Annotated in this window: 97 protein-coding genes and 3 pseudogenes (1 of these 100 running past the window's edge); 9 read left to right on the forward strand and 91 right to left on the reverse strand. The window is 40.0% G+C overall.

The window, feature by feature from the left end; translation table 11 throughout:
- Positions 1-440: 440 nt before the first annotated feature.
- The 9 genes from pyk to H7U01_RS04930 all read right to left on the reverse strand — a co-directional run bounded on the left by pyk (position 441) and on the right by H7U01_RS04930 (position 12,365).
- A complete protein-coding gene (gene pyk, locus H7U01_RS04890; RefSeq protein WP_002890793.1) occupies positions 441-1,943 on the reverse strand; it encodes a pyruvate kinase in 1,503 nt (500 codons plus the stop codon).
- Positions 1,944-2,012: 69 nt separating this feature from the next.
- Positions 2,013-3,032: a 6-phosphofructokinase gene (pfkA, locus tag H7U01_RS04895; protein WP_013990713.1), complete on the reverse strand. Its 1,020-nt coding sequence runs from the start codon at positions 3,030-3,032 to the stop codon at positions 2,013-2,015.
- Between the two features lie 92 nt (positions 3,033-3,124).
- A complete protein-coding gene (locus H7U01_RS04900; protein WP_201041209.1) occupies positions 3,125-6,235 on the reverse strand; it encodes a DNA polymerase III subunit alpha in 3,111 nt (1,036 codons plus the stop codon).
- A gap of 168 nt (positions 6,236-6,403) precedes the next feature.
- A complete protein-coding gene (leuD, locus tag H7U01_RS04905; RefSeq protein ID WP_002890790.1) occupies positions 6,404-6,994 on the reverse strand; it encodes a 3-isopropylmalate dehydratase small subunit in 591 nt (196 codons plus the stop codon).
- An 11-nt stretch (positions 6,995-7,005) separates the two neighbouring features.
- A complete protein-coding gene (gene leuC, locus H7U01_RS04910) occupies positions 7,006-8,397 on the reverse strand; it encodes a 3-isopropylmalate dehydratase large subunit (RefSeq protein ID WP_201041210.1) in 1,392 nt (463 codons plus the stop codon).
- Positions 8,398-8,427: 30 nt separating this feature from the next.
- Entirely contained in the window at positions 8,428-8,709 is a 282-nt protein-coding gene (locus H7U01_RS04915) for a DUF1294 domain-containing protein (RefSeq protein ID WP_125411889.1), read from the reverse strand.
- A gap of 4 nt (positions 8,710-8,713) precedes the next feature.
- Positions 8,714-9,751 carry a 3-isopropylmalate dehydrogenase gene (gene leuB, locus H7U01_RS04920; protein WP_002890787.1) on the reverse strand — a complete coding sequence of 346 codons (1,038 nt, stop codon included), beginning with the start codon at positions 9,749-9,751 and terminating at the stop codon, positions 8,714-8,716.
- Between the two features lie 18 nt (positions 9,752-9,769).
- A complete protein-coding gene (locus H7U01_RS04925) occupies positions 9,770-11,326 on the reverse strand; it encodes a 2-isopropylmalate synthase (RefSeq protein ID WP_002884004.1) in 1,557 nt (518 codons plus the stop codon).
- A 346-nt stretch (positions 11,327-11,672) separates the two neighbouring features.
- On the reverse strand, positions 11,673-12,365 hold the full coding sequence (locus tag H7U01_RS04930; protein ID WP_000240128.1) for a phosphoglycerate mutase: 693 nt from the start codon (positions 12,363-12,365) through the stop codon (positions 11,673-11,675).
- Between the two features lie 255 nt (positions 12,366-12,620).
- Between H7U01_RS04930 and H7U01_RS04935 the strand changes: the two genes are divergently transcribed.
- Positions 12,621-13,556: a dihydroorotate oxidase gene (locus H7U01_RS04935; RefSeq protein ID WP_037601112.1), complete on the forward strand. Its 936-nt coding sequence runs from the start codon at positions 12,621-12,623 to the stop codon at positions 13,554-13,556.
- A gap of 62 nt (positions 13,557-13,618) precedes the next feature.
- Here the strand turns inward: H7U01_RS04935 and H7U01_RS04940 are convergent, their stop codons facing one another.
- The 28 genes and pseudogenes from H7U01_RS04940 to H7U01_RS05075 form a co-directional block, all read right to left on the reverse strand.
- A complete protein-coding gene (locus H7U01_RS04940) occupies positions 13,619-13,819 on the reverse strand; it encodes a hypothetical protein (protein ID WP_002890779.1) in 201 nt (66 codons plus the stop codon).
- A gap of 59 nt (positions 13,820-13,878) precedes the next feature.
- Positions 13,879-14,154, reverse strand: a complete 276-nt coding sequence (locus H7U01_RS04945; protein WP_002884048.1) for an HU family DNA-binding protein — start codon at positions 14,152-14,154, stop codon at positions 13,879-13,881.
- A gap of 136 nt (positions 14,155-14,290) precedes the next feature.
- A complete protein-coding gene (locus tag H7U01_RS04950; RefSeq protein WP_064524638.1) occupies positions 14,291-14,863 on the reverse strand; it encodes a YpmS family protein in 573 nt (190 codons plus the stop codon).
- Complete coding sequence (locus H7U01_RS04955) at positions 14,856-15,731, reverse strand: SGNH/GDSL hydrolase family protein (protein WP_198463190.1); 876 nt, start codon at positions 15,729-15,731, stop codon at positions 14,856-14,858. Before H7U01_RS04955 ends, H7U01_RS04950 begins: the two co-directional genes overlap by 8 nt.
- The gene (locus H7U01_RS04960) at positions 15,724-16,566 is read right to left on the reverse strand and encodes a DegV family protein (RefSeq protein WP_201041211.1); all 843 of its coding nucleotides are present in this window, start codon (positions 16,564-16,566) and stop codon (positions 15,724-15,726) included. Before H7U01_RS04960 ends, H7U01_RS04955 begins: the two co-directional genes overlap by 8 nt.
- 69 nt (positions 16,567-16,635) lie before the next feature.
- Complete coding sequence (recN, locus tag H7U01_RS04965; RefSeq protein WP_201041212.1) at positions 16,636-18,306, reverse strand: DNA repair protein RecN; 1,671 nt, start codon at positions 18,304-18,306, stop codon at positions 16,636-16,638.
- Positions 18,307-18,314: 8 nt separating this feature from the next.
- Positions 18,315-18,761 carry an arginine repressor gene (locus tag H7U01_RS04970; RefSeq protein WP_002890762.1) on the reverse strand — a complete coding sequence of 149 codons (447 nt, stop codon included), beginning with the start codon at positions 18,759-18,761 and terminating at the stop codon, positions 18,315-18,317.
- Positions 18,748-19,575, reverse strand: coding sequence for a TlyA family RNA methyltransferase (locus H7U01_RS04975; RefSeq protein WP_002884054.1), 828 nt, complete (start codon positions 19,573-19,575; stop codon positions 18,748-18,750). The genes H7U01_RS04970 and H7U01_RS04975 overlap by 14 nt, the downstream gene beginning before the upstream one ends.
- On the reverse strand, positions 19,568-20,440 hold the full coding sequence (locus H7U01_RS04980; RefSeq protein ID WP_037598866.1) for a polyprenyl synthetase family protein: 873 nt from the start codon (positions 20,438-20,440) through the stop codon (positions 19,568-19,570). The genes H7U01_RS04975 and H7U01_RS04980 overlap by 8 nt, the downstream gene beginning before the upstream one ends.
- A complete protein-coding gene (locus H7U01_RS04985; RefSeq protein WP_002884058.1) occupies positions 20,440-20,655 on the reverse strand; it encodes an exodeoxyribonuclease VII small subunit in 216 nt (71 codons plus the stop codon). Before H7U01_RS04985 ends, H7U01_RS04980 begins: the two co-directional genes overlap by 1 nt.
- Positions 20,645-21,973, reverse strand: a complete 1,329-nt coding sequence (xseA, locus tag H7U01_RS04990; RefSeq protein WP_107372968.1) for an exodeoxyribonuclease VII large subunit — start codon at positions 21,971-21,973, stop codon at positions 20,645-20,647. Before xseA ends, H7U01_RS04985 begins: the two co-directional genes overlap by 11 nt.
- 186 nt (positions 21,974-22,159) lie before the next feature.
- A complete protein-coding gene (locus H7U01_RS04995) occupies positions 22,160-22,921 on the reverse strand; it encodes a hypothetical protein (RefSeq protein WP_107372966.1) in 762 nt (253 codons plus the stop codon).
- A gap of 127 nt (positions 22,922-23,048) precedes the next feature.
- A complete protein-coding gene (gene nth / locus H7U01_RS05000) occupies positions 23,049-23,693 on the reverse strand; it encodes an endonuclease III (protein ID WP_021144303.1) in 645 nt (214 codons plus the stop codon).
- Complete coding sequence (locus H7U01_RS05005) at positions 23,693-24,391, reverse strand: DnaD domain-containing protein (RefSeq protein WP_004182658.1); 699 nt, start codon at positions 24,389-24,391, stop codon at positions 23,693-23,695. The genes nth and H7U01_RS05005 overlap by 1 nt, the downstream gene beginning before the upstream one ends.
- Before the next feature lie 71 nt (positions 24,392-24,462).
- Positions 24,463-25,407, reverse strand: coding sequence for a homoserine O-acetyltransferase MetA (metA, locus tag H7U01_RS05010; RefSeq protein ID WP_013990730.1), 945 nt, complete (start codon positions 25,405-25,407; stop codon positions 24,463-24,465).
- A gap of 172 nt (positions 25,408-25,579) precedes the next feature.
- Positions 25,580-26,098 (reverse strand): adenine phosphoribosyltransferase, encoded by a 519-nt coding sequence (locus tag H7U01_RS05015; RefSeq protein ID WP_002890753.1) that lies wholly within the window; start codon positions 26,096-26,098, stop codon positions 25,580-25,582.
- 118 nt (positions 26,099-26,216) lie between these two features.
- The gene (gene recJ, locus H7U01_RS05020) at positions 26,217-28,418 is read right to left on the reverse strand and encodes a single-stranded-DNA-specific exonuclease RecJ (protein WP_013990731.1); all 2,202 of its coding nucleotides are present in this window, start codon (positions 28,416-28,418) and stop codon (positions 26,217-26,219) included.
- A 310-nt stretch (positions 28,419-28,728) separates the two neighbouring features.
- Positions 28,729-29,133 (reverse strand): GNAT family N-acetyltransferase, encoded by a 405-nt coding sequence (locus tag H7U01_RS05025; RefSeq protein ID WP_060971482.1) that lies wholly within the window; start codon positions 29,131-29,133, stop codon positions 28,729-28,731.
- A 270-nt stretch (positions 29,134-29,403) separates the two neighbouring features.
- Positions 29,404-30,171, reverse strand: coding sequence for an SDR family NAD(P)-dependent oxidoreductase (locus H7U01_RS05030; RefSeq protein ID WP_201041213.1), 768 nt, complete (start codon positions 30,169-30,171; stop codon positions 29,404-29,406).
- Positions 30,171-31,100 carry a ribonuclease Z gene (gene rnz / locus H7U01_RS05035; RefSeq protein ID WP_201041214.1) on the reverse strand — a complete coding sequence of 310 codons (930 nt, stop codon included), beginning with the start codon at positions 31,098-31,100 and terminating at the stop codon, positions 30,171-30,173. The genes H7U01_RS05030 and rnz overlap by 1 nt, the downstream gene beginning before the upstream one ends.
- Positions 31,101-31,131: 31 nt before the next feature.
- A complete protein-coding gene (locus H7U01_RS05040) occupies positions 31,132-31,773 on the reverse strand; it encodes a cystathionine beta-lyase (protein ID WP_201041215.1) in 642 nt (213 codons plus the stop codon).
- A complete protein-coding gene (gene hflX, locus H7U01_RS05045) occupies positions 31,766-33,004 on the reverse strand; it encodes a GTPase HflX (RefSeq protein WP_073950598.1) in 1,239 nt (412 codons plus the stop codon). The genes H7U01_RS05040 and hflX overlap by 8 nt, the downstream gene beginning before the upstream one ends.
- A gap of 377 nt (positions 33,005-33,381) precedes the next feature.
- Positions 33,382-34,551: pseudogene (locus H7U01_RS05050) on the reverse strand (FtsW/RodA/SpoVE family cell cycle protein); the annotation flags it as partial.
- Between the two features lie 140 nt (positions 34,552-34,691).
- Entirely contained in the window at positions 34,692-39,491 is a 4,800-nt protein-coding gene (locus tag H7U01_RS05055; RefSeq protein WP_073950510.1) for a glycoside hydrolase family 70 protein, read from the reverse strand.
- Between the two features lie 235 nt (positions 39,492-39,726).
- Positions 39,727-44,283 (reverse strand): glycoside hydrolase family 70 protein, encoded by a 4,557-nt coding sequence (locus tag H7U01_RS05060; protein ID WP_201041217.1) that lies wholly within the window; start codon positions 44,281-44,283, stop codon positions 39,727-39,729.
- Between the two features lie 427 nt (positions 44,284-44,710).
- Positions 44,711-49,192: a glycoside hydrolase family 70 protein gene (locus H7U01_RS05065; protein WP_201041218.1), complete on the reverse strand. Its 4,482-nt coding sequence runs from the start codon at positions 49,190-49,192 to the stop codon at positions 44,711-44,713.
- Positions 49,193-49,465: 273 nt separating this feature from the next.
- Positions 49,466-50,488 carry a glycosyltransferase gene (locus tag H7U01_RS05070; RefSeq protein ID WP_201041219.1) on the reverse strand — a complete coding sequence of 341 codons (1,023 nt, stop codon included), beginning with the start codon at positions 50,486-50,488 and terminating at the stop codon, positions 49,466-49,468.
- Positions 50,489-50,521: 33 nt separating this feature from the next.
- A complete protein-coding gene (locus H7U01_RS05075; RefSeq protein ID WP_201041220.1) occupies positions 50,522-51,802 on the reverse strand; it encodes a carbohydrate-binding domain-containing protein in 1,281 nt (426 codons plus the stop codon).
- Between the two features lie 322 nt (positions 51,803-52,124).
- On the opposite strand from H7U01_RS05075, the gene H7U01_RS05080 reads away from it, so the two are divergent.
- The gene (locus H7U01_RS05080) at positions 52,125-52,904 is read left to right on the forward strand and encodes a polyphosphate polymerase domain-containing protein (RefSeq protein ID WP_201041221.1); all 780 of its coding nucleotides are present in this window, start codon (positions 52,125-52,127) and stop codon (positions 52,902-52,904) included.
- On the forward strand, positions 52,897-53,580 hold the full coding sequence (locus H7U01_RS05085) for a DUF4956 domain-containing protein (protein ID WP_201041222.1): 684 nt from the start codon (positions 52,897-52,899) through the stop codon (positions 53,578-53,580). Before H7U01_RS05080 ends, H7U01_RS05085 begins: the two co-directional genes overlap by 8 nt.
- A 135-nt stretch (positions 53,581-53,715) precedes the next feature.
- Here H7U01_RS05085 and H7U01_RS05090 read toward each other — a convergent pair whose 3' ends face one another.
- From H7U01_RS05090 to cdaA, 32 genes are all read right to left on the reverse strand, one after another.
- A complete protein-coding gene (locus H7U01_RS05090) occupies positions 53,716-54,510 on the reverse strand; it encodes a hypothetical protein (RefSeq protein ID WP_201041223.1) in 795 nt (264 codons plus the stop codon).
- A gap of 213 nt (positions 54,511-54,723) precedes the next feature.
- A complete protein-coding gene (hisE, locus tag H7U01_RS05095) occupies positions 54,724-55,038 on the reverse strand; it encodes a phosphoribosyl-ATP diphosphatase (RefSeq protein WP_002884043.1) in 315 nt (104 codons plus the stop codon).
- 8 nt (positions 55,039-55,046) lie between these two features.
- Positions 55,047-55,385 (reverse strand): phosphoribosyl-AMP cyclohydrolase, encoded by a 339-nt coding sequence (gene hisI, locus H7U01_RS05100; RefSeq protein ID WP_073689295.1) that lies wholly within the window; start codon positions 55,383-55,385, stop codon positions 55,047-55,049.
- Entirely contained in the window at positions 55,382-56,140 is a 759-nt protein-coding gene (gene hisF, locus H7U01_RS05105; RefSeq protein WP_201041224.1) for an imidazole glycerol phosphate synthase subunit HisF, read from the reverse strand. Before hisF ends, hisI begins: the two co-directional genes overlap by 4 nt.
- Before the next feature lies 1 nt (position 56,141).
- Positions 56,142-56,861 carry a 1-(5-phosphoribosyl)-5-[(5-phosphoribosylamino)methylideneamino]imidazole-4-carboxamide isomerase gene (gene hisA / locus H7U01_RS05110; RefSeq protein WP_073689297.1) on the reverse strand — a complete coding sequence of 240 codons (720 nt, stop codon included), beginning with the start codon at positions 56,859-56,861 and terminating at the stop codon, positions 56,142-56,144.
- Positions 56,862-56,909: 48 nt separating this feature from the next.
- Positions 56,910-57,518, reverse strand: a complete 609-nt coding sequence (gene hisH, locus H7U01_RS05115) for an imidazole glycerol phosphate synthase subunit HisH (protein ID WP_201041225.1) — start codon at positions 57,516-57,518, stop codon at positions 56,910-56,912.
- On the reverse strand, positions 57,515-58,099 hold the full coding sequence (hisB, locus tag H7U01_RS05120; protein ID WP_008534357.1) for an imidazoleglycerol-phosphate dehydratase HisB: 585 nt from the start codon (positions 58,097-58,099) through the stop codon (positions 57,515-57,517). Before hisB ends, hisH begins: the two co-directional genes overlap by 4 nt.
- Before the next feature lie 19 nt (positions 58,100-58,118).
- The gene (gene hisD / locus H7U01_RS05125) at positions 58,119-59,402 is read right to left on the reverse strand and encodes a histidinol dehydrogenase (RefSeq protein WP_201041226.1); all 1,284 of its coding nucleotides are present in this window, start codon (positions 59,400-59,402) and stop codon (positions 58,119-58,121) included.
- Complete coding sequence (hisG, locus tag H7U01_RS05130; RefSeq protein ID WP_060972722.1) at positions 59,399-60,049, reverse strand: ATP phosphoribosyltransferase; 651 nt, start codon at positions 60,047-60,049, stop codon at positions 59,399-59,401. Before hisG ends, hisD begins: the two co-directional genes overlap by 4 nt.
- On the reverse strand, positions 60,042-61,022 hold the full coding sequence (locus H7U01_RS05135) for an ATP phosphoribosyltransferase regulatory subunit (RefSeq protein ID WP_201041227.1): 981 nt from the start codon (positions 61,020-61,022) through the stop codon (positions 60,042-60,044). Before H7U01_RS05135 ends, hisG begins: the two co-directional genes overlap by 8 nt.
- Positions 61,019-62,071, reverse strand: a complete 1,053-nt coding sequence (gene hisC / locus H7U01_RS05140; RefSeq protein ID WP_201041228.1) for a histidinol-phosphate transaminase — start codon at positions 62,069-62,071, stop codon at positions 61,019-61,021. The genes H7U01_RS05135 and hisC overlap by 4 nt, the downstream gene beginning before the upstream one ends.
- Positions 62,072-62,819: 748 nt before the next feature.
- Complete coding sequence (locus H7U01_RS05145; RefSeq protein ID WP_156685428.1) at positions 62,820-63,209, reverse strand: hypothetical protein; 390 nt, start codon at positions 63,207-63,209, stop codon at positions 62,820-62,822.
- On the reverse strand, positions 63,190-64,113 hold the full coding sequence (locus tag H7U01_RS05150; protein WP_156685429.1) for a phosphodiester glycosidase family protein: 924 nt from the start codon (positions 64,111-64,113) through the stop codon (positions 63,190-63,192). Before H7U01_RS05150 ends, H7U01_RS05145 begins: the two co-directional genes overlap by 20 nt.
- Before the next feature lie 161 nt (positions 64,114-64,274).
- Positions 64,275-65,009, reverse strand: a complete 735-nt coding sequence (locus H7U01_RS05155) for a PHP domain-containing protein (RefSeq protein ID WP_201041254.1) — start codon at positions 65,007-65,009, stop codon at positions 64,275-64,277.
- Positions 65,010-65,017: 8 nt separating this feature from the next.
- Positions 65,018-65,662: a TIGR01906 family membrane protein gene (locus tag H7U01_RS05160; RefSeq protein ID WP_201041229.1), complete on the reverse strand. Its 645-nt coding sequence runs from the start codon at positions 65,660-65,662 to the stop codon at positions 65,018-65,020.
- Positions 65,652-66,425: a TIGR01457 family HAD-type hydrolase gene (locus tag H7U01_RS05165; RefSeq protein WP_201041230.1), complete on the reverse strand. Its 774-nt coding sequence runs from the start codon at positions 66,423-66,425 to the stop codon at positions 65,652-65,654. Before H7U01_RS05165 ends, H7U01_RS05160 begins: the two co-directional genes overlap by 11 nt.
- 1 nt (position 66,426) lies before the next feature.
- Positions 66,427-67,170 (reverse strand): acyl-ACP thioesterase domain-containing protein, encoded by a 744-nt coding sequence (locus tag H7U01_RS05170; RefSeq protein WP_201041231.1) that lies wholly within the window; start codon positions 67,168-67,170, stop codon positions 66,427-66,429.
- On the reverse strand, positions 67,171-68,307 hold the full coding sequence (hemW, locus tag H7U01_RS05175) for a radical SAM family heme chaperone HemW (RefSeq protein WP_073689305.1): 1,137 nt from the start codon (positions 68,305-68,307) through the stop codon (positions 67,171-67,173).
- Between the two features lie 96 nt (positions 68,308-68,403).
- Positions 68,404-69,144: a hypothetical protein gene (locus H7U01_RS05180; protein ID WP_201041232.1), complete on the reverse strand. Its 741-nt coding sequence runs from the start codon at positions 69,142-69,144 to the stop codon at positions 68,404-68,406.
- Between the two features lie 201 nt (positions 69,145-69,345).
- The gene (locus H7U01_RS05185; protein WP_201041233.1) at positions 69,346-70,422 is read right to left on the reverse strand and encodes a hypothetical protein; all 1,077 of its coding nucleotides are present in this window, start codon (positions 70,420-70,422) and stop codon (positions 69,346-69,348) included.
- A 64-nt stretch (positions 70,423-70,486) separates the two neighbouring features.
- Positions 70,487-71,533 (reverse strand): dTDP-glucose 4,6-dehydratase, encoded by a 1,047-nt coding sequence (gene rfbB / locus H7U01_RS05190; protein ID WP_037601000.1) that lies wholly within the window; start codon positions 71,531-71,533, stop codon positions 70,487-70,489.
- Between the two features lie 265 nt (positions 71,534-71,798).
- Entirely contained in the window at positions 71,799-72,392 is a 594-nt protein-coding gene (locus H7U01_RS05195) for a dTDP-4-dehydrorhamnose 3,5-epimerase family protein (protein ID WP_201041234.1), read from the reverse strand.
- Entirely contained in the window at positions 72,392-73,261 is an 870-nt protein-coding gene (rfbA, locus tag H7U01_RS05200) for a glucose-1-phosphate thymidylyltransferase RfbA (RefSeq protein ID WP_002883992.1), read from the reverse strand. Before rfbA ends, H7U01_RS05195 begins: the two co-directional genes overlap by 1 nt.
- A gap of 212 nt (positions 73,262-73,473) precedes the next feature.
- Entirely contained in the window at positions 73,474-74,820 is a 1,347-nt protein-coding gene (locus H7U01_RS05205) for an acyl-CoA thioester hydrolase/BAAT C-terminal domain-containing protein (RefSeq protein ID WP_064524692.1), read from the reverse strand.
- A gap of 184 nt (positions 74,821-75,004) precedes the next feature.
- Complete coding sequence (locus H7U01_RS05210; RefSeq protein WP_201041235.1) at positions 75,005-76,093, reverse strand: NAD(P)/FAD-dependent oxidoreductase; 1,089 nt, start codon at positions 76,091-76,093, stop codon at positions 75,005-75,007.
- 66 nt (positions 76,094-76,159) lie between these two features.
- Complete coding sequence (locus H7U01_RS05215; RefSeq protein WP_064524697.1) at positions 76,160-76,987, reverse strand: ZIP family metal transporter; 828 nt, start codon at positions 76,985-76,987, stop codon at positions 76,160-76,162.
- Positions 76,988-76,999: 12 nt separating this feature from the next.
- Positions 77,000-77,788 (reverse strand): Nif3-like dinuclear metal center hexameric protein, encoded by a 789-nt coding sequence (locus tag H7U01_RS05220; RefSeq protein ID WP_064524698.1) that lies wholly within the window; start codon positions 77,786-77,788, stop codon positions 77,000-77,002.
- The gene (locus H7U01_RS05225) at positions 77,778-78,464 is read right to left on the reverse strand and encodes a tRNA (adenine(22)-N(1))-methyltransferase (protein ID WP_064524700.1); all 687 of its coding nucleotides are present in this window, start codon (positions 78,462-78,464) and stop codon (positions 77,778-77,780) included. Before H7U01_RS05225 ends, H7U01_RS05220 begins: the two co-directional genes overlap by 11 nt.
- A gap of 98 nt (positions 78,465-78,562) precedes the next feature.
- Complete coding sequence (locus H7U01_RS05230; RefSeq protein ID WP_014633281.1) at positions 78,563-79,003, reverse strand: GtrA family protein; 441 nt, start codon at positions 79,001-79,003, stop codon at positions 78,563-78,565.
- Between the two features lie 2 nt (positions 79,004-79,005).
- Complete coding sequence (gene glmM, locus H7U01_RS05235) at positions 79,006-80,358, reverse strand: phosphoglucosamine mutase (protein WP_014634273.1); 1,353 nt, start codon at positions 80,356-80,358, stop codon at positions 79,006-79,008.
- A gap of 220 nt (positions 80,359-80,578) precedes the next feature.
- Entirely contained in the window at positions 80,579-81,544 is a 966-nt protein-coding gene (locus H7U01_RS05240; RefSeq protein WP_201041236.1) for a YbbR-like domain-containing protein, read from the reverse strand.
- A complete protein-coding gene (gene cdaA / locus H7U01_RS05245) occupies positions 81,541-82,392 on the reverse strand; it encodes a diadenylate cyclase CdaA (RefSeq protein ID WP_037600527.1) in 852 nt (283 codons plus the stop codon). Before cdaA ends, H7U01_RS05240 begins: the two co-directional genes overlap by 4 nt.
- 101 nt (positions 82,393-82,493) lie before the next feature.
- On the opposite strand from cdaA, the gene murT reads away from it, so the two are divergent.
- Together murT and gatD are read left to right on the forward strand one after the other, a co-directional pair.
- Positions 82,494-83,837: a lipid II isoglutaminyl synthase subunit MurT gene (gene murT / locus H7U01_RS05250; protein WP_014634270.1), complete on the forward strand. Its 1,344-nt coding sequence runs from the start codon at positions 82,494-82,496 to the stop codon at positions 83,835-83,837.
- Positions 83,837-84,625: a lipid II isoglutaminyl synthase subunit GatD gene (gene gatD, locus H7U01_RS05255; protein ID WP_201041237.1), complete on the forward strand. Its 789-nt coding sequence runs from the start codon at positions 83,837-83,839 to the stop codon at positions 84,623-84,625. The genes murT and gatD overlap by 1 nt, the downstream gene beginning before the upstream one ends.
- Before the next feature lie 54 nt (positions 84,626-84,679).
- Here gatD and mprF read toward each other — a convergent pair whose 3' ends face one another.
- The 5 genes from mprF to udk all read right to left on the reverse strand — a co-directional run bounded on the left by mprF (position 84,680) and on the right by udk (position 91,088).
- On the reverse strand, positions 84,680-87,235 hold the full coding sequence (gene mprF, locus H7U01_RS05260; protein ID WP_037600518.1) for a bifunctional lysylphosphatidylglycerol flippase/synthetase MprF: 2,556 nt from the start codon (positions 87,233-87,235) through the stop codon (positions 84,680-84,682).
- Positions 87,232-87,951: an alpha/beta fold hydrolase gene (locus H7U01_RS05265; RefSeq protein WP_201041238.1), complete on the reverse strand. Its 720-nt coding sequence runs from the start codon at positions 87,949-87,951 to the stop codon at positions 87,232-87,234. The genes mprF and H7U01_RS05265 overlap by 4 nt, the downstream gene beginning before the upstream one ends.
- Before the next feature lie 195 nt (positions 87,952-88,146).
- Positions 88,147-88,407, reverse strand: a complete 261-nt coding sequence (locus H7U01_RS05270; protein ID WP_002883990.1) for a YiaA/YiaB family inner membrane protein — start codon at positions 88,405-88,407, stop codon at positions 88,147-88,149.
- Positions 88,408-88,496: 89 nt separating this feature from the next.
- Positions 88,497-90,416 carry an ABC-F family ATP-binding cassette domain-containing protein gene (locus tag H7U01_RS05275; RefSeq protein WP_201041239.1) on the reverse strand — a complete coding sequence of 640 codons (1,920 nt, stop codon included), beginning with the start codon at positions 90,414-90,416 and terminating at the stop codon, positions 88,497-88,499.
- A 36-nt stretch (positions 90,417-90,452) separates the two neighbouring features.
- Positions 90,453-91,088 (reverse strand): uridine kinase, encoded by a 636-nt coding sequence (gene udk, locus H7U01_RS05280; RefSeq protein ID WP_002890688.1) that lies wholly within the window; start codon positions 91,086-91,088, stop codon positions 90,453-90,455.
- A gap of 91 nt (positions 91,089-91,179) precedes the next feature.
- Here udk and H7U01_RS05285 point away from each other — a divergent pair, with 91 nt between their 5' ends.
- A complete protein-coding gene (locus H7U01_RS05285; RefSeq protein ID WP_201041240.1) occupies positions 91,180-92,262 on the forward strand; it encodes a DEAD/DEAH box helicase in 1,083 nt (360 codons plus the stop codon).
- 52 nt (positions 92,263-92,314) lie between these two features.
- Here the strand turns inward: H7U01_RS05285 and H7U01_RS05290 are convergent, their stop codons facing one another.
- The 9 genes from H7U01_RS05290 to acnA all read right to left on the reverse strand — a co-directional run bounded on the left by H7U01_RS05290 (position 92,315) and on the right by acnA (position 104,154).
- Positions 92,315-93,478: an ATP-grasp domain-containing protein gene (locus H7U01_RS05290; RefSeq protein WP_049528776.1), complete on the reverse strand. Its 1,164-nt coding sequence runs from the start codon at positions 93,476-93,478 to the stop codon at positions 92,315-92,317.
- 46 nt (positions 93,479-93,524) lie between these two features.
- Positions 93,525-94,265 (reverse strand): esterase family protein, encoded by a 741-nt coding sequence (locus tag H7U01_RS05295; protein WP_002884014.1) that lies wholly within the window; start codon positions 94,263-94,265, stop codon positions 93,525-93,527.
- A gap of 51 nt (positions 94,266-94,316) precedes the next feature.
- A complete protein-coding gene (locus tag H7U01_RS05300; protein ID WP_004182709.1) occupies positions 94,317-95,144 on the reverse strand; it encodes an alpha/beta hydrolase in 828 nt (275 codons plus the stop codon).
- Positions 95,145-95,259: 115 nt separating this feature from the next.
- A complete protein-coding gene (locus H7U01_RS05305; protein ID WP_002890682.1) occupies positions 95,260-96,693 on the reverse strand; it encodes an NADP-dependent glyceraldehyde-3-phosphate dehydrogenase in 1,434 nt (477 codons plus the stop codon).
- A 219-nt stretch (positions 96,694-96,912) separates the two neighbouring features.
- Entirely contained in the window at positions 96,913-98,646 is a 1,734-nt protein-coding gene (gene ptsP / locus H7U01_RS05310) for a phosphoenolpyruvate--protein phosphotransferase (protein ID WP_002890681.1), read from the reverse strand.
- 4 nt (positions 98,647-98,650) lie between these two features.
- A complete protein-coding gene (locus tag H7U01_RS05315; protein WP_002884015.1) occupies positions 98,651-98,914 on the reverse strand; it encodes a phosphocarrier protein HPr in 264 nt (87 codons plus the stop codon).
- Positions 98,915-99,175: 261 nt separating this feature from the next.
- Positions 99,176-100,351 carry an NADP-dependent isocitrate dehydrogenase gene (gene icd / locus H7U01_RS05320; protein WP_037600498.1) on the reverse strand — a complete coding sequence of 392 codons (1,176 nt, stop codon included), beginning with the start codon at positions 100,349-100,351 and terminating at the stop codon, positions 99,176-99,178.
- Positions 100,352-100,364: 13 nt separating this feature from the next.
- Positions 100,365-101,489: a citrate synthase gene (locus tag H7U01_RS05325; protein ID WP_037600495.1), complete on the reverse strand. Its 1,125-nt coding sequence runs from the start codon at positions 101,487-101,489 to the stop codon at positions 100,365-100,367.
- A 1-nt stretch (position 101,490) separates the two neighbouring features.
- Positions 101,491-104,154, reverse strand: a complete 2,664-nt coding sequence (gene acnA / locus H7U01_RS05330; protein WP_201041241.1) for an aconitate hydratase AcnA — start codon at positions 104,152-104,154, stop codon at positions 101,491-101,493.
- A 333-nt stretch (positions 104,155-104,487) separates the two neighbouring features.
- Between acnA and nrdH the strand changes: the two genes are divergently transcribed.
- The 3 genes from nrdH to nrdF all read left to right on the forward strand — a co-directional run bounded on the left by nrdH (position 104,488) and on the right by nrdF (position 108,079).
- The gene (gene nrdH, locus H7U01_RS05335) at positions 104,488-104,712 is read left to right on the forward strand and encodes a glutaredoxin-like protein NrdH (protein ID WP_004182714.1); all 225 of its coding nucleotides are present in this window, start codon (positions 104,488-104,490) and stop codon (positions 104,710-104,712) included.
- Positions 104,713-104,802: 90 nt separating this feature from the next.
- A complete protein-coding gene (nrdE, locus tag H7U01_RS05340; protein ID WP_002890676.1) occupies positions 104,803-106,962 on the forward strand; it encodes a class 1b ribonucleoside-diphosphate reductase subunit alpha in 2,160 nt (719 codons plus the stop codon).
- Between the two features lie 157 nt (positions 106,963-107,119).
- Entirely contained in the window at positions 107,120-108,079 is a 960-nt protein-coding gene (gene nrdF, locus H7U01_RS05345) for a class 1b ribonucleoside-diphosphate reductase subunit beta (RefSeq protein WP_002890675.1), read from the forward strand.
- A 91-nt stretch (positions 108,080-108,170) separates the two neighbouring features.
- Here nrdF and ileS read toward each other — a convergent pair whose 3' ends face one another.
- From ileS to ftsZ, 8 genes and pseudogenes are all read right to left on the reverse strand, one after another.
- Entirely contained in the window at positions 108,171-110,969 is a 2,799-nt protein-coding gene (ileS, locus tag H7U01_RS05350; RefSeq protein ID WP_201041242.1) for an isoleucine--tRNA ligase, read from the reverse strand.
- Positions 110,970-111,214: 245 nt separating this feature from the next.
- Positions 111,215-112,090 carry a DivIVA domain-containing protein gene (locus H7U01_RS05355; protein WP_037600939.1) on the reverse strand — a complete coding sequence of 292 codons (876 nt, stop codon included), beginning with the start codon at positions 112,088-112,090 and terminating at the stop codon, positions 111,215-111,217.
- Between the two features lie 52 nt (positions 112,091-112,142).
- On the reverse strand, positions 112,143-112,946 hold the full coding sequence (locus H7U01_RS05360; protein WP_037600486.1) for an RNA-binding protein: 804 nt from the start codon (positions 112,944-112,946) through the stop codon (positions 112,143-112,145).
- Positions 112,946-113,203 (reverse strand): YggT family protein, encoded by a 258-nt coding sequence (locus tag H7U01_RS05365; protein ID WP_002890670.1) that lies wholly within the window; start codon positions 113,201-113,203, stop codon positions 112,946-112,948. The genes H7U01_RS05360 and H7U01_RS05365 overlap by 1 nt, the downstream gene beginning before the upstream one ends.
- A 3-nt stretch (positions 113,204-113,206) precedes the next feature.
- Complete coding sequence (locus H7U01_RS05370) at positions 113,207-113,806, reverse strand: cell division protein SepF (RefSeq protein WP_201041243.1); 600 nt, start codon at positions 113,804-113,806, stop codon at positions 113,207-113,209.
- A 4-nt stretch (positions 113,807-113,810) separates the two neighbouring features.
- Positions 113,811-114,494, reverse strand: coding sequence for a YggS family pyridoxal phosphate-dependent enzyme (locus H7U01_RS05375; RefSeq protein WP_037600483.1), 684 nt, complete (start codon positions 114,492-114,494; stop codon positions 113,811-113,813).
- A gap of 2 nt (positions 114,495-114,496) precedes the next feature.
- Positions 114,497-114,655: pseudogene (locus H7U01_RS10070) on the reverse strand (cell division protein FtsZ); the annotation flags it as partial.
- A gap of 74 nt (positions 114,656-114,729) precedes the next feature.
- Positions 114,730-115,343 (reverse strand): annotated as a pseudogene (gene ftsZ, locus H7U01_RS05380) (cell division protein FtsZ) (its annotated part continues 476 nt past the right edge of the window); the annotation flags it as partial.

A 115,343-nucleotide genomic window follows, 5' to 3' on the forward strand; every position in this document is an offset into this window, starting at 1 on the left:
CATTAGAACTTTTAAATTAGTAAGTCATTATTGAAATAAAAATGGTTGGTTATCAACTCAGTCCTTCTAAAAAAGATAGCTTATAACCATCTTAACTATAGTTTAGAAGCCTATTTAACGACATTTTTTATCCTGTTGTTTTCAAGAAAAGCAAAATTTCTTTGAAAAGATAATTTCCCTCTTCGCTAAATACTTTCTAAGTCATATGACACTTAGAACTAAATCTGTTGAAAATACAAACCAAATCAGCCATCTTGCTTTAAACCATTCGGAATAAGTATGATATTCTTCACTTTTTCACTTGTTATTATTATCCAATTGATTTACCTACCTACGCAAAAAGCTCTATAATCTCTTCAATAGTTTAACCTACTAAATCGATTATAGAGCCAAAAAAAGAAGATCCTAAAGACCTTCTTTCAATTTAAGTTCTACTTAAATTATTTTACTGTGCGGATACGCATAGTGTTTGTACCACCTGTACCTACTGGAACACCAGCAACGATAACAATGTTATCACCAGATTCTACAAGACCTGATTCCAATGCAACTTTTTCAGCAACATCAAACATATCATCAGTTGAGCTTGGTTTTTCAGTAACTACTGGAATAACACCCCAGTTAAGCATCAATGATTTTTGAGTAATTTCATCGAATGTTACAGCCAAGATATCAGCTTCTGGACGGTATTTAGAAATCAAACGAGCAGTGTTACCTGATTCAGTAAGAGCAACAACAAGTTTGATATCCATTGAGTTAGTAGCATCTTTAACTGCAGACGCAACTACTTCAGTCTTAGTTGAACGGTCAAATGTTGATGAATCAAGACGACCATACTCTTTAAGAAGAGTTTGAGCGTTTTTATCAATTGTAGCCATTGTACGAACTGATTCAACTGGGTATTTACCATTTGCAGATTCACCAGAAAGCATTGTAGCATCTGTACCATCGATAACTGCGTTGAATACGTCAGATACTTCAGAACGAGTTGCACGTGGTTTTTCTGTCATTGTTTCAAGCATGTTAGTAGCTGTAACAACAACTTTACCAGCAGCGTTTACTTTTGTGATGATCATTTTTTGGTAAACTGGAACCATTTCGAATGGTACTTCGATACCCATGTCACCACGAGCAATCATAATACCGTCAGCAGCTTCGATGATTTCATCAATGTTATCGATACCTTGTTGGTTTTCGATTTTAGCCAACAATTGAACGTGACCATTACCAGTTTCTTCACAGATAGCACGAACTTCTTGTACATCTTTTGCAGTACGTACGAATGAGATAGCGATAAAGTTAAGACCTTGTTCAAGACCAAAACGGATATCAGCGTTATCACGTTCAGCAAGTGCTGGGAAAGGAATTTTAGTGTAAGGGATGTTTACACCTTTTTGTTTAGCGATGATACCATCATTTTCAACATCAACGATGAATTCACGTTTTTCAGCATCTTTGTCTACAACACGAAGACCAAGTTTACCATCATCGACAAGAACTTGTTTACCAACTTCTACATCGTCAAAAACGTCAAGTGCACCTGCAACGTTCAAAGCGATAACGTCGCGAGTTGATTTGATACCTTGTTTAGTAGCAACACGAATTTGTTCACCAGTTTTGTATGCATACTCTTTAGCATCACCTTCGAACAATTCAGTACGGATTTCAGGTCCTTTTGTATCAAGAAGGAAACCTACTTTTTGACCAGCAAGGTCTTCTGCCATACGAACGACATCCATACGTTCACCTTGTTCAGCGTGGTCACCATGTGAGAAGTTGAAACGGAAAACGTTGGCACCTTCCTTGATCAATTGAGCAATGTTTTTAGCAGATGCTTCACGGTCAAGTTTTTCACCCCAGTAACCATCTTCACCAAATTTTTTGCCGCCACGGATTTCAACCGCAGGACCAAGTGTTGCAACGATTTTTACACGTTTATTCATGATAAATAAAACTCCCTTATATTTTTTGTCGCATTAGCGACGGATTAACAATAATTTAAGTAACTGAGATTAGCTCAAGTTAGACAATGAACGGTTAAGGTCTGCAAAGTCAAGACGTGCTTTGTGAGGATTGTTGACGATAATTTTACCGTCTTCAGTAAGACTGAACAAAGCTCCTTCTTCTGCTGTACCAAGGATTGGGCTTTCAACAAGCTCTTCATTGTGGATACCAACAGCTACACCACCAATACCTTGTTTAAGGAGGTCAACCGCATGTGCACCCATCCATGAAGCAAGAACACGGTCACGCGCAGTTGGTGAACCACCACGAACCACGTGTCCAATGTTTGTTGCACGAAGATCTGAAGTATCTCCAGCTTCTTTCATTTTAGCTGCAAATTCTTCAGCACCCATGACACCTTCAGCAACTACGATTACATGGTGAGTTTTAGCACCTGATTCGTAACCTTCTTTAACTTTACGTACAACTTCATTAATATCATACTCTTCTTCAGGTACGATAATTTGGTCTGCACCAGAGGCAATACCAGCCCAAAGAGCGATATCACCGGCGTTACGTCCCATAACTTCAACGACGAAAGTACGTCCGTGACTGAAAGCAGTGTCTTGAATCTTATCGATAGCTTCTGTTGCTGTTGCAACAGCAGTATCAAAACCAATTGTGTAGTCTGTACCAACGATATCGTTATCGATAGTTCCTGGAAGACCAACAGCTGGGAAACCATGTTCAGTCAAACGCATAGCACCATGGTAAGAACCATCTCCACCAATAACTACTACACCTTCGATTCCATGTTTTTTAAGTTGCTCAATACCTTTAAGTTGACCCTCAAGTTGGGCAAACTCAGGATAGCGAGCAGACTGAAGGAAAGTTCCACCACGGCTGAGGATGTTGTCTACGCCTTTGGCATCAAGTTGGAAGATATCTCCTTCAACCATACCAGCGTATCCACGGTTAATGCCGAAGACCTCAATTCCTTCAGAAATTGCTTTGAGAACAACTGCACGAGCGGCAGCGTTCATACCAGGGGCATCACCACCACTAGTTAAAACAGCAATACGTTTCATTATTCCTGATACTCCTTTTATATATTTAACATTTTAATTATAACACAAAGAATTCTAAATGGCTTTAAATTTGAAAATATTTATTGTTTTTTTTACCGTAAAACCGTTTTCAGCACATAAGGTGCTAATTCCCGATTAAGTTCCTCGTTCTTAGTTACTCTGTATCTTTGACTAACGATAGTTTCCTTACTTCCTTGATAACGGATAATGACAGGAATGTGTCCAGGATGCTTAGCTAATATTTGAGAAACTTCTATGTCTTTATCATGATTCTCAAGTAAAATCCAGAAACGCTCCGTGCTAGCTTCCTCCATGTTTGACAAGATTAACTGAATGCGTCCATCACGCTCTTGGGTCCGTCCATCAAGATAAAAGAGACCACCTTCACTTAATTTATCCTTATGATAGAAATAAGTTTCTGGAAATAGGGTAACATCAAGTTTATTGATCCCATCAGTGACGTTCAGAAAGGCCATCTGATCACCTTTTTTAGTTCTGATAATTCGAACGGATTCTATCTGAACCAAAACCGTTGCCTTAGTATTAACAGCCAAATCAGAAATGGCTTGATAGGGACGAGAGGCCATTTTTTGAGCCAAGTGTAAAGGATGGGGGCTAAGCCCAACTCCTAGTAACTCCTGTTCTAAATTATAACGATCCTTCTGGCTATAGTCTTCATAATCAACCCAAGAGTAAGATGACTCTGCAAACAAACTTCCTAACTCATTGACAAAAGTAAAGAGGTTGCTTAAATTACCAATGATTTTCTGACGATTTGGTTCAAAAATATCAAACAAACCAATCTGGATAAGAGGTGTCAGACTATCGACTTTCTGATATTTGCTAGGAATACGTGTCAAAAAGTCTTCTATAGAAATGTATTTACCATTTTGTTTGCGATCCTCAATAATCCAAAGGGCAAAATCTCTTGGCAAGCCTTTGATAGTCTTAAGACCTAATACAATCTTTCCATCTGAAATCTTGTCCAGATAGGGAATTCTATTAATATCAAGTCTGGCTAGAGAAAAGCCATTTTCAATTGCATCCTTAATGTAATCACTAGACGAATAGTTTAACATGATGTCATAGAAAATCTGAGGGTAATGCGTTTTGAAATAGGCTAATTGAAAGGCTAGTGCTGAATAAGCATAGGCATGACTTCTATTAAAGCCATAACCTGCAAACTTAGCCATCATACTAAAGAGTCGTTCAGCAATCTGTGGGTTACGTCCCAACCGACGACTTCCTTCCATGAACTCTTCGGACATCTTGGACATTTCATTGGCATCTTTTTTCGACATTGCCCGACGAAGCAAATCGGCTTTTCCGAGTGTAAAGCCTGCAAATACTTGGGCAATTTGCATAACCTGCTCTTGATAAAGCATGATGCCATACGTAGGCTCAAGGATTGGTGCAACTACTGGATCAATCAAATCTACTTTTTCCTTACCATACTTACGAGCGATGAAATTATCTGTATAATCGCTAGCTCCAGGTCGGTTAAGAGAGGTTGTCGCTACCACTTCTTCGAACTTAGCGGGTTTAATCCGTTTAAGAAGGTTAATAGCACCCGCCTGCTCAAACTGAAATATTCCCTTAGTTTTTCCCTTGGCAAAAAGAGCTAGGGTCTGTGGATCTTCCAAATCAATTGATTTGATATCTATAGAGACTCCCTGCTCTTCTTCAAGTTTCTCCTTCATTTTTTGAACAAAGGTCAAATTACGGAGGCCCAAGAAATCCATCTTAAGCAAGCCATTGGCTTCGACCGCGGAGGCATCGTACTGAGTAACCATCATATCCTCACCAGCTTTTAGAGGAATATGGTTGGTTAGGTCATCGTCACTCATCACTATACCAGCAGCATGGATTGAGGTCTGTCTTGGTTGGCCTTCAATAGCCTTAGCAATCTCAAAAGCCCTCTGAAATTCTTGTCTTTGATTAATCAACTGTCTAAATGACATATTTTTCTCATAGACAGAGATCAAGGTGTCACGAAAAGAAATCTTTTTACTAAGTTGTGACAGTTCAAATTCCTTGGCTCCGAAACGTTTAAAAACATCTCGGATAGCCTGTTTGGCCCCAAAAGTTGAAAAAGTAACAATCTGAGCAGAGTGCTTACTACCATAACGGTCCCTAACATAATGAAGAAACTCGCTTCGATAGATATCAGGCAAGTCGATATCTATATCAGGCATGCTATAACGTTCTTCATTTAGAAAACGCTCAAAAAGCAAGTCATTTTTAACGGGATCAATTCCAGTAATATCAAGGACATAGGCCACCAAGCTTCCTGCAGCAGACCCACGTCCCATTCCCATATAATAACCACGGCTACGCCCAAAGCGTAATAAGTCCCAGACAATCAAGAAATAATCATCAAAGCCCATCTGATGAATGATAGACAATTCTTTGTCTAAACGTTCCTGATAAACTGCTGCGCTTAACTTTTTAGTTTCTAATCCAGATTGGGCTAATTGACGTAATTGGTCAACTGCTGGCATATCACGATTAAAACGGGGAAGCTTCAAATCCGTATCAAATTGATAAGTAATATCTGAAACAAGTTGCTCCAAATTGTTCAAAGCCTCTGGAATATCACTATATGCACTTTCCATTTCTTGAGGCGAGAAAAGAAGCTGATTCATAGGACAAATAGAGGCCTCTGACAAGGAAACGTTTTGTGAGATGGCGTGTAACATCTGAATCGTCGAGCGATCTACATTCTCAAAATAACGCACTGTATGTAAAGGAATTACAGGATAATCAAACTCTTTGCCAGCATCTTCTGGCCTTACCCCAATAAAAACCTCTGAACCAAGAGTCATCCCTGGCTCCCAGTCTTCACTCGGAAGGATGAGGGCAATAGCATTCAGATAGTCCGAAAAAGCTGTAAACTCGCGTTGCCCTGAGGAGAGCTCTGTTGCCAACTTCATCAAATTTTTATAGCCCTGATTATTTTTTGCTAATAGACGAAAAGGAATTTTTCTTCCCTCGTAAAATAGATTAGCTTCCATACCAATCAAAGGACGTAAACCCTTGCTACTTGCAAACTGAGCAAAATGATAAGCAGCATAGAGATTGTCACGATCCATCAAACCAAGGGCTTGATAGCCAAGCTCTTTGGCACGCTTAATGTAGGTGGTCAAATCTACAACACTATCCATGAAACTATAGACAGATTTTGTATCCAATTGTGCAAACATGAAGGCCTCCTTTCTATCCTTCTATTATAGCATACGCTCCTTGTAAAAACGCCTCTACCATGTTAACTGTTTCAAACAAAAAGAATGAGATAGAACAACACCTTAAACATTGTCCTTATCCCATTCTTTTAAGTCCTCATTATTATTTTACAAACACATCATTGTTTCTTATTGCCAATATGATGGGCGTTGTTTTTCATAGGCAGCAATCAAATCTTCATATTGAAGAGTGATTCCAATATCGTCAAGCCCTTCAACCAATTTACGTTTCCACTCATGATCGATATCAAATGGAAACTCTCCTGCTGAAGATTTAATCACTTGGTTTGGAAGGTCAATCGTAATTTCTTCACCTGCAGGAAGAGCAGCCAATTTTTGACGGACTTCCAAAGGTTGAACGATTGGCAACATACCATTCTTCAATTCATTGTTATAGTGAATATCTGAAAATGATCCAGCAATAACACAACGGAAACCGTAATCTTCCAATGCCCATGCAGCGTGTTCACGAGATGACCCCGAACCAAAGTTATCACCAGTAACCAAAATAGTCGCATCGCGATACTCAGGTTTATTGAAGACGAAATCAGGATTTTCATCGTAATCATCATTAAGGTAACGCCATTCAAACATCAAATTCTTACCGAAACCTTTTTTATCAACAGCTTTCAAGAATTGTTTGGGAATGAGTTGGTCCGTATCGATGTTATCATTCATCAAAGGTACTGATTTCCCTGTATAGACGGTAAATTTTTCCATTATCTTCTCCCTTATGCTTGAACTTCTGGCATATCGCGGACATCTACAAATTTACCAGCGATTGCTGCAGCTGCTGCCATTGCTGGACTACAAAGATGAGTACGAGCACCATATCCTTGACGTCCCTCGAAGTTACGGTTACTTGTAGATGCACAGTGCACACCTTCTGGAACATGGTCTGGGTTCATACCAAGACACATTGAACAACCTGGATCGCGCCATTCAAATCCTGCATCCATGAAAATTTTATCCAAACCAAGACGTTCAGCTTCTTTCTTAACTGGACGCGAACCTGGAACAACAATAGCTGTCAATGTCGGTGAGATATGTTTTCCTTTAACGAATTTAGCAGCTAACTCAAGGTCGCTAAGACGTGCGTTAGTACAAGAACCAATGAAGACATAGCCAAGATCAATATCTTTAGCATATTCACCAGGCTTAACGTCCATATACTCGTAGGCACGTTCATCATTAAAGTCCTTGATTTCTGGGAATGGTTGATCAAACTCAACACCCATTTCAGGGTTAGTTCCCCATGTAACCATAGGTGCCAATTCTGAAACATCAATAGTAATCACTTTATCATATTCAGCATCTAGATCTGAAACCAAAGTTTTCCAGTCGGCTACTGCTTCTTCGAATTTCTCACCCTTAGGTGCGCATGGACGCCCCTCAACATAATCATAAGTTTTTTGGTCTGGATTCATAAGACCCATCTTAGCACCAAATTCAATAGACATGTTACAGATGGTCATGCGTTCATCCATTGAAAGAGCATCGATAGCTTCACCACAATATTCAACTGCGTATCCTACACCAGCATCAACGCCATAGCGTGCAATCAGTGCAAGAATAAAGTCTTTTGAATAAACACCTGGCTGTGGTTTACCAACAAATTCAACCTTCATTTTCTTCGGTTTCACTTGCCACAAACATTGTGTCGCAAAGACATGTTCTACCTCAGATGTACCAATACCAAAGGCAATAGCACCAAAGGCACCATGAGTAGCCGTATGACTATCTCCACAAACGACAAATTTTCCTGGTTGACTACGACCTGTTTCAGGACCAACCATGTGGACAATCCCCTGACGAGCAGTACCGTGGGTAGCCGCATCAATACCAAATTCCTCAACGTTTTTCGCCAAAGTATCAATTTGGTTTTTAGAAATAAGGTCACGAATGTTAAAAATATCAACCGTAGGAACGTTGTGGTCTGTCGTACCAAAAGTTAAATCTGGGCGACGAACTTTACGTCCAGCATCACGAAGTCCCTGAAAGGCCTGTGGACTTGTAACCTCGTGAATATAATGCTGATCCACATACATCAATTGTGGTTCGCCCTCATTTCCAGTAACGACGTGGCGTTCCCAAAGTTTATCAAAAATTGATTTTCCGCTCATAAAATACTCCAATTATAATCTAAGGATTAGCTAATCCGAAAGTCTTGTTAGAATAAGGTATAAAAGAAAGACATCTATAACAATACCTATAAGCCAACATAGCTTAAAATACCATTTGTTAATTTTATGTCTAAAAAGTCTCCCACCTAGAAAGGCACCAATACCACCAAAGATCAGTGTCTGTAATAATAATGCCTTCTCAGAAATCCGTCTCTTATGTCGGATAGCCTTATGTTTATCAAGGCCATAAACGGATAAGACGACTAAATTCCACACCAACAAAACACTTAGTAACACTAATTTCAGTGTCATGAGTTTAGAGATTGCCAATAATAGCTGCTGTCATTTCAGCAGTCGAAGCCTGACCACCCAAATCACGTGTCAAGATGCCTTGATTCAAGGTCTTATCAACAGCATTTTCAATCAATTCTGCCCCTTCAGTTTCATTGAAACTTTCACGTAACATCATAGCTACTGACAAAATCATTGAAATTGGATTGGCAATACCTTGACCAGCGATATCTGGTGCTGAACCATGGATTGGTTCATAAAGACTTGGACCATTTTCAGAGTGACTGGCAGATGGCATAACACCTAAAGTTCCTGGAAGGACACTTGATTCATCAGACAAGATATCACCAAAAAGGTTTTCTGTCACAACCACATCAAAACGAGCTGGGTTGGTAATCATAATCATTGCGGCACTATCAACGAGCTGATGTTCAAGAGTTACATCTGGAAACTCCAAAGAAACTTCATCAGCAACCTTACGCCACAATTTAGAAGTTGCCAAAACATTTTGTTTATCAATGCTAGTGACCTTTTTGCCACGACCTTGGGCAATCTTGAAGGCACGACGCATGATACGACGAATCTCATCTGCTGAATAATCATTGATATCGCGAGCCTTATCTTCTTCCAAAATGTGCTCACCAAAGTAAATACCACCTGTGAGCTCACGAACAACGACGAAGTCTACGCCCTCAATACGCTCAGGTTTAAGAGGTGACAAGTGTTTCAAAGCATCAAAGATGCGGACAGGACGGATATTAGCAAAGAGATTCAACTCCTTACGAATGGCCAAAAGTCCTTGTTCAGGACGAACTGGCGCATTGTCATATTTAGGTCCACCAATTGCAGCCAAGAGGATAGCATCTGCTGATTTAGCAGCATCCAAAGTTGACTTAGGAAGTGGATGACCCTCGGCATCAATGCCAGCACCACCAAATGGTTTAGCATCGATGTCGTAATCAAATCCAATTTTTGAAGCTACTTTTTCAAGAACTTCAAGACCTGCTGCCATAATCTCAGGTCCAATTCCATCACCTGAAAGTGTTACAATTTTCTTTGTCATGTTTAACTCCTCTTCGGCTTATGGAAGATCACGATAAGAAACCTTACGTGCCATCTCACCAGCATTTTCTTTTTGAACCAATGTATTAGCATTGATATAGGCAATTGCTGATGCTTTCAAGACATCAAAGTCCAAACCAGATGCATTGAAAATAGTATCTGTATCTACATTTTCTACAGTTACAAGTACACGCGCTTGCGCATCAATACCATCAGTTACTGCGTCAATATTATAAGAAGTCAAGCGAACTGTTTGGTTGAAGAATTTGTCAATAGCATTGAAGATAGCTTCAACTGACCCTTGGCCATTTGCCAAAAATTCAACAGATTCACCGTCTTCATTAGCCAAACTTACTGTAGCAGTGATTGTTTCATCAGCATTAGTAGTCAAACGAAGATCTTCGAAGTGGAAACCTTCTGGATTATCTACACTAGTACCAGCAACAAGTGCACGAATATCTGCATCAGTAATATCATGTTTTTTCCCAGCCAAGACTTTAAATTTGGCAAAGAGTGGTTTGATATCTTCTTCCACAAAGTCAAGCTCAAGTTCTTTCAATTTTTCAACAAAGGCATGACGTCCTGACAATTTACCAAGAGGAAGACTGTTACTCTTCACACCTACCAATTCTGGTGTGAAAATTTCATAAGTTTGTGGGTTCTTAAGAACACCATCTTGGTGGATACCTGATTCATGAGAGAAGGCATTTCCACCAACAACAGCTTTATTTTTAGGAACAGGAATACCTGAGAAGCGAGAAACAAGCTCTGATGTATTCATAGTTTCATTCAAAACAATATCACAACTTGCTTGGAAGAAGTCTTCACGAATTTTCAAAGCAACAGCTACTTCTTCAAGAGCAACATTACCCGCACGCTCACCAATACCATTAACAGTTCCCTGTACACGTCCAGCACCATGTTTAATTGCTGTCAAAGTATTTGCAGTTGCCATACCAAGGTCATCGTGACAGTGAACACCAAAGACAACTTTATGATCTGATTTAATATTTTCAGTCAAGTGATCAAAAATACGTGCAAACTCTTCTGGAGTCGTAAAGCCAACTGTATCAGGAATATTAATATATGAGGCACCAGCATCAACTGCTGTTTGAACAACTTCAGTCAAGAAATCAAGCTCAGTACGAGTAGCATCTTCAGGAGAAAACTCAACAACTTCAAATTTTGAACGTGCATATGACACATGTTCTTTTACAGCTTCAAGAATTTCTTCTTTTGATTTCTTCAATTTAAACTCACGGTGAATCGGACTTGTTGCGATAAAGACATGAATTTGTGGATACTTAGCATCTTTTAAAGCCTCATAACAAGCATCAATATCAGATTTTACTGAGCGAGCCAAACCAGTAACAGAAGTTGTTGTCATAGCTTCCGCAATTTGTTTTACGGCCTCAAATGAATCTGGGCTAGCTGCAGGAAAACCTGCTTCGATTACAGAAATTCCCCATTTTTCAAGTTGTTTAGCAATGGCAACTTTTTCTTTGATTGAAAAGTTAACACCAGGTGTTTGTTCCCCATCACGAAGACTTGTATCAAAAAATTCAACTTTACGCATAGACAATCCTCTTTCTAAAAGTAAAAACGATAGTAGTAAAAAAACATCTCACTCGGAAACCCAAGCGAGATGTTTTTACCTCCCGCTTGGTAAGCCAAACAGGACTAATGCTTTTGCACTAGCCCTCATTACGCAATAGCAAAACAGTTGTAGTTGCGAATGTCATTTGACTCATTTCCTTTCGATGTATCTTGGTTAATATGATACATCTTTCCAACTTGAAAGTCAAGGAAAAATTACTGAATTGACTGACTTTTCTGACCACTATTTACATTTATTTTCAAGAAAAGAAAAAAGCTGACCGAAGTCAACTTTTTATTTGTTAATGATAACTACTTATCTCAGCTTATTTTCCGAGGTAGTATTCGCTAACAACGTTCAATTTTTCATCAAATTCGAATACCAATGGTGGGAAGTTTGGAATTTCAACATCCATGATTTCGTCATCTGACAATTGTTTGATATGTTTTACAAGGGCACGGATTGAGTTACCGTGTGCACCTACGAATACGTTTTTACCATCTTTAAGAGCTGGAGCGATTTTATCTTCCCAGAATGGAAGGGCACGTTCCAAAGTAACTTTCAAGTTTTCAGCATCTGGAATTACTGAGTCATCAAGTGAAGCGTAACGACGGTCAGTGTGTGCTGAGTGCTCATCATCACGATCCATTGCTGGAGGCAATACATCATATGAACGACGCCAGATGTGAACTTGCTCATCACCAAATTGCTCAGCAGCTTCTGCTTTGTTTTTACCAGTCAAACCACCGTAGTGACGTTCGTTCAAGCGCCATGATTTTTCAACTGGAACCCAAAGTTGGTCAGATGCTTCAAGAGCCAAGTTAGTTGTTTTGATCGCACGTTTCAATACTGATGTGTATGCTTGGTCAAATTCGATACCAGCTTCTTTGATCAATTTACCAGCGTCGATAGCTTGTTGAGTACCTTTTTCAGAAAGATCTACGTCAGCCCAACCTGTGAAAAGGTTAGCTTTGTTCCATTCAGACTCACCGTGGCGAGCGAAAACCAATTTTACCATTAGTTGTGTCTCCTTTTTATTTTGGGTTAAACCCATTTACTGTATCTATTCTACCCAAAAAACCTTGAAAAAGCTAGCAAAATCCAAAAAATTCTGTAAAATTCTATTGCTTCTTGTCTTGGCAAAAAGAGACGATATCAGAATTTCGTTTTAGAGGCTTTAGCCCGTCCAATATTTCCTTGTTTTAGGCCCCTTTTCATGCTAAAATGAGATGAAATAGTAACATTTTACTTTGTGATCTTTAAGGAGGATCTTATGGTTTCTACTGCTACAAAAGTTGGTCAGTTTACATTTGCTAACTGTCTTATGAATGCCGCTGGTGTTCATTGTATGACTAAGGAAGAATTGGCAGAGGTTGAGGCTTCAGCTGCAGGTTCATTTGTCACAAAAACAGGAACACTTGAGGCCCGTCCCGGTAATCCTGAACCACGTTATGTGAATGTACCTCTTGGGTCAATCAACTCAATGGGATTGCCAAATAACGGTTTCGAATACTACCTTGACTATGTCATTGAATTACAAAAGCAACCCAATACAAAAAATCATTTTCTTTCTCTCGTTGGTCTTTCTCCTGAGGAAACACACACCATTCTTAAAAAAGTTCAAGAAAGTGACTATGAAGGGCTGGTTGAACTCAACCTTTCATGTCCTAACGTTCCGGGGAAACCTCAAATCGCTTACGATTTTGAAACAACAACCGAGATCCTAACTGAAGTCTTTTCTTACTTTACGAAACCTCTTGGTGTGAAATTACCACCATACTTTGATATTGTGCACTTTGACCAAGCTGCTGCCGTTTTCAACCAATTCCCACTTGTCTTTGTTAACTGTGTGAACTCAATTGGTAATGGCCTTTACATTGAAGATGAGTCTGTTGTCATCAAACCTAAGAATGGTTTTGGTGGTATAGGTGGTGACTACATCAAACCTACTGCCTTGGCAAACGTTCATGCTTTCTACCAACGTTTGAAACCTGAAATCCAAATTATTGGTACTGGTGGTGTAAAATCTGGTCGTGATGCTTTTGAACACATCCTTTGTGGCGCAAGTATGGTACAAGTTGGTACTGCCCTTCAAAAAGAAGGTGTCGCTATTTTTGACCGTATTACTAAAGAACTTAAAGAAATCATGGAAGAAAAAGGTTACGAAACTCTTGAAGACTTCCGAGGAAAACTTCACTACATCGACTAGTCTATAAAAAAAGTTTGGAAAATCTTCCAAACTTTTTTTGTTATTTGATGAGGATTCTCTTATTAGACAAGACCATCATCATCGCGTTCATCCCAGTCTTCAAAAGGGTCCTTGCCCTCTTTTTCAGCTTGAAGACGTTTCTGACGCGCTTCTTCAATTTGTTCTTCACTTGGCTTCATCAGTTTGCTAATAGCAACAATACCTGATAGTTTAATAACAGTAAAAACCAAAAGAAAAATCAATACCACTGTTATGGTTTTCATAGATTTCCTTAACTTATTTCGTATAAATCAAAACCCCTAAAATCTTAGGGGTTTTTACATTATTTAACTGCGTCTTTAAGAGCTTTACCAGCTTTAAATGCAGGAACTTTAGAAGCTGCGATTGAGATAGCTTCACCAGTTTGTGGGTTACGACCTTGACGAGCAGCGCGTTCGCGTACTTCAAAGTTACCGAAACCAATCAATTGTACTTTTTCACCTGCAGCAAGAAATTCTTCGATAGAAGCGAAAACTGCATCTACAGCTGCTGCTGAATCTTTTTTAGTAAGCTCAGTTGCTTCTGCAACTTTAGCGATCAAATCTTGTTTGTTAGCCATTGTAACAATCCTCCAATTTATTTCTAAGCGAATAGTTTTTTTAGCGCTTGAACAAGTATTATCTTATCCTAAAAGACCTATGAGGTCAAGTAATAAACGCTAATTTAATCGCTTTTTTGCAAAAAGTAAAGGCTTTTTAATTTATTGTCTTATAGATGTCAAATTCGATACGGTCATTAACCAAATCTAGGCTTTGAGCACGTGCTGTTATCCCCTTCTCATTCTTCATAGACTGAATATTTAGGGTAACCTTTCCCTTCTTACTATCGATTGCGATGTAATCAGGAAGGTTAGTCGAACGTTTAATCATCTTAAGGGCATCCGAAACAGGCAATTTCAAGGTTCCAGCTGAAAGCTCAGAAACATGCAGTACAATTGCTCCTGATTCACTAACAACCGGCGTAAAATAGACATATAGAGGAACAGGATGACCTAAAACCTTATAGCTACTTTCAAAAACAATTTTAGAATTGGTAACCTTGACCTTGAAACGCATCTTATCAGTCGAATAATCCTGGGCAAAGCCTGTAAGAGCAGCGTCAAGCTCATCCTTAGTCATACTATATTTTCCAATTTTAGTTGCTCCCTTGGGTAGGGATACAGAACTTGTCGTCTCCACTGGAGTCATGATTCTATATGTCACAACACTTACTAAGGCTAGATTTAAGGCCAAGAGCCCTAAAAATAGCCACTTCCATATCTTACTCACCTGACCACTCCTTCTTTGTTTGGTTAATACGTTTCAAAATGGCATCTGACATAATTTGATAACCTGTATTATTTGGATGAAAATGATCATCCTCAAAAAGAGCATCGTTCAGGCTATCTTGAGAAGATTTACTAGACTGAGAGGTATCATCAGAACTTGTAACACCGCCCTTACCATCAATTCCCTTATAAAGCAAATCATTTACAGGAACAAAATACACATTATCGTACTCTTTGCACACCTCTTCAGTAGACTGGTTCCAATTATCTACAATAGTTTGCATTTCTGTCATCTCTGGAAAATTAAGATAAAAAGGATTGTAAATACCAACAATATAAATTGGTAATGTTTTATTTTCCTTGCGAGCTAGCTCAATAATCTGTCTTAATCTCTTTTGATAGGCCTGAGCAGGCTTAGTGAAGGTAGCTACATTAAGATTCGTGATATTGTCCTTAATGACATGGATCACATCATTACCACCAACTGTCAGAGTCATCACTTTAGCCTTTTTGAGATCTCTTTGAATATCCTTCTTTTCTTGCATTCTTTTGAGAATTTGATTACTCGTATTCCCCGCAATACCGTAGTTACGAGAAGTCACTTGCCAGTCAAAATCTGACTCTAATGCCTGTGATAGCACAGGAACGAATCCTCCTTGATTACTACTATCACCTACTCCTTGAGTAAGGGAATCACCAATAGCGACATAGGTCACATTTTCATTTTTGATAGATTTAATCTTTTCTGCAATTTTTGATGACTGATGCGTACTAGGAATGATAAAAATGAAGAGTCCGACAAATAAGAGAAAAAGCAAGAAGAAGCCTACGAGGCTTCTAACTAATTCTGATTCTTTCCACTTATTCATAACGAAGCATTACGGCAAAGGCGCCTTCACCAGTGTGCGTTTGAATGATGGAACCAGTCTCAAGGATTGAAATTGGAGCACCCAAAACCTCAAGTTTTTCAGCCAGTTCATGTGCTAAATCAGGTGTTCCTGCATAAGAAATACCAATCTCTGCCACTTTGCGGTCCTTATCCTTGATACCATTAATATAAGAATCTAACCATTTCGTGAAAGTCTTAGCTCCTCGCCCCTTAGCAACCGTATTCAACTGATAGTCTTTCAACTCCATGATGACACGGATATTAAGTAATGAAGACAGAAGACCTGTTACACGTCCAATACGACCACCTTTAACCAGATTCTCAAGGGTAGAAACACCAATATGAAGTTCTGATTTATTTTTCACTTCTTCAACATGGGCTACAATCTCATCAAGACTAGCTCCTGCTTCGGCTAATTTAGCTGCCTCAACAACTTGAAACTTGAGGCATTGATCCGTAAAGCCTGAATCGATGACAGTTACATCTGCTCCTGAAAGACTAGCTCCTTGACGTGAGGCTTCACATGTCCCAGAGAGTGTGTGCATAATGTGGATTGCCACAATTTGTTCTGCACCTTCTTTGACAAGATTTTCATATGTCTCAGCAAACAAACCTACAGGTGGTTGGCTTGTCTTTGGTAACTCTTTACTATGCTTCATCATTTCCAAGAAACGGCCTTCTTCTCGAAGGTCACTATCTGAATAGATGACACCGTCCACCATTACCGACAATGGGACAACAGTGATATTATATTTTTTAACCAATTCTGGTTCAATCGTGATTGACGAATCGGTTACAATTCTGATTTTACTCATATTTTTCTCGCTTAACACAAATTTTTATTCTATTATAGCATGACTGGAAAGTTTTTCCCAAGTCTTTTCCTAAAGAGAGTCATCCACCTTTAACAAAGCTCTTGCTTGACTCAAGGCAGCCTCCGTCACGTTATCACCTGCTAACATCTTAGCGATTTCTTGCACCCTTTCCTCAGGTGTCAAAAGACGAACACGAGAGACTGTTGTCTCATTATCGCTTTCCTTAGAAATAAAAAACTGATAATCAGCAATAGCAATAACTTGCGGAAGGTGACTGATGGCCAAGACCTGACCATGACTCCCAATCTTATGAATCTTCTGAGCGATGGCTTGGGCAACACGTCCTGAAACGCCAGTGTCAACCTCATCAAAGACGATACTTGTTTTATCTTCTTTGCGGGCAAAGGCTGACTTAATCGCTAACATGAGTCGTGATAATTCACCACCTGAAGCTACCTTAACAAGCGGTTTAAAGCCTTCACCTGGATTGGTTGAGATGTAAAACTCAACCTGCTCATTACCATCACGATTAAATTTCCCCTTAGTAAAGGTGACTTTAAAATCAGCCTTATCCATATAGAGGTCACACAACTCGCTCTTAATCTCAGCTTCAAGAGCCGTAGCAATTTGATGGCGTGCTGTTTGTAGGGTCTCCGCAGACGCAAGCAGGTCCTTTTCAAGTTGCTTAAGCTCTTGTTCCATAGCATCTGACGAGCTAGAGTTGCCTGTCAGAAGATTGTATTCTTTACTTGAATTTTCCAGATAATCCAAGACGTCATCGACAGTCCCACCATATTTACGAGTAATGGCATTAATGGTATCTAAGCGGTGTTCAATCTCTTGTAAACGCCCAGCATCAAAGTCCAGATTATCCAAAAAATCACCTAGTTGCTTAGTGACATCTTCCAGAACATAATAGGCTTCTGATAGATTTCCAGAGAGTTCTTTGTAATCAGAGTCATACTCTTCAAGAGACTGGAGGTCATTCATGGCAGAACGAACATTTGAAAGGCTTGAAAAATCTTCATTATCCAGCATGACATAGGCATTTGTTAAGGTATCAGCAATTTGCTTATGATTAAGAAGCTTGTCTCGCTCCTGCATCAAAGCCAAATCTTCTCCTGATTTTAGAGAGACTGCTTCAATTTCTGAAATCTGAAAAGCTAGCATTTCAATTCGAGCCTTATGCTCCTGCTCATTTTTCTGCTTTTCTAGAACAGCTTTTCTTAACTCACGATAGCGGTCAAAATACTCCTGGTACTCTTTCTTAGTCTGGAAAAATTCCTTGTCACCAAAGGCATCAAGCATGATAATATGCAGAGCAGGTTTCATAAGCTCTTCCTGGTCATGTTGTCCATGGATATCTACCAAGAAGTGCCCAACAGCCTTAAGCGTCGTTAAATTGACCATCTGCCCATTGATACGACTAACACTTCTACCATTTTGGAAGATTTCACGACGGATAATCAATTCATCCTCAACAGGAATTCCATTATCTTCCAAGATACTAACCAAGGCAGGATTTTGTTCGATTGAAAAGAAGCCCTGAATTTCAGCCTTAGATGCTGAATGACGGACGACCTCACTAGAAGCCCTAGCACCCAACATAAGATTCATAGCATCTATAATAATGGACTTACCAGCACCTGTTTCACCAGTAAGGACGGTCATACCATTCTCAAAGTTTAGAGAAATCTCTTCAATAATTGCGAAATTCTTTATCGTAATTTCGAGAAGCATAGGCCCTCCTATTCTTCAACCCACTTAATGATTTGCCCCTGTAGCTCAATAGCTGCTAACTCTGACTGAGCCACTAAAAAGAGGGTATCATCATCAGCAATAACACTAAAAATCAAATGCTTGTACTCATCTAAAAGAATCTTCTTGATGAGGCGGCTTGTCCCAGGTTGAACAACGATATTCATAAAGGCATGTTGACGATCAACGCGCAACAAGCGACGAGTCGCAACAGAGGTTCCACCTACTCGTCTAGGAGCAGTTGAGAGCCCATAGATGTAAGAACCGTCTTCAGTTGGTACTTTGGTAATACCAATTTCATTGATATCACGCGATACAGTCGCTTGAGTAGCCTTTAATCCCTCATTTTGGAGTAATTTTACCAATTCTCCTTGAGTCGTAATTTTATTTTCTTGGACAATCTTTCGGATTAACTCCAAACGATCATTCTTCTTCATTCTTTTTAAACTCCTTGTGTGCTTGTGCTACAACTTCCTTAATAGAGGTTTGAGCATCATTTTGAGGAGAATTTGTCTTCTCCAAGTGTGCGAGAAACTCAATGTTACCATGACCACCTTGAATAGGTGAAAAGTCCAGCCCCTTAACTGAAAAGCCATAGTCAACCGCAAAAGCAGTCACTGTTTCTAACACTTTTTCATGGACACTGCTCTCACGGACAATCCCGTTTTTCCCAATTTGTTCACGGCCCGCCTCAAATTGTGGTTTCACAAGAGCAACAACTTGCCCCCCATCAACCAATATCTTAGCCAAAGCCGGTAGAATCAGATTAAGAGAGATGAAGCTGACATCGATTGATGCAAAAGACGGTAGTCCTTCTGTAAAGTCGACAGGTTCAGCATAACGAAAATTATATTGCTCCATAGAACGAACACGCTCATCTTGACGTAATTTCCAAACCAACTGATTGGTGCCGACATCAACAGCATAAACCAGTTTGGCCCCATTTTGAAGCATAACATCAGTAAACCCACCTGTTGAGGCTCCGATATCAATGGTCGTCATACCTTCAACTGACAGATTAAAAACTTCCAATGCTTTTTCAAGTTTGAGTCCTCCACGACTCACATACTTAAGTTTTTCACCTTTAAGCTTCAACTCTGTACCGTCGTCAATTTTTTCACCAGGTTTATCGTAACGCTCACCATTGATAACATTAACAACTAAACCTGCCATTACGCCACGTTTTGCTTGTTCTCGTGTTTCAAAAAGGCCTTGTTTATAAGCCAAGACGTCTACTCTTTCCTTAGGCATGGAGTCGTAACCTTTCTATGATTTCTATAATACTGTCTTTCTTGAAACCTTGAGTCTCAGCTAGATTTTGGAAAATAGCCTCAGCTTTACTAAGTGATTCCTCGAGGATAGCATGTGATTTTTCCAGACCAAGAAGAGCCGGATAGGTTGATTTTCCCGCTACTACATCTTTTCCAGGTGTCTTTCCAAGTTCTTCGAAATCAGCAGTCACATCCAAAATATCATCACGTACTTGAAAGGCAAGACCAATCAGTCGACCAGCTTCTTTCAGATTTTCCAAAACCTCTAGATTTTTTTGAGCAACAATACCAGCCGCCACAAAAGGAAAGGTTAAAAGCTTACCTGTCTTATGCTCATGAATTTTAGACAGTTGCGATAAATCAAGTTCCTGACCTTCACCCTTCATATCCAACATCTGGCCACCAACCATACCGAAGGTGCCTGAGGAATGAGACAATGCTTGAATCAATTGAACTCGAATTTCTGCTGATAGCTCTGTTTGGGCCAGGAGATCAAAGGGATCCAAAAAGAGAGAATCACCAGCCAATATCGCCGTTGCTTCATCAAATTTCTTATGGTTGGTTAAACGTCCTCGACGGTAATCATCATCATCCATAGCCGGCAGATCATCGTGAATCAGACTTCCAGTATGAATCATTTCAAGACTCGCTGCAACATCGAAATGACTAGGAGTTAGCTCTAAACCAAATCCTTCAAGTAAATCTAAGAAAATCAGTGGACGAATACGCTTACCGCCACTATCAACTGAATAAAGAATAGCAGTGATTAAATCACTTGATACAGGAAGATTCTTTTTTTGGTAGTAATCACGGATAGCCGCATCAATTTTATTTAGCTTGCTCATTAGGCATCCATTTCCGTTTCTGTACCATCTGCTTGCATAACCTTAACTAGTGTTTTTTCAGCATCTTCCAAGGTCTTCTGCAAATCCTTAGACAAGGCCATACCTTTTTGGAACTCAGCAATAGCATCCTCAAGAGCAACATCACCTGTTTCGAGCTTAGTGACAATGGCTTCTAAGTCCTGTAAATTTTCCTCAAATGTTTTTTTAGTTGACATTTTTCACCTCTACTTCTAGTTCTCCATCTCTCATTTGGACGGTTAATTGATCACCTTCAGTAATATTCTTGGTACTGGTTAAAGGTTTATCATCTTTTTTGACAATGGCATAGCCCCTTGCAACAATACGGCTAGTATCTAGAGACAATAAAGCATCCTGTGCCTTTTCTAATCTCACACGGTTACCATTAATGGTGTTCTTGGTTGTGGTCACCAATAAACGTTGCAAAGACTCTCGACGGTCTTGATAGTTCTGAACACTGCTCAGAAGATTTAAGCCTTGTAAGCGTTGTTTCAAAAGTTCCGCTTTTTTTTGCTTTCGCTCGAAATCTTGACTCACGAAGGTTTCAAGCCTTGTTGTTAGTCGATCCAACTTTTGTAAATAACCATCATATAGGCGCTCAGGTTGCCTAAAGACAACAGATTGTGACAGTTTAGCTAAACGTTCTTGATTGTACTGTATACGTCTCAAACAGGCTTGATAAGCTCTATTTTGTCTTTCACGAATCCAAACCAAGGTATCGGCCTTTGATACCGGAGTAGCAAGTTCTGCCGCTGCTGTAGGTGTGGCAGCCCTTCGATCTGCAACAAAGTCAGCCAAAGTCGTATCTGTTTCGTGACCAACACTTGAAATCACAGGTAGACGACTCCCAAAAATGGACTGAACAACAATTTCCTCGTTAAAAGCCCAGAGGTCTTCAATAGAACCTCCACCACGACCAACGATAAGTAAATCTAAGTCATCCCTTTGATTGGCTTTTTGAATATTTTCAGCAATTTCCTGTGCAGCTCCTTCACCTTGAACCTTGGTAGGGAAAAGTAAGATTTCTACCCCTGGAAAACGACGACTAACGGTCGTAATAATATCTCGAATAACCGCACCACTAGGACTTGTGACAACCCCGATTTTTTTGACAAAATTAGGCAGCGCTTGCTTATGACGATCATCAAAGTAGCCTTCTGCAGTCAATTTTTTACGAAGCTGTTCAAACTGGATAGCCAAAGCTCCAATACCATCCGGCTCAGCCTTCTCTATAATAATGGAATAAGAGCCACTAGGCTCATAAATCTGGACACGACCTACGACATTGATCTTCATCCCTTCTTCGAGTTCAAAACCAAGTTTTTTGAAAACTCCAGCCCAAATCGTCGCCTGAATAACAGCTCCTTCATCCTTAAGCGAAAAATATTGGTGACTCGGGCGGCGACGAAAATTGGAAACCTGTCCCGTCAAATATACCCTCTCTAAATAAGGATCACGGTCAAATTTCATTTTCAAATATTTGGTTAAGGATGTGACCGATAAATAGTCTGACACGACAACTCTCCTTTATATAACCTATCCTCGAAAACCTGAAGACATTAAAAAAGTTCTGTAGAACCATCATCCCCAAATCTTCTCAGTCAGCTTTTTAATTGTATACACGATTACCTTAAATTATACCAAAAAAGACTGTCAAAAGACAGTCTCAACCACCATAGTCAGGTGTTTTATATAGTTTCATTAATCGGTTGTATAAGTTTTTGAAACGACGTCCCAAGAATCGCTTGAACCGTCAATACCACCATAGGCTTCGAGTTGTCCCTTCTTATCTACACGGAAAAGAAGAACATCATTACCATAGGCATCATAAAGTTGAGCATAAACTAGGTTATCATCATCATCCGTCCATGAATAAACCTTCCAACCTAGATTTTTATAATTTTCTCCAGTTGAACCTTGTTCTTTAGCATAGGTGGAAACAACCCAGTCTTCTAACTGTTGATCAGACAAAGATGAGGTATCAACTTGAGAGGATTGATTATCAGATGATGCTGCAGCTGCTTCCTTACTTTTTGCTAACTGACCGTTTTTCCATGGATTTGTTTCACTCTCTTTTTGGTTATTACTATACCACATCAAGGTAACAACAGGAATAACCACTGCAAGTACCGCAACAACTCCAATTACCCATCTAATGTTTTTAGGATCTTTGAGTTTGTCAAAACTCGAAACTTTTCTTCCCTTTGTAGTTTCATTTTTACGACGTCTAAATTCGCTCACAGCTTTTTCCTCTTTTTCTTGAAAGTAGTCCCTTTTTTTCTTTTCCTCTTGTTCCAAGAGCTTTTGCACTTCCCTACGACCCTGTGGATCACTCGTTTGAGCCAATGAAATCTGCAACTGAAAAATACGATTATCCAAAGCTTGCTCATATTCTTTGGCTGCTTCTCTATCACCATTATCAGCTAAGGCTCTCAGATACTCTTCATTACTGAATTCAGCCATTCACTAAATCGCTCCTGCTTCTAAATCGTTTCTTCTATTTTCTTAAAGCCTGAGACTTTTGTCAAGTTACTAGTTTGTAACAAATTCTTACATTTGTAAAAAGCCGAAGAAAATCACATTCTTCAGCTTATTTCTTAGTTGTTTCTTTATAATACTTACAATAACTTTGAAGAGGACAGGTCTGGCATTTAGGATTCTTAGCTAAGCAATGATAGCGTCCAAAGAAAATCATACGGTGATGGCTGATAATCCAATCCTTCTTTGGGATTTTCTTCATCAATTCTGCTTCGATTTCCTCTACACTAGCATCCTCTGGGGCGATATTTAGCCTTTTAGAAACACGTGAGACATGCGTATCTACAGCAATAGAAGGAATGCCATAAACCTCAGCTAAAACCACATTAGCTGTTTTTCGTCCCACACCAGGTAGACTTTCCAATTCCTTATGCGTTTTCGGAACCTGTCCATCAAAATTCATTAAAACAGCTCTAGCAGTCTTGATGATGTTCTTTGCTTTATTCTTGTAAAGACCAATCGTTCGCAAACACATCTCAACATCATCAAGATTGGCAGAAGCCAAATCCTCAATTTCTGGATAACGCGCCCACAAGCCTGGTGTAATCTTATTAACAGCCTTATCGGTTGTCTGGGCTGATAAAATAACAGCAACTAATAGTTGGAAAGGCGTTTCCCACTCCAACTCTCCATGAGCATTGGGAAACATCTCTCCCATGAGAGCTAGAGCCTCATTAACACGTTTTCTTCCTAACATTATTGGCCACCCCATAATTGACGGGCGGCATCCATTCCTGTTTTGAAGTCATCCGAAACCTGATGATGGTGCTTCTTACCTTGATGCTCCAAACGACGCTCTTCAACTTGAATTTTCGTCGTAATACCACTCAATTTCCAGTTACGCAAAACCCCTTTGATGTAATTCCAATTTGTCTTGCGGTTAAATACTGCTTCTTTCAAAGCCTCACGGATAAGTTCAGGATCAGTATGTTCTTCTTGGATTTCCTTGTTTAAATCTTCGATAACCATAGGATTCAAGATTCCCAAAGCTTGTTCTAACTCATCTGTTAATTGCTTGATGAGCTGTGTATTTGTTGGCTGACCAACGACAGGCCCGGTCGTTGTCTTTTCATTGCTCACTAACTTATCCAAAACTGCCAAGGCAGGTGAAGCATCTACAACCATCTCAATTTCATTATTAACCTTAATAGTCGTGAAGTCAAGGAGTCCAGCCTCAGTCAATGTCGTAATACTTTTATTAACCTCAGTTGGTGTCTTTCCAGTTGCTTGCGCTATTTGACTAGAAGCTACTTCTCCAATCTGGGTTGTCGTTTGTAGATAGAGAAACTGCCAAACCAGAAAGTCATCCGCAGATGGGAAAATATCCTTAAAGTGGAAAAATAAAGCATTAGGAAGGACCAGATTGCCTGATCGATACTGTTCAAAAAAACTCATATTTACCTTTCAGAGTAGCTAGACACCCCAAAAGTCTTTATGCGCTCACATAAGTCTTTTGAGAATGTCTACTACAAATAACCGTAGAATGAAAAATCGTCTTCCAACTCTTCTAAACGATAAGGTGTTTCTTGATATACCGCATAGTTAATCCAATTGCTAAAGAAAGCAGATGCCGCAAGATTCCAACGAAGTTTAGGCTCCTGACTTGGATCATCCTCTGGAAAATAGTTTGCTGGTACGTCTGGATTAATCCCTGCATCCAAATCTCTTCGGTATTCTCTTGCCAGAGTATCACGGTCATATTCAAAATGACCGAAACTATATACTTCACGAAGATTCTTACTTGCTAAAATGGATAAACCAACCTCTGGTCCTGACACAACAATGTCTAAATCCGTCTTGTCTTTAATATCCTCGAGCGTAACCTCAGTATAGCGTGAGTGTGGTGACACAAAGCTATCATCAAAGCCATTCATAAGGAAGTTTTCAGGCATGTCAACAGTTTGTTTATAGATTCCAGATAATTTCTCTGACAATGGAACCTTGTCGACTCCATGCTTATAATAAAGACCTGCTTGAGCTCCCCAACACAGATGAAGGGTTGAATAAACATGCTTTTTAGACCAATCAAAAACTTGTGTTAATTCTTGCCAATAATCCACTTCCTCAAATGGCATTTGCTCAACAGGTGCACCTGTTACAATGAGACCATCATAATACTTATGCTTAATTTCATCAAAAGTCTTATAGAAAGTTTCCATATGTTCGGCATGTGTATTTTTTGACTTATGACTAGCCATATAAAGAAACTCGACGTTAATTTGAAGTGGCGTATTAGCCAAAAGACGTAGTAACTGAGTTTCTGTCACTTCTTTAGTTGGCATAAGATTTAGGATTAAGACCTCCATTGGTCGAATATCCTGGCTACTAGCTCTGTTCTCATCCATGATGAAGACATTTTCCGAACGCAATACATCAAGAGCTGGTAACTTATTATCAAGTTTTATAGGCATAACAATATCTCCATCCTTATTTATTCTATCTTCATATTATAAACCGGGGAGGTATTGTTATCAAATATATATTTTCTCTAGTTAGCTATAGCTTTAAACTATATTTAGAGGCCACCTTTGTTTTAAAAGAGTTAAAAAGGCCCTAAGGCCTTTTGTTAATTCATAGATAGATTTATCCTGGGAAGTTCATCAATACTTTAGTATCGTAACCTTCAATAGCTTTACGTCCATTAAGACCATCAAGCTCAATCAAGAAGGCACAGCCAGCAACGACTCCACCTAGGCGCTCAATCATTTCAATTGTAGCTTTAACGGTACCACCAGTTGCCAAAAGGTCATCAACGATAAGTACACGTTGACCTGGTTTGATTGCATCAGCATGCATACAAAGTGTATCGACACCATACTCTTTTTCGTAATCTGCTGAAATCACTTCACGTGGCAATTTACCAGGTTTACGAACTGGAGCAAAGCCAATACCAAGTTCAAAAGCAACTGGACAACCAACGATGAAACCACGCGCTTCAGGACCAACAATCATGTCAATCTTCTTATCAGTCGCATACTGAACGATTTCACGGATAGCATAGCTATAAGCATTTCCATCAGCCATCAAAGGACTAATATCACGGAAAGTAACCCCTTCTTTAGGGTAGTTTTCAATAGATGCAATATAATCTTCTAATTTCATTTGTTCTTCCTATAGGCTTTTCGCCAAAAAAATATTTACATACCATTATAGCATGAATCTTCAGATTTAGAAAATGCTAACCCTCATTTCGAGACGAATCCTTTGGATTCAGACTCCCCTACTTATAAAGCCAGTCATAAATTTCCTGTGGTGTTCCCAAAGCCATAAGTTCTTGGAACTTAACGAGTCGTTTCAGATCTTGGAAAATCTGACTGTCCTCAATCACACGTTTTTCAGCTTCTTTATTGACTGTCATAACACCATTATCAATAGTCACAAAATCCAATTCATCAAAGATTTGAATCATCTTAATCAGGAGAATCTTGTCGATTTTAAGGTAATGACTGAGTTCATCCAGTTTATAGCGGACATCGAATTCTGGGAATTGATAAATGGTTTTATAGAGCCTTGCAAATTGCTCTCTTGTTCCATAACCTGTCAGATAATAGGCTTCCTTAATGCTATTTTTAAAATAGATAGCCTGAAAATCTTTACCTTCAAACCACTCTTTTAATTCTGTCGCTGATTCAGGTAGGGTGTTGAGGACAACCGCAGGCTCTGTGTCTGCTGCTTCTTCTACCGATGGTAGACCTTCAGGCAGTGACATGTTTTTTGATCGAAAATCAAATAATTGAACACCATCCACACGCGCATCTTCTAGCATGAGCTGGAGCGTTGTCTGACCATTCCAAACATTAACAGACAAGGTCACTGCCAATTCCAAACCCTGAGCTTGTTGGAATTCTTGAAGAAGATTACCTTTGTTAAAAGCGACAACATCAAAGCTATCCTTGCCTTGCTTAACCTTAAACTTAAGATGGGCTCCGTTTTGTCCCATAGTCCTAGCTTGAGTAACGGTAATATCATGTAGCCAAAAGACTGGCTTTTTATTGTCCATACCAAAAGGTGCTAATTTTTCAAGGCTCTTGATGGTATCCAAGCTAAGCTCACTGAGCTGGAGCTCCTCGTCTAAATTTAACGTATTTTTGGCACTCGTATCAATGTCATTATCGTAGACATAATGACACAAAATCTCTGATAGTCGTCCAAGATTTTCTTCAGGAAGGGTCATCCCCGCCGCTCCAGCATGTCCTCCAAAAGCAGTAAAGATGTCTCGGTGGTCATCAAGGGCATGGAAGATATTGATAGATTCCAAACTACGAGCGGAACCCTTAGCCAAGCCATCTTCAATATTCAAAACCACTACTGTCTGACTGATTTGTTCCATGATACGCCCCGCCACAATACCTAGAACGCCAGGATGCCAGCCTTCCTTGGCCAGAACCTGAACAGGTTTGTCCGGGTCTACCATGGTTATGGCTTCATCAAAGATGTTTTGAACAACTTCCTTACGTTCTTCATTTTTAGCATTGATTTCCAGAGCAATGGCTTGGGCTTCTTCATCGTCAAATCCGGTCAGCAGTTCAATGGCTGGATTTGGATCATCTAAGCGCCCCAAGGCATTGAGTTGAGGGGCCAGTTTAAATCCTACCGTTTCTTCAGAAATCGTTGTTGGGTCTACATCTGAAATACGGAGTAACTCTTGCAGTCCAATACGCTCAGTAGTCTTTAGAATTTCCAGGCCGACCTTGACCATAATACGATTTTCATCCGTTAGGCTAACCATATCGGCAATGGTACCAATGGCTACCAAGTCCAACATCTCAGTAGGAATAGTTTCAAGGAGGGCAGTTGCCAATTTGAAAGCTACACCACAACCTGCCAAATACTTAAAAGGATAATCGGTATCTGGATGCTCTGGATGGACAATGGCATAGGCATCTGGAAGCTGTGCCGGCATACTGTGATGGTCTGTAACGATAACGTCCACACCTTGCTCTTGCGCATAAGCGATAGCCTCATTACCCGCTACTCCATTATCCACTGTAACAATGAGTGAAATGCCTTCCTGTTCAATGAAGTACTTGTAGACACTTTCGTTTGGCCCATAACCATCTGTAAACCGGTTAGGCAAATAGACTCTAGCTTCAGCCCCCATCATTTCAAGGGCTTCCTTGACAATCGATGCTGACGTCATTCCATCCGCATCATAGTCTCCATAGACTAAGATTTGCTCATAATTTTCAATGGCCTGACGAATTCTAGCCACTGCCTTATCCATATCATGAAGAAGATAAGGATCATGAAGGTGTGATAAATCAGCCTTTAGAAAGTCTTCAAGAGTATCTTCTGTCGTAATGCCACGTTCATAGGCAATCTTGGCTGCTGTTTCTGCCAACCCACGTTCTTTGGCAAGTTTAAAAAAGCCAGCATCTGGCTCTTTTGTGTTTATTTTCCAATCATACGTTGATGTAATCATGTTACTTATATTTTCTCCCTGTCATCTAGTCTATCTATTATAACATGAATAAATTTATCATAGTGGATAAAAGCCTAAGTTTCCTAAAAAGAGAATGGAAAACATCGAAAGGTGTTTAGACTCGTGATACATTTCCAATCAAGACCTGCTTTTCTAGACAAAATAATAGTCTGGATATTGCTCCCTTTTTGACTTGTGTTTTCTCAGATATTCCCTTCTCCTCTTTACGATATCTAACTCTATTCTACTATCATTTTCAAGTAATATTAGAAAAACAAGAAAAAGATTCCCTATTTGGAAATCCTCTACATCAATATTTATAAATCATACCTGTACAAGCTTGCTCTGAAAGTTCGACAAATCCCAAGGATTGGTAAAAGGCTAAATTTTTCTCGCTACGATCAGTGGCAAGGAGCCGTTGATAGACATTGGGGAAAGTCGCTAAAGCCTCTTCTAAGAGTTTCGTGCCAATGCCTTGGCGCTGGTGATCTGGTCGCACCAAGAGGTCCTGTACAAAAATGACAGAATGGCCATCTCCTACTAAGCGAATGTAGGCTACTAACTCTTCCTTATCATAGACTGCCAACTGCCAGAGACTGGCTTTGACAGCTTCTTCTAGCATGGTTGGATTGTTAGTATAATTGGTCCAGCCGACTGAACTGTACAGTGCGAGTAGGTCTGTCATCGCTGGAATCTCTTTTTTATAATTTAACATCTTAACTCCTTTCCAAACTTCCGACTAGTTGCTAATAGGGGTTGTCCTGAGCCCGTAAACCTACCATTTCCTCATTGGGTTTCACAGCTAGGACTCTATTTTCTTACGCTAGGTGGTTGGACACAGGGCCAAAGCCACTGCCAAAATCAAGAACTCACTTACCCTTGATGTCCTGTAATTGGTCAAAAAGAATATCATAATAGATTTGACCTCAGGGTTGCTTGAGATTCTCTAAATACGCTTGGATATTTGCGGCCATCTAGTATCCTCCTATTTGTAGTTAAACACATTGGTAGCTAGTTTGTCCGAGATTCGTGGAAATAGCGTGTAGCCTTTGTGGGCAACTGATAAGAGTCGTGGTAGATTAACTTCACGTTTATTTTTGCCCAGAATACGGACAATCTTTTTAGACACGTATTTAGGACTGAGGACAAACTTTTTAACACTCTCAAGATAGGCTCCAGAGGGATCAGCTTGATCAAAGAAACCTGTCTCAATTGGACCAGGATTGACTGTTGTCACATAGACTCCCTTATCAGCCAACTCTAAACGCAGGGCATCTGAAAAGCCAATTACCGCAAACTTTGTCGCTGCATAAACACTTGAATTGGCTGTCGCAATTTTCCCCGCCATACTGGCGATGTTGATGATATGACCATGGCCTTGCTCCACCATTTTCTCAGCCATCAAACGTGAAAAGGTCATCGTCGCAAAGGTATTGATATCAAACATGTCACGGACTTCTTGGCTAGTGTAGTTATCATAAGACTTGAATTCACCGTAACCAGCATTATTGATAAAGACATCAATACGTCCAAATCGTTGATAGAGATAATCGACCATCTCTTTAATGGCCTTGTCGTCTCTAAGATCAATGGCAAGGCAAGTTTTATTTTCCACATGGCGATAACATTTCTCAAGTTTGGCCTTGTCTCGTCCTAAGAGGATAATACCATCACTGGGTGAGAGCTGCTTGACAATTTCTTGAGCAAGGCCTCCTGAGGCACCAGTAATAGCAATAATACGTTGTTTAGCCATTAAATCTCTACCTCTTCCAAGTCACGAACGATGTGGGTGTTTTCGAAAATTGTTTTAGCATCTGCTGCCATCTTACCGATATCACGCCCCAAGAAACGTGCTGATAGGTGATTTAGAAGAAGGCGTTTAGCTGACGCATCTTTAGCGACCTGTGCTGCTTGCATATTGGTTGAATGCCCATGGCTCTTGGCAATTTTTTCATCACCCTTACCATAAGTAGCCTCGTGAACTAAGACATCTGCCCCCAATCCAAGACGAACACTGGCATTTGTCTTACGGGTGTCACCTAAGATAGTGATAACTTTACCTTTCTTAGGCGCGGAAATGAAGTCCTTGGCAATGATTTTCGTTCCATCTTCAAGAACCACATCTTGACCATTCTTAATTTGACCAAAAAGTGGTCCAAATGGCACACCTGCTGCTTTAAGAGCCTCAGCATCCAAAGTTCCTTCAAGATCCTTTTGAACCACACGGTAACCAACACAAAAAATGGTGTGATCCAACTTATCTGCATAAACCGCAAACTTGTCATTTTCCATAACCAAGCCTAGCTTATGCTCATCAATTTCCTTAAAATGCACATGATAAGGTAAACGTGTCCCCGAGGTACGAAGGCTAGTCATGACGTATTGCTTAATACCAACTGGACCATAAACTTCAAGGTCAGTTTGTTCTTCACTAGATTGGAAAGAACGACTAGCCAAGAAACCAGGTAGACCGAAGATATGGTCCCCGTGCATATGTGTGATAAAGATTTTTTTAACTTTACGAGGTTTGATTGTTGTTTCTAAAATCTGACGTTGGGTTCCTTCCCCACAGTCAAACATCCAGACTTCGTTGATTTCATCGAGTAGCTTCAAAACTAGACTCGATACATTACGAGCCTTGGATGGCTGTCCGGCGCCCGTCCCTAAAAATTGTAATTCCATGACTTTCTATACTTTCTATCTATCGTTTTTCTTATTTCTGGACAATATAAGCCAGGCATTCACGCTGAGCAAAGTCATAATAAACGGTTTGCCCTTTATATTGAGACAAAAGCTCCACTAATTCATCTTGATTAAAGCTAGCCAACTTAATGACATTTCCCTTCAGTTTAGTTACACGACTTAGTAACTGAGTCTCTGGTGTCAACTCTTCCAACACTTCTTCATCAAAGTAAACCTTGGCCATCTTAATTTGAGTGCCTTCAAGATAAACCTTATACTGCGGAAAAACTTGAGCAAGCTCAAACAAAATACTAGCCGTTGGAACCTCTAAATGCTCGGCAAAGACTAAGGCCACCTCATCAGCATTTTCATAGCAAAATCCATAAGATTTTCCTGACAGATTGAGACGAATAAAAGGCTTGTGCTCATCAAAAGATGGTTCAGGGTTAAAGAGGTTCAACTCCTTTGAAAGGTCCAAATAGTAATCCGTCGCTGCTTCAGGAGATTGTTTTTGGTAAATCTCTGCAAAATAAGCATTAATCACGCTTGGTGGTGGCGTAATGAAAGCCAATTTTTGACTGTCCGAAAGGTCTGACAAGGTATTTTCCAAATAGACCTTATCTAAACTTGTAAAACCACCATATTTTAAAGCTAAATCCATATAATCAGTCATAAAATTCTTCCAATTTCCATTTATTTTTCGGTGAAATATAACCTGTAATTTCTTCCACTTCTGTCTCAAAAGTGTAGCTATCTAGCAAGGCTAATTGACTCAACTGATAAAGTTTATAAGCTTGATCCTGATAGACCTTAATACTAAAGGGTTCAAAAATCTGTTGAATTTCATCAATCAAGAGTCTTCTGAGTGCCTCACGACTTCCCTTGTCACGTGCTGAGAGACGAACATTTGGAAAGACTGTTGCTACTAGGTTATCAGCTACATCCATCTTATTGTAAATTGCTAGGCGAGGAATATCAGTCATGTCTAAGTCTTTGAGAATGTCTAAGACCACCTTTTCATGCTCTTCGTGATTAGGATCACTCGCATCAATAACATGCAAAAGAAGATCCACATTACGACTTTCTTCAAGTGTTGACTTAAAGGCAGCAACCAATTCTGTTGGCAAGTCCTGGATAAAACCAACCGTATCTGTCAAGGTCACTTGAAACTGATCCTTTAAGTAAATTTTCTTAGTCGTTGCATCCAAGGTCGCGAAAAGTTCATTAGCCTCATATTGCTTATCATCCGTCATAAGGTTCATGATTGTTGATTTCCCAGCATTGGTATAACCAATCAAACCAATTTTAAAGGCACTTGAATCAACACGCTTTTCGCGAATGGTTTCTCGGTTCTTCTCAACAACCTTTAACTGGCGTTCAATATCAGCAATCTGGTTACGAATCGAACGACGATTAAGCTCCAACTGACTTTCACCAGGTCCACGGCTACCAATGCCCCCTGCTTGACGGCTGAGCATAATCCCTTGACCAGCTAAACGGGGCAACATGTATTTTAGTTGAGCTAGGTGAACCTGAAGTTTCCCTTCATGGCTTCTAGCTCTCATGGCAAAGATATCCAAAATTAATTGCATACGATCAATAACTTTTACGCCAAATGCAGCTTCAAGATTGGTATTTTGACGAGGCGTTAAACGGTTATTGACGATGACAGTGCTAATCTCATCCGCATCCACCATGGCCTTGATTTCTTCTAATTTTCCTGAACCCACGAAAGACTTACTATCATAGCGTTCACGTTTTTGGGTATAGCTAGCTACAACCTCTGCCCCTGCAGTTTTGGCAAGACTGGCAAGTTCCTCCATTGACATGTCAAAATGCTCTGTCTCTTGCAATTCAACACCTACTAAAATAGCACGTTCTTGCTGTTTGGCTGTCTCTATCATAGCAAACCCCTTTTCGAAATAGTCGACTTCTATTATACCATAGGCAGGGGCAAAGAAAAGGTCACAGACCTTAATTTTTTTCAAAGAAAAACAAGTTGGATTAACCAACTTGCTTCTTCTTAATGTTTACGTGTCGGTTTCTTTTTTGAACCCTTACGACGCTTGCCTTGATGAATGCTTGGCGTATTTTGAGAAATGGTTTGACGCATTTTCTCAGTGGCCTTATCAACCTTATCTTTAGCCTTGCCCAATTCTTGAGTGGCCTTAGTAACACTCTTCGAAGACTTGTTCTTCTTAGACTTACTCTTAGAAACAGGTTTCACTTGACTAGTTCCAGACGTACGCATCCGACGAGACATTGCTAAGAGAATTTTATTTTCCTCGTTGAGATTGGTTTGATAAGCCATCGAAAGCACCAAACCAACACCAATCAAGTTAGAGATGAGTGATGATCCCCCTTGGGAAATGAAAGGTAAAGGAATACCTGTCAAAGGAAGAATTCCCACTGTTGCCCCAATATTTTCAAAAATATGGAAGACAATCATCATGATAAAACCTGTCGAAATAAAGGTATAGAAACGATTGTTAGACCTGAATGTCACCCGCAACATGCGATAAATAAGGAAGAGATAGGTTAGAAGAACCAATCCACCACCTACCAAACCAAAGTCTTCCGCAATAACTGTGAAAATCATGTCACTCTCACGAACCGGTACGTTCAACTCCAGATGATTAAAGCCTTTACCATAGATTCCTCCAGTACCAATCGAAATCATCCCCTGTGTCTGTTGAAAGGCGATACCATCTGCATAAGTGAAGGGATCCAACCAAGCTGAGATACGGTTAATCTGGTAGGTTTGTACCCCCATCTTGAGCATAGCTTCCTTACCCCAATCTGTGGTAAATACCATTACAAACAAGGCTAATCCTGTTGCAAAAGCTAGAACTACCGGCAAGATAATACGCCAGGATATCCCCGAGACCACTACAATACCGGCTAAAATAGCCAGAAAGACTAAGGCAGTCCCCATATCTCCTTGAAGAACCAGTAAACCTAAAACAGGGAGCGTGACTGCAACATATTGGAAGAGCAATAACCAGTCATCCTGAAGGTTGGTCACTTCCTTACCTTGCTTAGCCCAAACACCTATTCTCGATAGGAAAAGAATGTAGGATATCTTCATAAATTCTGATGGTTGAAAAAGGGTGACTGATCCAATGCTTACCCAGTTTTTCGCTCCCGTCGAGGCTACCAAAGCAGGAGAATAGAAAACGAGAGGTAGAACCATAAGCCCCAGACCGAAAATATAGAGCCAGGGGGTTACCTTCCAAAGAAACTCTGTATTAAATAACATGACAACAAAAGCAAGTACTGAACCTAGAAAAATCCATAGTACTTGCTGAGACATGACTTGCACAAGATTCTTTGGGTAATCAAAATTTGTCGCGATAAATATCGAAACCAGGCCAACCAGTAGCAATATGAGAACTGGCAGGAGAATCGAGTAATCTATCCGACTTTCAATAGTATTTTTTGACTTAGCCATGTGTACTCCAAAATAAAGATTTAGCAAGAGTTATTATACCACTTTTTTGGCCAGACAAATGACCTGAATGTATAAAAGTTAGACAATTTTTTACGAAAAAAGCCACCACAAAAGTGATTGACTTCTTTCATTCATTAATCTTAATTTGACACGTAGCCTTTTCCTTGAGCATTGAAGTATACCCATTGCCCTGAAGGAATTTTAACCCAACGATTAATAGCCTTTTCCCCTGTATGAACATCATAGTAAGAGATTGAGCCATCAGGATTCGCAGCTGTTGCACCTTTCACTTGCTTACCAGTTTGGTCAAAGTAAAGGTTTTGGCCGTTGATCGTCTGTTCGCCAACAACAAGTTCACCTTTGGCATCAGCATAATACCAGTTGTTGTCTCCAGTAGTGAAGAAGGTTGATACTAACTTATTACCAGTAGCTCCATGGTAGTATGAACGGCTGCCATTCGCATTTGTTGCAAAGTCACCTTTAACCTGTTTACCATCAGTAGCAAAGAAGAGTTTTTGACCGTTAATCACTTGAGCTCCTGTAACGACATTTCCCTTATCATCAGCATAATACCATCTATCATGACCGGTAGTGAAGAAGGTTGATACCAATTTATCACCAGTATTCCAATGGTAGAATGAACGACTACCGTCAGTGTTCATTACGAAGCCACCCTTAACTTGACGACCATTTGCATCAAAGTAGAGATGTTGACCATTGATAATCTGAGCACCTGTGACATTACGTCCATGTGAATCTGCATAGAACCAGTTGTTGTCCCCTGTAGTATAGAAGCCTGGTGTATGTGCCTTAGTCACAACACCCTTAGCATCGATATTAAAGGTTTGACCATTAACTACTAGTGATGTATCCACAAGTTTCACACCTGTAATGGCATCGTAGTATGAAGTCGTTCCATCAGGATTGTTCACGAACTCACCTTTAACTTGTTTACCTGACTCATCAAAGTAGAGCTCGTCACCATTGATGGTTTGCGCACCACGAAGAACATCACCTTCGTTATTTGCATAGTATGTAGCATCACCAACTTGGAAGAAGCGGTTCTTAACTTGAACACCTTTTTCATTGAAGTAAAGGTTTTGTTTGCCTACCTTAGTAAATCCAGTGGCAACATAGCCCTTATCATTAGCGTAGTACCAGTTACCATCTTGTTCAAAGAAGCCTGAGTACTTACGTTCACCTGAATCGCCACAGAAGAACATCAAATGTCCATCTTTTGTAGGAATGAAGATACCTTTAGCTTGGTAACCATTGTCATAGAAGTATTTTTCCTTACCTTCTACTTCAGTCAAACCAGTAGCCATGATGCCACCCTTGAAGAAGTATTGGTAGATTTTCTCTTCCTTACCACTGTCATCTTTAACGGTAACTTCTTTCCAACCAGTTTGAGTCGTCAATTTACCTGACTTACCATAAACCAATGATTGACCTTTGGCATTTTTAATAACACCATCAGTAAACATAACACCATTTGGCAAGAAGAAATAGTTTGAACCGTCGATAGCTTGTTCACCAGTTACAAGGTAACCCTTATCGTTAAAGTAGTACTGTTTGCCATTATATGTCACAAATTGACTCTTAGCTTGAGTACCAGATGTTGTGTAATAAGTTACCCCTGTACCATCATAAGCAAATCCAGTTTTAGCTTTTGTATCACCAGTCAAGGCTGCTGGAAGGAAGGTACCTTTATCGTTAACGGTGAAGTACAATTTACCATCGCTGAGAACGTAGTCAGAACCATGTTTTTGGATATTTGTACCGTTAAAGTACTTAGCTTCCCATTGTTTAATCTTCACAGATGGATCAATTGTCTTACCTGACGCTTCCATAACTTCTTTGAAGATTTCTGGATAAAGTTTTTGAAGTTTGTCGAGGAAGGCACCACCATACTGTGCTTGGAAATCATTTCCTGATGACTTAGTATTTGTCACATAGAGTTTATTAACCAAGCTAGTATCATCAAGCACCTTACCATGTGTATCTGTACGAGTAGCTGTCACTACTTCTTTACCTGGGAGAGTATACAATTGGTCTGGAACCCAGTCAGCAATGACTTGAATACCTTGTTTGTGAAGAGCCTTGAGGGCATCACGAAGGTCTTCTTTTGAACCGTATTTATTGTTTTTGCTCATGGCAAAGTCATAACGGTCTGTGAAGGCATAACCATTTTCAATAATAGAATCAAGGAAAGTGCCATCTTTAGATGAGACATATTGAGGTGCAATTTCAAATGACGTAATGCCCCATGACTTGAAGAGGTCTGCATTAGCTGCAATCAATTTATTAGTATATTGACTGTCTTCTTTAACAAAGTCTTGGAAGTTTGAGAAACCTTCGTAAATCACTTGTGCTTCAAGGGCTGCAGAAGAGCTATAAACCTTATCCCCTTCTTTGTAGGCTTTTGTTGATGGTTTAGCAAGAACGTTTTGATCGTCAGTCGCACCTACTGGTACCCAAACTGAAAGGTAACCACTCATATCAACAGTCTTAAAGCCTTTGATTTCATCAGCTGTGAAGACAAGATTTCCTTGTGCATCTGTATATTTAACAATCTTAGTATCTGAATCATTCAATGATGACACGATACCTTTATCCGTACCAAGCAAGAGTGGACGGTAGGCTTGGTTCTTGTGGGCTGCACCCATATTTACAGTAATCGTTTCACCATCTGCTAATTTCAAATCTGGGTTATTAGCAATAAGGGTCAACATACCAGAATTGCGGCCGTATTTTCCACCTTCTGTATCTGTCTTAGACATCAAATCTTGACCGTAACGGACAGAGACAAGAACTTCTTTGTTGTCTTTAGCAGATGACACGCCATCACCAGCAAGGTTATGGATATAAGATGTTTGTCCACCGGCTACATATTTAGAACGAGCTTTAAGAAGTGTCGTGATTTGGTCAAAGTATGGTGATTTCTTAGCCATGTATTGACCGTTATCAGTATACAAGTCTCCGTAATATACACGAGTTGCTGCACCCATTGTTTGAAGCATCAAAGCATAGGCAGCAGGGATATTTGAGTGTGTATATTCCTTATCAACTTTCAACATATCCGCATTATAAATGTCGAAAGCCTGTTTCAATTGGTCTAATGTGAATGTGAAACCATCTGTTGTAGGATCAATTTTCTTACTGATAATGTCTGCGATAACCGTTTGAACTTCTGAGTCGTGTGCACGAACAAAGAGGTAGGTTGCAAAACCAAGTTGATCATATGAGGTAACTTCCGCACGGTTTGAAAGACCAAAATAACCACCGTTAATAAGGTCCTTCATTGATGCATTACGTGCACCTGTACCCTTATTCGTTACCGGACGAGTCAATCCATGAACAATAGACAAACGGAGACCATTATCCATAGAAAGGGCAGCTGTATTGTGTTCGTCAACATAATATGGGTCATTTTGAGACCAAGCTTCAAGAATTGAGATATTAGCAAGGGCACGTGCTTCAGACTCGTTTACCTTGTAGGCTGCCTTCATGTATGAAGACACCAATTGAAGCATATCGATGCTGACATTGTCCACTGCATCAACACGGATACCATCAAAGTGAGCATCTTTGTCCTTGTCACCAAAGACGATTTGTCCCCAGTTCATGAAGTAATACAATTGGTTAAGCATTTCAGCTTGCACAATTGGGTTTGAGTTGTCGATATCGCTTGATAGCAAGAACTCATAACCAGCATCACTACCACTCTTGATCTTGTCTTTTGCCAAACGGCTTGTCGCTGTTTGATCAAGTTTACGGTAGTCTGAGTTAGCCCACTTCGTTAAATCACTATTAACAAAGAGGAGAGCTCCTTTTTGGAAGTGTTCTTTACCTGGAGATTCAGAGTTAATATTCCATTTATCTTGGTCTTTAACAAAGGCCTCGATTGACTGACGCAACCAGTCTGTTGACTTATTAGCAGCAATCTTAACTTCAATCTTACGTTGGATGATTTGAGCAGCGGCATTCAAACTAGCTTGAGAATTTTCAATCGTAAAGACATCTTTTGTTTCTTCACCGTTGCTAAGAGCCTTAGTCATGTAGTTCAAGTAAGCTACTTGAGTATCCTTATCAGGCCACCAAGACATCAAAAGTGGACGGAAATCTTTTTCAGTTGACGCTTTCCAAGTTGTACCAGCTTCAAGGATTTCTTTTGGACGGTACCAACTATCTGCTGTCAAATAACCATCAACAAGTTCAAAGCTTGCTTTTGTTGAATCATAGGCAGCATTATTTTTTGTAAAATCAGTAACAAGATTTGTTGTTTCTTGTGTGAATGAATAAGTTGATGTGCTTGAAAGGGCACCATTTTCATCAAAATAAAGGACCTGACCATTTACAGTAATGGCAAAGTTTTTCTTGTGTGATCCATCTTCTAGAAGATAGTAATATTTACCATCTTTTTCCTTTTTAATATTATCAAGTGAGACTGCAGCCTTAATCTCAGCTTCAGAAAGCTCTTTAGACTTCTCAGCCGTTGGAGCAGCTACTCCAGCATTTGCAGCTACTTCCGATGTTGTAGCAGTTTCTGGTTTAGCAGCAACTTCTGGCTTAGCAGTCGTTTCAGGTTTGGCTTCAACCTCTACTGCTGCAGCTCTATCACTAGTTGTTCCTGAATTTGGTTGAACAGTCGTTTCAGCTGGTTTGTCAGCAGTAACTGCTGCTCGCTCTGTTGTTGTGGCATTTGAAGTATTTCCTACCTCAGTTGTTGTGCCTACCTCTTTTTCAACCACAGGATTTGTATTTTCCCCGACTGTAGTTGTTGAAGGTGATCCATTAGTATTATTTATTTCTTCTGCAGAGGTGAGTGAAGATGTGGCAACACTACCACCTACAATGGTAGCCAAAGCTGCTGAAGCGACAGCCAAAGTAACCCACTGCTTCTTCACTTTATGCAGTTTATAGCGTACTTTATTTTCCATATTCAATTTTTCCCCAATATATTTTTTGTCTTAAAATCTACACCTTAAAGACTTACTTATTATATCATTTTTCACTATCAAAAAAACTTAATACAACTTATTTTAATGACTTTTTTACCATCTTAATATTAAATTAAAAATCCGTCATGTAAGCGACTTGAAAGGGTATTTTTCAAAAAGAACCTTTTCCTAGAAAATATAAAAAAGAGAACCGAAGTTCTCCTTTTTAAATCAATTAGTTTAGCACTCTAGGTGGGTAAGCAAGACCATTCTTATCAAAGTAAACGTAAACTCCTGGTTGAATTTCTACCCATGTGCTAACAGCTCTCTTACCACTATCACCATAGTAATAGCTGATTCGACCATTGCCAGCACTTACTGTTTGCCCTTTTACTTGTTTACCATCTTTAGCAAAGTAATAAGTATCGTCACCAATTTTAACTTCACCAGTCACTGACTTACCATTAGCACCGATATAGTACCAATTGTTGTCTCCTGTTGTGAAGAACTCATTAGTCAAGCGTTCACCTGTTGCAGCATCATACTTGCTATAAGTACCATCTGCATTCTTAACAATACCACCCTTAACTTGGCTTCCGTCTGCATTAAAGTAGAGGTGTTGTCCATTGATAACTTGAGCACCTGTAACAGTATTACCATTAGCGCCTGCATAGTACCAAACATTGCCATCAGTTGTGAAGAATTCGTTAGTCACTAGCTCTCCAGAACCTTCTTTGTACTTACTATAAGTACCATCTGCATTCTTAACAACGCCACCTTTAACTTGACTTCCATCTTCATTAAAGTAAAGTTTTTGACCATTGATAACTTGAGCACCTGTAGCGGCAACACCATTTTCATCGAAGTGGTACCATTTACCATCGATGTTCCTCCAAGTGTTCTTGATAGCATTACCAGTATGAGCTTCGAAGTAATAAGTCTTACCTTTATAGGTTGCTAACTTATCTTTAGTTTGGAAACCATCTTCACCAAAGTATTGTGTGGAACCATCGATAACAGTAAGACCTTTAGCCATGACACCTTCATTAGTGAAGTAACGGAATTTCACAACCTTAGATTCATTACCATCTTTATCAGTTTCAGTTACATCAAATTTAGTGTAACCACCCTTGTACATTTGACCTTTATAGTTATAAAGGTAAGTATTACCGTTAGCATCAACATAGAAGGCATTGCTCAACATGATACCATTTGGCAAGAAACGATAAACATCTTTACCATTTGGTGAGTATTCACCATTTGTAACCATGTGACCACGTGCATCAAAGTAATAGGTATTTCCATTGAAAGTAACAAAGGCAGATTTAGCTTGATTACCACTTGTACCGAAGTAAGTGATTCCCTTACCATCATTTGAGAACCCAGTAACAGCCTTTTCATTTCCTGTCAATTGAAGAGGAATGAAGTTACCTTCTTTAGTGACAGTGAAATATTTACCAGTTGCTTCATCGCTAAGTACATAGCCAACACCGCGGTCAAGAACGTTTGTTCCGTTGAAGTATTTAGCCTTCCATTGTTTCAATTTAACAGAATCATCAATTGGTTTACCAGTTGAGATCATGTTTTCCGTGAACATTTTAGGGTACTTAGCTTTAAGTTCAGCTAAGAATTCGCCACCATATTGAGCTTGGTAATCCCTACCTGATGACTTAGAGTTAGCTACATAAAGTGAGTGATCAATGATAGCATCTGCAATCTTACGTCCTGCACCGTCAGTACGAGTCGCTGTTACGACTTCTTTACCTGGCAATTGGTAAATTTGGTCTGGAACCCAGTCAGCGATTGCTTGGATACCCGCTTTGTGAAGGGCTTTAAGAGCATCACGAAGATCTTCTTTAGAACCATATTTATTGTTCTTACTCATGGCAAGATCATAACGATCTGCAAAGGCATAACCATTTTGGATAACTGAGTCAAGGAAGGTACCGTCATCGGCAGATACAAATTGAGGTGCCATTTCAAATGATGTTACGCCCCATGACTTGAACAAATCAACATTTTCAGCAATCTTACGGTTAGTATAAACTGAAGGATCTGAACCATCTGGGATAGTTTGGAAGTTAGAGAATCCTTCGTAGATCAATTGTGAATCATAAGCTTCAGTCGCTTTAAGAGTCAACTCTCCTTCTTTTTTAGCTTCTGTTGAAGGCGCTACTCGGATATCTTGATCATCTGAAGCTCCAACTGGAACCCAAACTGCTACGAAACCAGACATATCAAATGTTTCATAACCCTTAATGTCATTAGCACCGAAAGTCAAGACACCGTTGCTGTCTGTTTCTTTCACATAACCTGCTGCGATTGCATCTGCATCAGATGTAAAGTTCTTGATACCATCAGCTGTACCAACAATCAAAGCACGGTATTTTTGGTTGGCATGGATTTTACCCATTTCAACATTAAGTTTAGCTGATTGATCCAAAGTCAATTTTGGATTGTTAGCTACAAGTGTTACCTGACCAGAGGTACGGCTGTATTTAGAACCTTCTGTATCGTCAGCTGTCATGATGTCTTTACCATAACGTACTGAAGTGTAGACTTCACTTGTGCGGTAAAGTTCAACATCTGAATTGTCCATCTTACCATCAGTTGGCAACCAGTAAGAACGTTGCGCTTGTCCACCAGATACATACTTGATACGGTTCTTCATCAAGTTAACGATGGTGTCGTGATATGGTGATTTAGTTTCCATATAGTGACCGTCATCTGTATAAAGGTCTCCATAGTAGACACGAGTGATCGTTTCCATGTTCTGCAACATTACAGCATAAGCTGCAGGGATGTTATTCAAGGTATATTTCTTATTGCTGCTGAGCATGTCTTTGTTGTAAATTTCAAATGCTTGCTTCATTTCAGAATCAGAGATAGTGAAACCATCTGATTTTTTATTGATTTCTTTCTTAATGATTTCAGCAATAATATCTTGAACGTTGTTATCATGGGCACGGATAAAGACGTAGTTTCCTGACGCGTCTCCGTATTTCTCATTGTATTTACCAATTGTAGACTGTTTAGCTGTACCGTCTTCGTTGTAGGCAGTGCTTCCATCTTTGTTAATCCAGTCAGTCTTAAAATCGCGTTGAGTCGTATTGAAAGTATTGTTATACAAAGGACTTACAGCTGGTGTACGATCCTTAATTGGTTTAGCCAATGAGAAAAGGAGGGCCAAACGTTGTTTATTTTCCATGGCAAGCGCAGCACCATCAGTCTTGTCATTGTAATGGTTGTCGTTAAGACTCCACGCTTCAAGAACTGAGATATGAGCAAGAGCTTGCGCCTCAGATTTATTTACACCATAGTACTCACGGAAATAGTTTGTGTAGAGTTGAAGCATGTCAGCATTGACATTATCTACCGCATCGACACGGATACCATCGAAGTTAGCATCCTTGTCACCCATAACAATTGAACCCCAGTTCATAAGGTAGTGAATTTGGTTCAATTGTTCCGCTTGAACAACTGGGTTAGATAAGTCTACGTCATTAGCAAGCAAGAAGTCGAAGCCACCCATGTGGTTTGGGTCAGACTGCTCATCAAGAACTGACTTATTAATCGTACCAGTCTGGTTAGTAGCCGTACGGTTCAAAAGACGATAGTTAGAATTTGCCCATGGTGTACGTGAGTCATTCACATAAAGAAGGGCTCCACCTTGAAGGTGATCCTCTCCTCCACCTTTTGAATAGTTTTCAGTTTCTTTGTTCCACTGTGGTTGTGTCTTAACAAAGGCAGAGATAGTTTCACGCAACCATTGTGTTGATTTTTCAGCCTGAATCTTTTGTTCAATCTTAACTTGGATATCCTTAGCAGCACGATTTAAGTCTGCTTGCTTATCTGTGCTTGTGTACTTAGCCTCCAAGTTGAAGACTTTAGACATGTAGTTCAAGTAATTAACTTGCGTATCTACATTTGGCCACCAAGCCATCAAAAGTGGACGGAAATCTTCTGCAGTTGATGCTTGCCAAGTCACACCATCTTTGATGATAGAAACTGGACGGTACCAGCTATCAGCAGTCAAATAACCATTAATCAATTCAAAACTTGCTTCAGATGAATCGTAGGCACGGTTATTGATTGAGAAACCATCAACAATATTTGTTGTTCCAGGTGTGAAAGAGTGTGTTGATGAACTTGTAAGGGCGCCATCTTTGCCGAAGTAAAGCAATTGACCATTTACAGTAATGGCAAAGTTTTCTTTGTGTGAACCATCTTCATTAACATAGTAATATTTACCATCAGTGTATTTGATGTTTTTCAAAGAAAGTGCTGCTTCCACTTCTGAATCTTTCAAAGCAGCTTGAGGAGCTTTAACTTCTGTGTTTACAACTTCAGCCTTCACTGTTGCTGGTTGTTCTTCTGCTTTTTCAGTTGTAACAGCTGGTGCATCTGTTGTCACAACTGCTTCTTTATTTGGAACAGCTGCCACCGCTACATCAGAAGTTGTTGCTGTTGTAGCTGCTTCAGCTGTTGCTTGTGTGTTCGTTGTAGTTGCTGTTTCGACGGCATTTGTTTCTTTAGCAGGCGTTAAAACATCTGCTTCTTTTGTATTTGTACGTTTATCGACTTCTTTGGTTGCTTCTGTAGAAGTAACTAAATCGGCTGTTGTATCTAAATTTGGTTGAGTTACTATCTTATCTTGAGTTTCATCCGCTGAAACTGAAGATGTTGTTGCAGACAATCCTCCTACGACAGTAGCAAGTGCTGCAGAGGCAACTGCAATTGTGACCCATTGCTTCTTAACTTTATGAAGCTTATAGTGTACCTTATTTTCCATTATAATTTTCCCCGTGATTTTATTTGTCAAAATCAGACTGAAATCTATCCGATTTCAAACAATTACATTATATCATTATTTTCTAACTATTTCTCGAATTAATTGTTTTTTTTATAAATTATATGTAACATAACAGCAACATTAGAAAAGTTTTGTAACACACCTATTTCATAGGCTTTCAATTCTCATTTTCATATCATTTGATAAGTAAAACTATTTTCTATAAAAACCACTAAAACCCTTGATACAATGGCTTTTACAACGATTCTGACTCAAAATTGATATTTGTCAGATTTTTTTCTTTAAGGAGCAAAAAAAGGCAAAATTTCTTTAAACGATTCTCGTTTTCAAGAAATTTCACCTATAAATTCATGTCAAATCATATCGTTTTTCACTTAATCTCTCAGATTAAGATTAGATTGATTGATTATTTATCAAAATCAGCATAACCATTTTCATCGAAGAAGACAGTCTTACCGTCTTGGAAAGTGATCCATGTGTTTGTCACACGTTCTCCAAGAACTGATTCGTAGTATTCCACTCCTTTTGGTGTGCTGATTGGGCTACCTTTAACTTGACGTCCCAAATGATCAAAGTAATACTCTTTACCATCGATATTTTGGCGTCCTGTTACAGCCTTACCATCTTTGAAGTAGTACCAAACATTGTTACCAGTTGTCAAGAAACGGTTATTGAGACGCTCCCCTGAATCTTTATCATAGTAAGAAAGTGAACCATCAGCATTCTTAACAAAGTCACCTTTAACTTGGCTACCATCTTCTTTGAAGTAATAGTTTTTACCGCCAATGCTATAGGCACCTGTCACGATTTCACCATTATCTTTGGCATAGTACCATGTCTTACCACCATCAAGAGTGAAGAAATCAGATTTGACTTGGCTTCCATCAGCATTGAAGTAATAGTTAAGGTGGTCAATTGTTTGACGACCTGTGGCGAGGTTACCATCCTTATCAGCATGGTACCATTTGCCGTTTACTTCGAAGAACTTGTCTTTAACCTTGTAACCATTATCTACAGTGTAGTAGCTAATCTTGCCATTTTCAGTAACAAATTCACCTTTAACTTGGGCACCATTTGCACGGAAGTAGTATTCGTGACCATCCAAAGTAAGAGCACCTGTCACATTTTTACCAGCTGCATCACGGTAGAACCATGTTGAGCCATCTGTTGTGTAGAATTCACCCTTCTTAGCTTGTGCATAGCCTTGATCATTGAATTCATACCAGATACCATCGATTTCAGCCCAACGATTTGTGTAGGCATTACCTGAATTTTTATCGAAGAAGTAGAGTTTTCCGTCTGGAGTAACATACTTAGTACCTTTAGCTTGGAAGCCATTTTCATCAAAGTATTGCAATCCTCCACCAGCATGAGTCAAGCCAACAGCCATTTCTCCAGTTGGTGAGAAATAACGGAATTTAGCTTCTGTTTCTGAAGTACCTTCTTTCGGTACATCGAATACAAAGTAACCATCTTTGTACTGCTCACCAAAGCTACCAAAGTAATAATATTTACCATCCTGTTGATAAATAGAATCACGAAGCTGGATACCGTTTGGCAAGAAGAAATAAGTCTTACCATCGATATCTTGACGACCAGTTAACATATAACCTTCTTTATCGAAGTAATAGTAATTTCCAGCATATTTAATGAAAGCATTCTTAGCTTGGAAACCACTATTATCAAAGTAGGCCATACCCTTACCATCATAGTAGAAACCTGTCTTACCACCTTGATCTGTCAAAGGTTTTGGCAAGAAGATGCCATTCTCAGTAACTTGATAGTAGCGACCAGTAGCATCGTTACTGAGAACATAACGACTACCACGACCAAGGATATTAGTACCATTCATGTACTTAGCAGACCATTGCTTGATTTTAACAGATGGATCAATCTTCTTACCAGTTGATATCATCACATCTTCAAACAACTGTGGATATTTCTTTTGGAGCTCATCAAGGAACTCACCACCATATTGAGCTTGGAAGTCCTTACCTGATGATTTAGAATTTGCAACATATAAAGTGTTATTGATATAAGCATTGGCCTTTGGAGTACCATAACTATTAGCACGTGTTGCTGTTACAACTTCTTGTCCTGGCAATTGGTAAAGTTGATCTGGAACCCAGTCAGCAATTGCTTGAATACCTTGCTTGTGAAGGGCTTTAAGTGCATCACGAAGATCTTCTTTAGAACCGTATTTGTTATTCTTGCTCATGGCAAGGTCATATCGGTCAGTAAAGGCATAACCATTTTGGATAACAGAATCAAGGAAGGTACGGTCATCAGCCGATACAAATTGAGGAGCCATCTCGAATGATGTGATTCCCCATGACTTGAAGAGTTCTGCATTTTCTGCAATCAATTTATTAGTATATTGGCTATCTTTTTCAACAAAATCTTGGAAGTTTGAGAAACCTTCATAGATAACTTGTGAGTCCAATGCTTCAGTAGCAGAAAATGTCTTGTCAAGTTTCTTATCTGAACCTTTAACACGGATATCTTGGTTATCAGGCGCACCTACTGGTACCCAAACACCAAGATAACCTCTCATATCAACAGTTCGATACCCCTTGATTTCATCTCCACTGAAAGTCAAGTTCCCTTCAGCATCAGTGTATTTAATTTTTCCAGCTGCTGCCGCATCATTTTCGTAAGTGACAATTCCCTTATCAGTACCAAGAAGTAATGGACGGTAGGCTTGGTTAGCATGAAGTTTACCCATGTTAACTTTCAAAGTACCATCACCCAGTGAGAAATCCTGATTATTGGCAATAAGTGTCAACATACCAGAATGTTTACTTGTTTCTGCTACACCCGTAGTTTGGTCAGCAGTCATAATATCTTTACCGTAACGAACAGATGACAAGATTTCTTTTCCATTGAACGTGTCGACTTTCATCGATTGTCCACCTGAAACATATTTCATACGGTTCTTCAAGAGCGTTGTGATAGCATCGTAGTAAGGAGACTTGGTAGCCATATATTGGCCGTTATCCGTATAGAGATCTCCATAATAAACACGAGTTACCTGCTCCATATTTTGAAGAATCAAAGCATAGGCAGCTGGAATATTGTTAATAGTATAACGTTTTTCTGCCTTCTTCATATCTTCATTATAGATTTCAAAGGCACGTTTCAATTCAGCATCAGTCATGGTATAACCATCTGATTTTGGATTGATCTCTTTTTGAACAATATCACGAATGATATCTTGAACAAGGTTATCATGAGCACGTGCAAAGATATAGTTAGCTTGTGTATCTCCATACTTACTATTATTTGTACGGTCTGTCAAACTGCTAGTAATCAAATCTTTCAATGAAGAGCCCGATCCATAAAGTGCACCCATAATTGCATAACGAAGGTTATTATCCATGGCAAGGGCTGCACCATCATGTTTTTGATTATAAGCATTATCATTTAAATCCCAAGCTTCAAGGATAGAAATGTGAGCGAGTGCATTGGCTTCAGATTTATCCACACCAAAGGCTGCTCGGAAGTAGTTTGTATAAACTTGGAGAAGGTCAGCATCGACATTGTCAACTGCATCAACACGGATACCATCAAAGTTAGCATCCTTATCACCCATAACAATTGATCCCCAGTTCACAAGATAGTGAATTTGGTTCAACTGCTCAGCTTGCACAACTGGATTTGAGTTATCAACGTCATTGGCAAGTAGGAATTCATAACCACCCAAGTATCTTCCTGTACCATTTAGAGAACCATCTTGGTTACTTGGTGTACGGTTAAGCAAACGGTAATCAGAATTTGCCCAAGGTGTCTTGTCATTATTGACATAAAGAAGAGCTCCCCCTTGAAGGTGGTCAGCAAGGGTATAGTTTTCAGTTGTAGTATTCCACTGGTCTTGTTCTTTTACAAAAGACTCAATTGCTTGACGAAGCCATTCAGTTGATTTTTTAGCTGAAATTTCTTGTTCAATCTTAATTTGAATTGTCTTAGCAGCTGCATTCAATTCAGATTGACTTTGGCTGGTTGAATAAGTTGCGTTAAGGTTAAAGTGTTTAGAGAAAGTATTGAGGTAGGCAACTTGTGTATCTACATCAGGCCACCATGCCATCAAAAGTGGACGGAAGTCTTTCTCAGTTGATACACGCCATTTTTCACCATTTTCCAAAATAGTGACTGGACGGTACCAGCTATTAGGTGTCAAATAACCATCTACCAACTCAAAGCTTTCTTTCTTAGAATCGTAAGCACGGTTATGTGAAGAGAAAGCATCAACTAGATTAGTTGTACCTGGTGTGAACGAGTGTGTTGATGTGCTTGTCAAAGCACCATCTTTACCAAAGTAAAGCAACTGGCCATTAACTGAAACAGCAAAGTTTGTTTTGTATGAACCATCTTCTTTGACATAATAGTATTTACCATCAACTTGTTTGATGTTGTCCAAAGAGAGTGCTGCTGTTTCTTCTTTTTCAGTAACACCAGATTTTGGTTTTTCAGCTACTGTAAGCGTTGTATCTGTCGCAGTCGCAGTTGCAGCTGGTGCTTCTGTTGTCGCACCATTTGCTACTGCTGCACGATCAGTTGTTGCTGGTGCCACCGTATTAGCACTTGTATCTGCTGCAGTGGTTGCTGCCGCAGGAGTTTCGACCGTTGCAGTATCAGCAGCCTTGTCAGTTGTTGTTGCTGTCGCATCTGTCGTAGCAGTTGCTGCAGGAGCGGCTACTTCATGCGTTTCAACGACAACATCGCTATCAGCTGTCGTAGAGGCAACTGGTTGAGTTGTTTCATCAGCTGAAACCTTTTGATTGGCAACTGTAGCACCACCTACGATAGTGGCAAGTGCTGCCGAAGTGACGGCAATCGTCACCCACTGCTTCTTAACTTTGTGAAGCTTATAATGTACCTTTTTTCCCATTTTCGGTCCTCATTTCATTTTCCTCGTTTGAATAAAAATCTACATAATTCAAACAATTTCATTATAGCATATTTTTTTTAAGCATTTGGAAACTTTATCAGCCCTTTTAACTTTTTAATCATAATGTAAATTGAACAACATTTCGATAAATATTAAAAACTACCGAATGTCGAAAACGGTAGTTTTTTCTATTTTTTAGGAAAATTTTTAGAAGTAATCGAGAGGTGAATAAGCTATCTCTATTCAATCACTTAGCGATTTTCAAGTCAGCTATTAAGCAAAAACGACGTTATGTTGGACCCTGTAGCTGACTAAAAAGAGCAAGGTTTCTGTGACCAATTTTGCCACAACTAGTCCTAAACCAATAGCAACTAGACTACTAAGTAAGAAATAGTTACAAGCCAAGAGGACCAGGACTAACATAAAGTAGCGAACACTTGACCTAAAGAGGGAGCTTGTCGGATTAAAGACCACATTAGCGTTCAGAAAACACTGGCTGGAAGCCGAAATCACACGAGCTAGCACGACCGAAAGGAGGAGATTTTTCGTCAAGGCAAAGAGCACAAATAAGGCTGTTGCATCAATGACTGAGGCCAAGACGGCCGTGCCAGAGAACTTTAAAAAAGGGCTGTAAATACGGATGGAATCACGAATGGGCCGAAAGTGCGAGCTTTTATTCTCCTCCAGATAAACGGTCTCGATAGGGACTTCAGAGATTTGGTGGCCTGACTTTTTGGCTTCAAGCAACATATTAAACTCATACTCAAAACGATTGCCATCCAGATTAAGAAGCCATGGAATCAGGTCGGTTGACATGCCTCGAAGACCCGTCTGAGTATCTGTGACTTTCTGGCCAGTTACTAGACGAAAGAGCCCAGCAGTCACCTTATTTCCAAAGCGGCTACGCGCCGGTACCTTACCAACAAAGGCACGCGCACCCAAGATAAGATGGCTTGGATTTTCCTCGGTTGCCCTAGCTACACGGACAATATCCTTAATCAGATGCTGGCCATCACTGTCAACTGTGACTATAGGTTGAGCTGACAGATGTTGGCTAACCACTTCTTCTTGAATATAAGCGAAAGCAGTCTTGAGAGCAGCTCCCTTTCCTTTATTAATTGGATGAGTTAGGACAGTCGCTCCAATAAAAGCCGTTTCGTCGTAATAGTCGTTATAGCGTGGGCCACTCCCATCATTAACAACAATAATACGGGCTTTAGGGAGTTTTATGGTAATATCTTGAACCACCTGAATCAAGCGTTTGTCTGGTTCATAAGCTGGAATAATAATATACATAGGCACTTCCTTTCTATTTCATCCTATGACTCTTTAGTGACCTCCTCCAAAGCCACCTGGTTGCCCACCACCTTGGGGACCACCATCACCTTGAGGGCCACCGCCACCAGGCATTGAGTTTTCAATCTTAGTTTGTTTTTCACCATTGATAGTAATGTCACCACCGGTATAGGTCGCTGAACCATCGAAGTCAAAGCCAGACTGACCAGTCAAATTGATGGTTCCACCCGATACAATAATATCGCCGTTAGAATCGATTGGGTCTGTATCGCCCTCGCCAACCTCAACATTTAGGGTTCCACCGGTCATCTTGAAGAAAATCTCACTTTGACTGGCATTAGCATTGGCCGCGTTAACACCATCATCCGTTGCATAGACATCGATATTTCCACCATTGATGGTCACAGATTTACCTTGGATACCTTCAGTTGATTTTTCAACCTTGTAAGTACCACTATCAATAATCAGGTCACCTGAGGCATGAATACCGTCGTCACCAGCCTTGATAGTCATGGTATTATCAGACAGATACATGGTCCCTACTGATGTGTCGTCATCATTGTCGACCTTAACGCCATCTTCTTCCGCTTCAATGGTCATGGTTGTTCCTGTGATATTAAGTTCATCATTGACATTGAAGGCATCACCGACTGAAGTAATCTTGTAGGTACCGCCATTCATATGAAGACTGTCATTTGCTTTAATACCATTGTTTTTCTTGGCATCAATGTTTAGAGTACCTGACCCATTAATGGTCAAATCTCCCTTAGAGAAAATCACGGCATCCGCATCTTCATCACTATTAGAACTTGAATCAGAGAGGGTGCTAGTGGTTCCATGTTTAAGCGTTAGGTAGACATGACCAGCACTTGTCGCAGTAATTGGGGCATTGGTGTTGGTCATAGTTGCACCATCTAGAACAATATGGACATCGTCTGAATCACCAGCGTCCACCTTGATTTGCACACCATCAGATTTTCCAGAAATGACGTAAGTCCCAGCTTTGGAGATGGTTACGGTTGAATATGATACCGTTACGCCATCACCTGAAACATCCGCAGATGAGCCTGATAACTTAATCTTAGAGGCAGAACTTTCATCATAAGTTGTGTCTGAATCTTTTGAAGTAAAATAGTTGCTGTTGTTATTAGTCGTTTTCTTACTAGTTGTTGCGGTTACTGCACTTGTTTTTGATGTCGTGCTTGACGTCGTCCCCGTTGCTTGACTGTTTGATTGGATACAAGCTGTCATGACTGTTAGGGCTGTCGCACAGGTTACTAAAGTCGTCCATTTTTTTAGTTTTTTTGATTTCATATATTTTTCCTCTCGGGTTCGTTTTGATGATTACAGTTTACGGGACTTAGCTAAAACATTTCTGAAGGTTAGCTAAAACTTTTCTTAAGTTAAGATTGGTGAAAGTTTAGCTTAGGAAAACTTTCAGAAAAATCCCATAGACTAGTAGACGAGCAAGTAAGTGCTTTATAGAAATAGTACATTTGCGATCAACTTTTCTATTATAAAAAAGAATTAAAACAATAAGTCGACTGTTTGGGAATAGATGTTCCTGCAACAGATTCCCTATTTTCATAGGAGTTGTTTTACGGCTTTGTATCTTATCTATAAAAGGAGTTTTTTCATGGTTAAACAATTGGAAACACGTTTTAAACGTATTGAAACAAAATATGTGGTCTCAAAGGACAATCTTGAAGACCTGCTCGCTGATCTTAAGGAGTATTTGGTAGAGGATGATTATCCGACATCTACCATTTCAAATATTTACTTTGATACGGATAATTTTGACGTCATCCAAGATGCCTTAGATGGTAATCACCGTCAAGAGAAAATCCGCATGCGTACCTACCTAGCCAATCCCAAAATTGATAGTAAGGTTTTTCTAGAGGTCAAAGCCAAAGATGAGGAGGGAGTCGGCCATAAGTTTCGCCTCGTTTCAACACCGCTTGCCATCACTAACTTGATGACAGAGGGTAAGAATCATAGCCAAATCACCGATCGTCAGCTGTTACAGGATATTCACCACTTACGTCAGCGTTATGATGAAGGTCTCAAACCACGTATGTATATCTACTACGACCGTTTTTCAATGAAAGAAAAAGAGACTATCCAAGGCTATGCCTACAATAAAGTTCGTGTGACCCTAGACCAAAATCTGACTTACCGTGATGAAGACGTCAGTCTCTTCAAGGGAAATCATGGGTTTCCGCTTCTTGATGAAGATACGATTATCATGGAAATCAAGGCACCTGGCAAAAAGCCAGACTGGATTCAAGCTATCTTAGACAAACATGGTTTGGAAGAGCAGAAATTCTCAAAATACAGCTGTGCCTATCATAAGTCTCAAGGTCTAGACTACGGGCCACATCCTGTTCAAGAAAAAGGAGCTACTGCCTATGTCTAATCTCTTCAATTCTATCTTTAATGATGCGACTGCAACTGCCAGTCCTCTTCAACTCATGCTGACCTTACTGGTCAGCCTTGTTTTAGGCTTGGCTCTAACCTGGACTTACAAATACCGGACCCTCTACACCAGAGAATTTGTCATCAGTTTGACCCTACTTCCATGTTTGATGACCCTAGTTATCTTCCTAGTCAATGGTAGTTTGGGGACCTCTATTGCCGTGGCAGGGACCTTTAGTCTCATTCGTTTTCGTTCTGCCACCAGCGGTTCTAGAGAACTAATCGCTGTCTTTATGGCCATGATTATTGGTCTGGCATCTGGGACAGGCTATCTCTTACTGGCTGTCCTCTTTACCATTTTCCTTCTAGCTGTTTGGCTTCTTTTGGAAAATCGTCAAAGTCGTACCGACAACCAACGTCGTAGACTCCTGACCATTAACGTCTCCTACCAAGACTTGATCGATCAAAAAATCACTAAAGCCTTGCTCAATTTCACAAGTGAATGCGACCTGATTTCCCTTAATACCACAGGTGGAGGTGAAATCATGCAACTGGTCTACGAAGTGGACTTAAATCCTCAAGTGGATGACTTCCAATTGACGAATCATCTTATCTCAAGCATTGAAAATTGTGACCTTTCCCTAACCAAAAAAGCTAAAAAGAAAAAGAATTTGTAAGACAAAAAGACATCTCCGACTTATTTCGGAGATGTCTTTGCATGTTTTGAGGTTAGTGTTTTCACTTAGCTGTACCCCCCACTTTTAACGGCCTAGTATGGCAGTCTAGCTTATCGATGAAAATCAAAATACTTTCTAATCATCTTCATCTTGGATAACCTTACCATCTTGTATGTTAAAGGTATAGCCAATATATTCGGAATTGTCATAATAAGCGGAATTTTCTTCATCAGTTGTGAAAAAATAAAATTCGTACTCTCCGTCAGGTAGCTTGCTAGCATCCAGTTTAGTTGCGGCCTCTTCTAAATCTTTCTTACTAGTATTTTCTGTATCGCCTACTTCTATTCTCATAGTAACAAGGTGTTCTTCAATCATTGTTTGGTAGGGAATTTGATAATACCCATAAAAATCACCCTTCCCGTTTTTACGGTTTTCCTCAGCTAAATGCTTTTTACGATTACCAGCCTCTTGATCAATCGTAGTATTATCGCTGAAGGAGAATTCTTCGATATCAAGGCCTAACGATTGCTTTTTAAGTTCCTTAAAGAGTTTCTGCTCTTCTTTTTTTACAGATTTTTGTTGTAAGTAGCTTTCCCAGTAATGACTTGGGGTCACATATTCTTCACCATTAACTGTCCAGTCCAGGTTAAAAGTAATTTGTGAATCTAATGATATGGTTTGATTATCGTAGGTGTCCTCTGAATAGGTATAATCGACATAAATACCATCTGAATCTAGAAACACCTTTTTGATAAGCTTAACTTGGACCTTTCCCTTAAAACCATTATGAGCCAAGATCTTTTGCGTTTTTTCCCTAGCCTTGAAGTAAGAATTTGGCAGTACAACTTTACAACCAACTAAAAGAATAGAACAGAGGAGGAGAATAGCTAAGCAAGAAAGCTTTAAAATATTAGGAGTATTTTTCTTCATAGTACATCCTTCCTTTCCTCAATGATTTGTATAAATAAGCACACCAAATCCTTCAAATAAAACGAGCTTCCTTCACTCCTATCATAGCATTTTAAAGCGCTTTCTCATGGTAGTTAGAGGAACAAAATAATTAAAATTCCTCATAGCAAAAAAGCCTGAAATTAATCATCACTTCAGGCTTTTCATCTTAGTTCAAATCGGTTGAGATAATCCTTAATAATCTGTTACTTCTTTTCGGTCATGGACATTGCTTTGTTTGCCTTGACGTGCTTTAAGAACAGCTTCCACGTCTTCAGGGCTAACTCCTGTTTCAACGAGCATGACTGCTAGGTGATAGAGGACGTCTGCTGTCTCGTTGGCAATTTCTTCTTTATCAGCATTTTTGGCCCCAATCACAACTTCTGTCGCTTCTTCGCCAACCTTTTTAAGAATCTTGTCTAGCCCCTTGTCAAAAAGGTAATTGGTATAAGACCCTTCTTTGGGATTCTTTTTACGATCTAAGGCTTCCTTATAAAGTGTTTCTAACATAGCTCCTCCTATCTGTCTTGTCTGTCATCATATATATCCGTAAAGAAACAGCTGTAGGTTCCTGTATGACAGGCTGCTCCTTCTTGTTTCACGGCGATAAGCAGGGTGTCCTGATCACAATCAGTCTTGATGCTTTTAACATGTTGGAAATGACCAGATGTGGCTCCCTTATGCCAAAGCTCATTTCTAGAACGGCTCCAGTAATGCATTTGTTTGGTCTCTAGGGTCAACTGATAGGACACCTCATTCATATAGGCCAACATGAGCACCTGCCCCGTCTTGTAATCGGTCACAATGACTGGTACAAGTCCCCCTTGTTTATCAAAATCAAGTTTAACCTCTGTCATCGTCTCACCTCAATTCCTGCATTTGCCAAGACTTGTTTGGTTTCGCCTATATTTACCTCACCAAAGTGGAAGATAGAGGCTGCCAGTGCACCCGTTGCTGTTGTCTTTTCAAAGACCTCTACAATGTCCTCAATATTTCCCGCGCCACCAGAAGCGATGATCGGAACATCAACGACTTCCGCCACACGATTTAGCATTTCCAAATCAAAACCAGACTTAGTGCCGTCCTTGTCCATGCTGGTTAAGAGAATTTCTCCAGCCCCCAAGGCGACGACTTCTTGAGCCCATTGGATGAGGTACCTACCTGTATCCTTACGGCCACCTGCCACAAAAACATGCCAGCTCTCATCAGACATCTTTTTAGCATCAATCGCAGCGACCACACACTGATTGCCAAATTTTTGAGCACAATCAGCGATTAGTTGAGGGTTGGCAAGGGCTGAGGAATTGACCGCAACCTTGTCAGCACCGGCTTTGAGCATCTTGTTCATGTCTTCAACTGAACGGATACCACCACCAACCGTGAAAGGAATAAAGACCTGGTCGGCAACACGGCGCACCATGTCAACCGTTGTTTCACGATTGTCTGAAGTCGCTGTGATGTCCAAGAAAACAAGTTCGTCACAACCAGCCTCATAATAGGCACGCGCAGAATCAACAGGATCTCCAACATCTGTCAGATTCACAAAATTAACCCCCTTGACGACACGGCCATCCTTGACATCCAAACAGGGAATAATACGTTTTTTAAGCATCTTAACCTCCGAAAGACTTGAGTTGGTCTAATGTGATATTACCGTTATAGTAAGCTTTACCGACAATGGTTCCTGCCACACCAATCTCTTGTAGGTGATCTAAGTCGGCTACTTCTGCAATCCCACCGGAAGCGATGACTTTGGCGGTTGTGAGTTCAGATACCAAACGTTTGTAGTGATCAAGATTGGGTCCTGTCAGTGTGCCATCTCGATCAACATCAGTATAGACAAAGAGGGTTACGCCCATCTTTTCCATTTCCTTGGCCAAGGTAATATAGTCCACATTGCTGGTTTCCAACCAGCCTTCAGTAGCGACTAGACCTGCCTTGGCATCAATACCCACGACAATCTTATCAGCACCAAATTCCTCTAAAGCTGCTCTAACGAAGTCAGGATTTTTAACGGCCATTGAACCGATAATGATACGGTCGATGCCAACTGCCAAATAATCACGAATCTGCTCCACGGTACGGATACCGCCACCAACTTCGATGCCAAGTCCAGAAACCTTCTTGACCTCTGCAATCAAGTCACGGTTAGTGGCACGACCATCAAGGGCACCGTCCAAGTCCACGACGTGAATAAATTGAATGCCCGCATCCTTAAAGGTCTTTGCTTGCTCAATAACGTCTGGATTAACAACGGTTTGTTGGTTGAAATCTCCTTTGAAGAGACGAACAGCCTGTCCATCCTTTATATCAATTGCTGGTAGAATTTGCATCTCCCCTACCATCCTTTCTAACTAAAATGTCTTTGTTCTCACTAGCTTCTAGGCTTTACATAAACCTGCAAACTTTTCAAGAATACCTAAACCAATATCCCCCGATTTTTCGGGATGAAATTGAGCTCCATAAACATTGTCTTTATGAATCATGGCTGGCACCTCGATACTATAATCTGCGGTAACATCAATGTATTGGTTAGGGATATCCGTGAAATAACTGTGAACGAAGTAGACAGCTTGGCCGTCTAAACCATCTGTCAAAGGGCTGGCTTGCTTAACAGCCAAATCATTCCACCCCATATGTGGGACAGGTTGCTTCTTGCTGGCTGGAATAGTACGGCAAACACCTGGAATAAAACCAAGACCATTTGTTTCCTCATGTTCCAGTCCTTTTTCCGTTAATATCTGCATGCCTAAGCAAATTCCCAAAAGAGGAACTCCCTTTGCTACGGCCTCTTTGATAACAGCTACCAAGCCTCTTCGCTCAAGCTCTGCCATGGCTGTTGGATAAGCACCCACACCAGGCAAAATCAAACCATCTGCAGCTAGGATTTTTTCTTTATCGGCAGACAATTCTGCAGTCACACCGATCTTTTCAAGGGCACGCAAAACATTGGCGGTATTCCCCGCATCGTAATCAATGACGATAATCATAGCATCCCCTTTGTTGAGTTTACACCATGAATATCAGGATTAACTGTGATAGCCTCACGCAAGGCACGTCCTGTTGCCTTGAAGAGACTTTCTGACTTGTGGTGATTGTTTTTTCCGTGGAGAATCTTGAGGTGGAGATTCATCTGAACATTAAAGGCCAAGGCTTGGAAAAATTCTTCTACCAATTCTGTGTCAAAATTACCCAATTTTGGATTATCAAAACTAGCATCAAAGACCAAGTAGCTACGTCCAGACAAGTCTAAACTTGCCATTCCGAGGGTTTCATCCATAGGTACAAAAGCCGTTCCATAACGGTTGATACCTGCTTTATCGCCCAAGGCCTCTTTAAGAGCTTGACCAAGGACAATACCGACATCTTCAACGGTGTGGTGACTATCAACCCAAAGGTCGCCATCAGCCTTCACCACCAAAGACATACGGCCGTGACGGGCAAACAAGGTCAACATGTGGTCAAAGAATCCGACACCTGTTTGAATATCTACTGGTTCTTGAGCATCCAAATTGAGGCTTAACTTAATTTTGGTTTCAAAGGTATTACGTTCAATTTCTGCTTGTCTCATAACTTCTTCCTCTACTCTCTCAATTATTGTCGTTTCTGACTTCAATAGCCTTAGCGTGGGCCTGCAAACCTTCCGCGTAAGCCAAGGTTGTGATATCGTGTTGAGCCTTATTGACTGCTGCTTTGTCATACTGCGTATATTGGATACGTTTGACAAAATCATGCACACCTAAAGCTGATGAAAATCGGCTGGTTGCAGTCGTTGGAAGAACGTGATTGGCACCAGCATAGTAGTCACCAATTGGTTCACTGGTAAAGTGACCAAGAAAGACGGAACCAGCATTCTCCACTTTTTCGAGATAATCATAGGCCTTGTCCATAGCAATTTCCAAATGTTCTGGCGCAACCAAGTTCATGAGTTCAAACATAGCATCTGTATCATTGGCAATAATAATTCGGCCATTATTTTCGATAGATGGACGAGCAATCGCCTCACGTGGCAAAAGCTTGAGTTGACGTTCAATCTCACTTTCAACTGCATCAGCCAAGGCTTGAGAATCTGTTACCAAAATGGCGCGTGCACGTGTATCGTGCTCTGCTTGAGACAAGAGATCGGCTGCCACATAGGTTGGATTAGCGCTACTATCAGCAATAACACCGATTTCTGATGGTCCTGCAATCATATCAATACCGACAATACCGTAAACTTGCTTCTTAGCAGTCGCCACGAAAATATTTCCGGGACCTGTAATCTTGTCAACCTTTGGAATCGTTTCTGTACCAAAAGCCAAGGCCGCAACCCCTTGAGCCCCACCAACTTGATAAATGCTATCCACACCAGCCAATTTTGCGGCTACTAGAATTGCAGGAACAAAGTGTTCTTGTGGCGGTGTAATCATAATAATCTCTTTAACCCCAGCAATTTTAGCAGGAATAACATTCATAAGAACTGATGACGGATAAGCCGCAGTTCCTCCAGGCACATAAACACCCACACGATTGATGGGACGGATCAATTGACCACGAATAACACCCTTACTTGGTTGGTCCTCAAAACCAGCCTCCAACTGATGTTTGTGATAAGATTCAATGTTTTCTTTGGCATTAACTAGGGCTTGGTAAACCTCTGGATCAATCTCTTTAAAGGCTTGATCAATCAAGTCCTGTCCAACTTCAAAATCAGTCAAGTCAACCTTATCAAATTTAGCTGAATAGTCACGAAGGGCCTCGTCTCCACGTTTTTTAACGTCTTCAATAATGGCTTGAACCGTGCTTTCAACGTCTCTATTTTCTTTTGACAGTTCCAATTGCTCCTGATAAAGAAGCTCCGCAATTTCTTTATTTGTTCCAGTTAATCGTTTCATTCGAACGGTACCTCCTCGTTCCCTACAAGTGATTCAATCTTACAAATGAATGGTAGAACTTCCTTGTTATTTTTCAAAGAAGCCTTATTAACAATCATTCGTGCTGAAATCCTGCAAATATCTTCATAAACTTTTAAGCCATTAGCAACAAGGGTATTCCCTGTCTCCACAATATCGACAATGGCATCCGCTAGACCAATAACAGGGGCAATCTCTACACTCCCTTGAATCGAAATAATCTCAACATCCTCACCCTTTTGATTAAAATAATCCGTCGCAATGGTTGGATACTTGGTCGCAATACGTTTACGCTTATGGTCATCAGGATTATAGTCTTCTGTTGATGCTACGGAGAATTTACAAAGACCAAAATTAAGGTCTAGCATTTCCAAATAGCCTGTCGGATGTTCGACCAAAACATCCTTACCGACAATCCCAATATCTGCGACGCCGTGTCTAACATAGGTAGTCACATCTGGAGCTTTGACCAAGAGAAAACGGAACCGGTTGTCAGGACTCTCGAAAATCAAATTACGTCCTTTATCGGCCATGAAAGACATATCAAAGCCAGCTTTTTCCAGTAATTTAACCGTATCTTTCTCAATACGTCCCTTGGTCAAGGCAATTGTGATTTGATTGCTAGTCATCCAAGTCACCTCCAAATTCCACATCGTCATGTACTGCTTGATAAACTGAGTCGATATCAATGGCCCAGCCAACCGCTGTTAACTCGGTAGCTCCAAAGCGTTCAAATAGTTTATCGTAACGGCCACCTGATACAAAGGCATCTGGTACCTTGTCACCGAAGACCTTAAACATCATGCCCGTGTAGTAAGGCACTGCTGGCAATTGAGCCAAATCAAGCGTCGTCTCTGGGAGACTATCTGATAAACGATTAGTTAAAACTTCCAAACTATCCAAGGCCGTCAAAAAGGCTTCACTGTCTGTTAACTGTCTAGCCTTGGTCAGGACAGCATTTGTCTCACCAAACAAGAAGGGTAACTGCTCCAAGACCTTGTCATATTGACTTGGATTTTCTTTGGTGAACTCCTTAAGACCGGTAATCGATTTATCACGGATATAGGCCGCCAACTCTGCTTCTTTTACAGCTGGAAGGTTTAATTCTTCAAAAATGAGTTGTAAGAGGCGGGCGTGTGAAAATTCAAACTTGTAATTCTTGACCCCTGCAGCATCTAGAGCCTCTTTAGCAGAAGCTATTGCTTCTTCCAATGCCTGATGAACTGGAAAACCAATGATTTCCACACCAGCCTGCGTATGCTCATTGGACAAGCCACGCATCTCCTCATTGTAGTTAAAGACTTTTCCAGAGTAAGAAAATTTAATCGGTGTATGAACCTGAGTCGAAGCAATCACACGCCCAATTTGGCTAGTAATATCAGGACGTAAACTAACAAGATCTCCATTTTTGTCAAAGAAATTATAGTTTCCATTGTCCACGACATCACTAAAGACTTCGAAATGTTCTAGGGTTGGTGTCTCAATTCGAAGGAAACCCTTTGTCATCAACAAGTCACAGATACGATGCTCAATCTGATACATGGTACGGGCACGTTTAAAAAGTTTATCGTGCATTCCTAAGGATAATGTCGTTTTTTTCATGCTTGTAACTCCTGTATTGTCATTAATACGCGCTCCATCTCATCCTGCGTCCCAATAGAAATGCGTAGTCTGTCTGAAATACGCTCCACTTTTGGAAAATAACGGACATAAATTTTCTTACTTTGGAGGTAGTCAAACAATTGACCTGCAGTCACTCCGTGAGGTTTGACCAAAACAAAATTAGTTTTTGAAGGTAGGATATCAAAACCAATCGCCTGCAATTCTTGGCTAAACCAGTCACGTGTTGCCATAATCTTTGCGCAAGTGTCCTCATAGTAGTCCCATGACTTAACCGCTGCAGTCGCCAAGACTTCCGCAATGCTATCCACATTATAGGGGTTGACCGAATTCTTGACGGCATTGATCACAGCCATTAGTTTAGAACTTCCTATGCCATAACCGACACGCAAGCCTGCAAGTGAGGCGTCCTTAGAAAAGGTCCTTGTGATAAACACATTGTCATACTTTTCTAGAAGAGGTAAGGCAGTCTCCCCACCAAAGTTAATATAGGCTTCGTCAATAATCACAACTACCGACTGGTTGGCCTTTACGATTTCTTCAATTTGATCGAGAGGTTTATAAATACCTGTTGGCGCATTTGGGTTAGTGAGGACAATCCCACCATTTTCAACCAGATAATCTTGAGTATCAATCCCAAATGAAGAGTTCAAAGTCACTTCTCTAAATGGGATGCGATACAAATCTGCCCATACCTTGTAAAAACCATAGGTCAAATCTGGAAACAAGACTTCTTCCTCACTATTAAAGAAAGCTAGAAAAGCCATTGACAAGATATCGTCTGACCCATTTCCAATAATCACTTGATCGGCAGGAACACCTAACTGTTCAGATAAGGCCTGACGTAAAGCCGCTTGATCCAAAGTCGAATACTTGCGTAACTGATGGGCATCAAAGGATGCTAAAGCTTGATGGACTGCTGGACTTGGTCCATAAGCATTTTCATTAGTATTCAACTTAATGATATTTTTCTCAGCAGGCTGACTACCCGCTACATAGGGTTCAATCTTTCGTAATCCCTTGATTTCCATAGTTTATCCTTTCTGTTCAACTCCGACCAAGTGTACTTCTCGCTACACACTCTAAAAAAAGTGTAACAAAAAACGTCCTCGCAAAAATAACTTTTGCAAGGACGTTGGCACGTGGTTCCACCTTAATTCGAACAGGGGTCGCCCCCTCTTCCTCATGAAGTCACAAAATCTCTCTTGTAACTCCTAGTCTCTAACGGAACCACCCGTCGTACACTACTGTCATCCAGAGTTCGCATACGCTCTCAAGAATGTGTCGTCTTTGATCTCATGCGTTCTCAGCTTCCCGCATTCTCTGTGAAACGATCTGACTTTTTCTATCAACGATTTAGATTTTAGTTCATTTTACCTAAAAATTCAGAACAAAGCAAGTCTTTTTTGTATATTTTTATAAAAACTTGAATTCCTTGTATATTTAATAACCAAAACAAACTGCTGTGAAATTGAGTTCAAATAAATAAAAAGTTGATGAGGTATCTTTTCACAAACCAAGTGGATACCTAAAGAGACCTCTGACTGTGATAGCTTAACTGGAAACCATCACTTTTTTCAAGTACTTTCATCACTACAGAAGATCTCGATCTATCTAAATTCCTATCACAAAAAATCTTGCTCAGTTATTTTTTATGACAATTTCTTTGTACTTTTCCCAAATTGAAATCATTTCTTCATATTATAATTTGTATATTTATCCTAAATAATTTTTCAAAGCAAGACAAAAAGCCTGAAGCACAGCTCCAAGCTCTCATGGTTAAGCTAATTTTCTAGGTCTGATAAATCCTGTCATAATACTCAAACAAAGTAGTCCAGCTGCCACATACCAATAGGGCATATCTACACTAGTTGTACGTCCTGAAACCTCGACAATTCCCTTTACCAGACAGGCACTAGCGACAACAGCGATGGCTGAATTAAAGAGTAGTTTTGAGGCACGATTTCTCACCCAAGACATTCCCATCCCTGTTAGCAGATAAATCAAAGCTCCAGCCAATGGTGCGAAGAACATCATGCGCATAAACATAGATGATTCCCCATAAGAAAAGCGTTCATAAACAAAGGTAAAGACTAGACTAAAAATGGTTAGACCGATGTAGGTGAAAAAGTGTTTGCTAGCTGATTTCTTAGTAACCGATGTAAACAATATCGCTCACCGCCCTTTCTGAGATTTTATTTCCGTTTGTGGTTGGCTTGTTAATGACTTGACCATTGAAGTACATGGTTGATGAGCCACCACCATCAAGGTTATAGGCTGTCGTCACACCATAGGATTTCATCAACTCTGCCATTTCATAAAGAGTCAATCCTGACGACTCACTGGTACGACCATCAGAGACAATGACAATATAGTGCACACTGCCGTCACTTTCTTCGATAACTCCGATGGCTGTACGTGGATTGTCAGCCATGGCTTGACCAACCTCTTCATTTTCTGATACAGCTACCTTGCCATTTTCAACCAAGGTTGGACCAAAGGCAAAGGTATTCACCACACCTGAATCAACCAATTTTTGAGCCGTTGTATCGCTCTCCTTAAAGGTCTTGAAGCTACCATCTGAGTAAACGGCAAGGTCCTCGTAATCACTGTTTCGATCAGTATCACGATAGACCTGACCATTTTTAATCACATAGCCTGACTGGTTTGCCCCATAGTAGTCACCATTGATGGCAAAGATAGCATTGTTTTGCTGAGCAATACTTGAAGTGGTATCAGTAATGTTGGTCCCATAGGTGTTTTGTGCCAAAGCCGTTTTAAGGTAATCTGCACTCGAAAGTTGGATATCTGCCACATAGTATGTGGTATCACTGGTTTTACCCGTCGTGATTTTGATATCTATATTGTCATCTTTGTAAGTTGTATCCGTCTTAGTCACCTTACCAGTGCTGGTAGATGCTGTCGACGAAGATGTGCTTGAGCTAGTCGTATTGGCTGAAACCGTTGAGACTGCTGAGGGAATGACAAAGACCTTTAGGAGAGAGTAGACATTTGCCCCCATCAGAAAAAGGGTAAAGAGTAAGGCATAGGCATGCCTTTTGAGAAATTTCATAGAAAACCTCCAATTTTGAAAGATAAGATAGAAACCATAAGTTTCTTTTGCTTGAAATTAGCATAACAAGCAAAGCTTAAAATCTTCTATAAATCCCACAACCACGCTTTTCCTTTAAGTTTTCCTTAAGAAAAAGACAGCTTCAGTTGAAGCTGTCTTCGCTATATAATCATATCTTCAGTAATATCAAATTCTCTCAAGAGCACCTGAATCTTATCAAAGTTCAGACGAAAATGCTCTAACTTATGTCCATCAGAGCCAATAGAATACTTGCAACATCCCAGATCCTTAACAAGCCCCAAGGCATAACGATAGAGGTCTTCATGATGATAAAGGTACATGCTCTTTGCATTCAGCTCAAAAGCCAAATCATTAGCCATCATTTTCTGGAAAATACGTTTGAGTTGTTCTTCATAGACTTTTAGCTCATCAACAGTCACATCAAACAGGCGAAAACCATAGTCAAAGTGGGCCAGAACATCTGCGTCCACACGACCAATAGCGTACTCCAACTTGTCCAGATACTCTTGAATAATGCTTGCCTTGTCCATATCAGCTACCTCATCATCAAGATAATCATTGACCCCATTATGGTGAACAGATAAAAGTTTGAGATCATAGTCCTTACCATCCAGAAAGTCTAAAATATCCCTTTCCCTAGGCTGGTAGTAACCAATCTCGATACCACGTTTAATACGATTGCCATACTTACGGTTAAGACTTTCAATCTCACGACTATAGGCCTCATACTCGGGCACATCATCCTGTTTGGTATAAGGATTAGAGAGATCATAATGCTCAGTCGTTACAATCTCCCCATCAAAATGCCTCAAATAATCAGTAAAGTTCGCATCCGAATCATAGGAATGATGGGTATGCAAATGGTTATCACGAATAGACATAACTACTCCTTATTTTTCAAATACATTTTAAGCTGCTTACGGGCCAACCAGGTCAGACTCACCATGATTCCCTCATAGACAAGAAAGAAAATGACAAAACACTGAAGGAAATACTCTTCTGGCAAAACATTGATAATCGGGTCCAACATTGGATTAAAGAGCCAACTGCTATCCCCAGGAAAGAGGGCTTCATGAAAGAGCGTAAAAAACTCATCAAATCCGAGAAAAAGCCCCACAACTCCAATAAGGACCGGCAGGAGTGCTAGACTCATATAAAGTTTAACGTAAAGACCAAAGGTCCCTTTCTTCACATTACGCCAAAGAGAAGTTACTGTTGGATAAGCTAGTAGAATAACAAGCCCCTGTACCAAATGAAAGAGCCACTTCACATCATGAAAATGCTTAAGCCCACTCTCCGATGATGTAAAATCAGGCATGGACAGATGACCAACCCAAGGAAAGGTCAGGTACTGCATGAGGATATTGAAATCATGCCAGAGCTCTGTCTTGCCAAGAATGACATAGTCCAAAAGATGCATCCAATCAATATCAAAATAATAAAAGCCCCATGCCAGATAAATCGTCACTAGGATAGACAGGGCCAAGAGCCAAATCGGAGTCAGAACAGCCTCAATTTTAGTTCGCATCAAAATCCCACTCCACTAGACTAGAAAGTACATGGTCGGGTTTTACTGGTAAATTCGCAACCTCTTCCGCCTTGGTAAATCCAGTTGTCACAAGAAGTGTTGGAAAGTCATTTTTAATGCCAGCTGTAATATCAGTCAAGTAATTGTCACCAACCACGATAGTTTGGCTACGTTCTGTCCCAAGGATTTCAAGAGCCTTATTCATGATAATAGCTTTAGGCTTACCGATAATGATTGGTTTCACACGGGTAGCCGCCTCAATAAGGGCCAAGAGGGAACCAGCACCTGGAAGTAGACCACGTTCTGTTGGGATATTCAAATCTGGGTTAGTTCCAATAAATATAGCCCCTTTGTGGATAGCAAGAGTTGCCTTTACCAACATTTCATAAGTGACTTCACGATCCAAGCCCACCACAACATAGGCAGGATTTTCTTCATCTACCGTATATCCCGCTTCCGCAATTGCAGATTTAAGCCCAGTCTCACCGATAACATAAACCGTCTTGCCACGATTCATATCGTTCATGTAGTCAACTGTCGCCAAAGTAGCTGTGTAAATGGTCTCAAGAGGCGTTTCCAACTCGCACTGATTACGCAAAAGCTCTTGGACCATCTCTGGTGTACGCATACTGTTATTAGTCACAAAAAGATAGGGAATCTGACGCTTCTGCAACTCCTTAACGAAGGCTTCTCCCTCAGGAATGCGATCCTTCCCCTTGTAAATAGTTCCATCTAAATCAATCAAATAACCTTTATATGTCATCCTACTCGTCTCCTATTTCTTTCCATTGGATAATAGCCTGAGCATGAACATTACCGTCCACACAAATCTGGTGTTGACTGCTCAAACTTTCTTGGTCAAACTCGTAACCTGAATAAATTTCTGATCCATGATGAATTTCCTTAACATACTTGAGGTCAATATGGGCCGGTGTGTACTTGGTCAAAAAGTCCAAATCGAAAACATCCAACATCCACTCCAAGTACTTGCTATTATTAACATGGCCATTCATGTCTAGGTCAAAATAACGCACACGATAAAGCGTCTCAATTGGATTTTCCAAAGCCTTATAACGAGGCCCTCTAAGCAACTTTTTAATCTTATCAGCCCCATAAGGTGCTACCACCTCATCTGGCACTTCGGCTACCTTACGCGTTTCATAATCCATAAGAGCAAAAGTAGTCTTAAAGAGCATGATTTGTTGACCAGTCTCATCCGTGATGTAAAAATTACGGTAACAAAAAATCTTATTATAGGAAACGGCTTCCGTTGTAATCGTCACCTTTTCATTGTAGCGAGGCAAACGGTCAATCTCAATAGCATAGTCTGTCACAATCCAAACCAGACCGTACTTATCAAAAACTTCCTTATCCGTATTACCCAGAGACTCTGACTGCATACCAGATACTTGCAATGAAAAAGCCAGTAAGTGTGGTAATTTTACCTGATGCGTGATATCCGTCTCATAAAACGGAATCTGGTAAGGAATACTAAATTTTAATCCCATCTAATCCTCCAAGATAAATTGCTCAGCGACACTATCTCCCAGAAAGAGTCCTCGTTTGGTCATACGAACCACCTCAGGATCCTTAACCAAGAGCCCATCTTCCTGTAGTTTTTTCACGATATCCCCATAAGTATCTGCGAATGATAAGCCAAACTTCTCTTCAAAACGTTTAATAGACACCCCCGACTTTTTACGCAAACCAAGGAAGAACTCCTCCTCCATCATTTCCGCCTTAGTCAGATGCTCCTCCTGGAGTCTAGCATGACCATCCTCAGCTATAGCCTTTAGATAATGCTGGATAGGTCCTCTATTGCGATAACGAACACCATTGACATAACCAGAGGCTCCAGCACCAACACCATAATACTCATCATTATTCCAGTACATGAGATTGTGACGACTCTCCATCCCAGGTTTGGTAAAATTGGAAATCTCATAATGCTCAAAACCATTCTTTTCCAACTCTTGGATAATATAGTCAAACATCTCTGCTTCCAAATCCTCAGTTGGGAGATTGAGCTTACCCCGACGCATCTTATTCATAAAGACCGTGTGATGTTCCAAAATCAAACTGTAGAGACTTAGATGTGGAATATCCAGTTCCAGTGCCTTTCTCACATTTTCCTTGACCTGGTCCATGGTTTGACCAGGTAGCGCATAAATGAGGTCAATGGAAATATTATGGAAACCAGCAGCCTTTAAGCTATCAATACTTTCGTAAATCTGTGCTTGATTGTGACTGCGGCCAATTTGACGCAAGTGCTTATCATCAAAGGTCTGAACCCCTAAAGAGACACGATTAACAGCTGATTTTTTGAGCACTTCAATCTTATCAACCGTCAAATCACCGGGATTAGCCTCAATGGTAAACTCCTCCAGCTTTGACAAATCCAAGTTTTTCTGAAGATTGCTTAAAAGGTAGTCCAATTGCCCCGCAGAAATAGCTGTCGGTGTCCCACCACCAATATAAAGGGTGCGTAGCTCCTTGATATCTAAAAGCTCCCACTCACGAATCAAAGCCCGTAGGTAGTCATCAACGGGCTGATTTTTAATAAAGACCTTGGAAAAGTCACAGTAATAACAAATTTGTGTGCAAAACGGAATGTGCACATAGGCTGACGTTGGTTTTGTTTGCATGTAACTATTCTACCATTTTTTAAGCAGAAATGAGACCTTGAAAAATAAGAGTTTAAAGTGAAAAAAGAAGCCATCTCTCCAAATAGCTTCTTTCCTTTATTTTGTTAATGAAAATGGGAAAGCATTGTAGTTGCTATAATCAAAGGTTGGGCCCAAGTCTGAAATGAATTGAACTGGCGTGTAGGTTCCATTTTCAAGAATAAAACCAGGCTTAGCTTGGAAACCAGCTCCCCCTAGTCCAGTAATACCAGGAAGCAAGGTTGAAAAATCGCCACCTTCCCAAACGTAGAGATTACCAGAAATTTGAACAGCTTTTGCAGTTGTTGAGCTTTGACGATAGGGTTCGTAATCGACATTGAAATTAGCTTTTGAAGTGATGTTCCCATCAGCATCAACTGTAAAACTAATGTCTGTTGCTTGAGGACTCGTACCTGTCCAAGTTCCTACTAATGCTGCTGGGACAGGAGCGTCACTTTGAGTATCAGTTGTTGCTTGACTAGACTTGTTTGACTCAGAAGCAGCGCTACTACTTGTTCCTGCTTGAGCATTATTTCCTGCTGTGGCTTGATTTTTTGAAGAGCTAGCTTCAGGAGCACTCACTTCTTCTTGACCTTGAGAATCCTTTGAAGATGAATCCTCTGTCTTAGTCTTTTTAGCAGATTTCTTTTCAGAAGTTTTTGTTTTTGCTGATGACTTCACAACTTTAGAAGTTGACGTTGTAGATGATGATGCAGTGTCTTTTTCTGACTTAGAGCCACATCCAACAAGGGTTGTAGAAACAGCTACAGACAACAAAACAAGAGAGCAAACACGAATAACTTTTCTTTTCATTTTCATAAACCTCTTTCTATATGTCTATTATATATTTTTTGTTACAAAAATCAAGTATTATTTGTAATTTTGTAACATTTACGTCATTGTTTGTATCCCTGTCTTAAGTTAACATGTCTGTGTAAGCAAAAAAGTCTATCATTCCCATAGGAATGATAGACTTTGGACTATTATTTAAGAACGATTCATCTGCGAAAGGTATCCTGTTTAGTGCTTTTCTTCTCTTTCAAGATAACCTTTATAAGAGAGAAGGTTAAAGCTATCCTCTAAGAGAATAATGCGCTTACCACCATCTACAAGGACATAATAGTATGACTTGCTCGCATCGTGGTAGATGTCATTAACACTCTTAGCATGATAACCATGTGACTTAAGAGACTTCTGTATTTTAGCAAACTCTTTTTGCACCTTACCATTATCTACGCTGCCTGATTGATACACCAGATATTCTTTTAAAGGCTTAGCAATTAAGATATCTTTACCATCAGAATCTGTAGTAACAACCCCATTTTCAGAGATAGTCCCTTCTACTTCTGAATCATCATCAGAATCAAATTTTTTCCATTGCCCAACAAAAACTTTTGGAACCTCTGCCTTATGAAAAAGACATGTCTTTTTTAAATCTTTGGTACTTCTTGATCCGTAGTGGAGGTCTGATAAGAATAAATCTAGAACTAAGTTTGTCCCATCTTTCTGAATCAGATTATAGTATCCAAACACTTCCGTCTTTACCAGGATGATCTCTTTTGTCTGTAATTGGTATTTCTTGTCAAAATCAGCAATCGTTTTTAGTTTTGAATCACTGACGTCCTCTAAGTTTTTTTCAAACTTCTGTCTTACTTTCTGACCAATAGAGATTTCTTTGATTTCTTCTTCCCTATGGCCTGCAACAAGTTTTGACTTTTTCCCACTTAACTCATAAACCAAACCAGCATTATCACTAGTTACCCACAAACCACCCAAGTTTGTTCCTTTGGAAGAAAACAAAAAGAGGCCAAGACTTGTTGCTACAATAAGAAATAAAGCAATACCAAGACCAATAAAAGTCTTCTTCCCAAACTTTTTCTTCTTAACAAAGACCATTTGCTGTGCATAAGGTTGGTTAACTATTTGATTTGGTAAAGGCATGGTTCCTGCAGTCACGGAATTTCCATTGTTGGAAAAATTAACTTGTTTTCCTTCCATAACAAATTCACCATTTAGAAGGGCCTGCTGACACTCCTGAATAGTGGGCTTACGATTATTAATCGCTTCAAAATATTCAATCCATTCTTTTCTATTCATCATCTCTCCTAACAGTTCTTAACAGAAAAATCTATCACTAGCTTGGAAGTGATAGATTTTTCAATTATTTAAGCACTTCTTGAGTCTTAGCGTAGTTAGCTTCAACAGCTTCTTTTTCAGCTTTCCACCAATCTTGGTGATCTGTATACCACCTAATCGTTTCTTCCAAACCTGATTCGAAGTTTGTGAATTGTGGTTCCCAACCAAGTTCTTCACGCAATTTTGTTGAATCAATCGCGTAACGCAAATCGTGACCAGCACGGTCTGTTACACGGTCGTAAGCATCTTTTGGTTGACCCATTTTTTCAAGGATGAGTTCAAGCACTTCCTTGTTATTCTTTTCACCATCAGCACCAATCAAGTAAGTCTCACCGATACGGCCCTTAGTAAGGATGGCCCAAACACCAGTTGAGTGGTCATTAGTGTGAATCCAGTCACGGACGTTTTTACCTTCACCGTAAAGTTTTGGTTTAATCCCTGACAAGATATTGGTGATTTGACGTGGGATGAATTTTTCGATGTGTTGGTATGGTCCATAGTTGTTTGAGCAGTTTGAAATAGTTGCCTTAACACCAAATGAACGCACCCATGCCTTAACAATAAGGTCTGAAGCAGCCTTAGTTGATGAATAAGGTGATGATGGGTTGTATTTGGTTTCTGCTGTGAATTTTTCACCAGGACCTTCACCATGTCCAGGGAGATCTTCACGCAATGGAAGGTCACCATACACTTCGTCTGTTGACACGTGGTGGAAACGAATATCATATTTACGAGCAGCTTCCAAAAGTGTGTATGTACCAATAAAGTTTGTGTGGATAAATGGTGATGGGTCGTTCAATGAATTATCATTGTGACTTTCAGCCGCGTAGTGAACGATAGCATCAGCCTTAGCAGCCAATTTATCGACCAATTCAGCGTCAGCAATATCACCAACAACCAATTCAACACGGTCACCAAGGATTTCTTCAATGTTAGCACGGTTACCAGCGTAAGTGAGTTTGTCAAGGACAGTCACATGCACGTCTGGATGGTTGTTGTAGACATAGTGTACGAAGTTTGATCCGATGAAACCTGCTCCACCGGTTACGATGATGTTTTTATATTCAGTCATTTTTTCTCCAAATAGTTTTTTTGATTGTTCCTTAAATCAATTTTTTTTTAGCTTTCCTTAGGTGAGTACGGACGTCAGCGAACTTCTACGAAGTTCCATGACTAAGTTTTGAGCCTAATGTCTCAAAACTTCCGAGCACCTGAAACAAAATGGTTCAGGTGCTTTTCTCACAGCGGAAAGCTAAGCATATAGCTCGCTTCGCTCGTTTATAGCAAAGCTAAAAACTATATAATGATTTTATTAATTGTTTTAAGAGCTATGTTTTTTACAAATCTTCTGCTTTTAGGGGGTTGACGTCTTTGAGTAATGGGTGGTTTTTATCTGCTTCTGAGACTTCTGCTTCTTCCAAGTTTTCCCACTTGATATCAAGGCTTGGGTCTGCGTAATTGACAAAGGCGTATTTAGGTTTAAGCTCAAGTGCCCAGTAGTCGTTCACAAGGTAGCTATAGGATACTTTGTCAGACAAAACTTGAAAACCATTGGCAACACCACGAGGAACAAAGATTCCTTTTGAGGCATCAATGACTGTTTGGTAAGTATTTCCAAACGTTTCGCCTTCACGAAGGTCAACCCATGTTCCAAGAACCTTTCCTTCATCTGCTACTGAGATGTATTTATCCCAAGGCTCAGCGTGCAAACCACGTAAAACATTTTTTCGTGAGAAAGAAACATTGTTTTGCAATTTTCCTTCTGCAAAGAATGATTCTGGAAAACCAAGCGGCAACATTTTTTCCTTTTGGAAGTTTTCCTTGAACCATCCACGGTTATCTCCATGTACTGGAATATCAAATTCAAGTAAACCTGGGATGGCTTCAATCTTACGTGCAGCTAATTCTTTACCAAAAAATTGTTCAGTCATTATGCTTCTCCAATCAAACGGAGCAAATATTGCCCGTATTCATTCTTCTTAAGTGGTTGTGCCAATTCGAGGACCTGCTCTTTAGTAATGTAGCCCATGCGATAGGCAATTTCCTCAAGGTTAGCCACTTGAACATTTTGCAAACGTTGAACTGTTTCAATGTACTGAGCAGCTTGCAAGAGACTTTCGTGAGTGCCTGTATCCAACCAAGCAAAGCCACGTCCCATAAGTTCAACAGAGAGGTCACCACGTTCTAAGTAAGCCTTGTTAACATCCGTGATTTCAAGTTCGCCACGAGGACTTGGCTTGATATTTTTAGCAATTTCCACAACATCATTGTCATAGAAATAAAGTCCAGTTACAGCAAAGTTTGATTTTGGATGCTCAGGTTTCTCCTCGATTGAGATGGCATTCATATTGTCGTCAAATTCAACAACACCAAAACGTTCTGGATCCTTAACTTGATAACCAAAGACTGTAGCTCCTTTTTCCTTAGCTTCAGCACGTTGAAGCATGGCAGAGAGACCATTGCCATGGAAAATATTGTCCCCAAGGACAAGGGCAACACTATCGTCACCAATGAAGTCTTCACCAATGATAAAGGCTTGAGCCAATCCATCTGGACTTGGTTGTACTGCATAAGAAAGTGAAATACCGAACTCAGAACCATCACCAAGGAGCTCTTCAAAACGTGGAAGGTCCTGTGGCGTTGAGATGATGAGGATTTCCTTAATACCAGCCAACATAAGCGTTGAAAGTGGATAGTAAATCATTGGTTTATCGTAAATCGGCATCAGTTGTTTTGATGCAGCACGTGTCAATGGATACAAACGTGTCCCTGAACCGCCTGCAAGAATAATACCTTTCATAAGAAGGCTCCTTTTTTCTCTAATATATTACCTATATTTTAGCATTTTTCAGCCCTCTTGTCACGGTAAACCCTATGTTCTTAAGCTTTCATTAAGAAAATCACAAGTGTCCATTTTCTTAATCCAATCAAAAAAGGATTTCGATTGAAACCCTTTTCGATTGAAGACAACTTCTTGATATATTCCCCTTGGGAAGTGTAATTATCATACTCTTAGTGTCTTTGTGCACTTATCCAGTCAAAGATACTATTATAAGTTTGTCCATTGACACTGGCACGAGAGCCACCTCCATTGGTTGGATCAGTGGCTACCATACCACTGTAACCATCCCAATTTTTCGTATTTTCAGGATGCTGAACGCCAATCACCTGGTCATGGAAGAAATAAATCCAAGCCCAATGACCATCATACTCTGTGCCAGGAAGATCAGTCCCAGTCGCTGTTTCAAAGTATGAGAACCACTTGTTAGTAGCTCCAGAGGTAATCAAGCTCTTGTATAAAGGCAAGACACTATTTTCTGGTTGTACTGTTGCGTCTGCCTTTGTGTGAATCAACCACATAGGCTGGTTCTTCAGTTTATCAATTCCAGATTGGTCAACAGTTAAGGGAGCAGCAATTGGAATAAGAGCTGCAAAATAATCTGGATAGGCTGCTCCCATGGTCAAGACCATACCACCACCATTTGAAACTCCCGCAAGATAGATTCGTCCCTTATCTACCTCTGGGTGATTAGCTAGGTAGGTATCAATGGTCTCTTTGAGTTGGGCTGCATTATCCGATCCCCAAGGTGTCTGTGTTTGAACAGCTAGAACATTAACCCCACGCGCCTGATCACCAGTTGTTAAGAAATGGCCTTGAATCTCAGGCTGGGCAAGCGCATAGACGTCATTTGAAAGAAGCGGAATATTCATGTCTGTCCCTCTTTCACCAATGCCGTGTAGCCAGACAATCAAAGGTTTTGTGCTATTCCCCGTACCAGTCTGGGCACTATAAGCCGCATACTGCATGTTACCTACCTGTCCTCGATCGCCGAAAACCTCCGTCGTTGGCATCAAACGATTGTTGATGGCATCTTGCTCAGATGAAACCATCTGTGACTGACTACTACCTTCTGCCACTACTGACAAGTCTTTCATTGATACCATATAACTTTCCAGCCATTGATTGGTCCAAGTAGAAAGGTTAAAATACATAGGTTCAGCATTCCCACCCATGTTGTAGCGATTATAAGATGGTAGGCTCAATTCAAGCGTCACGTACTTGCTATTGTCATAATAGACCACATGCCCCTTATCATCAGAAACATAAGAGTTCGTTACCTGACGACTGACCCCTGCTGTTGTAACCTGAGTTGAGCTGTGGACAACCTCTGGTGTGACCTTCTGATTAAATTCAAAAATGACTTTGGTTACAGCTGGTCCAAACTCATAACTTTCTAGAACAATACTTGTCTTTGTCACAGCCAAGTCTTCTGCTGCCCCTGCTTTAACAGACAGGCCTAAGCTAATGGCTAGCAAGGAAACAAAGATTGTCACATATACTTTAACTTTTTGGAACATAGTCCCTCCCCTTTTTTATTAGTATTCACCTACAATCGATGAACAGTAACTATTTTATTATTTTCTAATTAAATAAGGAATAGATACAAAGAAACTCTAATAAAAAGAATCAGCAACATCCCTCAATAGCGAGAAATAGCCAGCTGATTCTTGAGTCTAAATATCTAGAAGAACTTTAATACTATTAGTCTTTTTTCTTAATGTACTGAGCCACTGGATAGTCCGCACTATCCAAGCTACCAGGTCGATTCATGGCCAAATCAACCAGATTTTTTCCAATCAGTGGCCCTGTCGTAAGCCCTGAAGATCCTAAACCAGAGGCGACAAAGACACTCTCAAGTTCTGGAACTTCTCCAAAGAAAGGAGAGAAGTCACTCGTGTAGGCCCTAGTTCCCACACGTTCTGAGAAGGACTTGGCAGTACTTAAGTCAGGAAAATAGGTTTTAGCCTCTTCCTCCAGACTTGCAAGTACAGTCTCATCAACTGTCAAATCAAAGCCTTGGTCATTTTCGTGGCTGGCCCCTACCGAAATCTTTCCACCTGCAAAGGGGATGACATCTAGTTCGCCCTCTGGCATCAAAACAGGCAACTTACCAGTATCTAACCCCTCAAAGAAATAGTCACGTAATTGACCTTTTTGGGGGCGAACATCTACTTCAAAACCAAGGGGTTCAAGCGTTTGACCTAGCCAGGCACCACAAGCGAGAATGACCTTATCAAAAGTTTGAGCATTAATCTCGTAAGTGCCATTGTCAAGAGGAGAGAGTGTAACTGGTCCTTCCACCTTTACAAAACCAGAGGCCTCAATCAAGGTCGCTGTCAACTCTGCTCCTTCCACTCTGGCTCCTCCAGAAGCATAGAGATAATGGTCAAATCCAGTGAATTCAGGGAGATCCTCAGCATTTTTTATAGAGAGTTCACCAATAATGGGTGATTCTTCTAGTCTCGTCTCTGCATACTGGTACAAAGCGTCCAATTTACTATCGTCTTTCTTGAGAAGGGCTACACCAGACTGATCATAGAAGTTCGTGTCATAACCATCCTTTTTAAGATCTGAAACTAAATCTTGGTAAAAATCTGCTCCCAAACGGGCCATGCGATACCAGGCCTTATTTCGGCGTTTAGAAAACCAAGGACTGATAATCCCTGCTGCTGCCTTGGTTGCTTGTCCAAGACCATGGTCGAAAACAGTAACCTCTACGTCTTTTTCTTTTGATAAGTAATAGGCAGCCGTTGAACCGACAATACCTGCTCCAACAATTGCAATTTTCATTTTTTACTCCATCTATTTGAAAAGAGCTGAGTCCTATATCAATAGGCACAGCTCTTTATTCTTCTTTTACCCCAAGGCCACGTCCATGACCATCATGACGACAAAGCCAACCATAAGGCCCAAGGTTGCTACGTCAGTATTACCATTGGTTTGTGATTCAGGAATCAATTCCTCCGTTACCACAAAAATCATGGCACCAGCCGCAAAGGCCAAAGCATAAGGAATGATTGCCATCATCCACATAACAAGGGCAGCTCCCATAACAGCCCCTATAGGCTCCACGATAGCTGACATAGATCCCCAATAAAAGGCCTTGATACGAGATTTTCCATCTGCTCGAATAGGAACTGAGAGGGCTGCACCTTCAGGGACATTCTGCAAACCAATACCTATAGCTAAACCAATGGCTCCCATGAGACCAGCGAATGTCATATTGCCACCAGCCAAGGCTCCAAAAGTCACACCGACTGCCAATCCCTCTGGAAAATTATGAATGGTGATAGCCAAAAAGAGCAGGGCTGTCTTGGACAACTTTTTCTTACGAGGTTGAATACCTTCTGCTTTAGAGATGTCATTCCCCAAATGCAAATGGGGAACGACGGCATCAATCAAACGAAGGGCAACACCTCCAAGCAAGAAACCAGCTGCCGCAGGGAACCATGACCACTTCCCATAGCCATTTTGAGTCGCATAAGTTAAAGAGGGGTCCAAAAGCGACCAAAAAGAGGCCGCAATCATGACACCTGCCGCAAAGCCCATCATGATATCTAGCAATTTACGGCTAATATTCTTGAAGAAGAAAACAATGGCCGATCCGACAATGGTACAGCCCCAAGTAAAAAGACCAGCAAGCAAGGCCAAAAAGACCACATTTTGATGTAAAAGCCAAGTCACAGACACATCCTCCTACAAATGGTCAAAAGGATTGGTTGAGGACTGACTTTCAAGTATCGTCACATTCCAATCATGCTCAAGTTTCCAAGCCTCAAGTTTCTCAGCAATCTTTGAGATAAAAAGGGCTTCGATATGGTGCCCAGGATCAATTGCCAAGAGACCATTAGTAATCATTTCCTGTCCTGTATGGTAGTAAACATCACCAGTGATGAAGACTTGTGCGCCCTTTTTCAAAGCATCCTTGTAAAATCCTTGACCGCTACCTCCACAAATAGCCACACGGCTAACTAGAGGATTGTCATGATTATAACGAACCAAGCGAACACTATCTAAGGCAAAAACAGACTTGACTTTAAGAGCAAGTTCTTGAATAGTCTGAGGCACGATATCACCTACTCGACCGATTCCATGATTTTCAGAAGTCTGCGTTAAATAAGTAGTGTCTTTAATGTCAAGTAAGTCACAGAACCAATCATTAAGCCCATCATTAACGACATCAATATTAGTATGACTCACATAGACAGTAATATCATGCTTAACCAGGTCAAGTAAAATATCTCGGTCAGGCGAAGACACCAAATCCTTAACTGGACGAAAAATTGGAGCATGTTTAGCAATAATGAGGTCCACACCTTTTTCAATAGCTTCGGCTACCGTATTCTCACGAACATCCAAGGTAACCATGACCTTCTGAATCTCTTTGTCCAGACTACCAATCTGCAAGCCAACCACATCACCTTCCATAGAAAGCTCCTGTGGACAAAATTCTTCATAAGTCTTAATAAGTTCACTAGCTAACATGATTCAAAACCTCCTTAATGGTTTGAATTTTATCTTCAATAGCTGTACGATCAGCCTGATTGGCCAGTGGAATGGATCCTAAAGCAAGCTCTAATTTATTGATTTCGCGTTGCCATTTGAGCTGGAAAACCTGAGATTGGTCTTTCATGAGATGAGGACCAAAACGCACTTCCTTGTCCGAAAGGCTCATGTGTCCAGCCTCTGCAACCATGATTTCGTAGTATTTGCCATTTTCAGTCAAGATAGACTCTGCAATAATCTCAAAACCATTTTCCATCAACCAAATACGGAGATCATCTTCACGATTATTTGGTTGTAAAATCAGACGGTCTACGCCCTTAAGTTTGTCCTTTCCAGCATCAAGGATGTCAGCAATAAGACGTCCTCCCATACCACAAATCGTGATAGTGGTTACGTCATCAGCAGGCTCAAAGGCAGCCAAGCCATTAGCCAAGCGCACCTCCATTTTATCTTGGAAACCAGAAGCTGAGACATTAGCAAGAGCGGATTCATAGGGCCCTTTTACCACTTCTCCAGCAATAGCTGAAGTAATCAAACCTTTTTCAAGTAAATAAATCGGAAGATAGGCATGATCACTGCCTACATCCAAGAGTTTTGCGCCTTTGGGAACATAGGTTGCTACATCCTTAAGGCGTTGAGATAATTGTACGTACATGTTTCATCTTTCTATTTTTTTAAGTCTCTTCAATTATATCAAAAAAGGAGGTTGGTAAGAAATGCTTTTAACACATTTCCTAACAACTTCCTTTTTGCTTATACTTTCTCGCCTGTAAAGACGAAGAATTTAGAAATAATATAGTTCAATACAATGATAAGGACCTGAGAGAAGAGGCTCTCGATACCGTTTACCCAAGCATGACTATGACCAACAAATTGACCAATAATTTCTGGATAGGTATCGACCAAGAAATAGGCCAAAGCCAAATCCAAGACCAAGGTCAATAGGCGAGCACCCACAAACTTAACAAAGCGCGTAACCATACCAGTCTTTTCCTGATTAAAGACAAACATGTCATTTGTAAAAAAGGCAAAGATAATGGCAATCGCACTGGCTAAGACCGCCGAGAGTGTCCCCTGATTGGTCAACTGAAAAATCAAAATACGACTGACCATATAAACTAAAGTTGCCAAGACACCAAAGAAAAGGTACTTGAAAACTTCGGTAGCCATGAAGGCTCTGAGCTTAGCTATCATACTTAGTCCAATCCAATTTCTGCACGAACAACATCAGCAATCGTATCAACGTAATAGTTCACTTCATCATCTGTTGGTGCTTCTGCCATAACACGAAGGAGTGGTTCTGTACCACTTGGACGAACCAAGATACGTCCATTTCCAGCCATCTCAGCTTCCATTTTTTCAATGATAGCGGCAATGGCAGGAACTTCCATAGCTTTATCTTTCATGCTATTTTCCACACGGATATTAACCAATTTTTGTGGATAGATGGTCACTTCTGAAGCCAATTCAGACAAGCTCTTACCTGTTTCAACCATGACTTTAGTCAATTGGATTGCTGTCAACTGACCATCACCAGTTGTGTTGTAATCCATGATAATAACGTGTCCAGACTGTTCACCACCAAGGTTGTAGCCGTTTTTACGCATTTCTTCGACAACATAACGGTCACCAACAGCAGTCACTGCCTTGTTAATGCCTTCACGGTCAAGTGCCTTGTGGAAACCAAGGTTTGACATAACTGTTGTTACAATAGTATTTTTAGCCAACTCGCCTTTTTGAGACAAATGTTTACCAATGATATACATCACCTTATCACCATCAACAATATCGCCATTTTCATCAACAGCGATGAGACGGTCACTGTCACCATCAAAGGCAAGACCAATAGCTGAGCCAGTTTCTTTAACCAAGGCTTGCAACTGCTCTGGGTGTGTCGAACCAACACCAGCATTGATGTTAAGGCCATCAGGCTGGTCACCAATAACAGAGATTTCTGCGTTCAAGTCAAGGAATATGTTACGTGCAGATACCGCAGCTGCTCCATTAGCCGCATCCAAGGCAACTTTCATGCCACCGAGGTCAACACCTGTAGCCACCAAGAATTTTTCGTATTTACGAAGACCCTCTGGATAATCCACAAGTGTTCCAAGTCCTTCAGCTGAAGGGCGTGGAAGCGTATCTTCTGTAGCATCGAGAAGGGCTTCAATTTCCGCTTCACGCGCATCGTCCAATTTAAAACCATCGCCACCAAAGAACTTGATACCATTATCAAGAGCTGGATTATGGCTGGCTGAAATCATAACACCAGCGCTTGCATTTTCTGTACGGACCAAGTATGAGACGCCAGGTGTCGCAAGCACTCCAAGTTTGTAGACTTCAATACCCACTGAGAGCAAACCTGCTACTAAGGCAGATTCCAACATCTCACCAGAGATACGTGTATCACGTGCCACAAAAACTTTAGGACGGCCAGTCTCATGTTGGCTAAGCACATAACCACCAAAACGACCTAATTTAAAGGCCAATTCAGGCGTAAGTTCAACGTTTGCTTCTCCACGAACACCGTCTGTTCCAAAATATTTACCCATAATTTTAATATTAGTGCTTAAGCACTAAATCCTCCTTAAACTGTGATGCTGTTTAGCAAGAGTCAATCTAGTGAAATCTATCTAGATAATCTAACTTTATAAAATTTCGCCAATATTTTCAACCCTTGATTTTAAACATTTTTAATTGGTTACATTTTTATGAGATTAGTCCCTCTCAATCCCATCCATTATACATGAATTTAGGAAAAATGTAACTCCCCTATTTTTGCGTGACTTTTAAGTTAACCTTAACAGTGCCAGGCTGAACCGTAACACCTTCTGCCTTAAGGTCTATTGTTTTTGATGTGTCCTTAGTCACTTGGCTAATGTCCACAGGAACTGTGATGCTATCAATCTTATCCATAGCTTCTTGACTACCAACAATAGTCACATGCCCACGATTAAAGCTATAGCTGATACTAGACACATTGCTAGCCTTATCTCCAGTCAGTTCGACCTTAACAGGAACAGATTTGCTCAATTTTCGCAAACTAATCTTGGCATGCACCTTAGCTGGTGAGATTGAACTTGCTAGGACTGTTCCATTTGTCGAAACTGCTTGAAGGACCAAGTTCCCATCATAATCTTCAGACAGGTTGGAATCGCCTTCCAATACTGCTTGAACATGATCAATCTGGTTAATGATATCTTCACTCGAAGTTACCTCTACCTTGGTTGCATCCAGGCTAACTTTTTTAACTTCATAGCCATTTGCTAACTTATCTGATGTGATATTAGCTACGACGTCAAAGATCTTGCTGGCTTTTTTACCAATAGTCGCCGTCAAGGTTGATGGCGATACTTGCGCAGACATTCCAGCTGGAAGATCCTTAACCTGAATAGGTACTCGACTGGTTCCTTGACCCAGATTCGACAAATCAGCAACTAATTTAAAGTGACGCGTATCACTACTTGTCTCAGTCGTTAAAGCCAGCTGTGTTGTCGCTGTCAAATAGACTTCGGCATCATAGGAATAACCACTGATAAAGTACTTATCACTATCATATTTAATATCCACAGGAACCGATTCAACGGTTTGTGTAAAGGTATTAGATGCACTTGAGCTATTGTTTTTATTTTGCGTATTTCCCGACCATGCCGTGAAAAAGAGTACCACAGCAAAGAAGAGAGCAACTAGCATCTGCCATAAACGATCGTCTTTAAAGAAATTTACGAAACGCTTCATTTTTTGCTACCTCCCATCCAACGTTGGAAGAATGACTGACGTGGTTCTTGTTCTTTCAACAAGATAAGACTCAACTCTTGTTCAAATTCTTGAACAGAGAGATCATGGATGAAATTTCCCTTGTACGCAATTGAAATCGCACCAGTTTCCTCAGACACAACAAAGGTCAGTGCATCTGTCTGTTCTGAAAGACCAATGGCAGCCCTATGTCTAGTCCCAAACTCTTTGGAAATCTTATTAGATTCCGTCAATGGCAGATAAGAACAAGCCGTCGCAACCTTGTTATCTCTGATGATAACTGCCCCATCATGAAGCGGTGTATTTGGGATGAATATATTAATTAAAAGTTCCCCAGTCACCACCGCATCAAGTGGAATTCCAGTCGCAATCTGCTCTTGTAAGGTCTGAGTCTGTTCAATAGAAACCAGCGCCCCAATCTTACGAGGACTCATGTACTTAACAGCTTTAACGTAGGCTTGAACCAACTTCTCGTCTGAGCTAACCTCTTTATTTTGCAAAAAATGCTGAGGTGTCCGTCCAAAGGTTTCAAGTGCAGAACGAAGCTCTGGCGCAAAGATTACAACCGCCGCAATGGCCCCATAGTTGATAACCTGATTCATCAAATAAGAAATCGTCGTGAAGCCTATAAAATCAGAAATCAGTTTGACTAAAATAAATAAGACAACCCCTTGAACAAGGGTCATAATTTTTGTCCCTCGTAGGGCCCTAATAAAGCGATAAATTAAAAAAGCAACAATCAATATGTCCAAACTATTGACGATAACTTTCAGCGGACTATCAAAGAGTGACCGCCAAAAATCAATATCAATGGACGAAAGTATTCCCATACATATCACACTTTCTTTTAATTTTTAAACAGTTTCTATTATACCACGAATTCTAACTATTTTGAGACTACAATCACTACTTTTTGTGATAAAATAAATTCATGACTATGAAAACTACCATGGGAATTCTGGCGGGTAAAGCTAGCCATTTCGTCCTTTCAAAATTGGGACGTGGCTCAACCCTGCCTGGAAAAATCGCCCTTAAATTTGACAAAGATATTTTAGACACTTTAGCCAAGGATTACGAGATTGTCGTTGTCACTGGAACCAATGGTAAGACTCTGACAACAGCTTTAACAGTAGGAATTCTTAAAGAAGCTTTTGGTGAGATTGTGACCAACCCTAGTGGAGCCAACATGATCACAGGAATCACTTCTACTTTCCTAACAGCTAAAAAAGCCAAGTCTGGTAAGAAAATCGCTGTCTTGGAAATTGACGAGGCTAGCCTTCCAAAAATCACTGAATACATCACTCCAAGTCTTTTTGTCTTCACAAATATTTTCCGTGACCAAATGGACCGCTATGGTGAAATCTATACCACTTATCAGATGATTTTAGATGGTGCTGCTAAGGCACCTGAGGCCACTATTTTGGCCAATGGGGACAGTCCTCTCTTTAATTCTAAAGAAGTGGTCAATCCTGTACGCTTCTATGGTTTTGACACTGAAAAACACGCTCCAGAGCTGGCACATTATAATACCGAAGGAATTGTCTGCCCTAAATGTGAGAGCATTCTTCAGTATCGCCTCAATACTTATGCTAATTTGGGTGACTATGTATGCCTCAACTGTGACTTCCACCGTCCAGAATTAGACTATAAGCTAACAGAGTTGACTAAAATCACTAACACTACTTCTGAATTTGTCATTGATGGACAAGATTACAAGATTAATGTCGGTGGTCTTTATAACATCTACAATGCCCTTGCTGCAGTCTCTGTCGCTGAATTCTTCGGAGTGGCTCCAGAGCAAATCAAAGCTGGTTTTGATAAGAGTCGTGCTGTCTTTGGTCGCCAAGAAACCTTTAAGATTGGTGACAAATCATGTACTCTCGTACTAATTAAGAATCCAGTAGGAGCCAGCCAAGCTCTCGATATGATTAAACTTGCAGATTATCCGTTTAGCTTGTCAGTCCTTCTTAACGCCAATTATGCTGATGGTATTGATACTAGCTGGATTTGGGATGCCAACTTTGAAAGCATTATCGAGATGGATATCCCTGAGATTAACGCTGGTGGTGTTCGCCATTCTGAAATTGCCCGCCGTCTTCGTGTAACCGGCTATCCAGAAGAAAAGATTACGCAAGCAGAAAAACTTGAAGATATTATGGCCTTGATTGAAAAACAAGATTGCGATCATGCCTATATCTTAGCGACCTACACTGCCATGCTTGAATTCCGTGATATTCTTGCTCAACGTCATGCTGTCGGAAAGGAGATGAACTAATGACTTATACTTCACTCAAATCTCCAGAAAATCGTGACTACACCTATGACCTAAATGTTGCCCACCTTTATGGTAATCTACTCAATACCTACGGTGACAACGGAAATGTTCTTATGATCAAATACGTGGGTGAAAAACTTGGTGCTAAGATGACCTTCGACATCGTTTCAGTTGGTGATGACTTCGACAAGGACCACTACGACATGGTCTTCTTTGGAGGTGGTCAAGACTACGAACAATCCATCGTTGCTAAAGACCTCCCAACTAAGCGTGAGGCTATTGGTCAATTCATCCAAGATAACAAAGTAATTCTTGCCATCTGTGGTGGTTTCCAACTTCTTGGTCAATATTACATCCAAGCTAATGGTGTCCGCATTGATGGTATCGGTGTTATGGGCCACTACACCCTTAATCAAGAAAATAATCGTTATATTGGTGACATCAAGATCCATAACGAAGAGTTCGATGAAACTTACTATGGCTTTGAGAATCACCAAGGGCGTACCTTCCTCTCTGATGATGAAAAACCACTTGGAAAAGTGGTCTACGGTAATGGTAATAACAAGGAAGACGGTTCTGAGGGTGTCCACTATAAAAATGTTTATGGTAGCTACTTCCATGGACCAATTCTTTGTCGTAACGCCAACCTGGCCTACCGTTTGGTCACTACTGCCCTTCGTAACAAATATGGCCAAGACATTAAATTGCCAAGTTACAATGACATTCTTTCAAGCGAAGTCGCTGAAGAATACGCAGATACTAAATCAAAAGCAGAATTTGAAAAATAATTCTATGACATAGCAAAATAGCGAAACCCTTAGGGTTTCGCTATTTTTTCATATCTATTTCCAAAGTCGTCTTTTCTTCAATCTGTCTTCAATTTTTCGATTATCAATCCTTAGAATGGCAATCATATCAAACAAGAGCCAAGTACGTTTAGGATAAACAATGTATTTGGGAGACCAAATTGGAGAGAACTTCTCCTTATAACGTTGGAGCCCACTAAAAGAGTAAAAACGCTGCGCAAAGACATAGACCAAATTGGCAACCTTCTCTTCCAAAAAACTATCTTCTTCAGTACCCACATTCGCGAGTGGAGCCATTCCCATATCAAAATACTGCTTTCCTTCTGCTTGGAAGTACTGGAAGAGTTTCACAAAGAGGTAATCCATGATACCTTCGGGTGCCTTTTCAAAGTCATAACGCATAAGGTCAATCGTCGCCACCCGTTTGTTTTTGGTTGGCATGATGTTGGCAAAGGCTACAATTTCTCCCTCCTCACTCTCAACAATAGCAATCGGTGCTTGCTGCAGATAGGCTTCATCAAAGAAACCAAGGGAGAAGCCCTTCTCCTTACGACCGTTAAGCCAAATATCTGAGACAGCCTTCATTTCTTGCATCTGAGTCTCTGAAAATGGAGGGTCAAGTAACTTAAACTGGAAACCTGCTTTTTCAACACGATTGGTTGGCTTACGGAACTTCTTACCATGTTTACCATCAACAGAAAATGACGTCAAATCAACCATGGCATTTTCCCCAAATTTCATAAAATCAAAGCCATAATCATGAAGCATCAGGGTAATACTCTCATCTGCCTCATAAAACAAGGCTTGTAAATTCCAATCCGATAAGGTCTTCAAGAAAGATTCCCAAGCTACTCGGTAATAGTTTTCATTACCTATCGGATTTCCCATAACCACACACTTGTTACTGGTTTGTGCAAATTGGAAAACTACCTGGTCTTGTCCATCGACACGATACCAAAAGAGGCGTTTATCATGTAAATAAGCCAGGGCACTTTCTGATGCACCTCCATATTTCTCAAGGAGAGCTGTGAAGCGCTCATCATCCATGCTTTGACCAAAAGGCCTGCGGGGTGCCAAAATTCTCAAGACTCCCCAAACAATAGTTGCAATGATAACTGATGCCAGTAAAATATCAAACCAAATATGAACAAAATGTCCAAGAACATCCCGATTCTTAGGTGGCAATAAATGAGACCAAAAACCGCTGCCACCCAAAACGAGGAGAACCAGAATCGTAAAGGCTAGGAAAAGGAAATCCTTGGTTTTGTCTTCCCAACTATAAACAAAGTAACGATGATACAACCTCTTTCTGATGATCAACATAAGCACCAAAGAGAGTAAAATTAGGAAAGACATGGCCCATGAAATACCATTGAGATTGACATAAATTAAGGCCAAGACAAAGGTTATCAAGGAGGCAACAAAAGCACCCTTAACCCGACGTCTAATGAGACGAGCCATGAAAATGAATAGGGTACCAAATAGGATACTTGGGAATTGCCAAATCAACTGCTCCTGAATAGGATCAAAACGGCTAATAAAGTAGACATTAGCCAAGCGTTCAGGGATTAGGGCAGACAAAATCAAGAAAATCCCTAAAAAACGTAGCAAATAGACGAGAAAACGGTGGAGACTTCCACCAAATACTCGTGAAGAAAGTTTGAAGTATTTCTCGTTGATACGTCCTCCCATGTGTTTGAAAAAGAAGACAACACCAAGCATGAAGGGAATAACGTAGTAGGTTAAACGAAAGAGCAAGAGCAGACTAACCGCAAGAGCATTGCTAACCCCCATAGAGGTCAGACCGGTAATCACAATCAAATCGAAACTACCAATACCACCCGGAATCATAGAGAAGATACCAATAATAACCGCTAGGAAATAAAGTGGAACCAGATTATAAAGTGGAACATGTAAGCCCATTAAATAAGCCACACTGACAAAGCTCCCTAGGGCCGTTCCCCATTCAGCTGTCGAAGCTAAAAGAAGACTTAGCCTCGTTTTCAACGGTACTTGACCAAAATAAGTTAACTTTTCACGACTAGAAACAAAGAAAATAAAAGGCAGATAAAGGAAAATACCCAATAAGAGTAACCAATATTTTCTTAAGTCTGGACTTAGAGGGAAGAACCAAAAGACAGCGAATACCAAACCACTTAAAAGGGATAGACCCGACATAAAATAAGGCAATAAACGAGAAAGTGCCTTAACACCTGTCTTTTCCTGCCCATCCTCAGAATAAAAGGAATATCGCAGACCCACATCGACCAAACCAGCAAAACCAGCCAAGTTATTAATGGTATTGACAGCCCAACTTGTTTCTAAGATATAGGATTTGGAATAATCCGTTTCTAGCTCCTTATTCAGTATGATGTCATAAAAGAGCATGGGGGAGACAGCGACTAGTCCGATGACAGCCATCAAAACAAGATGCCAAATAGACAAACCGGACAGAGCTGACTCCAGTGACTCTAAAGTGATGGTCCGTTTTAGACGAACCAATTCTATGACGACAAGAACCGTAATCGAGATAAAGAAGATGGATTTAACGGCCGCTTTTAAAGGTTGAAGTCTCTCTAAAAGACGCTTCATGCCACCACCTCTTTTCGACTAATTCTCACAAGTTCACGAATCATTTGATTAAAGACCTTATATTTACGTTGAGCTAGACGATGTCCTTCTCGACGTTGGACATAGAGCTTATGAATAGGAAAGAGTTCTGAAATCTCTCTAGAATGCCTAATACTGATAACATCCCTTTGCCCCATAACTACCCAAACAGGATAGGCAGCCTGATGTAGACGTTCCCTATCTAGTGGCAAGTCATGAAGCATCAGACCCGTTACCTGAGCCATGATATCCATTTTAGATGAAAATGGTGACAAGGCTTTTAAGCAAAGATATTGTATATAGACCGCGAATCTTGAGCATCTCGTCAACCCATTAAAGGTCATATTTCCCGCATTAAGCAAGAGCCCTGCAATCCGGTCAGGATAACGACTAGCATAAACCATAGCCAAATTAGCACCGTCACTATGACCGACAAATAAGGCCTTCTTAATATTCAAATATTGCAAAATTTCCTCCAAATCGGCAGCCATCTGTTCAAAGGTCATCTTGACACTCTGACGACTGGACCTGCCGTGATTACGACTATCAATGAAAATTAAACGATAGTCTCGATACAGAATTCCTTGCTTACCAAAGTAATTCCCTGACAAATTATTGCCATGCAAAAAAACAATTGGAAAGCCTTTACCGAGATCACGATAATAGATGATTTGACCATCTTTCACTTTGAATTCCATAATATTACCTACCTTTTCACTAACGCATTCTTATACGATAATTAGTCTTATAAGGCATTAGGGCTGATGAATTGGACTTATCACATTCCAAAATCATCTAACCCCCTTCACTCCATTATAACACTTCCACTAGGCAAGAGTCAGAATATTTGTGCATTTTCTGCAAAAAGAAAAAGCCTTTTCAGGCTTCTCCTCTTATTGTTCGAAAGTTTGTTGAGCGATGAGCTTATTATAGTTTTCTTCATCTTCTTGGTTATCACGGACAACCTTAGATACTGTAAATGAAGATGAAATCAAACCAACACATCCCATGAGGTAGTAACCCTTAACCATCAAAGGCTCTTTAAGGGTATAGAGGCCTACCAACATCAAGATTACGAAGAAGGCAAATGATCCCCATGCCATCATGTTGAAAGATGTTGTGTTACGATACACTTTTTTCTTTACTTTGTTCATAAAGTTAGTCTCCTTTTATATACTAAGACTATTATACCAACAATGTAAGCCTTTCACAACTCAAAACATGAAAAGGCTCTCATCATTCCTTAACCTTCCAACTGTTCTGATAAGTCACTCCACTCTTCCATCAGAGCTTCTTGAGAAACTGATAAGTCATCCAGCTCTTTCTGCAAGTCAGACAATTCTGCCACATCATTTGTTTCAAGCATGGCAGCAGAAATTTCCTCCAAGCGTTCCTCAATCGTCTCTAGCTCATTTTCAATTTGCTCAATGCGTCGACTTAGTTTACGCATCTCTTTTTGATTGGCTTTTTGAGCTTGATAATCACTAGCTCCCGCTGAAGCCACTTGGACTTCCTCTGATACTTGATTTTCCTCTGCTTCAAGACGTGCTAACTCTTCAAGCTCCGCCTTCTTCTCAAGGTAGTAATCGTAATCTCCAAGATAAATGGTTGCCCCATCCTCAGAAATTTCCATCACTTTGGTTGCCACACGGTTGATAAAGTAACGGTCATGGCTGACAAAGAGAAGCGTTCCATCAAAGTCAATGAGGGCATTTTCCAAGACTTCCTTGCTATCAATGTCCAAGTGGTTGGTCGGCTCATCTAGGATGAGAAAGTTGTTGTTTTCCATTGATAATTTAGCTAGGAGCAGACGAGCTTTCTCACCACCAGAAAGCATGGAAACAGACTTTTTGACATCATCACCTGAGAAGAGAAAAGCCCCCAGACGGTTACGAATCTCAACTTCAGGAGTCGTCGCAAAATCATTCCACAACTCATCAAGTACTGTGTTCAACGGTGTCAAGGCAGATTGGGTTTGATCATAATACCCCACTTCAACATTAGCACCATAGGTTGACGTTCCCTTGATAAAAGGCAATTTACCCACTACCGACTTGATAAAGGTTGTTTTCCCGATACCATTTGGACCAACGATGGCAATGGCATCCATCTTCTTAACATCCAGGGAAATAGGCTCTGAGAGAATCTCGTCGTCATAACCAATAGCAGCATCCTTAACTGTCAAGACCACATTCCCAGAGACCTTATCCGCATGAAAAGTCATATTAGCTGACTTCTGGCCTTCTGTTGGCTTATCCAGACGTTCCATTTTCTCTAGCTGTTTACGACGGGCTTGAGCACGCTTAGTTGTAGAAGCACGGACAATATTACGATTAACAAAGTCCTCCAACTTAGCAATTTCCTTTTGTTGTTTTTCGAAGTTCTTTGCTTCAGTGGCCAACTTTTCAGCCTTAAGGTCCATGAATTTTGAATAGTTTCCGACATAACGATCTAAACTATGTTTGGTCAAATCCAGGGTTACTGTCGCCACCTTATCCAAAAAATAACGGTCGTGACTGACAATGATTAGAGCTCCCTGATAATTGACCAGGTAATTCTCCAACCAGGCGATGGTTTCAATATCCAAGTGGTTAGTCGGTTCATCCAGTACCAAGAGTTCAGGCTTCTCAAGCAGCATTTTCGCCAAAGCTAAGCGCGTGTTTTGCCCTCCAGAAAGATCTGAAATAGGCATCTCCCACATGCTTTCATCAAACTTAAAACCATTGAGAATGGCTCTGATATCAGATTCATAGGTGAAACCACCTCGCTGTCTGAAATCCTCAGAAAGGCGATCGTAGTCAGTCATTAACTTGTCCAAGTCTGACCCAGTTAACTCAGCCATCTTCATTTCCATGTCACGAAGGCGTTTTTCGTCTGCACGAAGACCTGCAAAAACATTTAACATTTCCGCATAGATGGTATTGCTAGACTCAAAGCGACTATCCTGAGCTAAGTAAGACAAATTCAAATCACGTTTTGTGTTGATTTCACCACTTGTCGGCGCTTCCTCTCCAACCAAAATTTTCAATAGGGTTGATTTTCCAGCACCGTTACGTCCAACAAGGGCAATACGATCACGTTCATCTACCTGAATATTAATATTATCAAAGAGCACATCCCCTGAGAAAGAGCGCTCAATCTTGTTTCCTTGTAAAATAATCATAACGTTTCAATTATACCAAAAAAGCCAAGCTCCTGCTTAGGCTTTCTGACTTTCTTTCAAAATGCTTGCTACCTTAGTATTAATCAAATCGATAGCAACAGTATTTGTGACACCTTCAGGAATCACCACATCTGCGTAGCGTTTCGTAGGTTCGATAAACTGGTGGTACATAGGTTTAACCACACTGATATATTGCTCAATAATACTATCCAAGCTACGGCCACGCTCTTCCATGTCACGCTTGATACGACGGATAATACGAATGTCATCATCAGTATCTACAAAAAGCTTGATATCCATCAAATCACGCAAGCGTTTATCCTCAAGTACCAAAATCCCTTCAACAATGAAGACATCCTGTGGTTCCTGACGATAAGTCTTTTCACTACGAGTGTGTTGGGTGTAGTCATAAATCGGAATATCCACTGGACGCCCAGCAATCAGCTCATTGATGTGTTCAATCATAAGATCTGTATCGAAGGCAAAGGGATGGTCGTAGTTAGTTGACACACGCTCTTCAAAAGTCAAATGTGACTGATCCTTATAATAAGAATCATGCTCAATCATAGCAATTTTCTCATCTGGAAAATTTGATAGAATGGCACGAGAAACACTGGTCTTACCTCCACCAGAGCCACCCGTAACCCCAATAATAATCGGTTTTTTAGGCATGGTAAATTCCTATCTAATATAGTCTTTCTTATTTATTCTACACTAAATCATGATATAATAAAAGCAAATCCATATAGAAAATGAGACTTTTATGTTTAAAAACTTTCCTGAACAATGGCAAGACCTCCTTAAAGAAAAAGGAATCACTACAGAGACTGCCATTCAAAAAGAACTCTTTGCACCAATCGCTGAAGGAGACAATATCCTAGGTATCAGTCCTACAGGAACAGGTAAAACTCTAGCCTACCTTCTCCCATTGCTCCTCTCACTCAAGCCCAAAAAATCTCAGCAATTGCTTATCCTAGCACCCAATTCAGAGCTTGCTGGACAGATTTTTGATGTGACCAAACAATGGGCTGAGCCACTAGGACTCACTGCCCAACTCTTCCTTTCTGGCTCTAGTCAAAAGAGACAAATTGAGCGCCTGAAGAAAGGACCGGAAATTCTCATCGGAACACCTGGCCGTGTCTTTGAGCTGATTAAACTCAAAAAGATCAAGATGATGAATGTCAACACCATCGTCCTAGATGAATTTGATGAGCTTCTCAGTGATAGCCAATACCACTTTGTGACAAAAATCAGCCACCATGTTCCTCGTGACCATCAAATGATTTATATTTCGGCAACCAACAAAATTGATGATCAAAATCTTGTCGAAAATACCATCGTTTATGACCTATCTGATCAAGAACTTGACACCATCAAACATTATTTTATCAGTGTTGATAAACGCAACCGTGTCGAACTTCTCCGTAAGTTCTCCAATATACCTGACTTCCGTAGTCTTGTCTTTTTTAACAGTCTATCTGACCTTGGGGCTACTGAAGAACGCCTCCAATTTAACGGGGCTTCAGCGGTATCATTGGCTAGTGACATCAACGTCAAATTCCGTAAGGTTATCTTGGAAAAATTCAAGAATCATGAGATTTCACTCTTACTCGGTACTGACCTCTTGGCACGCGGCATCGATATTGAAAATCTAGAGGTAGTCATCAACTTCGATATTCCTCGAGATCGCGAAGCCTATACTCACCGTGCAGGACGTACTGGTCGTATGGGAAATGAAGGTAGCGTCATTAGCTTTGTAACCCATCCAGAAGACCTCAAAAAACTTAAAAAATTCGCCAAAGTTTCAGAACTGGTTCTTAAAAATCAAGAACTTCACGAAAAATAAGGCACGACAAAAGCACTTCAGTTTACTCTGAAGTGCTTTTAACATATACAGACTAGGCTTTTTTACCAAAGTCCTCAATCATTTGTTCCATTTCCTCACGACTTGGAGTTGTCAACATATAGAGGAAGTCACCTTGCAACTCTGCAAAGGCTGCGGGCATGATTTTCTTAACTTTAAGTTGTTCACGATACTTATCAAAAAGTTCTTCTTCTGAATAAGCATAGTGAGAGCTTGCACGACGTGAAGTCGCCAAACAGTAAAGTGGCTCAAACTGAGAAGCTGGGAATGGTTCGCCAGCAACGATATCCGCATACCCCTTGTACAAATCGAAAGAGTGAGCATAGTTATACACGTCGATTGTGAAACCACCTGCTGGACGGTTGTTATATTCAATAGCAATATAATCGTCACCATCACGGAAGAACTCAATATGGAAGAAACGTTCCTTCATACCAAATTCTTTGACAATTGCCTCACCATACTTACGTAACTTAGGATCCATTTCCTTAAGAACGTAGTAAGAATTATCCATCTTGTAAATCATCAAGTCAAGTGGTGTGTGGGCATAATCAAAAGTTGTCGAGAAGACAATATTACCATCATGATCAATCAAACCATCGAAAGTACAGATTTCGCTTGAAGTTACAAATTTTTCAAAGAAATAAACTGTTTCATGATCCCACTCAGCCTTAAAGTGATTGATATCATCTTCTGTTTCAAGTTTGAAGGTTGCAGCTGCACCAACCCCATTATCTGGCTTAGCAATCATTGGAAGACCGATTTCTTTCACAGCTTTATCCACATCTTCATTAGTTTTAATGACAGCACCAGGTACAACTGGAACTCCAGCTTTTTGGAAGAGTTTTTTCATTTCAGACTTAAATTTAGTCTTCTTAAGATCTTCTGGCTTAGCACCAAAAACATTGAACTGTTCACGAAGAGCAGCATCCAATTCCAACCAGTATTCGTTATGAGATTCGATTCGGTCAATTGGTCCGTGTTTATAGAAAAGAAAGGCTACCGCACGTTTAACTTCATCCAAGTTTTCCAGATTGTCTACACGGAAGTACTCAGTCAAAGCCTCTTTCAAAGGTTGATCCAATTGTTCATAAGGCTCTTGACCAATACCAAGAACAGTGATGCCCTTATTAGCAAGTTCAACTGTAAACTGTTGGAAGTTTTGTGGATAGTATGGTGAAATAACAAGATAATTCATTAGTAATTCCTCTTTTATAGTTATTTAGATGGGATGGACAAAGAAGTTATAGGTTCATATTGTCAAGGAAATAAGGCATTTGTTTACGCCACCATTCCCAATCGTGAGCGACATCATGACCCCACTCAGAGAACCAAGCTGGAATATTCTTTTGTTCAAAGGCTTCCTTGAGTTTATAGTAAGATGGAAGACCATCTTGTTCCCAAGCACCAAGACCTGTACATACGATGATCTCAGCTTGACGGTAGCGGTCGATAAACCAACCATCATTTTGGTTCCAGATATAATCTGATGGGGAATTTTGGTAAATAGCTTCATCCCCTCCAAACTCACCCACAAAGAAACGAGCATCGTAGACACCACTAAGGGCTACTACTTTATTGAAAACATCAGGGTGTTGCAAGAAGAAATTAAGCGCATGGTAAGCACCCATTGAACATCCTGTTGTCATCATTGGATCAAACCAACCAGTTTTGTGTTTGATAAATGGAATAGCTTCTTCAATAACATAACGTTCATAGGCACGGTGCATTTCAGCACGATCGTGTGGATTTTTCCAATCACAAAGCCAGCTTTCACTGTCCACACTTGAAAGCGTAAAGAATTGTACGCGTCCTTCTTCGATAAAACGTGCACAAGCATCAATCATACCAAAGTCATAGTATTCGTTATGGCTACCACCTGATGAAGCAAAAACCACAACAGGGATACCAGCGTGCCCATAACGGTTAACATACATTTCACGATTAAGTTGACCACTCCAGTGGCTAAGATGTTCGATATTCATATTTATATTCCTTTTCCTAAATTAAATTAAATTAATTTGCGTTAATAAAGACTAGTCCCATTTTTCAGCGAAAAAGCGAAGACAGTCTGGTAAATTCTCGGCCCAAGCTTCTTCATTGTGTTCAGCACCAGATTGAATGTGAATCTTGATATTTTCCAAATCAACCCCACGAGCAATCAAATCATGATAATAGCTCAATGAAGAGTCTATATAAGCCTGCTTAATATTACCAGCCATCAAGGTCTTGTCAGTATCATCAGCTTCCTCAGTTCCTACATATATGTAGACACGTTGATCTGAATCGAGCTTTTGACGCGACATGTAACGATCAAAAGCATCCTGATGCAACCAGTTAGCTGAAGAAAATACCCCAAGACAACCAATCTGCTCCTTATAATCAAGCCCCATAAACTGAGTAATATTACCACCGAGAGATGAACCAATCATAGCTGTGTGCTGACGGTCAGAGAGGGTACGGTATTCCTTATCAATAAAGGGTTTAACCACATCCATGACAAACTCTGCATACTCTACACCCTTACCTCCGAACTGGACACCAGGGATATTAGATTCTTGGTACTTCCACGCAGAATACTCATTCATACGGCCAGGACCATCATTATCAATAGCTACAACAATCATGCGCGAAATATCAGGATTACGCTTGATTGTTGGGATAATCTTCCAAGAATAGCCAGAAAACGACTCCTTACTATAAAGAACATTCTGACCATCATGGAAATACACGACAGGGTAAGAACGATCTGTATCCGTTTCATAGTTCTTAGGTAGAAGAACACGCACACGACGAAGTTGACCAGTGTATGGTACCTCTAACTCATGCGTCTTCATAACCAAGTAAAAATAAGATTTATTCATTGTCAGAAAACTCTCTATATTCGAAATTTAGTTCTATTATACCATATTTTAAAAGAAAAAGAGCCCCTATTATTGGGACCCTTTACACTTTTTTAATGATTGAATAGCTACACTCTTAGTAGTTTGCGATATCAAATACTGTTGATTTCACACGAGTCATAGCTTCGATAGAGTATTTCACACCTTGAGTTCCGGCACCAGATCCTTTAACACCAAGGAATGGGAAGTTATCTGTACCACGTTGTGTTTTGTTGTTGATGTGAACTGTACCAACTTCAAGTTGTTCAGCAATTGCAAATGCACGTGGGTAGTCTTGTGTGAAGACAGCACCTTGAAGTCCAAATTCAGATTCGTTAGAAATCTTGATTGCTTCTTCAACTGAAGATACACGGATGAATGGCAATACAGGACCAAATGGTTCTTCCCAAGCAAGACGCATATCAGTTGTTACATGGTCAAAGACTGCTGGGTAAATAAGGTTACCTTCACGTTTCAATTCAGTTTTAGCAGTAGCACCTTGTTCAACTGCATCATCAATCAAACCTTGAACGAAGTCAGCAGCTTTTGTATCGATAAGTGGTGTAACGCTTGCGCTTTCTTCAGGCATACCAACAGTGATATTACCTACCAAAGCAGTTACTTTTTCTACCAATTCATCTGCAACGCTATCCATTACAAGGACACGTTTGATAGCTGTACAACGTTGACCTGAATAGTCAAAGGCACCAGCAACAATGTTTTTAGCAGTCAAGTCAAGATCAGCATCTTCAAGAACGATAGCGGCATCTTTACCACCAAGTTCAAGCATGATTGGACGCATAGCTGCCAAACGACCGATATTTTCACCAACTGGTGTTGAACCTGTAAAGTTGATGAAATCAACTGCTTTGTGCTCAACAATGTAGTCACCGATAACAGAACCACGACCTGTGATAGAGTTCAAGACACCTGCAGGGATACCAGCTTCTACAAATGCTTCAACCAAAAGAAGACCTGAGATAGAACCTTGTGTTGGTGGTTTGAAGGCAACAACGTCACCAGCAATCAAGGCAGGAGCAATTTTAGAACCAGCCAAGTTTACTGGGTAGTTAAATGGAGAGATAGCAAGGACAAGACCTACTGGTTCGCGACGAACAACAGCGATTTTTTTCTTGCTACCAGCGTCAAATGCACCACCTTCAAGTACTTCACCTTCCAAACGCAAACCTTCTTCAGCTGCATAGTGGATGATTTCAGCAGTACGAACGACTTCACCGATTGCAGATTTCAAACCTTTAGAGATTTCTTTAGAAAGAACTTGACCGATCTTTTCTGCATCACGTTCCAAGATATCTGCTGCTTTATGAAGGTAAGCTGCACGTTCAGCATATGAAAGCGCACGCCATGCTGGGAGTGCTGCTTTAGCTGCTGCGTAGACTTCGTCTACTTCAGCTTGGCTCATTGCTGGAACTGATCCAAGTTCCTCACCGTTTGCAGGTGCATAGATAGTAATTTCGTTTTCAGATGTTTTCCACTCACCATTGACATAGTTTTTGTATTGTTTAGCCAAGATAGTAACTCCTTTTATCTATTTATAAGACCTATTTTATCATTTTTTTAGAAATATTCCAAGATTTAAACGAGAATTATTCAGAAAATTTTGACAAAAAATAGTTAAAATTATTAACCTAGGTTAGCGGTATTCTACTCCTAACTAAAGAATGAGTCAATTATTTTGTCTCCGTTTAGATATAAAAAAAGTGAAAGCCTAAGCCTCCACTTTTTATGATTAGTCTACGTTAACGTATTCTTTTGAAAGTTCAAGAACTTCTTCCATTGTTGCACATTCAGTAAGAGCACGGTTAGCGTATTCTTCCATTTTAGCTGTGTCAAGTTTCTTCATCAAGCTACGTGTACGAAGAACAGATGTCGCTGACATTGAGAACTCATCCAAGCCCATTCCAACAAGAAGTGGAACAGCAGTTTGGTCACCGGCCATTTCACCACACATACCAGCCCATTTACCTTCAGCATGAGCAGCTTTGATAACATTGTTAATCAAACGAAGGATTGATGGGTTATATGGTTGGTAAAGGTATGAAACTTGTTCGTTCATACGGTCAGCAGCCATTGTGTATTGGATAAGGTCATTTGTACCAATTGAGAAGAAATCAACTTCCTTAGCAAATTGGTCAGCAAGCATAGCTGCAGCTGGGATTTCAATCATGATACCTACTTCGATATCGTCTGCAACGGCAACACCTTCAGCAACCAATTTAGCTTTTTCTTCTTCAAGAATACCTTTAGCAGTACGGAACTCAGTCAACAAAGCAACCATTGGGAACATGATACGCAATTTACCGTGAACAGATGCACGAAGCAAAGCACGCAATTGTGTACGGAACATTTGATTACCAGTTTCAGAGATAGAAATACGCAAAGCACGGTAACCCAAGAATGGGTTCATTTCTTTAGGAAGGTCGAAGTAAGGGAGTTCCTTATCCCCACCGATATCCATTGTACGAACGACAACAGGTTTACCGTTCATACCTTCAAGAACTGCTTTGTAAGCTTCATATTGGTCATCTTCAGTTGGGAAGTCTTGAGAATCCATATACAAGAATTCTGTACGATAGAGACCAACAGCTTCTGCACCGTTATCATTTACACCTTCAACGTCTTTAGGTGTACCGATGTTAGCAGCCAATTCGAAATGTTTTCCATCAGCAGTAACTGTTTGAGCATCTTTAAGGAGAGCCCATTCAGCTTTTTGTTTAGCGTAAGCTTCACCAGCTGCTTTGAACTCAGCAATTTGCTCTTCAGTTGGGTTGATAACAACTTCACCAGTAATACCTGAAACAGCCAAAACATCACCATCTTTGACAAGTTCTGTGATGTTATTTGTTCCAAGAACAGCTGCGATTTCAAGTGTACGCGCCATGATAGCTGAGTGACTTGTACGTCCACCGATGTTAGTAACAAAGGCTTTTACGTACTTTTTGTTCAACTGAGCTGTATCAGATGGTGTCAAGTCATGAGCAACAACGATTGATTCTTCGTTGATTGTTGCTGGGTTAGGCAATTTCTTACCAAGCAAGTTAGCAAGAACACGTTTTGTAACGTCACGAATATCCGCTGCACGTTCTTGCATGTATGGGTTGTCTTCCATACCTTCAAAAATAGCGATAAACATGTCTGTTACTTCTGTCAAAGCAGCTTCAGCATTAACTTGTTTAGCACGGATAGTTTCTTTAATTTGACCAGTCATTTCTGGGTCAGCAAGAACCATCAAATGAGCATCAAAAACGGCTGCCGCTTCTTCACCAAGGCTTTCAACTGCTTTTTCACGGATAACAGAAAGCTCGTCTTGTGACGCCGCTAGAGCAGCATCTAGACGAGCCTCTTCTGCACTTGTATCTTCAACTGTTACAGTTTCAAATGACAAGTCCGGTTGAACAAGCAGATATGCCTTAGCAACTGCAACACCATCAGATGCTGCGATTCCTTTAAGCATTTCTGTCATATTCTTATGCCAATCCTTCTTTTGTCATTGTTTCTGCGATTGCTGCGATTGCATCATCAGCATCAGCACCTTCTGCAGAGATAGTTACGTCAGCACCTTGACCAACACCAAGGCTCATAACACCCATGATTGATTTAAGGTTAACTGCTTTACCTTTGTAGTCAAGAGTGATATCTGAAGCAAATTTGCTAGCTGTTTGAACAAGCAAAGTAGCTGGACGTGCGTGGATACCTGTTTCTGCAACAATGTGGAAATCTTTAGAAGCCATAATGGATTCTCCTTCTTAGTTTGGAATATTTGAGTTATCAATGATAACCCTTACAATTTAGAATTATAACATAGCTAATTGAGATTATCAAGGTTAAAACGTACTTTCTACAAGTTTTTCGAAAGCTTGTCTCTCATTTTACTGCTCATTTTCATTTTTCAAAACATAAGCAAATACTAGTCTCTAGTTATTTACAACATTTTCAGAAAATTTCTTTCATGGTGTTTTCAATCGTTAATTTTCATTTTCGAGCAAAAACAATCACATAATTGAAAGAATTTGATTGCTAAAGGCACTCGTTGAATAAGCTTGTTTCCCAAATGCCAAGTCAGCTGTAAAGATATCAGCTTTAAATGTCTTTTCAATAGCACTTGTAATCAGTTGAGCTGCCTCAGTCCAACCAATATAATCTAGAAGCATGCAGCCAGATAATAGAACTGAGCAAGGATTAGCCTTATCTTGATCCGCGATATCCGGAGCTGTTCCATGTGTTGCTTCAAAAATAGCATGACCTGTTTGATAGTTAATATTGGCTCCAGGGGAGATGCCGATACCACCAACTTGTGCAGCTAAGGCGTCACTGGCATAATCACCATTCAAGTTGGTTAAGGCAACAACATCAAATTTTTCTGGATTTAAAAGAATCTGTTGTAGAAAGTTATCCGCGATTATATCATTAATCTCTAAACGACCAGCCAGCAATTCTTCTTTATATTCTTCCTGAGCCACTTCATAACCCCATTTACGGAAGCCACCTTCTGTAAATTTTTGAATATTTCCCTTATGAACCAAGGTCACTTTTTTTAGATTGTTCTTGAGAGCATAGTCAATAGCCGAGCGAATGAGACGTTTACTTCCTTCTATTGAAATCGGCTTGATTCCGATACTACTTGATTCTGGGAAGCGAATTTTACTAACATTCATTTCTGTCTGGAGAAACTCAATCACGCGCTTAACATCTGCTGTTCCCGCTTCCCATTCAATTCCCGCATAAATATCTTCAGTATTTTCACGAAAAATAGTAATATTCGTTTTTTCTGGTTCCTTAAGCGGACTTGCTACTCCTTCAAAGTAACGAACCGGTCTAACACAAGCGTAGAGATCAAGTTCTTGACGTAAAGCTACATTTAAAGAACGAATCCCTCCACCTACTGGCGTCTCAAGCGGACCCTTAATAGCAACTAAACTTTCTCGAATAGTTTCCAATGTTTTTTTCGGCAACCATTCTCCTGTTTTATCATAAGCCTTCTTACCAGCTAGGAGCTCTTGCCACTCAATATGACGCTTCCCTTCATAGGCTACTTCTACTGCTTTATCAAAGATTGCTTGGGCATTCTTCCAGATATCATGTCCAACACCATCCCCTTCAATAAAAGGGATAATTGGACTATCAGAAACTTGAAGCTGTCCATTTGTCATTACGATTTTTTCTGCCATATAGCTTTCCTCCCTAACGTTTTTCTAAAGGAATATAGGTCATATTTTCTTGTCCAATATACTGTGAGCGAGGACGAATCAATTTGTTATTTTTTTGCTGCTCTTGAATATGAGCAATCCAGCCGGCGACACGACTCATTGCAAAGATAAGTGTGAAGATATCGCTGTCAATTCCTAGAGTATGGTATACGGTGGCTGAATAGAAGTCTACATTGGGAATTAATCCCTTCTTATCTTTCATGAACTCTTCAATTTCTTGAGACATATTAAAGAATTCTTCATTCTCGGTACCCTCTGTCAACTTTTTGGCCATATCTCTTAAGAAAATTTCACGAGGATCCTGTTTCTTGTATACACGGTGCCCAAATCCCATGATTTTCTCTTTAGAGTCAAGTTTTTCCTGCAAGTAAGCATAAACATCACCTGATTCGCGGATTTCTTTAAGCATATCAAAGACGCGTTCATTAGCCCCACCATGCAGGGGACCTTTTAGAGCACCAATAGCTGTTGTAACACAAGAATAAATATCTGTCAGAGTCGAAGCACAAACACGCGCTGCAAAAGTTGAAGCATTCAACTCATGATCAGCATGTAGAATTAAGGCCTTATTCATAGCCTCAACTTCAATTTCAGAAGGTTCAACACCATTCAGCATGTAAAGAAAATTAGCAGCAAAACCTAAGTCTTCTCTTGGTTTGAGGGGCATTTTACCAGTGCGTAAGCGTGCAAAAGTCGTAATAATTGTTGGCAATTTAGCCATCAATTCAATACTTTGCTGATAAACGGCTTCCATGGATCTCTCCTCAGCATCCACATTGTATACCCCAAGAAGTGAAACTGTTGAACGTAAAACACTCATTGGGTGCAAATGTGGACGAGATTGGATAAGAATGCATTGTTCTACAGCATCTGAAATGTCATAGTTCTTACGCAACTCAGCTTCAAAATACTTGAGTTCCATTTGCGTAGGAAGATGACCATTCCATAAGAGATAAATCACTTCCTCAAAAGACGCTTTATTTTCCATAAACTCGGAAATATCATATCCTGCATAGGATAAATGATCATCAATAATAGATGAAATCCTAGTATTACAGGCAATCATATCCTTAAGTCCATTAGTTTCAACTGTTGTCATATTAGGCTCCCTTCAATTTTTTTCTTACAACCATTGGCAAGATACCACCATTTTTATAGTAGCGAATATCAGCATCTGCATCGAAGCGTACCAAGGCTTTAAAGGTTTTGGTTTGTTCAGGTGTTGAAGCTGTAACAGTGATAACATCATGGACACCTGGATTTTCTGAAAGATCAAAGCTAAAGGTCTCATGTCCTGTCAATCCAAGACTTTCAGCATTTTCCCCTTCCATAAATTGTACCGGTAAAATTCCCATCATAACTAGATTTGAACGGTGAATACGCTCAAAACTCTCAGCAAGCACTACTTTTACACCAAGGAGATTTGCACCTTTAGCCGCCCAGTCACGACTAGAGCCCATACCATAATCCTTACCAGCAATTACAAGCGTATCTTGATTTGCTTCTTTATATTTCATAGCAGCATCATATATAGGTAGAATATCACCATCATATTTAGTATATCCACCAATTTTTCCATCTGCTAGCTCATTCTTGATACGAATATTAGCAAAAGTTCCTCGCATCATGACTTCGTGATTTCCACGACGGCTACCATAAGAATTAAATTCTTGATAATCAACACCATTCTCAGTCAAATAACGAGCTGCTGGGCTATTTCTGGCAATATTACCCGCTGGAGAAATATGGTCTGTTGTAACCGTATCTCCAAATTTAGCCAAAACCTTCAAATCATTCAATGGTTTAATACTCAAATCATCTCCTAAAGCATCAAAGTAAGGTGGGTTTTGAATATAGGTAGAGTTTTGATTCCATTTATAATTTTGACTTTGTTCAGTAGGAATGGCATTCCACTTCTCGCTATCAGAAAAGACACTGGCATATTCATCTTGGAAGAGTTGACGGGTGACGTATTTATCAACATAAGTCTCAATGTCATCACGAGATGGCATAATCTCCTCTAAATAAACAGCTTGACCATTGTCGTCAAAGCCTAGAGGTTCAGTTGTCAAATCAATATTCGTGTTACCAGCCAAGGCATAAGCAACAACCAATGGTGGACTAGCCAAGAAATTCGCTTTAACAAGTGGATTAATACGCCCTTCAAAATTACGATTTCCTGACAATACAGCACTCGCTAAGAGATCATTGTCTACAATAGCCTTAGCCACTTCAGGACGTAAATCTCCTGAGTTACCAATACAAGTTGTGCAACCATAACCTACCAAGTTAAAGCCAAGCTTATCTAGATAGGTTTGCAAGCCTGAAGCTTTGAGATAACCTGTAACGACTTTAGATCCAGGCGCCAAAGAGGTCTTGACTGTTGGAGATACTTTTAATCCTTTCTCAACCGCTTTTTTGGCTAAAAGACCGGCTGCCATAAGAACGTAAGGATTTGAGGTATTGGTACATGATGTGATTGCTGCAATGGCAACATGACCCGTTTGAATTGTTTCTGAATGATCCTCAAAATCAACTTTTGCAGTTTTTGCTAACTCTTCATTATCTAAACCGAAACCACGGACACCTGCTTCACGTACCACTGCATCTTGAAATTCTTGCTTAGCATCAGATAAGAGAATCAAATCTTGTGGACGTTTAGGACCTGAGATAGAAGGTTTAATAGATGACAAATCGACTTCAACAATCTTAGTATACTTGGCTTCTTTACTTGGATCATAGAAAAGATGATTGGCTTTTGTATAGGCTTCAGTGACTTGGATATGTTCCTCATCACGATTAGTTAAACGCATGTAGTTAAGAGTCTCGTCATCAATAGGAAAATAACCACAAGTCGCACCATATTCCGGTGCCATATTAGCGACAGTAGCACGGTCAGCTAGAGATAAACTCTTCAAGCCAGGTCCAAAGTACTCAACAAATTTACCAACCACATTTTCAGAACGAAGCACCTGAGTAATCTTGAGAGCCAAATCTGTTGCTGTGGCAATTTTAGGCAGCTCTCCTGTCAGATGTACACCAATAACCTCTGGAATTGGGAAATAAGATGCTTCACCTAGCATCGCTGCTTCAGCTTCAATTCCGCCAACACCCCAACCAAGAACGCCAATACCATTAATCATAGTCGTATGACTATCTGTACCAAACATAGAGTCAGGATATAGGAGTCCATCATTTTCAATAATGACATCACTCAAAAATTCAATATTAACCTGATGAATAATACCTGTTGCTGGTGGAACAGCACGGTAATTTTCAAAAGACTGTTCGGCCCACTTAAGAAACTCATAGCGCTCGTTATTACGTTTAAACTCTAGATTGATATTATCTTCAAGAGCAGTATCACATCCATATGAATCAACTTGGACAGAGTGGTCGATGACCAAATCTACTGGAATCTCGGGATTAATAAATTCGGCTTTACCACCATTAGCCACTATAGCATCACGCATGGAAGCTAAATCAACAACAACAGGAACCCCTGTAAAATCCTGTAAGATAACACGACTTGGTTTAAAAGGTACTTCAGAAATTGTTGGAAAATTCGGAAATTTTATTAGATCAGAAATGTGAGATTCCTTAACATCGACACCATCTTTTTTTCGAAGGAGACTTTCAAGTAGTATTCGAATGCTATAAGGTAGTTCTCCGACCTTAACATCATGAGATTTTGCTGCTTTTTCGAGATCATAGAAAGAGAATGTTTTACCATTTACAGTTAGATTTGAACAGTATTCTTGCATACTTGAACCTCCATTAGTTAAAAATTTCCTTTATTCTACACTGTTATTTTTGAAAAAACAAATAGAATCGGCATTTTGATGTTATATTACATAACATTTGTGGTGAGATATTTCTTTTTTAGCCATTTTCATAAACAAATTCTATTTAATTTAGAGAACTTAAAAAAGCCTTTGAAACACAAGATATAGGGTTGTGTTTCAATACTAAACACAAAATATTGTATTTCCTTAAGATATTTAGCTTGATTTTTCCCAATATTTTGGGTATTCTATTAGAGTTGAAAAAGTGGCTCTCTTGGCCACTTAAAATCTTTTTATAAAGGAGTATTTGCAATGGCAAAGATTACATTGTTTTCTAAAAACAACTGCATGCAGTGTAAAATGACTAAAAAATTCTTGGAAAAGGAAGGTGCTGATTTCGAAGAAATCAACATTGATGAACAACCAGAAAAAATCGATTACGTAAAAAGTCTTGGTTTCACTGCTGCTCCAGTTATTGAAGCAGGCGATATCGTCTTTTCAGGTTTTCAACCGACTAAACTTAAAGAAATCCTTTAATTATCAAGTTTTTAAATAGAAAGGAACTTGTTTGCTTAGTTTAATATTTTAACCTTAATATACTATTAAACTGAGCCTGGTATCTGTATTATGTCTTTAAAAAATCTTGGCGATGTCTCATACTTCCGCCTCAACAACGAAATTAACCGTCCTGTTAACGGTCAAATTCCTTTGCATAAGGACAAAGAAGCACTTCGTGCCTTCTTCCTTGAAAACGTTAAGCCAAATTCAATGGCATTCAACAGCATCACAGATAAAATTAATTATTTGATTGAGAACGATTATATCGAGTCTGAATTCATCGGTAAATACGAACCTGCTTTCATCGAAAAGTTGTCTGCAGAAATTCATTCTCAAAAATTCCGCTTCCAATCTTTCATGGCAGCCTACAAGTTCTACCAACAATATGCCCTCAAAACAAACGATGGCGAGTCTTACCTCGAAAGTATTGAAGATCGCGTTCTTTTCAACGCCCTTTACTTTGCTGATGGTGATGAAAACCTAGCTAGCGACCTAGCTAACGAAATGATTCACCAACGTTACCAGCCTGCTACTCCTTCATTTCTAAATGCTGGACGTAGCCGTCGTGGTGAACTCGTGTCATGTTTCCTTATTCAAGTAACGGATGACATGAATTCTATCGGACGTTCTATCAACTCGGCCCTCCAGTTATCACGTATTGGTGGTGGGGTAGGTATTAGCCTATCTAACCTACGTGAAGCTGGTGCTCCTATCAAAGGTTATGCTGGGGCAGCCTCTGGTGTCGTACCTGTTATGAAGCTTTTCGAAGATAGCTTCTCTTACTCAAACCAACTTGGCCAACGTCAAGGTGCTGGTGTTGTTTACCTGGATGTTTTCCACCCAGATATCCTTGCCTTCCTTTCTACTAAGAAAGAGAATGCTGATGAAAAGGTGCGTGTTAAGACACTGTCACTTGGTGTTACAGTTCCAGATAAATTCTACGAGTTGGCACGTAATAATGAAGATATGTACCTCTTCAGCCCATACTCAGTCGAAAAAGAGTATGGTAAACCATATAACTACATTGATATTACAGCTATGTATGATGAGTTGGTTGCCAATCCCAATATTACAAAAACCAAGATTAATGCACGTGAGCTAGAAACTGAAATTTCTAAACTCCAACAAGAATCGGGTTATCCATATATTGTCAATGTTGATACAGCCAATCGACACAACCCAATTGATGGTAAGATCGTCATGTCCAACCTCTGTTCTGAAATTCTCCAAGTTCAAACACCAAGTGAACTTAACGATGCACAAGAGTTTGTCAAACTCGGTACAGATATTTCATGTAACCTTGGATCAACTAATATCCTTAACATGATGACATCTCCTGACTTTGGACGTTCGATTAAGGCTATGACACGTGCACTTACCTTTGTTACAGATAGTTCAAGTATTGATGCTGTACCATCCATCAAAAATGGTAACCAACAAGCTCATACCTTTGGTTTAGGAGCTATGGGGCTTCACTCTTACCTTGCTAAACACCATATCGAGTATGGTAGCCCCGAATCTGTTGAATTCACTAATATCTACTTCATGCTTATGAACTACTGGACTTTGGTTGAATCTAACAATATTGCCCGCGAACGTCAAGAAACCTTTGTCGGTTTTGAAAAATCAAAATATGCTGATGGTTCTTACTTTGATAAATACGTTACAGGTCAATACGTTCCTAAATCTGACCGTATCAAAGAACTTTTCGATGGTCACTTCATCCCACAAGCCAAAGATTGGGAAGAACTACGTGAACTCGTTAAGAAAGATGGACTCTACCATCAAAACCGTTTGGCTGTTGCACCAAATGGCTCAATCTCTTATATTAATGACTGTTCTGCTTCTATCCATCCAATCACACAACGTATTGAAGAACGTCAAGAAAAGAAAATCGGAAAAATTTACTATCCGGCCAACGGACTTTCAACAGACACAATTCCTTTCTACACTTCAGCCTACGACATGGACATGCGTAAAGTTATCGACGTCTATGCCGCTGCGACTGAACACGTTGATCAAGGTTTGTCATTAACCCTATTCTTGCGTAGTGAGTTACCAAAAGAAATTTACGAATGGAAAACAGAAAATAAACAAACAACTCGTGACCTTTCTATCCTTCGTAACTACGCCTTTAACAAAGGAATTAAATCAATCTACTACATCCGTACTTATACAGATGATGGGGAAGAGGTTGGTTCTAACCAATGTGAAAGCTGTGTCATTTAAGATAGTGATTTAACGATAGCAACTTCACTACTCTTATTTACAAAATGCATTAAAAGGTCGGTTCGCCGACTTTTTTAATAGATCAACTCAAAAAACTATATCATGATTTTGAATTATGATAAAATAGTAACGATATCAATAAAGAAAGAGGTTTCTAATGGAAACTTACTACAAAGCCATTAACTGGAATGAAATCGAAGATGCGATTGATAAATCTACCTGGGAAAAATTGACCGAGCAATTTTGGCTAGATACACGTATCCCACTTTCAAATGACCTTGATGACTGGCGTAAACTTTCCGCTGAAGAAAAAGATTTGGTTGGAAAAGTTTTCGGTGGTTTAACATTGCTAGATACCATGCAATCTCAAACGGGTGTTGAAGCCATTCGTGCAGACGTCCGTACACCTCATGAAGAAGCTGTATTGAACAACATTCAGTTCATGGAGTCTGTTCACGCCAAATCTTACTCTTCAATCTTCTCAACTTTGAATACTAAATCTGAAATTGAAGAAATTTTCGAGTGGACTAACAGTAACAAATACCTCCAAACCAAGGCGAAAATCATTAACGATATCTATGAAAATGGAACGCCTCTTCAGAAAAAGGTTGCTTCAACATATCTTGAAACTTTCCTTTTCTATTCAGGGTTCTTCACTCCACTCTATTATCTTGGTAATAACAAGCTAGCTAACGTCGCTGAAATTATCAAGCTCATTATCCGTGACGAATCTGTTCACGGAACCTATATTGGCTATAAATTCCAACTTGGATTCAACGAATTGCCTGAAGAAGAGCAAGAAAGTTTCCGTGAATGGATGTATGATCTCCTCTATCAATTGTATGAAAATGAAGAGCTCTACACTAAATCTCTTTATGACGGTGTTGGATGGACTGAGGAAGTTATGACTTTCCTTCGTTACAATGCCAACAAGGCTCTTATGAACCTGGGACAAGATCCACTCTTCCCAGATAGTGCGAACGATGTTAACCCAATCGTTATGAATGGTATTTCTACAGGAACATCTAACCACGACTTCTTCTCTCAAGTTGGTAATGGTTACCTTCTAGGAACTGTCGAAGCCATGCAAGACGATGATTATAACTACGGACTATAATAAAAAACTAGCTTAGCTAGTTTTTTATTGTGTTCAATACTATATTCGAAAAACAAATAGAAAAAAGAGTTCACGGTGAACTCTTTTTATTTTATTTTGCTTTTACTTCAAAACCTTCTGCTACACCTTCAGCAAAGTTTTCTTCAACAATGCTAGCACAGTGATCACAGATAGTCGCGTTGTAGCTACGTTCTTTAGTAGTTGGATCGATACGACGACAACGGTCACAGACATCACCTGTAGCACGTTCTACTGTGAATGCCACGCCTTCAAAGCTTACAGCAGATTCAGGTGCTTCTCCTTCAGCAATAGTCAATGCTGAAACAATCAAAAGTTGAGCAAGGTTAGTGTTCAAACCTTCAATAAGTTCTTTGACTTCATCATCAGGATAGATAGTCAAATGAGCTTCAAGCGATTTACCAATAACTTTTTCATTACGAGCTTCTTCCAAAGCTTTTTGAGCTTGGCCACGGAAATCCATGAAGGCATTCCATCTTTCAAGAAGTGCATCTTGGCCCACAAAATATTCTGCTTCTGGCAACTCTGACAATTGAACATAGTCTTCTGTTTCAAATTCAAGATATGACCAAATTTCTTCTGCAGTATGAGGAAGGATTGGAGTCAAGAGTTTTGTAATCTTAACAAGAATATCGTAGAAGACTGTTTGCATTTGACGACGTTCAAGTGATTCCGCACTCTCAATATAAACCACATCTTTGGCAAAATCAAGATAGAATGCAGACAACTCAACGTTAATAAAGTTAACCAAGGCTTTGTAGATAGTCAAGAACTCAAAGTTTGCATAGGCATCACGAATAATCTTAACTAATTGGTTAAATCGAATAGTCATGTACTGATCTACAGAACGCAAGTCTTCAAAGGCTACTGCATCAGTTGTTGGATTGAAGTCAGAAGTATTGGCAATCAAGAAACGGAGTGTGTTACGAATCTTACGATAAGATTCTGATACTTGACTAAGGATATCCATTGAGATACGAACGTCATTAGTTGTATCAACACTTGTTACCCAAAGACGAAGAATTTCAGCACCAAATTGTTTCTCAACATCACTAGGAGCAATTGTGTTACCGAGCGATTTAGACATCTTCTCACCCTTACCATCAAGCGCAAAACCTTGAGACAAGAGTTGCTTATATGGTGCAACACCATTATTGGCAACAGATGTAATAAGAGATGAATTAAACCATCCACGGTATTGGTCTGAACCTTCGAGATAGAGGTCAGCTGGATAAGTTAACTCAGGACGGTTAACAACAACACCGTTCCATGATGAGCCTGAGTCAAACCATACGTCCATAATGTCAGTTTCTTTAGTAAACTCGCCGTTTGGTGAGCCAGGATGTGTAAAACCTTCTGGAAGAAGATCTTTGGCATCACGTTCCCACCAAATAACTGAACCGTGTTCTTCGAAAAGTTTAGCCACATGTTCGATAGTTTCTTCAGTCATGATTGGTGTTTTATCTTCAGCATAGAAGATTGGGAGTGGCACACCCCAAGCACGCTGACGAGAGATTACCCAGTCACCACGGTCACGAATCATGTTGTAGAGACGAACTTTACCCCACTCAGAATGGAATTTAACTTTTTCAATCTCATCCAGAATCTCTTGACGGAATTTAGAAACAGATGCAAACCACTGTGGTACTGCACGCCAGATGATTGGTTTCTTCGTACGCCAGTCGAATGGGTATGAGTGTGAGATTTCTTCTTTGGCAAGGAGTAAATCGCCGAGTTTTTCCATAACAATTGGAGCCACTTTATCGTAGAACTGACCTTCAAAATCAGGTCCAGCATTTCCCATCATGATACCACGCTCATTAACGGTTACGGCAACTTCAAGACCATTAGCAATACCTACGTTATAGTCATCCTCACCAAAACCAGGAGCCGTATGGACGATACCTGTACCTGAATCTGTAGTAACGTGGTCACCAAGAATAACAAGCTCATCAACTTCTGTATCCCATGGGTGTTCAGTCACAATTTTATTTAATTCTTCACCACGGTATGATTGAAGTACTTCCACATCTGTCCAACCGAATTTCTCAGAAAGACTATTAAGTAATTCAGAAGCAACAACAAATTTGCGGTCTTCTCCGGCAGGTTTTACGAGAACGTATTCGATATCAGCACCAACAGTCAATCCACGTGAAGCTGTTACTGTAAATGGTGTTGTTGTCCAAACTACGATATATGTATCTGTGTCTAGTACTCCTTTACCATCCTTAACCTTATTGGCATAGTAAAGTGAAGTTGAAACCAAATCATGGTACTCAATTTCTGCTTCAGCAAGCGCTGATTCTGATGACCATGACCAATAAACTGGTTTTGCACCTTGATAGATGTAACCTTTTTTAGCCATCTCACCAAAGACACGAATCTGAGCTGCTTCATAATCTGGTGTCAAAGTAACATATGGGTTATCCCAATCAGCCGAAACACCAAGACGTTTGAAATCTTCACGTTGTTTGTCAACTTGTGAAAGTGCATAATCGCGACACATCTTAAGATATTCAGCACGATTAAGTTCTTTACGTTTCACACCTTGTTTTGCCAACACTTGTTCAATTGGAAGACCATGCGTATCCCAACCAGGCACGTAAGGAGCATAGAAACCAGACATTGATTTTGAACGCACAATGATATCCTTAGAAATTTTATTCATCGCATGACCAACGTGAATATTACCATTGGCATAAGGAGGACCATCATGAAGAGTGAAGTGAGGTTTACCTTGGTTCAACTCTTGACGACATTGATACATCTTAGCTTCTTCCCACTCTTTTTGCCAGATTGGTTCTTTGTTAGGAAGTCCAGCTCGCATTGGAAAGGCTGTCTTACCTAGATTTAAGGTTTCTTTGAGTTTCATTATATCTCCTCTTTAATTTAATTTACTAAATAAAAAGAGCCTTCATCAAAAAGGACGAAAGCTCGTGGTACCACCTTAATTCAGAGCAAAAGAATTTGCTCCCTCATATGTCCGTAAGGAGGACCATCCTTCTAACTTACTTATTTCAGTTAGAATGCTTGAAAATGATAACTATCCAAATAGGGAATGTGGGACTCACACCATCTCCCACTCGCTGTTAATATACTTGGTAAGTTGTATTTTTCTTATTCGCTAATATTCAATTTAAACGTTTGTGTTTCGTTTAGATTAATTTCACCTGTTGTCTCAGGTTGCAAATCAAAATCTTCATCTACTGGTGCTGAAGTTGGGAAATCTGCCACTTCACTCTCGAAAGTGTCTGGAATACCAAAATCAACTGGAGTTGAAACAACTTCGTTTGTTTCATCAACTTCTGGACTAGAGAAATCTTCAACTTGCTTATTACTTTCAGCAACGCGACGTTGAAGTTCAGCCATTTCATCAGGAGTGAATTGACGAGTTGCATCAAATGAAGCTGCATCATTTGAATCAGGTACATGCTCATCCAAAACTTTTTCAACAACTTCTTTAAAGGCAGCATCTGAATTTTGAAGATAAATAGCTGTTGGTTGCAACAATTCACCCCATTCTGGAGCACTTGCTAAGCTAAGCTGACCTTCAACTGCAGCCAATAGGCGTTGGTGGAAGACACGACTTTGACGTTTAAGTTCTTCTGTTTCGATGGCAACACGTTTGGCTTCATCTGTTGCATCACGAAGAATTTCAGATGCCTTAGATTTAGCTTCTTCAACCAAATGAGTAGCATTGAAGTTAGCCTTATTAATTAAGTTAGCTGATTCGTCAGCCGCTGAAGCTTTAACTTTTTCTGCTGTTTCTTGAGCCAAAATAACTGATTGACTCAATGATTCTTTCATTTCATCAAAATAAGCCAATTTTTCTTCAAGCTCTTTTACACGAGCAGCAAGTTCACGATTGTCACGAACTAAATCTTCATAATCGTCTACAATAATATCAAGAAATTCATCAACTTCTTGCTCATTATATCCACGAAATTTAGTTGTAAACTGTTTATCTTTAATATCAAGTGCTGTAATAGCCATTACAGGCCTCCTTTATTTTTCATTACCATATTTAATGGTTTAAATTAAATAACTACTTTTTTCTCCGTCTTAACAGACTTTCAATAACGATTTTAGCTTTTCCGGACTTTGAAAATCCGTCTTGTTGAGCTAGTCGAAATCGACCATAACCTCTAACCGAAATCATATCACCAATAATAACCGCCTGATCAGCCTTCTCAACTTGTCTATAATTTAATTTTACTTTTCCTGAAGCAATAAGTTTTAAGGCGTTAGAACGAGATAAGTTTAATACCGTCGCCAACACATTATCAAGACGCATACTGGAAAGTAAGACAAAAGTTTTTGAATACTTTTCTTGATTTGAAATCCAATCGTCTTTACTTACTTCTTTTAGAGTAACCGAAACATTACCAATCTTAGTAATAGTCATTATCGCATAACTTGCTAAATGAGAAGCAATGTAAAATTGAACGCGTCCTTCTTCATCAAGAATAATATCTCCAAATACTTGACGATCAAGACCAAGCTGATTAATCAGCGCTCCCAAAACTTTTGGGTGTGTCAATTTATTGAACTGTCTCGCATATGAGATTTCTAATCGTTTAATTTCAAAGTCATCTTCTTCAAGCTCGTAATATTCGGGAGCAAGTATCACTCTTCCATACTCTTCAGATTCAAGAGTTGAACTCACAAAAAATTTTAAATTGTAATAACGAGCCAACTCTTCAACAATCTGAATTTCACGAGGATTCAAGAAATCAGTTAAGTAAGGACTGTACCTCTCATCAACTAAATGACAAAATCCCCTAACCTTCTCTAGAAAAGGCCGTTCATCTAACGAGTAATGCTGTTCAATTTTTTTAATATCTGACATCAGAGTAGAATAAATCTAAGAATTCTAAGTGAAAAGTTTAGTAGAAGTACAATTACGATTATTGAAAAATCAATACCAGCAAAAGCTAAATTCAGGCGACGAAATGGTGCGAGAATCGGTTGAACAATTTGTCTAATGATTCTTCCAAGGCTAGTATCATAAGCTCCTGGAAACCAAGATAACAAAGCATAGACTACAAGAAGAATCTCTATCACGTTAACAACACGTGCCCAAATAACATAAAGTAATACAGACATCACTTAACGTCTCTTCATATCGAAGTCGAAATTAGCTTCTTGGTTGCCGTGAGACAAACCAATCTCTTCAATGTCTACTACGACATTAATTGGCGTAAGCAAATACATTGAAGAGCCAACTTTTTGCAAGTTGCCTGTAAGTACCTTGCTAGCACCATCAATAAAGTCAAGACAACGACGAGCTTGCGCTTCCAACATATATTGAAAATCGATTAAAACACATTCATTTTCAATCAATAGTTCTACAATTTCCTGAGCATCTTCATACTTTTTAGGATATTTAATTGCAATTGTTGTTTTAGTTGTATTCATTTGTTGTGGTCCCTGATTTGCTTGTGAACGACTCAGAGGTAAACTACGAAGGACTTGAGTTTCCTGTAAGTCTGAATTAACATGTTGGCGACGAGGAGGGACTGTTGCCTGAGAACGCTCAGGTTGACGTTGCTGACGAGGAGGTGGTGTCTGCACAGGTCTCTGTGCTTTTACTGGACGTGCTTTTACTGGACGTGCTTTAGCCTCTTCTTTAGCAGCATCTTCATAATCTGTTACTTCGTCGGTATCAAAATATGAAACAATTTTATCAATTGCGTCTTTTAATGCCATAAGGTTATTCTCCGTTCTCTTTAAAGAATGCACTGCCTATTCTGACAAAGGTTGATCCATTCTGAATAGCCATGTCATAGTCTCGACTCATCCCCATGCTTAACTGATCACAAGGAACATTCTTTAGTTTTTTCTCTTGAATTGATTGTCTAAGCTCATTTGTCTCAGAAAAAATCTTATCAAGTTCTTGAGCATCTGCATCAATTGGAGCCATAGTCATTAGTCCAACGATACAAATCTTATCAAGATTTTCAATTTGTTTTAGAACAGTATCAAGTTCTTCAGCTGAAAAACCATGTTTTGATTCCTCCCCTGAAACGTTAACTTGTAGGAAGCAATTAATAGTATGGTCGGCACGCTTTTGAATTTCCTCTGCTAATTTAACAGAATCCAAAGCATGAAAATAATCAACTAAATTAATAACATCCTTTACTTTACGACGTTGCAAGGTACCAATAAGGTGCCAAGTCAAATCATAATTTTTTAAAGCTTGATACTTATCTAAGAATTTATCAACGCGATTTTCAGCAATGTGCTTAATTCCCGTTTGAACCAATTCTTCAGCGACATCACTTGAAACATATTTGGTTACGGCAATAATATTGACTTCATCACTAGAGCGATTAGCCCTTTCACATGCTTCTTTTACCGCTTGATAAACATTATTTTTATTCTCTTCTATAGTCATTATTAACGATTTTTAAAGAATGGTGGTGTCTCCAATTCATCATCATCTTCAACATCACTTGAGAATGTAGACATAGTCAATTGACTATCTAGTTGACCAGTTTCAGGACGAGAAATATTATCACGTCTCAAATCCCAATTACCAAAAGCTGACTGCTCTTGTTGAGGAGCTGCCGCTGCAGGACGAACTCCTGGTTGTGGCATTGAAGGTGTTTCATTATAGTCAAAATTTGGTTGACGTTCAAATGAAGGTTGAGAGACTGGACGTTGTTCTTCTTGAACAACTTGTTGAGTAGGAGCTGATGGTTGTGAAGGAGCTGTAGTCACTTTACGTGGTTGAGCTTTGATACCAGATGCTTTTTCAGCACGATCTTGGCGAACACCAGTTGCAACAACTGTTACACGGATTTCATCTTTCAATGTATCATCGATTGATGTACCAAGCCAAATGTTAACACCATTACCAGCTGCTTGGCCAACAATTTCAGAAGCTTCTTCTGCTTCCGTAAGCGTCATATCAAGACCACCAGTTACGTTAACGATAACATCTTCTGCACCATCAATAGTAGTTTCAAGAAGTGGTGAATAGATGGCTTTGCGTGCAGCTTCAACAATACGTTCTTCACCAGACCCAATACCGATACCCATAAGTGCATTACCTTTATTGGCCATAACTGTTTTCACATCGGCAAAGTCGAGGTTAATCAAACCTGGGTTAGTGATAAGGTCTGTAATACCTTGGACCCCTTGACGAAGAACATTATCTGCTTCACTAAGAGCTTCAAGAAGAGGTGTTTTCTTATCAACGATTTCAAGAAGGTTATTGTTAGAGATAATAAGAAGGGTATCA

This window comes from Streptococcus sp. 21.1 (assembly GCF_016648635.1).
Lineage (GTDB): Bacteria > Bacillota > Bacilli > Lactobacillales > Streptococcaceae > Streptococcus.

Coding starts and splice junctions, on each gene's coding strand:
- H7U01_RS05270 (WP_002883990.1), bottom strand. CDS start 88,407: ATGAACAAAGTAAAGAAAAAAGTGTATCGTAACACAACATCTTTCAAC.
- H7U01_RS04995 (WP_107372966.1), bottom strand. CDS start 22,921: ATGGCTGAATTCAGTAATGAAGAGTATCTGAGAGCCTTAGCTGATAAT.
- H7U01_RS05225 (WP_064524700.1), bottom strand. CDS start 78,464: ATGTACGTACAATTATCTCAACGCCTTAAGGATGTAGCAACCTATGTT.
- H7U01_RS05060 (WP_201041217.1), bottom strand. CDS start 44,283: ATGGAAAATAAGGTACACTATAAGCTTCATAAAGTTAAGAAGCAATGG.
- H7U01_RS05165 (WP_201041230.1), bottom strand. CDS start 66,425: ATGACATATAAAGGTTATTTGATTGATTTAGATGGAACTATTTACAAG.
- H7U01_RS05195 (WP_201041234.1), bottom strand. CDS start 72,392: ATGACTGAACAATTTTTTGGTAAAGAATTAGCTGCACGTAAGATTGAA.
- H7U01_RS05205 (WP_064524692.1), bottom strand. CDS start 74,820: ATGTTCCAAAAAGTTAAAGTATATGTGACAATCTTTGTTTCCTTGCTA.
- rfbB (WP_037601000.1), bottom strand. CDS start 71,533: ATGACTGAATATAAAAACATCATCGTAACCGGTGGAGCAGGTTTCATC.
- glmM (WP_014634273.1), bottom strand. CDS start 80,358: ATGGGTAAATATTTTGGAACAGACGGTGTTCGTGGAGAAGCAAACGTT.
- H7U01_RS05365 (WP_002890670.1), bottom strand. CDS start 113,203: ATGTCTGTATTACTTTATGTTATTTGGGCACGTGTTGTTAACGTGATA.
- H7U01_RS05015 (WP_002890753.1), bottom strand. CDS start 26,098: ATGAAATTAGAAGATTATATTGCATCTATTGAAAACTACCCTAAAGAA.
- H7U01_RS05325 (WP_037600495.1), bottom strand. CDS start 101,489: ATGACAACAGTTGAAACTAATGGACTTAAGGATATGATTGCCTGTAAT.
- hisC (WP_201041228.1), bottom strand. CDS start 62,071: ATGGAAATCAAGGGATTACGAAAGATTGAACCCTATGTAGCGGGTAGT.
- H7U01_RS04955 (WP_198463190.1), bottom strand. CDS start 15,731: ATGAATAAGTGGAAAGAATCAGAATTAGTTAGAAGCCTCGTAGGCTTC.
- udk (WP_002890688.1), bottom strand. CDS start 91,088: ATGCCTAAAAAACCGATTATTATTGGGGTTACGGGTGGCTCTGGTGGA.
- H7U01_RS04970 (WP_002890762.1), bottom strand. CDS start 18,761: ATGAAGAAGAATGATCGTTTGGAGTTAATCCGAAAGATTGTCCAAGAA.
- hisD (WP_201041226.1), bottom strand. CDS start 59,402: ATGAAACGATTAACTGGAACAAATAAAGAAATTGCGGAGCTTCTTTAT.
- H7U01_RS05210 (WP_201041235.1), bottom strand. CDS start 76,093: ATGAAAATTGCAATTGTTGGAGCAGGTATTGTCGGTTCAACGGCTGCC.
- H7U01_RS05180 (WP_201041232.1), bottom strand. CDS start 69,144: ATGAAAATGAAAAGAAAAGTTATTCGTGTTTGCTCTCTTGTTTTGTTG.
- H7U01_RS05290 (WP_049528776.1), bottom strand. CDS start 93,478: ATGAATTATCTTGTTATTTCACCATACTATCCACAAAACTTCCAACAG.
- H7U01_RS05295 (WP_002884014.1), bottom strand. CDS start 94,265: ATGAATATCGAACATCTTAGCCACTGGAGTGGTCAACTTAATCGTGAA.
- metA (WP_013990730.1), bottom strand. CDS start 25,407: ATGCCTATAAAACTTGATAATAAGTTACCAGCTCTTGATGTATTGCGT.
- mprF (WP_037600518.1), bottom strand. CDS start 87,235: ATGAAGCGTCTTTTAGAGAGACTTCAACCTTTAAAAGCGGCCGTTAAA.
- leuD (WP_002890790.1), bottom strand. CDS start 6,994: ATGGAAAAATTTACCGTCTATACAGGGAAATCAGTACCTTTGATGAAT.
- H7U01_RS05300 (WP_004182709.1), bottom strand. CDS start 95,144: ATGAATAAATCTTATTTTTACTTGGTTATGAAGACGCATGAGTTAGAG.
- H7U01_RS05375 (WP_037600483.1), bottom strand. CDS start 114,494: ATGACTATAGAAGAGAATAAAAATAATGTTTATCAAGCGGTAAAAGAA.
- H7U01_RS05030 (WP_201041213.1), bottom strand. CDS start 30,171: ATGGCTAAACAACGTATTATTGCTATTACTGGTGCCTCAGGAGGCCTT.
- H7U01_RS05275 (WP_201041239.1), bottom strand. CDS start 90,416: ATGATTATTTTACAAGGAAACAAGATTGAGCGCTCTTTCTCAGGGGAT.
- H7U01_RS05090 (WP_201041223.1), bottom strand. CDS start 54,510: ATGAAGAAAAATACTCCTAATATTTTAAAGCTTTCTTGCTTAGCTATT.
- leuB (WP_002890787.1), bottom strand. CDS start 9,751: ATGACAAAGAAAATTGTAACACTTTCAGGTGATGGAATTGGACCTGAG.
- H7U01_RS05040 (WP_201041215.1), bottom strand. CDS start 31,773: ATGACTGATTATATGGATTTAGCTTTAAAATATGGTGGTTTTACAAGT.
- H7U01_RS04980 (WP_037598866.1), bottom strand. CDS start 20,440: ATGAGCAAGCTAAATAAAATTGATGCGGCTATCCGTGATTACTACCAA.
- H7U01_RS04915 (WP_125411889.1), bottom strand. CDS start 8,709: ATGACACTGAAATTAGTGTTACTAAGTGTTTTGTTGGTGTGGAATTTA.
- ptsP (WP_002890681.1), bottom strand. CDS start 98,646: ATGACAGAAATGCTTAAAGGAATCGCAGCATCTGATGGTGTTGCAGTT.
- H7U01_RS05025 (WP_060971482.1), bottom strand. CDS start 29,133: ATGTTAAATTATAAAAAAGAGATTCCAGCGATGACAGACCTACTCGCA.
- H7U01_RS05220 (WP_064524698.1), bottom strand. CDS start 77,788: ATGTTAGCTAGTGAACTTATTAAGACTTATGAAGAATTTTGTCCACAG.
- H7U01_RS05185 (WP_201041233.1), bottom strand. CDS start 70,422: ATGAATAGAAAAGAATGGATTGAATATTTTGAAGCGATTAATAATCGT.
- H7U01_RS05265 (WP_201041238.1), bottom strand. CDS start 87,951: ATGGAATTCAAAGTGAAAGATGGTCAAATCATCTATTATCGTGATCTC.
- hisB (WP_008534357.1), bottom strand. CDS start 58,099: ATGAGACAAGCAGAAATTGAACGTAATACCTTTGAAACCAAAATTAAG.
- H7U01_RS05230 (WP_014633281.1), bottom strand. CDS start 79,003: ATGATAGCTAAGCTCAGAGCCTTCATGGCTACCGAAGTTTTCAAGTAC.
- H7U01_RS04930 (WP_000240128.1), bottom strand. CDS start 12,365: ATGGTAAAATTGGTTTTCGCTCGCCACGGTGAGTCTGAATGGAACAAA.
- H7U01_RS05075 (WP_201041220.1), bottom strand. CDS start 51,802: ATGAAATCAAAAAAACTAAAAAAATGGACGACTTTAGTAACCTGTGCG.
- rnz (WP_201041214.1), bottom strand. CDS start 31,100: ATGGAATTACAATTTTTAGGGACGGGCGCCGGACAGCCATCCAAGGCT.
- acnA (WP_201041241.1), bottom strand. CDS start 104,154: ATGCAAGAATACTGTTCAAATCTAACTGTAAATGGTAAAACATTCTCT.
- hisG (WP_060972722.1), bottom strand. CDS start 60,049: ATGACTAGCAATCAAATCACAATTGCCTTGACCAAGGGACGTATTGAG.
- leuC (WP_201041210.1), bottom strand. CDS start 8,397: ATGAGCGGAAAATCAATTTTTGATAAACTTTGGGAACGCCACGTCGTT.
- H7U01_RS05070 (WP_201041219.1), bottom strand. CDS start 50,488: ATGTATATTATTATTCCAGCTTATGAACCAGACAAACGCTTGATTCAG.
- gatD (WP_201041237.1), top strand. CDS start 83,837: ATGACTTATACTTCACTCAAATCTCCAGAAAATCGTGACTACACCTAT.
- hisI (WP_073689295.1), bottom strand. CDS start 55,385: ATGACAGAGGTTAAACTTGATTTTGATAAACAAGGGGGACTTGTACCA.
- H7U01_RS05005 (WP_004182658.1), bottom strand. CDS start 24,391: ATGAGTTTTTTTGAACAGTATCGATCAGGCAATCTGGTCCTTCCTAAT.
- hisE (WP_002884043.1), bottom strand. CDS start 55,038: ATGTTAGAAACACTTTATAAGGAAGCCTTAGATCGTAAAAAGAATCCC.
- H7U01_RS04945 (WP_002884048.1), bottom strand. CDS start 14,154: ATGGCTAACAAACAAGATTTGATCGCTAAAGTTGCAGAAGCAACTGAG.
- rfbA (WP_002883992.1), bottom strand. CDS start 73,261: ATGAAAGGTATTATTCTTGCAGGCGGTTCAGGGACACGTTTGTATCCA.
- nrdF (WP_002890675.1), top strand. CDS start 107,120: ATGGAAACTTACTACAAAGCCATTAACTGGAATGAAATCGAAGATGCG.
- H7U01_RS05055 (WP_073950510.1), bottom strand. CDS start 39,491: ATGGAAAATAAAGTACGCTATAAACTGCATAAAGTGAAGAAGCAGTGG.
- H7U01_RS05080 (WP_201041221.1), top strand. CDS start 52,125: ATGGTTAAACAATTGGAAACACGTTTTAAACGTATTGAAACAAAATAT.
- recN (WP_201041212.1), bottom strand. CDS start 18,306: ATGCTTCTCGAAATTACGATAAAGAATTTCGCAATTATTGAAGAGATT.
- H7U01_RS04960 (WP_201041211.1), bottom strand. CDS start 16,566: ATGAGTAAAATCAGAATTGTAACCGATTCGTCAATCACGATTGAACCA.
- ileS (WP_201041242.1), bottom strand. CDS start 110,969: ATGAAACTCAAAGAAACCTTAAATCTAGGTAAGACAGCCTTTCCAATG.
- H7U01_RS05355 (WP_037600939.1), bottom strand. CDS start 112,090: ATGGCTATTACAGCACTTGATATTAAAGATAAACAGTTTACAACTAAA.
- H7U01_RS05160 (WP_201041229.1), bottom strand. CDS start 65,662: ATGCGAACTAAAATTGAGGCTGTTCTGACTCCGATTTGGCTCTTGGCC.
- H7U01_RS05065 (WP_201041218.1), bottom strand. CDS start 49,192: ATGGGAAAAAAGGTACATTATAAGCTTCACAAAGTTAAGAAGCAGTGG.
- hisH (WP_201041225.1), bottom strand. CDS start 57,518: ATGATTATCGTCATTGATTACGATGCGGGGAATACCGCCAATGTTTTG.
- H7U01_RS04925 (WP_002884004.1), bottom strand. CDS start 11,326: ATGCGTAAAGTTGAATTTTTTGATACAAGTCTTCGTGATGGGGAACAA.
- H7U01_RS05085 (WP_201041222.1), top strand. CDS start 52,897: ATGTCTAATCTCTTCAATTCTATCTTTAATGATGCGACTGCAACTGCC.
- hemW (WP_073689305.1), bottom strand. CDS start 68,307: ATGCAAACAAAACCAACGTCAGCCTATGTGCACATTCCGTTTTGCACA.
- nrdE (WP_002890676.1), top strand. CDS start 104,803: ATGTCTTTAAAAAATCTTGGCGATGTCTCATACTTCCGCCTCAACAAC.
- H7U01_RS05170 (WP_201041231.1), bottom strand. CDS start 67,170: ATGGGATTAAAATTTAGTATTCCTTACCAGATTCCGTTTTATGAGACG.
- H7U01_RS05285 (WP_201041240.1), top strand. CDS start 91,180: ATGTTTAAAAACTTTCCTGAACAATGGCAAGACCTCCTTAAAGAAAAA.
- H7U01_RS05240 (WP_201041236.1), bottom strand. CDS start 81,544: ATGAAGCGTTTCGTAAATTTCTTTAAAGACGATCGTTTATGGCAGATG.
- hflX (WP_073950598.1), bottom strand. CDS start 33,004: ATGATAGAGACAGCCAAACAGCAAGAACGTGCTATTTTAGTAGGTGTT.
- H7U01_RS04975 (WP_002884054.1), bottom strand. CDS start 19,575: ATGCCTAAGGAAAGAGTAGACGTCTTGGCTTATAAACAAGGCCTTTTT.
- H7U01_RS04900 (WP_201041209.1), bottom strand. CDS start 6,235: ATGTTTGCACAATTGGATACAAAATCTGTCTATAGTTTCATGGATAGT.
- icd (WP_037600498.1), bottom strand. CDS start 100,351: ATGGCAGAAAAAATCGTAATGACAAATGGACAGCTTCAAGTTTCTGAT.
- hisF (WP_201041224.1), bottom strand. CDS start 56,140: ATGCTTAAAAAACGTATTATTCCCTGTTTGGATGTCAAGGATGGCCGT.
- H7U01_RS04935 (WP_037601112.1), top strand. CDS start 12,621: ATGGTTTCTACTGCTACAAAAGTTGGTCAGTTTACATTTGCTAACTGT.
- H7U01_RS05150 (WP_156685429.1), bottom strand. CDS start 64,113: ATGAAATTTCTCAAAAGGCATGCCTATGCCTTACTCTTTACCCTTTTT.
- hisA (WP_073689297.1), bottom strand. CDS start 56,861: ATGCAAATTCTACCAGCAATTGATATAAAGGATGGACAGGCTGTTCGT.
- H7U01_RS05370 (WP_201041243.1), bottom strand. CDS start 113,806: ATGGCATTAAAAGACGCAATTGATAAAATTGTTTCATATTTTGATACC.
- H7U01_RS04985 (WP_002884058.1), bottom strand. CDS start 20,655: ATGTCAACTAAAAAAACATTTGAGGAAAATTTACAGGACTTAGAAGCC.
- murT (WP_014634270.1), top strand. CDS start 82,494: ATGACTATGAAAACTACCATGGGAATTCTGGCGGGTAAAGCTAGCCAT.
- cdaA (WP_037600527.1), bottom strand. CDS start 82,392: ATGGGAATACTTTCGTCCATTGATATTGATTTTTGGCGGTCACTCTTT.
- pyk (WP_002890793.1), bottom strand. CDS start 1,943: ATGAATAAACGTGTAAAAATCGTTGCAACACTTGGTCCTGCGGTTGAA.
- pfkA (WP_013990713.1), bottom strand. CDS start 3,032: ATGAAACGTATTGCTGTTTTAACTAGTGGTGGTGATGCCCCTGGTATG.
- H7U01_RS05135 (WP_201041227.1), bottom strand. CDS start 61,022: ATGAAAAAAACGACATTATCCTTAGGAATGCACGATAAACTTTTTAAA.
- H7U01_RS04940 (WP_002890779.1), bottom strand. CDS start 13,819: ATGAAAACCATAACAGTGGTATTGATTTTTCTTTTGGTTTTTACTGTT.
- nth (WP_021144303.1), bottom strand. CDS start 23,693: ATGTTAGGAAGAAAACGTGTTAATGAGGCTCTAGCTCTCATGGGAGAG.
- nrdH (WP_004182714.1), top strand. CDS start 104,488: ATGGCAAAGATTACATTGTTTTCTAAAAACAACTGCATGCAGTGTAAA.
- recJ (WP_013990731.1), bottom strand. CDS start 28,418: ATGATTACATCAACGTATGATTGGAAAATAAACACAAAAGAGCCAGAT.
- H7U01_RS05315 (WP_002884015.1), bottom strand. CDS start 98,914: ATGGCTTCTAAAGATTTCCACATTGTTGCAGAAACAGGTATCCACGCA.
- H7U01_RS05360 (WP_037600486.1), bottom strand. CDS start 112,946: ATGTCAGATATTAAAAAAATTGAACAGCATTACTCGTTAGATGAACGG.